This window comes from Virgibacillus alimentarius (assembly GCF_017874635.1).
Lineage (GTDB): Bacteria > Bacillota > Bacilli > Bacillales > Amphibacillaceae > Virgibacillus_B > Virgibacillus_B alimentarius.
Genome location: NZ_JAGIKX010000003.1, coordinates 1 through 115,343, shown reverse-complemented (window position 1 = coordinate 115,343; position 115,343 = coordinate 1). Strand labels below are relative to the sequence as shown.

The window sequence follows — 115,343 nt, the reverse complement described above, 5'->3', positions numbered from 1 at the left end:
CAATGCTGTGAGCTTTTCTTATTTATAAATCCGTTCACCGCTATTAGAATATATTCGTTGTTTATTGACATTCTTCCTTCTTTTTTTACAAGTTTTAACGTTTGAAAAATCCACAGGCCATTCCCGTGGATTTTTCGCTTTAGTTATATAATGCACTTAAAGCTCTTTCTAATTGTTGATCATCTTCCCCGCTGCGTATTTTATCAATGATTTTTGATTCGATAAGCCCCGCTGTTTTTTTATCTACTTTTCCTGTTGCTTTCATATCATTTTCCTTTTGAAAAGCTTTCACGGCCTTTTTTGTTTGTTTATCAAAATAGCCGTCTGTTCGATCTACGTTATAATCTAGCCCATGTAACATGATCTGGACGTTTTTGATCTTTTCTCCCGTGTGATTATAAGTAAGTGGCTTATCTATCTGAATCGGATTCGTATAAAAATATTCTGGTTGTTCTTTTTCTATCGTCGGAGTAACTCCTTTTTCATTTATCCATTTCCCTTTCGGTGAAAGCCACTTAAAAAAGGTTAACTTCATTGTACTGCCATCACCTAATGGGATTGCTTGTTGAACTGTTCCTTTTCCAAAGGTTTTAGTTCCTACAACATCATAGCCCATTTCTTTCATCGCAACAGCTAGAATTTCAGATGCGGAAGCACTTCCTTCATCTACGATAACACTAATTGGATATTGCTTTTTCTTCTCCAAATCTGAATAATAAGGTGTTTTTTTCCCTTCCTTATCCTCTATTTGTAGATAAGGCATATCTTCAGGAACAAAATGCTTAAGGATATCTTCTACAGAATCAAGAAGACCACCAGGATTTCCGCGTACATCTATGACCAAACCTTCGATCCCCTTCTCTTCTAATTTTGCTAATTCTTCTGCAAAGTCATCGGCAGTTGTTTCCGAAAACGAAGTAATTTCAAGAATACCGGTCTTTTTACCTTCAATTGTTTTAATATCAGGATAAACCGTTTCAAGAGGAATCTCATCACGAACAATGGAGACTTCAAATGAATCAGAAACTCCAGGACGTTCGATTTCTAACACTACTTCCGATCCTTTTTCACCTCGAATTTTCTCTACTGCTTCGTTTAAATCTAAGCCTTCTAAACTTTCGCCATCGATTTGAATAATTTGGTCATTGGGGCGCAATCCAGCTGCTTCTGCTGGTGAATCTTTAATTGGTGCTACAACAGTAACTATATCATTTACCATGCTGACCTCTGTGCCAATACCTTCAAACGATGATTCGATTTGCTCATTAAATCGCTCCATAGATTCTACATCCATATATGTACTGTATGGGTCATCCAACGATTCTAGCATACCTTGAATTGCACCTTCAGTCAGATCGGTATCATCCACGTCTTTTAAAGAATGTTCGTTAATTAATTCATACGCTTGAACGACTTTAGACATGCTTTCAGGTGTCTCCAAGTCTTTACCATTGTTTACTACTTCCTCAAATATACTCTTTTCTTGTTTATCACCTTCAGCTTGGGCTAGCTTGATGCCAATATATGATCCGGCCCCCCCAATAATTAAAGCAGCCAATAACAAAAGTATGATATATTTCTTTTTTAAAATCATTCTCTCACCCCAAAATTATTTTATAAGATTGGTGGTACCCATTCACATAACTAATTGTATTAATAAAAATTATATCAAAAAAAGACATCACACCGAAATGTGCGATGCCTTTAATATTATAGATTATGCAAGTTGATTGCAAATAAACATACCTATTTTAATTCAAATACCCAGAACTTAATGGATTTACGGAATTACTTTTAGAAGCATTCCATCCGCCTTTGTGAATTTCAAAGTGCAAATGCGGACCTGTTGATTGACCTGTATTTCCGGATGCTCCGATTGTTTGGCCACGACTCACTTTATCTCCAGCAGAAACAGAGATGCTGCTTAGATGTGCATACAGTGTTGTATAAGTCGTTCCGTTTATGGAATGTGCTACAAGCACAACATTTCCATAACCATTCATTTGCCCATCATTTTCTGTATTGGTGGATACAACAACACCAGACGCTGCAGCGGAGACTGGAGTACCTACACCGACACCAAAGTCAACACCTGCATGTAGGGAACCCCAGCGATGTCCATACCCTGAGGTTATACCGCCTGAAGTTGGATAGCTAAACTTTGCCCCTCCGCTTGGTTCAGGGATTGATGACTTATCCGAGTTAGAATCCGAGCTAGTTCCAGAGGAACTATCGTCCGGGCTGGATGATTTAGTTGAACCTGCTGAAACTGACTTTTGTTCGGTAGATGCTTCTTCCTGCTGTTTGTTATCCTGTTCTTCTTGATTGCTATCTTGGTTTTCTTGTTCTGCCTGTTCTTGTTCTGCCTGTTCTTGTTCAGCTTTTTCTATTTCTGCTTTTTCTCTAGCAGCCTTTTCTCTTGCTTCCTTTTCTAACTCATCTTTATCACTTTCAGCCATTTGCTTAGCTTCTTTAACAGCATCTTTTTGCTTAGCTAAGATTTCCTGTTCATCTTCTAAACTAACTTTATATGCTTCTAATTGTTCTTGGTCTTCTTCTAATTGATCCATTACCTTTTCTTTTTTCGCAATTTGATCATCTAATTGCGATTCTAATTCTTTTAGTTCTTCTTTTTGACTTTCAAGTGCTTTTTTCTTATCTTTTACTTGTTTTTGTTTCGTTTCTACTTCTTTTTTCTTTTTTTCTAGTTCTTTCTTATCAGCATTAAGCTCGTCCATGATAGATTGGTCTTGATCCATAATCGTATTGACTGCGGACGATCTAGAAATGAAATCCCCAAAATCTTGGGACTCCATAATTACTTCTAAGTATTTTACATTACCGCCATTTTTTTGAATAGCTCCTAAACGATCTTTCAAGATTTCCTCACGTTTTTCAATACGCTCTTCTAATTCTTTAATCTCAGCTTTTAATTCTTTAATTTCGGTCTTTAATTCTTTGATTTTTTTATTTGTCTTGTCAATTTCAACTTCTTTTGATTGGATATCTTTTTTTGTTTTCGATAACCTTTCATCAATGGTATTCATTTCTTGTTCAACTTTACTTTGCTTGTTTATGTTTTCTTCAATTTCATTTTCAGTCTTTTCTTTATCAGCTTCTACATTATTATTTTTATTTTCCAGTTCTTTCTGTTCTTTTTCTAAACCATTTATTTTTTCTTCCACATCATCTATTGACTCTGCAGAAACAGCATCTATTCCAACCATACCTGTTGTAACCACCAGTGTAGCAGCCAGCATTCCGGATACAAACTTTCTCATGTAAAAACTTTCTCCTTCCTTCGATTCCCTGTGTGTATATTTTTTTCTATTTTTAAAGCATGCTTATACTTTTAGGAACTTCCGTACACTCATAACACTTCCCCATATACCTATAACTGTTCCAATAAGTAAAATGATAAGCGAAAGCTGCCAAGCAAATGGATAAAAAGGCAGTATGTCGACAAAGTGATATGTAATCTTGTCTTGTACATTATGATCGATATAATAATAACCTGTCAGAATAAACGTAATTGGAATAATGGATCCTAAAATGCCCAGAAACATTCCTTCTATGAAAAACGGCCAGCGGATAAAACCATTCGTTGCACCTACAAGTTTCATAATACCTATCTCTTTACTACGTGCCATAATGGTGATTTTTATCGTGTTTGAAATAAGGAATATCGCTGTAAAAACAAGACCGGCAATTAGGGCAAGCCCTATGTTTCGAGCATATTTATTAAATTCAAATAATCGTTTCACAACATCTTTTCCATAAATTACTTCTTCGACACTATCAAAACCTTCAATTTTCTTCGCTACTTTGATTGTATCTTTAGGTTGTTTTGCTTGAACAATATAAACATGTCTTAAGGGGTTATCTTGTTCATATAATTCCCAGGATTGACCTTCTTCTCCAAAGCTTTTAATAAGCTTTTTCAGTTCTTCATCTTTGGACGAAAATACAGCCGTGTCCACTTGATCTAGTTTCTTAATCTTTTCACCTAACGCAGTAATATCACCTTCATCTGAAGTTGGATCAATAAGCACATCAATCTCTACGTCTTCCTCTACTTTAGTTGCCATTTGATTGAGGTTTAACATTAACGCAAGGAATGCACCCACTAAAATTAATGTAACTGTTACTGCTCCAACTGAAGCAACGGTCATCCAGCCATTGCGGAAGATGTTTTTCAATCCTTCTCGCAAATGTCGTTTAAAAGTACTAAATTTCATAGCCATACTCACCCCGGTGTTCGTCCCTTACAATTACGCCGTCTTCAATTGCAATTACTCGTTTTTTCATTGTGTTTACAATTTCCTTACTGTGTGTAGCCATAATAATGGTAGTTCCTTTTGAATTAATTTCTTCAAATGTCTCCATTATGCCCCAGGACGTATCTGGATCAAGGTTTCCTGTAGGTTCGTCAGCAATAACTATTTCGGGGTTATTAACAATGGCTCTTGCAATTGAAATTCGCTGCTGTTCTCCGCCTGATAATTCATCCGGAAAAGCTTTTGTTTTATCCGCCAAACCAACTACCTCTAAGACTTCCATGACACGTTGGCGAATATTGCGTGGGGATTCTTCTATTACTTCCAATGCAAAAGCAATATTTTCATAGACTGTTAGTTTTGATAACAATTTAAAATCTTGATAAACTACCCCAACATTTCTCCGTAAGTACGGTACTCTTTTTTCTTTAATGTCACTGAGGTCCATGTTATTAACGATGACATTTCCATTTGTTGGTTTCTCTTCTCTGAAAATTAATTTTACAAAAGTGGACTTTCCTGCCCCGCTCGGACCAACTATGTATACAAATTCTCCCTGCTCAATATCAATATTAATACCGTTAAGAGCCGTAACTCCATTGGCATAAGTTTTATATACTTCATTCATCAATATCATATATGTATCACCTTTTTGTTTTGATGTCGGTTCATGATGAAAATTGATAATTTATTCAGTCTCTCATTCAACATAAAATACTCAGATTTTTAAATCCTTATACAGTATAACATCTTTCGTCATTTTTTTTGGATAAAATAATATTACATTTATATTTCAAAAAAAGACGACAATGAAACATAAAATTAAAGTTTATGATACACGAATTTTTATGTGTCTTCGTCATTGAATACGAAGAGTGTATCTTTGTTTCACAAAAAGCAAGAAAGCTTGCCCCTTATGATTTGGGTCAAGCTTTCTTTAACATTAATAACATGAAGAATAAATTATTTTTTCTCTGCTAACCAATCTGCAAGTGTTGTTGCATCATCTTCAGAAACTTGTTGTGCTGGCATACTACCTTTTCCATTTTGGATGATATCTTTTATTTCATCTGCAGAATGATCTGCACCTGCCTTTGTTAAATCAGGACCAGCGCCACCGGACAGATCCGCACCATGACATGATGCACAATTGCTTTCAAAAATTTCTTCAGCTGCTGCAGTATCTACTGTACCGCCTTCCTCTTCTGCTCCATTTTCTTCAGTCTCTTCAGTCGCATTGTCTTCAGGTTCATCATTAGCGTTATCATTTCCACCGCCACATGCACCAAGTACAAGAGCAGAACCAAAAAGAATTGCTAATAACCATTTTTTCATTTTCAAACCCCCTAATAAAAATTTTAGTAAAGGCTACCATGGTTTATTATAACCTATTTATTTGTTTTTTAAACGAAAGATAAGAAGGGGAAAGTGAAATTTCTCCAAGATAAACCATATGAACCATGTATTTTCAACGGTTTATGACAATTTTATGAACCCTTTTAAAATGGATTGAAACATATAATTTTTCGATATTAATTTATTTGGGAACGTAAATAAGCGTCAATAAATGGATCAATATCTCCGTCCATAACCCCTTGTACATTTCCGACATCTAAATTTGTACGGTGATCTTTAACCATTGAATACGGGTGGAAAATATAAGATCGAATTTGGCTTCCCCAGCCTATTTCCTTTTGTTCACCTCGTATATCGGATAGCTCTTGCTGCTGTTTCTCGATTTCCAACTGATATAATTTTGCTTTGAGCATTTTCATCGCATGTTCACGATTTTTTATTTGTGAACGCTCTGATTGACACGTAACAATAACATTGGTTGGAACATGAGTTATCCGTACTGCTGAATCAGTTGTATTAACATGCTGGCCGCCCGCTCCGCTGGCACGATACGTATCAATCTTCAGATCTTCCGTTTTAAGATCAATATTAACGTCATCTGTCATTTCCGGCAGAACATCACAAGAAACAAAAGAAGTGTGCCTGCGACCGGATGAATCAAATGGAGAAATACGAACGAGTCGGTGTACACCCTTTTCAGCTTTCAAATTCCCGTATGCATTATGCCCTTTTATGAGCAATGTTACACTTTTTATCCCTGCTTCATCACCAGAGAGGTAATCAAGTGTTTCTATCTTAAATTTTTTGGTTTCCGACCAACGTTGATACATGCGCAAAAGCATACTTGCCCAGTCTTGGGACTCTGTTCCTCCCGCGCCAGGATGTAACTCTAAAATGGCATTATTAGCATCGTACGGTTCGCTAAGCAACATTTGTAGTTCGAAGTCATTCATTTCATTGCGTAAGGAAATTGCTTCTTGATTTAAGTCTTCAAATAATTCCTTATCATTCTCTTCCTTTACAAGTTCATAAGAAACCTCTAAATTGTCTAAACGCTCTTCCAATTCCTCAAATTTCTCTACATAACCTTTTAAACCATTTGATTCATCTATAACCTTTTGAGCACTATCCGGATCATCCCAAAATCCTGGTGTAGTCATTTGAAACTCTAATTCCTTGATACGTTCTTTTTTATGATCTAAGTCAAAGAGACCCCCTAAAATCCGAAATTCGGTTTGTCATTTGGTCTAATTCATGTCTGATTTCTACTAGTTCCATCATGTTCACCTCTACTTATTTTTCGTTAATATAAAAGTTTAAATATCTTTATGCCCCATGGCAATTTTTATATTTTTTTCCACTTCCACATGGGCATGGTTCATTTCTGCCAATATTTTCTTTCTTCACGTACGGCTTACGGCTTTTTTTCTTTTCTTCCTCCCCCCCTGAAACAGCTTGGGTATTTTTCGCAACTTCCTGACGTTGGAGGTTATCCCGTATTTGTGCCTTCATTATATATTTGGCAACTTCATCTTCAATAGATGCGACCATTTCTTCAAACATTGCAAAGCCTTCTAATTGATATTCGCGCAGCGGATCATTTTGGCCATATGCACGCAAATGAATTCCTTGACGGAGCTGTTCCATTTGATCGATGTGATCCATCCACTTTGTGTCAACAGTACGAAGTAAAATAACTTTTTCAAATTCGCGCATTTGTTCTTCGGATAATTCTTCTTCTTTTTCATCATAGCGCGCTCGGACTTTTTCCATAATCAAATCGTTGATTTCTTCAACATCTTTACCTTTGAGATCTTCTTCTAAAATATCATCTTGATCTAATAAATTTCCATGGACATATTCAATTATTGCTTTTAAGTCCCAATGATCTTCATCATCATCTTGTGTATGGGTAGCAACCACACGATTTAAAGAAGATATAATCATGTTTTCAATGATTTCGCGCAGGTCTTCATCAGAATCAATAACCTCAAAACGTTGTTTATAAATAATTTCGCGTTGTTCACGCAATACATCATCATAGGAAAGCACTGTTTTACGTGCATCAAAGTTATTTCCTTCCACACGCCTTTGAGCAGATTCAACTGCGCGCGATACCATTTTACTTTCGATTGGCTGTGTATCATCCATACCTAATCGTTCCATCATCGATTTTAAATTATCTGAGCCGAAACGGCGCATCAATTCATCCTCCATGGACAAGTAAAATTGGGTAACACCTGGGTCGCCCTGACGGCCTGAACGGCCACGCAACTGATTATCAATTCGCCGTGATTCATGCCTTTCTGTCCCTATAACAGCTAGTCCACCTTTATCGATTACCCCATCACCTAATTTAATATCTGTACCACGACCGGCCATGTTAGTTGCGATCGTAACTGCACCACTTTGACCAGCATTTTCAATGATTTCAGCTTCGCGGTAGTGATTTTTAGCGTTAAGGACGTTGTGCTTAACCCCAGCCTTTTTCAATAATTGAGAGATGATTTCTGAAGTCTCAACTGCTACTGTACCAACCAGCACAGGTTGACCTTGTTGGTGACGCTCTTTGATATTTTCTACAAGCGCCCGAAACTTTCCATCCATCGTTTTATAGATCAGATCAGCACGATCGTCACGAATGATTGGTTTATTTGTAGGGATAGCAATAACATCCATATTATAAATATTTCTAAATTCTTCTTCTTCTGTTTTTGCAGTACCTGTCATTCCAGCAAGTTTGTTATACATTCTGAAGAAGTTCTGGAAAGTAATCGATGCAAGGGTCATGCTTTCATTTTGAATTTGCAATCCCTCTTTTGCCTCAATAGCCTGATGCAAGCCATCACTATAACGACGCCCTTTCATTAATCGCCCAGTAAACTGGTCAACGATAATGACTTCCCCTTCTTGTACAACATAGTCTGTATCGCGATGCATAGAAACACGAGCTTTTAGAGCCTGGTTGATATGATGTGTTAATGTCACATGATCTAAATCAAATAAATTCTTAATGGAAAAATAACGTTCTGCTTTATTCATTCCTTCTTCAGTGAGTTGGACACCTTTTGTTTTTTCATCATATGTGTAATCCGTCTCGTTAGTTAATGTATTTACAAAGGCATTTGCTTGCTGATACAAGGAAACAGATTTCCGGGCAGATCCAGAAATGATCAGTGGTGTTCTTGCCTCATCGATTAGAACCGAGTCCACCTCATCAATAATGGCAAAGTTTAATGGACGTTGTACCATTTGTTCTTTATAGAGGACCATGTTGTCACGTAAATAATCAAAGCCAAATTCATTATTTGTACCATAAGTGATATCACAATAATAAGCTTCTCTTTTTTCTTCTTTTGATAGGCCATTTCCATTCAATCCAACGGTTAATCCAAGAAATTCATATAATACGCCCATTTCTTCAGCATCACGGCTGGCCAAATAATCATTAACTGTTATAATGTGAACACCTTTGCCAGCTAGGGCATTTAAATAGGCCGGCATTGTAGAGGCTAACGTTTTTCCTTCCCCTGTTTTCATTTCAGCAATATTTCCCTCATGAAGTGAGATAGCACCTTTAAGCTGCACGTTAAATGGACGCATGCCTAAAACACGTTTAGATCCTTCTCTCACAACTGCATATGCTTCAACTAATAAATCATTTAAACCTTCCCCATTCGCATACCGTTCTTTAAATTCTTCGGTTTTCTGTCTAAGGTTTTCATCTGATAATTTTTCATATTCGGGTTCAAGCGCCTCTATCTTATCCACTCTTTTTTGTAATCGATTCAATTGTTTTTGGTTCCCATTACCAAAAATTCTTTTTAAAAGTTTAACCATCGTAAACGCTCCTCTATATCAATGCAGATTGATTACATGCTTAAAATAATCCAATATTAATAATAACACTTTCTAAGCTGTTAGTACAACAGAGTGGAAGATGGCGAGACTGCAACTTCAAATGTCTTTTGAAGAAAATATAAAAAAAGAGTAGTTCGAGGAAAAACTACTCTTTGCTATGAAGAATGATCGGGGAATTCATGAGGACTGTCTGAGGTTAATTCTTACGTGGACAAATTTATGATGTTGAAAATACTGGCTGATTTACATTCTTTTGTTTTGAATCAAGCTCTGATAGCCGATAGTTTGTTGCACCAACAATTTCAACCAGCTGGCTAATTGTTTTTTCATGCTGCTGTACTTTTTTTATCAAGTCATTCATTACCCTTTCATGTGAATTTTCACTCACCATTTCACCCCCTCTTTGTCTGTTGGTATAGTTATACCATGTTTGCAATTATCTGGCGAATAGCAAAATTTAAATTTTAACGTTAAATTTCCTATCGTTTTTGGATATTTTTTCAATTTTTATATGATTTTATAAATTATGTCATCATTTTTTTGACTTTTATATAAGCTGAAATTTAAATTTAATCTACATTTAAATAATTTTTAAAAAGCATATAAAAAGACGACCCCCCCGTGTTAAAGAGGTCGCCCTTGAACTATTGTTTTACCAATTAATTCGGTTCGATTAAACCATACTTACCATCCTTACGCCGATATACGACGTTTGTATCGTTTGTCACTGCATTTGTAAACACATAAAATGCATGTCCTAACATATCCATCTGTAAAACTGCTTCTTCAGAGTCCATTGGTTTTAAATCAAATCTTTTCGTTCTAACAATATCTATTTCATCTTCTTCGTTTTCCTTATCTAAAACTGCTTGACTAGCTTCTTTTTCAAGTTCTGCAAATATATGCTTTGGAGAACCTTTTTGTCTGAATTTACGATTAATCTTCGTCTTATACTTTCTTATTTGTCTTTCTAACTTATCAACTACAAGATCAATTGCAGCATATAAGTCAATATGCTGTTCTTCCGCTCTTAAAAGCAGATCTGTCATTGGAATAGTAACTTCTATTTGCTGTTCTTCATTATAGACACTTAAATTCACATGTACTTCGGATGATGGCGGTGTATCAAAGTAGCGTTCAAGTTTACCAATCTTTTTTTCTACATAGTCTCTTATTGCTTCAGTCACCTCAATATTTTCACCACGAATATTATATTTCATATAAGTGTCCTCCTTTCATCTTATATATATAGTATACTATTTTTCCGAATAAATTTCCTGCCTGAACAACTTATTTTAAATAATTTTTTAGGAAATTTGTCGAAAAAACTACATCAATTTTTGTGAAAGATTCGTTGTTAGGCAGATTTACTGTTTACTATCCATAAACATTCCATCGATTGATTCTATCTTGTTATACAGATTAACGTAAGTTTGATTTGATTTCTTCTTTTTTTTAACTAATTTCATCTCCTGTTTTAAATCTTGAAAGATACAAAGCATTTGCTTCTGAATTTTTTTATTGAGCAGAACCAGCTTTTTTCCAACTATTTTTTCGTTGCCAGTGAAAGGAGAAGAAAGATGATGCAAGTGTTCTCCTCTTTGATCGATCAGCTCATTAATTTGTTTAATCACGTTCTCTCTATTTTTTGAAGTAATTGGCTGATCTAATACGTGTTCCAATTGTTTGGTTATTGTATAAACCTCTTCTAAACGATTCATTATACCTGTGCACCTTGAACAGATTGCTCTGTTTTTCGATTTTTTAAAATGACTTGTTTCCAGGTATCTCTAAACTCGCTGACAAGCTGTAGGACTTCTTCTAGTTCAGTTATTTCATTTTGTATATTTGCTTCCTTAAGCAGATGATGCATATATTCATATAATGGTAGAATTTGTTTTGATATTTCAATTTTCGGATCCAATGTTAGCATTAATTCCTGAATAATATTTTGTGCCTTTTGAATATTATTATTTTTAGCTTCATAATTATGTTCATCTATATCTTTCATTGCTTGCTTTATAAACTTTATACAGCCATTATATAACATAAGAGTCAATTCTCCGCTGGAAGCAGTATGGACTGCATTATGCTGATATGTCTGATATCCCTTATTGATGGACATATATTATACCTCCTTTTAATGTGCAAATAGATAATATTACATTCATCCATTTGCACCAAACTGGGACATCAATTGTGCTGATTGCATATTCATTCTTTGAATTGCTTTTTCCATTGCAGTAAATTGATTCCAGTATCTAGTTTCCACTTGTACTAATCGATCTTCAAAAGCTGTAATTCTCTGGTTCAAATCTTTCATCCGCTTACCAAGTGTATAAGTTTCTAAAGTACTTGTTCCGCTTCCGGCCCGCTTTTTGACTTTATTCATGGTTTCTTCAAGAACATCCTCTAAACGATTAACAATGCCACGGCTAGTTCCTTCTGCATTGTTAGAAAAAAGTTTCATCACATCATTCGGATTATCACGCAAAGCATTTTTTAAATCATCTTCATTTTTAATGATTAATTTTCCGCCATCCATATAATTACTAGAAGTTGTTATTCCAATCTCTGTTAAAGATGAAAATGCCCCACCGGTGTCTACATTCGTGTACCAGCTTCGTCTCATGGAAAACATACCATCTTTTATCACAGATTCTCCTTTTAATATACCGCTCTTCGCTTTTTCCTCCCATTTTTTAATTTGATCTTCAGACATTTCTTCTTTTTGTTCCACGGTAAGCGGTTTAAAATCACGAAATCTTTCCTCTCTTTGAGATGCATTCAGCTTTTCAATCACTTCATTATATTTGTCAATAAATTCCATGATTGACTCAAAAGGCGATTCCGCATCATTCTCAATCGTAATATTTGTATTGCCTTTTGATACATCGTTAAATTGAAAAGTTACACCATTTAGTTCATACGAATTTGTTTTGGATTCCATTTGGATCCCATTATATTCAAACTCCGCATTTGTTCCATTTTTTTCCTTCTTTGGATCCATTTTAAGTGATTTAGCGAAGAAAGAGTCTTCCGTAAAATTTATTTCTGGTTCTCCATTTGGACTATATTTTCCGGTTCTTGTCGCTTCCATCATCACATTATTTGTTTGTGAATCATAAAAAGCCCGGACATTGTTATCTCCATCCGTTATTTTTTTCAATACATCCTCTATGGAATCATTTTCATTTATTTTTATTTCATGGTTTTTCTTTTCCCCTGCATCATCATATGTAAAAAACTCAATAGTTCCAGGCTTTAAAACTTGATTTGGATCTATTTCTTCTGTGCTTATATTAATAGCTGAACTTGCCAGTTTTGTTACCTTAATCTGGTATGTGCCATTTGCAGAATTTGCCGAAGCAATAGCTTTGATAGCACTCTCCTGAGAGGAATGGACAGATTTTGAATGATAAGTATTACTTAATTTCATGTCCAGCATCACATTATCTAATTCCAATAAAGTTTTATTTATATCGCGAAAAGCATCACGTTTCCACGTTAAGGTTGTTTTATCTTGATTCATTCGATCTAAGGGCACTCTTTCAGCCGTCATTAATTTATTGACAAGCTGGTCAATATCCATCCCTGTTGCTAAACCGCCGATACGCATCAATATCACCTCATAAAGAAATTCAAGAATTACTGCATAAATGAAGTTCTGTCGTTTTTAAATTTATTTTCAAATCTTATATCGGCTTCGCTGCTTGTATTGTTAAGTATTTTTCTTTTACTAATTCTTTTCATTTAATAAGTGGAGTAAATCAGAGGAAACATTTGCTGCTTCATTATTTTGCTTTTGAATATCAAGATATATTTCCTTTCGATATATGTCGATTGAATTCGGAGCTGATACACCTAACTTAATTTGATCTCCTTCTATTGCCAGCACCTTTATTTCGATGTCTTCTCCTATTTGAATGGATTCATTCTTTTTTCTGGTAAGCACAAGCATCATTAATCTCCTTTCGCTTTCGAAACAGCTTGAGGTGCGATTGGAGCTTTTGTAGTATAATCGATTTCTGTTAATATATACTGTTTTCCTTGTTTATTCGTTCGATTTATAATCAACGGGGCTTTTAAATTGATTGTACTCTTATCAAAGGGGCTTTTTAACGTTACAATCGTTAAAACAAAAACATCATTTTTATCTTGTATCTGTAAATTTTCAAGCAAGTTATTATCTATTTCAAATTCATAATCACAGTAGAAATGATAAGGATCCGTGACTATAAAAGCTATATCTTGTGATTTAACAGATTGTAAAATTTGAAACAAGGGGTTTCCAGTCAAATCCAATAACATAAATTTAGTTTCCTTAGCAAAACCCGGCAGGCCGTGGGAAAAACTGATAATATTTTGATTTTTTATTGCTACTTCACCTGTATATTTAGTTAAAATGTTCACGTTGGAACCTCCTTTACACCGTTTTTCTAAATTTTTTAGTCGGATTCAGTGATAAAATTAAACTTGCTAATAAAACCCTGGACATCAATCCAGGGTCCATTCTCATTCTTTACTAGCGCAGAAAGTCTATTAACGAAGGCTGTATGATTCTTGACCCGGCAGATAGGGCAGCGCGATGAAGGCTTTCTTGTGTGAGCAAATTCGTAATCGCTTCCTCATAATCTATATTTTCATTATCGGACATCGCTTTCTTTGTTATGATTTCTTGATCATTCAAGCGGTTTTCTATCAATTCTAGACGATTGATGCGCGCACCTAGATCTGCTCTCATATTAACAACATTGTCAGCATGATTATTTAATGTTGCAATACTCTTTTCAATCTCATCTCGATTATTTTCCTCTAACGCTCCTATAAATGAATTAATGTCTTCGAATAATGTTTCCGTAAATAAAGCCGACCCATCCACATTAACCTTGAGCTTAGTTCCTTTGGATACTTCAATTTCTACAGGATTAGAATTATTTTTTAATTGCACATTGCCTGTCCCATCTGTTTGAATAGGTGCATTCTCTATGTCCGTTCCATTAAAAATATGTTTGCCATTTACGTTTGTATTTGCAATTTCCATTAAATGTTCTTTGAGTTGTTTTACTTCTTCCTTCATGCTTTGCCTTCCTAGCTCATCATATGTATCATTACTTGCTTGTACAGCTAATTCACTTAATTTTTGCATTGTTTGTGTAGCCTTGTCTAAAGCTGTATCAGAGCTGTCCATCCAGCTATAAACTTCATTGATATTTCGTTTATACTGGTCAATTTCTGCTACTTGTGAACGAAAGTTTACCCCTTGCATGGCTACAACTGGATCTTGAGAAGGGAGACTGATTTTCTTCCCAGTATTTAACTGTTCAAAATAAGTATTAAACTTCTTATAACTGTTTGTTAAATTTCTTAACATATTATTCGTTAGCATTCCTTGTGTAATTCGCATATATATCACCGCCTACCTTCCTACTAGCCCCATGTTATTAATAATCCGATCGAGCATTTCATCTAACGTTGTCATACTTCTAGCTGCAGCGTTATATGCATGTTGATATTTGACCATATTTGTGATTTCTTCGTCTAATGACACAGAACTAACTGAAAGCCGCTGATTATCTACTTGAGAACGAAGAATTTCTGTATTTTTAGCCATTCTGTGCGCTTCCTGTCCACGGACTCCTAAATCACCAATCAAAGATTCATAAAAGCTATTTAACGTTGTATTGCTTCCCAGACTTGTAAGCTTTTCATCAAAAATATTTGCTAAAGATGCTGCATTGTCCCCGTTGCCTGAATTCTCATCAATACTAGCTGCTATCAAATCCGGTTCATCCAATATTTCCCGAGAAACCGTTATTGATCCTGCAGCACCATAACCTTTCTTAAATTCAAACAGAGCCTTTCCTTTATTTTCGTTTAGATCATATCCTTCTTGATGGACTCCATTAAAAGCTGTAGCAAATGTTGCTGCTAACTTGTCTAGGTTTGCTAACATATCCGGATAGATACCTTCTAATTTATCTTTATGCATATATCCGTAAGATTCAATGATACCGGCTAAAGAACCAGTTGTTTGCTTTATTGGTATTGTCTTTTCACCTGTTTGTAAAGATGTTACAGCTTGATTATCCGGTGAATAATAGACGGATAATGTTTGTACTTCACCTGTTTGTCCATCTATTAAAGTTGCTGGAGGGGTGAACGGTTGTCCTTTGGCATCAACCAATTCAATTGTTGCTACTCCATCTGCAACGTCTAGCGCGTTTTCACTGCTTTTATGATAGGTAACCTTTATATTGACAATTTCAGATAATCCATCAAGCAAACGATCGCGATGATCATAAAGATCATTCGCTAAATATCCACTAGATTCCAGATGTTTTATTTGTTCATTTATTTCGTTTACTTGCCCCAATAAACTGTTTGCACCTTTTACAGTTATACCGATTTTATTTTGTAAGTCTGATCGATTCGCGTTTAGCGATTCGGATAAATAATTAAATGTTTCAGCAACTGCAAGCCCACGTTGAACAACAACAGACCTAGCCCCTGAATTGGTAGGATGGGCGGATAATTCTTGCAGAGAATCCCTAAATTGATTCATTGTGCTACCTAATCCATTTTTTGATTGTTCATGCATTAATCTTTCCATTCGACTGATAGCATCAGACATTTCAACCCAATATCCTGCCTTGCTATTTTCCGTACGATATTGATAATCTAAAAACTGATTGCGAATCCTTTCAATAGACCCTGCTTCCACACCGTTTCCCATTTGTCCGGCAATTTGAGGACGATTTCTTGAAGCTGACGGATATGGTCTTGCTGTTTCGAAATGAACCCGCTGTCTGGAGTATCCCTCGGTATTCACATTAGAAATATTATGACCTGTTGTATATAAAGCTGAACGCTGCGTGGATAGGGCTTGTTTTGCCATTTCTAATCCATGAAAGGTACTCATCTTCTCACTCTCCCTGCAGAAATTTATCTCTTAAGCTTTCGAGTCAAAAACAGTTCTTTTTACTGATACCTTTTTTGATTTGTTTCCATAGTTCATATTATTTATAGAAGGATTCAGCACGTTAAGTGATAATTGCACAAATTGCATCGACTGCTGAATTAAGGCGTGGTTAAGCTGCTCCTGTTGTTTTAAAAGCAGAATAAGGTCCTTCAGAAGATGTGATTTCCTTTCCAATTCATTTTTTTCTTTTTGATTGGAGAGCAAGTTCAACAACTCTGTCAATGTAGGCCTATTATTTAATGGGTAATTATTCTGTAAAAACCAATGATCTATCGCAGCTTTCCTGTCTGATTCTGATTGTTCTAGCAATTGAATATATTTCCGTTCCTCAATGAGCACCATTTGTAACTTGTCTAAAGAGCCCTCTTTAACAGCCTCGGTTTTTTGCTTGGCATTTTCTAATAATGCATCATGTAAACGAATAAGATTTTCTATGACTTGTATAATGGCTTTTACAGACACCTTTTATCTTCCCCTCGTTATTGCTTCGACCAAAAATCGAACATTTTTTTCGCTAAAACTTCGTGATTTACTTGATATTTGCCAGATTCAATTTGTTTTTTTATGTCCTGTACATAGGCTTTTCGCTTTGTGCTTGGCTGATTGTTTTCTTGTAGCTGCTTTGCACGATTGGAAATTTCCAATCGATCCTGTTGATCTATCTCCTTCTTTTGTTCAGCTTGGCTTTGTAATTGTTTTTTATATAGATTAAAATTTGAATGATTAGGACCATGTATTTTCATCGTAAAACACACACCTCGCTTCTCATTTAATGCAAAATCGTTCACTATCCTTATTACATGAAATCATTTATCTCAAAACTTTGATCGGCTATTCATTATTCTTATCGAGTGTATAATAAACTCGTATTTTCTTATTCGTAGTTTTTTCTTTTTTTGCCTTTTCATGTTGTTCTAATTCTTCTAGTAATGTTTCTGAGCAACGGCCGCATAACCTCCCAGAATTGATTGGCACTCCGCATTTTTTACATGGATATGCTAATTTAGAGAACTTGGACGTACTTAATCGTCCTTCTTTCATAAACTTAATAATCAACAACTCATCGACATCAGTAACCGCAGCAATTTCTGATATTGTTGCTTCTCTATTCTTTCGCTTTATTAAGAAGCGATAAACTGTCTCAAATGCTTTTTCTTCTTCTTCGTAACATTTTCGGCAAATGTCACGAATATTTTTCACATAAACTGAATCACAGCGAGAGCAATTTGCTATTTCAGTCATTTTTTGCCATCCTCCATTTGCACATTATAGCATAACGTAACGAGCAGGTTTGATCAGCTACGTATTAATGTATAAGCATATACTGCAGGGCAGCCATTTTCTAATAATAGTTCTGCAGCATGGCGTAATGTTCTGCCTGTTGTATATATATCATCGACAAGAATAACGGGTTTGTTAACTTTTTTTGTTAGGAAAAATGGATTTTTTGTAGCCAAACGCTCTTTACGTGTTTTCTTGGACTGTTTCTCACTATATACTCTGGTTATGAATTCCTCCCTTTTGGGAATTAAATAATCCGCTAACACTTTTGCTTGATTAAACCCACGTTCTAAGATCCTCTCACTGCTTAAAGGTATCGAGATAACACATACTTTTTTAGATAAAAAAGCAAACGTGTTCTTAAATGTTTCGATAAAGATTTGTTCAAAAGCACAGGACAAATGGTAATCACCGCGATATTTCCACCTTGTGACCATATCCTGCATCCGTTCATTGTAATTAAATATAGAGTAATTAAACTTTAATGGGTCTTGCTTGAATCTTTGTTCCCATTGCATACAATCAGAGCATATGTATTGTTTCTCTTTCAGTTGGCAACTGCATTTTTTGCATCGATTTCCATCGATGACCTTTAAGGCATTTTCACATTGGTTACAAAGTGTTTTTGTTCTTCCCATAGACCATAAATTCTCCCAGTTCATTTCTGGAATGCAAAGCCCATCACACCATACACAGTACATATTACCGGAACCCTCCCCGCTTATTCATGGAAACAATGGCCTCAATTGCATGCTCCATTGCTTCTGTTTTTCCGTCATGGAAAAAAATAACTTCTCCTGTTGGATCACTTGGGCTTCTTCCCGCCCTGCCAGCAATTTGAACAAGTGCTGATTCATCAAAGACAGTATGTCCTGCATCAATTACTGCAACATCTACAGATGGGAACGTAACCCCTCGTTCAAGAATTGTTGTTGTTATCAAAATCTGTATGTTTTGACTGCGAAATAATTGTATTTTCTCTTCCCGATCTTGGTCAGCAGCGTGAACTGTTTCTAATAAACCTTCTCTTCTTATCATTTTTTCTTTCACCAAAAGCTCACCTAATTTCTGATCCATCTTTTGAGCTAACAAAATTGTTGGAACAAATAAAAGGATTTGTCTTTCAGGATTACTTCTTGTTTTTAGCCAATGGATAAAAGCAGGTGGAGGCAGGGATCGTTTTACGTTCTTCTTTAATTGAAAACACATTTTAAGACGTGGTACAGGCAAAGGAGTCCGATGAAACCGTATTGGTACAAAAATATGCGGGAGTTTTTTGCTATACATACGTACTCTCTGCTTTTTTCGAGGAGTAGCAGTTAAATAAATAGACGTGCTTGCGGATTTTTTTGCCCGATGAACGGCAAAAGCTAAAGATGGATCAGAGTGAAAGGGAAATGCATCAATTTCATCAATGATAATCAAATCAAATGCTGATTGATAGCGCAGTAATTGATGTGTGGTAGCAATAATAAACTGGGCGGTTCCCTCCATATCAGGACTTCCACTATATAGTCCTTGAATAGGAACATGAATAAAAGCTTGTTTCATACGTGGTATTAATTCCCTTACAACATCTGTTCTCGGAGTAGCAATGCAAATTCGTTTTCCCAATGCTAATAGGTGACTTATTGCGGGAAAGAGCATTTCTGTTTTTCCGGCACCGGTTACAGCCCAAACTAGTAGCTCACGTTCATCATTTTTAACGGCTTGAACAATTCTATTTGCTGCACGCTTTTGTTCCGGGGTTAAAGTACCTGTCCATGAACAAGGGCTTTTATATTTCTTCCATTTTGGTTCATGCCCAGTCCAATAATAAAGGGGTTCACATTCCATCACCCGTCCCATATCAATACATTTTCGACAGTATAAATGATTCTTTTTGCAGGAATTACAAGGGATGTTAGCAAATAATCTTCGCTTGCGATTGCCGCAGCGCTCACAGATGTAGTGAAATTTTTTTCGTTTAATTGATAGGGTTGGGGTGAAATAAGATTGGTTTACTAAACGTTGAAAGAGTTTTTCGTCTAGGGGAATTTCTCTGCGCAGGAGTAACTTTCCTGAGAAGCGGGCTGCCAGTTCAGCAATTAAATTTCCTTGAGATTGTACTAAGAGGTTTCTATTCATAGATATCTCGCTTTCCTTATTAATTTTTTAGAGGATACAATTATGAATGAAGTAACTTGCATCCAGTGGTTAAGAGCCTTACTGAATGCAAGTTTTTTTATTTTTTATACCAGGTTGCCCCGATAGCACCTTCACCTAGATGTGTTCCAATAACTGGGCCAAAATAGCTAATTACTGCCTCAGAATCGGGGTACTTCTTTAAAAAATCATTTTTTAATTCTTCAGCTGCACCTTCGCAATTTCCATGGATAAATGCGATTTTGATCGGACCTTTCGCATCAGCATCCGCTTCATACATTTCTTTAATACGCTTGATTGCCTTTTTACGCGTTCGTATTTTTTCAAATGGAACGATTACTTTATCAACGAAGTGCAGAATAGGTTTGACTTGCAACAGACTTCCTATAATAGCTTGTGCACCGTTTAAGCGTCCGCCACGTTGGAGATTATTCAAATCATCAACCATAAAATAGGCCCGTATCGTCGATTTCATTTCATCCAGCCGTTCGATGATTTCTTTCGGTTTTTCATTTGCCTTTACCATGTCAGCTGCTTCTAGCACATAAAAGCCTTGTGCCATACAACTAATTTCGGAATCATAGGTATAAACTTCGATTCCTTCCACCATTTCTCCAGCACTACTAACAGCCTGATAAGTCCCGCTAATGCCACTTGAAAGATGTATTGAAATAACTGCATCGTATTCCTTTGCAAGTTCTTCTAATTTATCCGTAATATAACCGATTGATGGCTGGGAAGTTTTTGGTAAAGCGTCCGCCCTCTTTATTTTTTGATAAAACGCTTCTGTCGTGATATCAATTTCTTCCTGGTAAGAATGATCATCAAAGACGACACTTAAGGGAACCATATGGATATTATGTTTTTTTCGTAAATCTGCAGATATATACGCCGTACTATCTGTCATAACAGCAACCTTCATTATTTTACTGCTCCTCTACTAATATACTAATCGATTATTTTATCTATTCGTATTTTACATGATTAGCATAAAAAATGCATTAGTAAATTTAAGAACAATGACATGCCTTATGACTGTTTTTTCTATAATAATGCTGCTAGCCTTGCGTTATTATTATACTTCTACCCATCCTTTTTTAATTGCGGTAACAACGGCTTGCGTTCGATCATTTACTTCCATTTTTTGCAATATATTGCTGACATGATTTTTAACCGTTTTTTCACTGATATCCAAAGTTTCACCAACAACACGGTTGCTTTTACCATTAGCTAATAGTTGTAATACCTGGCATTCACGCTTCGTTAATAAATGGAGTGGTTTGCGGATTTCAATGTCGCTACTTCCCAATGATGAGATATTTTCCTGGGCAAGTTTTCGATATTCCTGGACTAAGTTATGCGTAATTTTCGGATGCAAGTAGGATCCACCTTCACTTACCACTTTGATTGCCTCTATCAATGAGTCTGAATCCATTTCTTTTAATAAATACCCTTGTGCTCCTGTTTGCAATGCATGTGAAACATAACTCTCATCGTCATGAATGGACAGGATAATGACATTGGTATCCGGAAATTTATCCACTAATTTAGAAGTAGCTTGTACTCCGTTCATATCAGGCATATTAATATCCATTAAAACAACATCAGGCTGGTATTCCTCTACTAATTTTTCGGCCTCTGTTCCATCACCGCCTTCTGCAACCACTTTAAAAGATGGTTCGAATTCTAATATTTTTTTTACTCCTTCACGGAATAATTTATGATCATCTATTAATACAATGTCAATTACTTCAGTCATTTTCATTGTTAGATTTCCTCCTACATGGATTATATGCTGAGCTATTTATTTTTCATCTTATTTCATTTCTGCTCTTTATCTTCTAAGAGTTTGAAAATGGGGCGTTGTATGGCACTGTAATAAAAACTTTTGTGCCTTCCTCACTACTTGTAATCGATAATCTGCCTTCAAGCATTTCAACACGCTCTCTCATCCCTATGAGACCAAATGATTTATCTTTTATCGAATCCGGATCAAAACCGATGCCATTATCACTTACTATCACAGTTAAATTGTTTTTGCCTATTTCTAGTTTTACTTTGATGCGAGTTGCTTTTGCATGTTTCACCGCATTTTGTAAAGACTCTTGAATGAGCCTGAATAACGCTACTTCATATTCTTGCGGCAAGCGTTTTTCTTCACCATACGGAATGAATTCAATTTTTATCGATTCATGATAACTTGCAACTGTAGCTACATATTTTTTTATGGTAGGAAGTAAGCCTAAATCATCTAATGCCATAGGACGTAAATCATAAATAATTCTTCTTACTTCATACAGGGATGAACGAATCATCCTGCGGACACTTTTAATTTCGGTTAACGTTTTATCCATTGTTCCTTGTTTAAAGGAACGTTCAACAATCTCAGATCGAAGAAGAATATTGGCAAGCATCTGCGCCGGTCCATCATGGATCTCTCTTGATATCCTTTTACGCTCGTCTTCCTGTGCCTCTATAATTTTTAAGCCGAATTCTTGCTTTTCTTTTGCTTCTGCAATGATTTCATTCACTTGTTTAAAATCGTCATGTAAATAGGTTAAAATAACGGATATTTTACTTGCTAAACTTTCGGCACGTTCAATCGTTTGATTCAACATCACTAATCTTCGTTCCAGCTCATCTCTTCTTTTTCTCAAGACTTTTTCATCTTGCCTGAGAACAGCTAGTTTTGTTTGCATATCATTCGTGTTTACGTAAACTTCCTGAATCTCTGCTTCCGAGTAACGGTCAAAATGTTTACTGACCACAGATAATCTTTTCTTAAACGATTTAACTTGCTGTTCTAGTTTATCTCCATTATCAATATGGTGACTTACTTTTTCTTTCGTATCTTGCAATTCAAGAAGCAAGTTTTCATGTTCTCTTCGCGCCTCTTCACCAATATTAAAAATTTCATCCTTGCTATTTTCCACCATACTAACCATTTCTTCCACTATATGATCCAACGTTTTCTCATCTATCTTTTTTCTCAAAAGCTTCCACCAACCTATGGTATAATAATACGAAATTACATCTACATTTCATGGGGTATATTGACTATTCTACAGAAAGTAAATCTAATTATTGTAATTATACATCTATTATATACTAAAATAATAGTCATAGGAGGTACATACTAAATGCTAACCCAATACTTTACAGTAAAAAAAAGGGGATCTGTGGAAATAAACATACAAAAATCCAGATTCATTGGTTATGTTAAACGTGTTGAAACAGAAGAAGATGCACAAAAATTTATACAAGAAATTAAAAAAAAGCATCATGATGCAACACATAATTGTTCTGCATATATGATTGGAGAACATGATCAAATTCAAAAAGCAAATGATGATGGTGAACCGAGTGGTACTGCTGGTATTCCTATGCTGGAAGTTTTGAAAAAGCAGGGTTTAAAAGATACTGCAGTGGTAGTAACGAGATATTTTGGAGGGATTAAGCTTGGTGCAGGAGGTTTAATTCGAGCTTATGGAAATACAACATCTCAAGCTATTCAAGCTACTGGTATTGTTAGGCGTCAACTGATGCAAGGATTTTCTATTACTGTTGATTATGCACTACTTGGAAAACTGGAAAATGTATTACGTCACTCAAAACATATTTTAAAGTCGATCAATTATCTTGAACGAGTCGAATTTATTGTTTATGTCAATATGGAGGAAAAAATAGATTTCAGTGACTGGATTATTGACCTTACAAATGATCAAGCAGCAATTGAAGAAATGGATTTAGCATATATAGAAATAGATGTTTCTTCAACAAAAGAAAAATAAATTGTCCCCCAAACACGTTGGGAGACAATTTATTTTCCTGTTTTCCCTTTTTCCTTGTAACAGGAAACAAATTCCATTTATTTCAGTTATGCTTTTGCAAGCGCTGCTTCATCTGCAATAACTGTTACTTTCTGATGGTTTTTTAATGCAGAAGCCGGGAAAGACTCAGAAATTTCACCATTGATCAACTTAGCAACTGCATCAGCTTTATGGCTTCCTGAAGCAAGCAACATTAATTCTTTACTTTCCATAATTGTTTGGATCCCCATCGTAATTGCTTTTGTTGGTACTTCATTCATAGAAGTAAAAAAGCGTGCATTTGCCTGGCGTGTTGATTCATCTAATTCAACTATATGGGTTCTGCTTGAAAATGAAGTATTCGGCTCATTAAAACCGATATGTCCATTCACGCCCAAACCAAGTATCTGAAAGTCAATCGGATGATCACGAATTAATTGCTCATACTCATCACATTCCTTTTCAAGGTCAGGAGCAACTCCATTTGGTATGTGTATCCAATCTGTTAAAATATCTATATGCTTAAACAATTTTTGAAACATGAAATGGTAATAACTGTTTGGATCATCTTTCTTTAGACCTACATATTCATCCAAGTTAAAGGACATTACATTTTGAAAAGATATTGCTTTTTCTTTATTTTTTTCAATTAATTGTTTATAAACTCCTTCGGGGGTGGAGCCCGTTGCAAATCCTAGTATAGGATTAATCAACGCATTTAACCTGTCAACCATTATTTCACAGGCCTTTTCACTCATATCCTCATAATTCTTTGCTTGAATGATATCTAACATCATTATTCCTCCTTGTATGCAATAACACCACGACAAATTGTATATTTAAGATTCAATTCATCGTCGACAAGCAAAACATCCGCATCCTTTCCCTCTGCTATACTTGCCTTCCTGTCGTATACGCCAAGTTGTTTCGCCGGGTTAACAGAAGTCATCTCAATAATATTAGAAATGGAAACATCCTTTAAATTGAGCATAATTTGTGCTCCTTGATTCATCTTTAAAATACTTCCAGCCAATGTCCCATTCGTTAATACGGCCCGATCCTCGGTTACTATTACAGGCTGCCCTCCAAGTTCATAATTACCAGCTTGGAGACATTTCGCTCGCATTGCATCTGTGATCAGAATTAAACGTTCACTCCCCATATTATTATATATTAATTGTAGCATTTCTGGCGAGACATGTATTCCGTCTGCGATCAATTCAGCACGTAATTGTTCTAATTGAAAAGCTGCACCAACTACACCGATGTCTCGATGGTGTATCCCTGTCATTGCATTACAAATGTGTGTTACTTGTCGAACGCCGTAGGATACGGATTTTTTCATACCGGAAAAATCTGCTTCTGTATGTCCAGCGGATACATTAATCCCCATCTCATATAAATATTTAATAAATTCACCATTATGATCATGTTCTGGGGCAAGGGTAATTGTTTTAATCATATGATTGGATAATTCTTGCCATTTTTTAAATTGATGAATATCTGGCTCTATAATATATTCAAGCGGTTGTGCTCCCGCTTTATTTTTCTCGATAAATGGCCCTTCTAGATGTATACCGATGATTTCCGCTTTTCCTGGCTTATTTGAGTAATTTGACACATTTTCCAGCGCTTTATCCAAATTTTCCGGCGCTTGTGTAATTGTAGTCGCCAGAAAGCTGGTTGTTCCTTCTTGTGGCAAAACGCCTGCCATCTTATCAAGTGCATCCTCTGTTGCATCCATCACATCCGCTCCGTCTGCACCATGAATATGCCCATCAATAAAACCGGGGATAACATTCCAATTCGTGCCATCAATAACTTCGGTATCCGATGGTACATGATCGGGAGCTTCCGAATTCCGGTAAACTTTTTGAATCTGTTTATCCTTTATTAATAAGCCACCTTCTTTAATGATATTTTTCTCGGTAAAAATAGTAGTGTTTTTAATATAAATAGTAGTCACCGTCTAAATACTCCTTTTATATTTCATGTGTGCACAAAGGCTAAGTTTTGAGTTAATGCCTTAAGCCAGGTATAAAAAGCTAGTGCACTTCCTTCCTAAAAAGAACACTAGCTTTTATCTTATTTTATTTCAATTATATTTTCACTTCCAGCATTAACTATTCCTGATTGTTTAACTGTTACCTTTTCCTCGCCGCTTAAATTTGTAAATACAATCGGTGAAATCGTTGAAGATGCATATTTTTTAATATAGTCCAGATCAGCCCTTAAAAGTAAGTCTCCGGGTTTTACTTTTTGTCCTTCTTTTACACGAATTTCGAAGCCTTTTCCTTGTAAATTCACCGTATCCAAGCCGACATGAACTAATATTTCCTGACCTTGTGTGGAGCGGATTCCTACTGCATGCTTCGAAGGGAATATATTGAGAATTACGCCTTCTACTGGTGAAACAAACTCACCTTCAACAGGCGAAACGGCAAACCCGTCTCCCATCATTTTTTCAGAAAACACCTGATCAGGTACATCCGTTATACTAAGAATCTTTCCTTTAACAGGCATGACAATATCCTTACTAGACAGATTATTCATAGATGATTCTTGATGTGCCTCAGGAATTTCTCTAGGTTGATTAGGGGCTTCCATATTATTTTGCTCCATACGCTTGCGCATTGCGGTAGCTAAAAACTCTACCGTTGTTCCTATAATTACTTGTAAATTCTTCCTGCCCATTTTCATCACGCCATTGGCACCAAGTTGTTTGATCTTTTTCTCATCTATTTCATCCATACGCTTCATTTCCAGGCGGAGTCGTGTAGCACAGTAATCAAGTGATTCGATATTCTCTGGTCCGCCTAGAGCGACTAAATAGTGGTACGCTTTATTATCATAGTCATTTGCCCCACTTTTCTCTAAACCTGCTTGTTCATTTGTTTCTTTATATTCCTCATCCTCATCTTCCCGACCCGGCGTTTTTAAATCGAGCTTTTTAATAAGAAAATAGAAAACGACAAAATAAATAAAAGCAAATACAAGTCCCTGTAGAGCTAATAACAACGGCTTCTGCGCAATCCCAAAATTTAGAATGTAGTCAATGGCACCTGCAGAAAATCCGAATCCATGCCTTATATCAAGCAGATACGCTGTCATCATAGATAATCCTGTTAATATAGCATGTACAACATATAATAGTGGAGATAAGAACATAAATGAAAATTCAATTGGTTCCGTAACCCCTGTTAAAAACGCTGTAAACGCAATACTTCCTAAAAATCCGCCTACCGCAGCTTTTCGGTGTTTTTTCGCTGTTAAATACATAGCCAAACAAGCTCCCGGCAAACCAAACATCATGATTGGGAAAAATCCTGCCAGGAAATATCCTGCATTAGGGTCCCCTTTTAAGAAACGATTAATTTCTCCATTCCAAACTTGCCCTGCAGCATCCGTAAAGGACCCAAAATCAAACCAAATCAAGAAATTAAATACATGATGCAGACCAATTGGTATTAATAGCCGATTAAAAAATCCATATGATCCTACACCTATTGTTCCTGCATTAATAAACCAGTTACCTAAGGCATTAATCCCGTCTTGAATCGGTCCCCAAATAACACCAATAATTCCTGAAGCAATAACCATTAAAGTAGAGGTAACAATAGGGACAAAACGTTTACCACCAAAAAAGGCTAAAAATTGAGGCAGTTGAATATCGTGGAATTTATTATATAAATGCCCAGCTGTAATACCTGCAATAATCCCTGCAAAAACACCAAGGTCTAAGTCGGGATCAATTGCCTCGTAACCGCCTTTCAAAACTAAAAAACCAACCGCGCCCGAAAGAGCAGCAGCCCCGCTTCCATCTCTTGAGAATCCAATTGCAATACCGATAGCAAATATAATTGCCAAGTTATTCAGTATTCCATTACCCGCCTCATGTACAAATGGAATGTCAAAAAGATCATCAGCTCCAAGTCTTACGAGCAAAGCTGCTACCGGCAACATCGCAATAGGAAGCATCAATGATTTACCTAATCGTTGTAAATAACTTAACACGTTCTCACCCCTTTATTTCAGATTAACAGATCAGGTTTATTTTTTATACAGCTTAACAAATTTATACCCCGCATTTAAAAAACTACATTTCATTTCGAAATGTAGTTTTTCTTTCCAATTGTTACTTTGAAACTGAATTCGTTTGAATGTTGTTGGACTTATTTACCATTTTATTGAATTGTCCCAACTCATGCACCAAAGACTGAATAAGCTCTTCTGAAGATTGAATCTTAAAACTTTCTGTTTCTTTAATTATTTTTTTTAATATTTTTTTATATTGTTCCTGTTCTCCCATCACATTCCCACCTTTAAATTGTTCAGCATACAATTGCGTATAATTTCAATTAAAATTATTTTATCACACCGAATAGAATTTTGGGATGTAATTTAGATTTTTTAATGAATTTGTCAAATTCCTTCGATTATATTGTTTACATTTACAGCACTCTTATTATAGCTATTTATAGATATGTTTTTTATTTAAAAACATACACAAAAGCACGCTGAACATATCTAAAATGACATCACCAATATACGATGTACAATTTCTTGAAATCCTTGGTGATACTCATTTACTTCAGCATATGCAATCAAAGAAAAAAAGGAAATGATCAAATTGATTGTGATGAGGAGCAGGTAAGAATTGAAATGATAAATAAAGGAAATGCTAAAAATTTAATCGAAATAATAGATAAACCCTTTCATTTTTATGAAACCTGTTTTATACAAAATGAGTAAAAATACTCATTTGACATAGACTAATAGTCCATTATCCGCTATAATTTTACCTAGAATTTTTATTTTTTAAATATTAAAAGGAGCATATACGTGAGTACAAGATCTGATAACATAAAAACAACTCGAAAAAGTAAATAACTTTGTTGGATCGGAGGCATTTCCCTTGCGTTGATTTTAGTATCTGGCAGTTATTATTTATATAACAAAGTCGGAGATCAGTTTTGAATGCAAGGGAATGGGGTTTGGTATTATATTGTATCTGAACAGGGACTTCACCGAATACAAACTGAAATTAAAAACAGCATGGAAGCTTAATAAATCATTCCGCAAGAAAAGTTATTCTAGATTTGTGTCATAGAATGACTTTTCCTCACAATATATCTAAATATATTTCCAAATTGTTATGATGAAATCCGTAAATACTTTTTGCTGGAATGGAGGGGGATAACGTGAAGAAAATATTAGGCTTGTTAAGTATATTTTTCTTAGTGTTTATTGTTAGTTGTTCCACAGATACAACTTCACCACATGAACGTTTTGATACATATGTAAAACATTGGGATGAGCAAAAATTTGATGAAATGTATAAAATGCTTGCTGCAAAGTCCAAGGAAACATATTCTAAAGAGCAATTTACTGATCGCTATATGAAAATTTATACAGACCTTGATATTTCTAACTTAGAAATTAAATATAAAAAATTAAGCGATAAACAGCTTAAAAAGGGTAAAAAAGAAGGTACTGCAAAACTCCCTTTTACTGTGAAAATGGATAGTGCAGCGGGACCTATCACGTTTGATTATGAAGCAACGCTTCTATATGAAGGTAAAGAGGATAATAAAAACTGGTTTATTAAATGGGATCAGGGGTTTATATTTCCGGAACTAAAAGATGGCGGGGAAGTTAAAATTGAAACAGAGGAACCTAGGCGAGGAGAAATTCTAGACCGTAATAAAATGCCATTAGCTATTAATGACACTATATGGGAAGTAGGTATCATCCCGGAAAACTTAGGTTCAAATGCTGAACAGACCAAGGAAAAAGTTGCTGACTTACTTAACATATCTGTTGATACAGTTGAAACGGCATTAAATGCTGATTGGGTAGAGCCAAACTTATTTGTACCACTTAAAAAAATCTCCAAAGATAATCCAAATACGGATCAACTATGGGAATTAGATGGCGTTGTCGGAAATGAAGTGCTCGGACGGGTTTATCCACTAAATAAAGCTACTTCCCATTTGGTTGGTTATATAGGACAAATCAATGCAGAGGAAATGGAAAAAGCGGAGCCAGGAATGTACCATCCGAACGATATGATAGGTAAGCGCGGTCTCGAGCAATTATACGAGGAGAAGCTCAAAGGAGAAAAAGGTGTTAAAATCTTTGTTGTCAAAAAAGGAGAAGAAGACGTTATCCTGGCCGAACGTGAGGTCAAGGATGGCGAGACAATTCAACTTACCATTGATGCAAATATCCAAGAAGAAGTCTATAAATCATATGATGATGGTGCCGGCACAGCTGCAGCTATTGACCCGAAAACAGGAGAAACTTTGGCACTAGTGAGTAGTCCTGGATTTGATCCAGAAAAATTTTTATACGGCATTACGCAAGACCAACTAGATTCACTAGAAAATGACAAGCAAAATCCATTGTTAAATCGATTCTCAGCAACCTACGCACCTGGCTCTGTTATGAAGCCAATTTCGGCGGCCATAGGATTAACCAATGGATCGATAAAACCCGGAGAAGGAATAAATATAAAAGGTTTAACATGGGGTAATGAAGGTTGGGGCGATTATAAAGTGCGTCGTGTCTCCGAGTCGGATGGACCGGTCGACTTAACAGATGCACTAGTACGATCAGATAATATCTATTTTGCCAAAAAAGCAGTCGAGATGGGAAATGGGGCATACACAAAAGGATTAAAACAATTTGGATTTGGAGAGGATCTCCCTTATAAATATCCGATCACCAAATCTTCCATATCATCCAATGGAAAGATTGAAAATGAAGTTTTACTTGCAAATACAAGTTATGGACAAGGGGAAGTTGAAATAAGCGCTTTACATATGGCTTTAACCTATACCCCTATACTGAATAAGGGTGATATGCTAAAACCCACTTTACTTTTATCGGAGAAAACAAGTAAAGTTTGGCAAGAAAAGCTTATCAACGAAAAACAAGCAAAAATACTACAGGATGCACTTCGAAAAGTAGTCACCGAGGGAACAGCAAAACAGGCTAAAATGGACGGACTTGCAATTTCTGGTAAAACAGGAACAGCAGAATTAAAAAAATCGAGTGATGAAAAAGGCCAAGAAAACGGATGGTTTGTGGGATATCCTACAAAGGATCAAGATATATTGATTGCTTTAATGAGAGAGCATGTCGAAAAAAAAGGTGGCAGCGGTGTTGCTGTTGAACAGGTAACAGATATAATAAAAAACATAAAAAAATAGAGAACGGCCCAGGATCACAAATGATCCAAGCCGTTCTTTTTTTCCTTACTTCTACTTACTTACACGCTTATTAGCGGTACGGAATAATAACCACGCCACTACTACAAATGCTATAAGAGAAACAATTGGGCCAAAAATAATCTCTTCAGGCAGCGTTAAGCCAGCTGTTACTGCGAGTGCAATAATGACACCTGTAAGGGCCTCCCCGGCAATATAACCGGATGCAAGTAAAACTCCCCGTTCATTTTTCTCTTTGAATTCTCCTTCTGTTTTGGTACGACGTTTGATAATTCCTTTAAGTATACCACCTATCATAATTGGCGCTGTCAGCGTAATCGGCAAGTATAGCCCTACTGCAAACGGCAGGGATCCTATACCGAACAATTCAACCATTGCAGCCGCAGCCATCCCAATAAAAATTAAGTTCCAAGGTAGATCACCACTCATAATGCCTTCTACAACCATCGACATGAGTACCGCTTGTGGAGCAGGTAAATCAGCTGATCCAAAGCCATATGCATTATCTAACAAGACTAAAATAAAGCCAATAATGATACTTGTAATAAGTACACCATATAACTGAGCTATTTGCTGCCATTTTGGTGTTGCCCCGACAATATAACCTGTTTTTAAATCTTGCGAAGTATCTCCTGCAATTGCTGCTGCGATACAGACAACAGATCCAATGATAATGGCCGTAACCATTCCATTTTCACCTGTTTGACCAACACCAACCAGGACAATAGATATAAGAATGAGAGCCGCTATCGCCATTCCTGAAACTGGATTTGAGGAGCTTCCTACAATACCTACAATCCGTGAAGAAACGGTTACAAAGAAAAATCCAAATATGAATAGTAAAATAGCACCTATTATCCCTATTTCAATATTAGGAAAGAACATTAAAGTAGCGATAAATGCAATTGTTAATAGGACAATAAATAACATAGAAATATCTTTATCTGTTCTTAATTCTTCTGCATTACCGGTGTTTTTAAATCCTTTCAGGGCTCCAGTGAATGACGACCAAATGGTTGGTAATGTTTTTACGAGTCCAATTATCCCTCCAAATGCTACAGCACCCGCACCAATATAACGTAAATAACTTCCCCATATATCATGGTAATTCATTTCACTGATGGGTACTTCCCCCGGATATATGACAGTATTAGCAAACTCGCCAAAATAACTGATTAATGGAATAATACCAATCCAGCCAAGTACTGCACCAGCAAACATAATACCAGCAATACGCGGTCCAATAATGAAACCAACACCCAAGAGTGCGGGCAGGGTATCCATACCTATCATTGCATTTTTAAATTTATAAATTTCCCATTCTACGGTAGATGGGAATGCTTTTACGGCATCTGTTAAAAATTTGAACAGAGCGCCAATTCCTAGCCCACTAAAAACTAATTTTGCACCTTTGCCTCCTTCTTCTCCAGCAACCAACACTTCTGCGCAAGCAGTCCCTTCCGGATACGGTAACGTGTTATGTTCCTTTACAATGAGTGCACGACGTAATGGTATCATTAAAACAACCCCTAAAATACCACCAGCAAGTGCAATAATTGCAATGGTTGTTAAGCTCGGCTGCAGTTGCCAAATGAACAATGCCGGCAAGGTAAAAATAATTCCTGCTGCTAATGATTCTCCTGTCGAAGTTATCGTCTGCACGACATTATTTTCCAAGATTGAAGTCCGTTTCATGATAACTCGTAAGACTGCCATAGAAATAACAGCTGCAGGTATGGATGCAGATACAGTCATCCCTACGATAAGTCCCAGGTACGCATTAGCCGCACCAAAAACAACCGCTAAAATTGCCCCAACAATCATGGCCGTTACTGTAAATTCAGGACGTTTTTCAGAAGCTGGAATATATGGCTTAAATTCTGGCTTCGCTTCTTTTTTTGACACAAGAAACACCTTCCCCATTTTTTGATATCGTAATGTTATGAATATTTTGATTAATAGTGATAAAAACATAACATCTAACTATATTATGTTAACATATTTTAGTGAATTTAAGAATGGGGAATTTTTTCAAAGTTTCTTTTTCTCTAATAAATTGTTTTTAAATATTAAAAAGAAGCATTCCTTCATTGGACCAGGTATGCCTCCTTTAATTTAAAGTAAGTTTATTAATGTAAAAAATGATTGTTCATCACGTTCATCCAATGCTTTATCAATCAATCTCTTTATGTTTAACCGCTCAAGTTCTGCAATAATAATCTCATTTGTCTCATCATTTTGTTCCTGTATATCCGTATAGTAGGGTTTAGCAATATCATAGACGTGAATCAAAAAATCCGGGAGATAAATTAACTCATTCATTGTTATATAAATAACATCATTACCCTTTTGAAATGCGAATTGATCTTCGATGTTTTCAATTTTTCTGGTCTTTCGATTAATTTTAATTTCCTTCGACCTGATGGGAATAAACTGATACTCTTCTCCATTAATAAAAATTGTAAAATACCGATAGCCTAAAATTAAACGAACATAATCTGTATCAGACTTAATGTAATAAGGTTTAAACTTTTTTACCGAAACCATTGATCGCACCTCCGGGGCTTATATCTTTGTTCTATATGTATACCCGCTATAATGAAACATAAACATAGAAAATATTTTTATGTTCGTACTCAATACATGAAAAAGAAGCACTCTTCTAAAATGAAGAAATGCTTCTTTATATATGACTATTATAATTATAATAACTTTACTAAGGCATCGAAGTCCTCTTTATTTTCCTCATCCAAAGCTTTATCAATTAAACGCTTTAAATTTAAATATTCTAGCTCAGAAATAATCATGGCAACGCTTTCATTTTGTGAATCGTTTTTATGTTCAATTCGCGGTTGAATATAATATGCTTTCGTAAGCGCATGTATTTGTACTAGAAAGTCCGGGAGGGAAATTAATTTGGTCATCGTAATATATCGAACATCTTTACCTTTTTGGAAAGCAAACCTTGCTTCTGTATTTTCAATTCTTTGCGTACGTCGATTGATTCGTATTTCTTTTGCTTCCAGTGGTACAAACTGATAAACTTGATCTTCTATTAATACGGCAAAATATTGATAAGCTAGCACCACACGGACATAATCACTATCCGCTTTTATATAATATGGCTGTAACCTTTTAACACTTACCATTCCACCCACCTCCTAATAATGTCGTACTCATAATATTCTGTAAATTTATTTTACAATAATTTTCTCAAAAAAACAAGTAAATGAAGTGCAATTATTCTGTTATGGACTGAATCATTGTAAAGGTGAACCAGTCCATAACGTTCTGCTTACTTCACCTGATTTAAAATAAAGGTTGTAATAGAATGAACATCATGATTTGTAAACTCAAATTGAACTTCCATTTTTTCCACATACTCTCCCGCTTTTTTTAGATTGCTCATTCCTTTTTTCAGATATGATTTATAATTTAGAGTAATATGTTGAATTTCCTCTTCATACTTTTCATCCGTTCCAGGTGTAACCGTTTCTTCATAGAGATCAATAATCTCATCTTCTTTTCTTTCTGGCATGAATTCATGCGGATCTGTACTATCAAATATGCAAAAGTCAAGTTCCCGAATAAGAACCATATCGATGCTGTTTGGATCAAAACTACAATGGTATAATTCAATATCAAAACCATAGCTTCGACATGCACGCATAACTTTTTTCATAAAGTGAGATTTGCCAGTTCCGGCTCGACCTTTCAAATAATATCGTCTCTTTAATGGCTGAATCAGCTCTGAAACAATGTTCACTATACCATCAGCTGTATTTGTTCCAAAAAGACGGTGGCATGTGTTGGATGTGCGGGTTTGTTTTGAAACATGTTGTAATAAATGTTGAATGAATTGGTCTGCAGCCTTATCCGCTTTTTTAAAATCCATTTCACGAATATATATATTTTCTAGGTCATCATGGATGGTTAAACCTGTTTTAAAGTTATTGTAGGCTTTATGTGTATATTCCTGATAGGATGATAAGTAATCTGAGACATCTGGCTTTACGGAATGGTTTAAAAATAATTCTAAATCAATTTCAATTGCTCCGCTTAATTCTGAAGAAGCAATGTTATCAATAATAAAAGCAATTGACTTCTTGCGAATAATGACCCCATCTAAATAGTTATCACTCAGTGCACTACAAAGAATTTCAAGCTTGTAATTGGAGTCTAAGCGACGAATGACCTCCTTTATAATAGCTGTTTTTAATTTATTTGATGGATGTTTTAAGATGAATACGTGATTAAAATTTCTAACGTTTGTCGGCAGGAAGTTTACAAACCCTTCTGCAGTATTCCCAGTAACATAGTACTTTTCGTTCGACAATGGGACACACCCTTTATCAATTTATTCTTATATTATTTTATGTATAATGAGTGAAGGTGGTGAATTATGCCTAATTCATTCTTTTTTTATATCCTCTTTAGGATTACTTTCACACAAAAAAAGCATCCTAAAAGAAAGCAGTCGTCAAATCTTCTACTATGATTTGACGACCATTTTATTTATTCAGTCTCTTTTGTCAGTTCTTCTCGCTCTTGTGTTGTAAATATTCTTGATCTGGTCAAAAAGCGTTTTCCTTCAGGCCCTTCTAATGAAAACATTCCGCCGCGCCCTTCAACCGCATCAATGACTAATTGCGTGTGTTTCCAATATTCATACTGATCTTTTGATATATAAAAAGGGGTATTTCCTATTTCACCAAGTAGCATATCTGCATCTCCAATTCGAAATTCCCCGCGGGGATAACACATCGGTGAACTTCCATCACAGCATCCCCCGGATTGATGAAACATCAGATCGCCGTGAATTTCTTTTAGTGTGTTTATAAGTGTCAGAGCTTCTTCTGTCGCTGTAACACGTTCAACCATTTTTCACACCCTTTCTATCTAACTAGCTTGTTTCATTAGAACAAACCTGTCGGCTCTTCACTATAATTTATTAATAGATTTTTCGTTTGCTGATAATGATCAAGCATCATTAAATGATTTTCTCTTCCAATACCTGATTTTTTATAACCACCAAACGCTGCATGCGCAGGATATTGATGATAACAATTCGTCCATACGCGCCCTGCCTGAATACCACGTCCGAAACGGTAAGCAGTATTTATGTTGCGCGTCCATATCCCTGCTCCTAAACCATATAACGTATCATTAGCAACTTCCATTGCTTCGGCATCATCTTTAAATGATGTTACAGATAAAACCGGTCCAAAAATTTCTTCCTGGAAAACACGCATTTTATTATTACCTGCAAAAATTGTCGGCTCAATATAATAACCTGTCTCTAGTTCACCGTTTAGTTTGTTTATTCCACCGCCTACAAGCACTTCAGCACCTTCTTGTTTACCAATATCAAGATATGACTTTATTTTTTCCATCTGCTCTGCTGAGGCTTGTGCACCCATCATTGTCTCCGTATCCAACGGATGACCCACTTGAATTTGTTTCACTCTTTCTACTGCCCGCTCCATAAATCGCTCATAAATCGATTCATGTACAAGCGCTCGGGAAGGACATGTACAAACTTCTCCTTGATTTAAAGCAAACATAACCATTCCCTCAATTGCTTTATCTAAAAACGCGTCATCTTTATCCATCACATCTTCAAAGAAAATGTTTGGAGATTTTCCACCAAGTTCCAATGTTACAGGGATAATATTTTCAGAAGCATATTGCATAATCAATCGGCCTGTTGTTGTCTCCCCAGTGAATGCCACTTTAGAAATACCACTATTGGATGCTAAAGGTTTTCCTGCCTCTACTCCAAAACCATTAATGATATTTAAAACACCTGGTGGCAATAAGTCATGAATTAATTCCAGCAGTACATGAATGGATGCCGGTGTCTGCTCAGCCGGTTTTAAAACAACACAATTTCCTGTAGCCAGTGCAGGCGCTAATTTCCACGTCGCCATTAATATAGGGAAATTCCAAGGGATTATTTGCCCCACTACTCCTAAAGGTTCATGAAAGTGATATGCAACCGTATCATTATCAATTTGGCTGATTCCGCCTTCCTGGGCTCGGATTACACTGGCAAAATAACGAAAATGGTCCACCGCTAATGGTAAATCTGCTGCCAATGTTTCTCGTACCGCTTTTCCATTATCCCAAGTCTCTGCAACTGCAAGCATTTCCAAATTATCTTCCATGCGGTCAGCAATTTTATTTAAAATATTTGCACGTTCTGCAACGGAAGTTTTTGCCCAATTATCGTGTGCAGCATGACCAGCATCTACGGCAGCTTGCACATCTTCTTTCGTTGATCTAGCAATCTCACAAAATACTTTCCCAGTTACAGGACTTATATTTTCAAAATACTTTCCACTGGACGGAGGTTGATATTCCCCGTTAATAAAATTGTCATACCGATCCCTAAAGTTCACAACAGCTCCGTCTGTATTTGGACTTGAATACCTCATAAAAATATATCCCTCCCATGTTTTGTAAACGCTATCATTTTCCGATGTAAAACTAGCTGAAAATTCTAATTATATTATACCACCATCTTCCCGACACTTAAACATATTTGCTCTCAAAAAACATCCGAAAATGGATGGCTATACCATCCATTTTCGGATAATGTGAGTGCAAATTCTATATTTATTGACGAATGATGTAAACATACAATTCATCTAAATAAAAAAATGCCTTTAAACTGACATTTAACATACTTTGGAAGGGACTTCCCTTTATTTTAATTCTGGTAAAACCCTTATTTCCTGCTTCATAGAAGAGTGGCAAAGCGGGCATTCAGGCTCTGAATCGAAACAGTATGATTCTCTCATCCAACCTTGACATTCATCATTCGTACAAGCCCATACTTTGGTATCTACTTCTGCAACAGGCTCTTTTGGACCGCGTGAAAAAGACATGGTAACATCCCCTTTCATGGTAACTCCCTCTATTATACTCCTTTACGTGCAACAATGAAAGGGGCTGACAACTTCCTCTTAAAGCGCAAATCGCTTAATTGCTTTAGCAACTCCATCTTGATCATTGGTATCTGTCACATAAGCAGCTGCTTTTTTAATAGCTTCTTGTGCATTTCCCATTGCAACCCCAATACCTGCTTGCTGAATCATTTTTATATCATTCAAACTATCGCCAGCTGCTAATACATTATCCATCGTAATCCCAATCTCCTGGGTTATCCTCTCTAGTGCGGTCGCTTTGTTCACTCCAAGTGGGTTTACTTCAATATTTGTCGGTAAGGAATTGGTTAATTCTAATGCATCATAGTAAGAGAAAGCTTCAATTACTTTATCGAGCTTTCTTTTATCCATAGCATCACAACCAAATTTCAACCATTCATGTGCATAGAAATCCTCTGGACGTTCCCCGTTGTAATATACTTTTTCGGTGGATACGATCCAAGTATTCAAACCATAAAAGCTGGCAAGTCCCCACATTTTTTCCATCATAGCCGGATCTAGTAAATGACGTTCAATTAATTTTTTATTTACAGTCCAAATTTCTCCCCCATTAGCAGTAACTAAATAGGAAGTAAGGTTGAGTGACTCAGCAAATGGATAACAGTTACCAAACCATCTGCCTGTACTTAATACAACGTGAATGTTTTGTTCTAATGCATTTGCAATGGCTTCCCGAGTAACTGTTGTGATTTCACCATCACTCGTTAATAATGTCCCATCCATATCAAGTGCAATCAGCTTAATCGCTTGTTTCTTATCCGTCATGCAGTAATCTCCTCATTTCAGTAAAATATTAATTCATTCGCTATTTGCAAAACAGAGATGCACCGTTAACTGTAATTGCGATCACAAATAACCAGACTTATTTCGGTATGTTTCGTCTCTTTTTCTCTTGTCTATCATCCATTTGCTAATGATTGTACATTTCCATTCCACTAGCAATAAAGCTATTGTCGTATTTTATTCTTTTATATGTAAGAATAGAACATGGCTAGTTCATACAAAAATCTCTCCCTTTTGACTGCCCTTTTCTGCGCTTCATCCACTGAGACAGAATGAAATGTTATTTCTCCTTGAGGTATAAGTTGTGCCAATTTTTCCAGATCTGTTGAAACAACAGTTCCAATTCTTGGATATCCCCCAGTAGTTTGCCGTTCTGCCATTAAAATAATCGGCTGTCCGTTAGGGGGAACCTGAATACCCCCAGGAGGAACTGCGTCAGACCATATGTCAATGTCTTTTTTTAATCCGATCTTTTCAGACTTTAACCGATATCCCATTCGGTTGGAATTTGCTTCGACAATATGCTTTGTATGAAAAAAATTTTCTATTCCTTTTTTTGTAAATGCATCCGTGTGGGGTCCTTTAACTACCGCTACATCAATGCTCTTTTTATAGACCGGGATAAAGTCCTTCTTTACACCTACACTAGATTTTACTTTTTGCGGGAAACCTTTTAACGTATCATTTTTAGTTAGTGCTGTACCAAATCCGCTTTTCATGTCTGTTGACTTGCTTCCAAAGAAAGCTGGAGCTTCAAAGCCGCCAGCTACAGCAATATAGGCTCTCACACCTGATTTATGACTGTCAAAGGTGAGGATATCCCCCTTTTTCAAGTGAAAGGAAGTCCACATTTCCTTGTTTTGTCCATTTACTTTAGGCTCTAAATCAGCCCCCGTAATCGCAACTGTAATGGGAGAACGAACTTCAAGCTTTGGTCCAACTAACGTTACTTCTAAACAAGCTGTATTACGTTTATTTCCAACCAGGATATTTGCAACTTGAAGAGCGAAAGGATCCATCGCTCCGGAAACTGGAACACCGTAACGCTGATAGCCAATACGCCCCATATCTTGAAAGGTGGTGTAAACCCCAGGCTTGAGAACATGAAAAATAATTTCCCCCCGCATATAGACACTCCTTTTTTGCATGGTGAACTACAACTTCGATCACTGCAATTCTCTATTTATTCAGCGATGCTATACTTATTTGTGCTTTTTCCAATTCTTCACGCATTTGTTTTGCAAAGGTTACTGCATGCATGCCATCTCCGTGGATGCAAACTGTATCTGCTTTTATTTTTACAAAATCACCGTTCATTGCTTCTACAACACCATCTGACACCATTCGTTTTACTTGCGCCACAGCATCATTGACATTTTTTATCAATGCATTTTCTTCTCTCCTTGGTGTCAACGTTCCATCAGGTTGATACGTACGATCTGCAAAAACTTCTGAAGCAACACGTAACCCTATTTTACGACCAGCATCAAGAAGCTCTCCTCCTGCCAACCCAAATAATACTAATTTTGGATTTAAATCGAACACTGCTTGAGCAATCGCTTTAGCCACTCCCCGGTTTTTACTGGCTTTATTGTATAATGCACCATGCGGTTTCACATGCTGCATGGTTACCCGATGAACTTTGCAAAATGCCTGTAATCCACCAATTTGGTGAGCAATCACATGATAAATTTCCTCAGGTGTAAAATCAATCATGCGCCTGCCAAAACCTCCGATATCCGGAAATCCCGGGTGTGCACCAACTGCTACGTTTTTCTTTTTTGCCAATTTCACTGTCTTATTCATTACATTTGGATCGCCCGCATGTCCGCCACAGGCAATATTGGCAGATGTGATATATTCCATTATTTTTTCATCCGAACCTATCGTATAAGCCCCAAAGCTTTCACCCATGTCACAATTTAAATCAATTTGTTTGAACATACGCACTCCCCTCGCATCGTATATTTAGGCATTGATTTTCTGCCTATTTATTCTGATTCATTTTAGAAGTATGACAATCACATATCTAAATTTTTTATCATGCATCATCCCTTACCGATGTAACATTTAAATGAAATGTTTCATCTTTTATTTGCTGCTGTATACTGTAAAATTCACTTTCAGACACCGAATAAAAGCGAACATAATCCCCTGCTTGGAATAAAAACGAATGCTTATCTTGGCGCTTTTGAAATAATTGCAGAGGTGTCTTACCGATAATATTCCAGCCCCCTGGTGAGGAAGATGGATAAATACCTGTTTGCTCTTTTGCAATTCCAACTGCACCAGCAAAAGTAGCCGGGCGCGGTGTTTCCAGACGAGGCGTTGCAATAGCTGGATCTAATCCGCCTAAATAAGGAAATCCTGGTAAAAAACCAAGCATATAAACAAGATAGTTTGGCTTTTGATGTAAATCGATAACATCATCGATAGAGCAATGATTATATGCCGCCACTCGGTTCAAATCAGGCCCAAAATTTCCCCCGTAACATACAGGTACGAAAAGTAATCTGGAGTTCACTCTACTCGTATTCATTTTGCATTCCATTAATTCGGTTATTTTTTGACGTAACTGATCATAGAAAATAACAAGCGGTGAGTAATAGATCGTAACCGAATCATATGCAGGAACCCATTCGATCACACCATCAATCTGCGCAAGTTCCAACTTATGGCAAACTAACTGAATCGCTTTGTTCAATTCAGGAGAAACGTTTTCAAAAAATTTCATTTTAATCGCTGTATCTCCAAGTGCTTGTATGGAAAACTGCTGCAATGAATATCCCCCCTGATAAATACCTCTTCATTAAATCATAGCACAATTTCATTTACATATAAGAATAATTTGAATGAAAGCGTATTCGACATATCATGAAATCTCCTGTAAAATTACTCTATGGCTATTATTATAAATAACTTTTATATTTTGTTGTAGTAGGGGGTTAAAAAATTGATTACGACCTGGAACTGGTTATGGGATAAGCATGACCAAGTAAAAGATTTGCTGCGTTTTTTTGTGAAACCAAATACGTCTAAAATGGGAACAGATAGAGGGAAGGCTAGCACTTCCGAGCACACTGCCAGGAACGGTGGGAACAACAATAAGCGCAGCTATAACACTGCTCAATGGATTGGATTGATAGCGGGGCCATTATTTTTCTTCTTAACTTTGACGTACTTCTCTCCTGAAAGTTTATCAGAAGAAGGTTTAGCAGTTTTGGCAAGCACGATATGGATTGCTATCTGGTGGATGACCGAAGCAATCCCGATCCCAGCTACTTCCCTGTTGCCTATTATTCTATTTCCATTAACAAATGGACTAGATATGGAAACGACTACATCCGCTTATGGTGATGACACCATCTTTTTATTTATGGGTGGTTTCATGATTGCATTAGCTATGGAAAAATGGAATCTGCATAAACGGATTGCTCTATCAATTATTTCGATCATTGGTACAAACACCAATCGAATTATTCTTGGATTTATGGTAGCAACTGGATTTTTATCTATGTGGATTTCCAACACCGCAACAGCGATGATGATGGTACCAATTGGTTTAGCAATTATTTATCAAGTGTCCGATGCACTCAAAGATGATTCTTCCATTGATACATCAAAGGAAAATTTTGGGTTTGGAAAAGCATTAATGCTAGGTATTGCCTATTCGGCTTCCATTGGTGGAATCTCCACTCTCATTGGAACTCCGCCAAACGCATTACTTGCCGGAGCAGTTGAAAAACTATATGGAATTGAAATTTCCTTTGGAACGTGGATGCTTTTTGGTGTGCCAATTGCCTGGCTATTTATCTTACTTGTTTGGATCTATCTCATAAAGATTGCTTTCCCATTGAAATTAAAGCAGCTTCCTGGGGGCAGAACCGTTATTATGGAAGAGAAAAAAGGTTTGGGTAAAGCTTCTTTTGAAGAAAAAGCTGTTTTTGTTGTATTTATTTTTGCAGCCTTCGCATGGATCTCACGTACGTTCTTTTTGGAAGAAGTGATTAATGAAAATATTAACGATGCGATGATTGCCATGATAGCTGCTATCATTTTATTTATTATTCCTGCTAAAAATAGAAAAGGTGATCATTTACTAGATTGGGAATCAGCCGTAAAACTCCCATGGGGAATTCTGCTCCTGTTTGGCGGAGGCTTGGCGATTGCAGACGGATTTGTTGATTCAGGATTGTCCGAATGGATAGGAAGTCAATTAAGTGCACTTGAAGGGATTAATTTGTTTGTCGTATTACTTGTTGTATCCGGTCTTGTTATTTTCTTAACGGAAATAACATCCAACACAGCTACTGGTTCCATGATGTATCCGATTATGGCCTCACTAGCGATGGCAATAGGTGTGCATCCATATACGGTCATGATTGCTGCAGCGGTCGCTGCATCCAGTGCATTCATGCTTCCGGTTGCAACACCGCCAAATGCTGTCGTTTTTGGTTCTGGATACTTACGAATTCCAGACATGGTAAAAGCAGGGTTTATATTAAATATTGTTGGCATTTTCCTTGTTACACTAGCTGTTTACTTCTTGCTTCCGCTTGTTTGGGGCATTGACCTGACTCATGTTCCAGAGATGTTTAAAGAATAACTTTACCTAAAAAAAGTCTGCTAGATTTGACGGTTCGTTATGATAGAAACCGTTCAATCCTAGCAGACTTTCTTTTTTAAAAAATTTTCAATACAATTATCTAGCTTGCTTACGTTCCAGTTTCCTTGACATGATTGTCACAAAGCTAAGATAAATAATCGGTAATATCCCTGTAAACCAAACAATCCCTCTCCAACCAGCGAAGCTCCAAATTGGACTCAGAACGGAGCTTCCTGATGCCACCCCAACATAATAAGCAACAAGGTACAGACTCGATGCACTTCCTTTATGATGTGTAACCTGATCACTGACAGATGCAGCGGTTAACGAATGCGTTGTAAAAAACCCCAGGCAAGCAACACATAAACCTAACACGATCATCCAAACGGTTGAAGCAAGTGTCATAAATACGCCCAGAGAAAGTACAATAATACCAGCTATTCTTACCTTCCTTAAGCCGAAAAAATTGACAATCCATCCTGCAAATGGAGAACCAATAACTCCTAATCCATAAGCAAAAAATGTATACGAAATGGCTTGTAGTGACAGACCAAATGGCGGTTTTTCCAAATAAAAAGGAAGATACGTCCAGATTCCTGTAAAAGAAAACTGCAAAACGATACCCAATCCAAATATAAGTAATAATGCCGGGTTTTTCAAATGGATTAAAAATCCTTCTATATCTTTTGTAAATGGAACAGCCGAGGATTCAAAAAATCGGGATTTTGGCAAGATAACGAAAACCATTATTAAAATAATCAGTCCAAGAATACCTAAAAAGTAAAAAGCACTTTCCCATGAATAATGATCGGTAATATATCCTGTTAACACACGCCCAAGCATCCCGCCAAGAGCATTGCTTGAAATGTAAAGTGCAGTCGCTACTCCTATACTCTTTCTATCCATCTCTTCGTTAAGATACGCTAATGCTGCAGCAGGAAGCCCTGCCAGTGCAAAGCCCTGCATCAGGCGAAGGAGAAGAAATATTAAGAAGGATTCCGTTACAGGAAGGAGAAGAAAAGGAAAAACAGACCCTGCTAAGGAAAGTTTAATAAATAATGTTCTCCCGTAACGATCTGAAAGAAATCCAAGAACGACAAGTCCGATAATCAGACCTAAAATTGTCAAAGATAATGCTAAACTTGACTCAGAAACCGAGACCCCAAACTCCTTCACAAACACGGGAAGTAATGGCTGAACAGCATACATGCAAGCGAAAATAAAGAAAGATGCCAATGCTAAACACACTGTTATTTTCCAAAAATAAAAATCTCGAATGGTATATCTTTGTTGTTGCATATAAGTCACTTCCAATAAAATCAATATATCTACAAATATATCATACCTATAATGTTTAATGGAAAAAATCTAGTATATTCGCAATCTAAAACGTTTATAAACAATATCCATATACATAATAAAATTTTATGATAATTCAAATTCACACTGTGGAATTGATTTAAGGACACTCCCATGGTTAAATGTAAAGTAATCAACCAAGTTAAATTTCAGATCAGAAATGATAGCGTTTACAAAAAACAAATAAAGGAGAATCGATCATATGGCAAAACGTGAAGAATTAAAGAAAACGTTAAAGCCTCATTGGGTTTGGGCAATCGCTTTTGGCTCAGCAATCGGCTGGGGTGTATTTGTTTTACCGGTTGATTGGATGGCAATGGCTGGACCATTAGGTGTGATTATTGGATTCTTAATTGGTGCTATCTTGATGATTATTATCGGTGTCAGCTATGGATTTCTTGTTGAGAAACTTCCGGTTTCCGGCGGTGAATTTGCTTATGCTTACTATGGATTAGGCAGATATCATGCATTTTTATGCGGCTGGTTTCTAACACTTGGATATATATCGATTGTTGCTCTTAATGCATCGGCACTGGCACTGCTTGGAAAATTTGTTTTACCTTCTGTTATTGAACGAGGCTTTATGTACAATATTGCCGGCTGGGAAGTTTATGCTGGCGAAATTGTTACTGCTTGTATTGCATTAATCTTATTTGCCTTCATAAACATACGCGGATCAGACTTGTCTGGTTTCTCTCAATTTATATTTTGTATCGCACTCCTAGCTGGTTTAATTTTATTAACGATAGGAATGATTTTACATCCATCAAGTTCATTTACACATTTACAACCCGCTTTCCACCCTGGGGTAGGTGCGATTTCGTCTATTGTAGCCATTGTTGCTATTTCGCCATGGGCATATATCGGCTTCGACAATATTCCACAAGCCGCTGAAGAATTTAATTTTTCTCCCAAAAAATCATTTAAATTAATTGTTCTTGCATTGCTTTGTGCGGGATTTGCCTACTCCATTGCAATCATAGCTACTGGAGTTGGACAGCCATGGACAGCAGCAGTTGAAGCTGGGTCTGTATGGGGGACAGGTGCCATTGTTCAAAACACATATGGCGTTTGGGGGGTTACGTTGCTTTCCTTTGCTTTAATCATGGGGATCTTTACAGGGTTAAACGGCTTTTATGTCTCAACAAGCCGCTTATTATTTGCAATGGGAAGAGCTAAAATACTTCCAAAAGCATTTGGAAAATTACACCCCAAATACAAAACACCGCATATTGGAATTTTATTCACATTAGCCTTTACGTTGTTTGCACCATTTTTTGGACGTGAAGCATTATTATGGGTTGTTGATATGTCTGCACTTGGTGTGACAATCGCCTACTTTTACGCTTGCTTTGTTGCTTATCGATTATTTACATGGTCAGAAGACGCGACTAAAAATGCAGAAAAAGTCTTGATCGTTGCTCCTGGTCGCAAAATTTTCTCTCTCCTCGGGACTATCACCAGTATTGCTTTCTTTCTTCTACTAGTTGTTCCCGGATCTCCCGGATTCCTTGGGGCTCCATCATGGATAGCATTACTTATCTGGATAAGTCTTGGAGCACTTTTCTTCATTATTCGATTTAAAAAATACAGCAAAATTTCTAAAGCAGACATGGACCACTATATTTTAGGGGATTATAATGTTCCAAAAGAGTCACCAACTACCAAACCTGAATCGGTGGCATTCCCACAAATTCCAGGCGGAGCTAATACGAAAATATATAATGAACTTTGATGCGATATATGCGATATACAAAAGATGCTGGCTCATCAAGCGATAAGCCAGTCTTTTGTAAAAAATCATCTCTAACTAGAACTATCATAAGCATTCATCTATTGTTTCTTTTTCCATAGTCATATTCGGTTGCATCAACTGGTTCCCAGTCATCATTTGGGGAATAGAATCGTAATAAGTCACCATATAAAACATTATCAGATAACTCTAGCTCGTGATAGACCTTTTTCTTTGTTTCTTCCATTTTTTTTGTTATATCGGTTATTTCTTTTTTCGTTTCATGATCATAAAACACACCATTTATATGACTGTATTTTTCAGTCATAAAGTCACCATTACGAAAGGAAACAAAATCTTTATGCTCTTCTGACAACAAGTCAGTACCGAATTGGATATAGTCCTGTGCATCAATCCCCATTATATGCAACAAAGTTGGCATTACGTCCATTTGCCCGCTGTATTCATGATTGATTGCCTCGCCCTCAACCCCTGGAACACGTATCATAAAAGGAACGCGTTGCAATTCAGCATTTTTTAATGGGGTAATTTCTTCTCCAATAATTTCTTTCATCGCCTGATTATGATTATCAGATATCCCATAATGATCTCCATAAATCATAATAATACTATCTTCATATAGTCCCGCTTCTTTTAACTCATTAAAAAATTGCTCCAATGCTTCATCCATGTACCTAGCAGTTTGAAAATATCGATCCACGGAGCCGTCACCTGTTTCTGCAGGATCAATCGTTGCATCCTCATCATCGATTAAAAACGGATGGTGATGTGTCAATGTAATCATGTGAGCATAAAATGGCTCCTTTAGAGACTTAAGCATTGGCATCGATTCTTCGAAAAAAGGTTTATCTTTTAGACCATAATTAATGACTTGATCATCACTCATATGATAATAACTGGAATCAAAGAAATGCTCGATCCCCATTTCTTTATATATTTCCTCCCGGTTCCAAAATGTTCGATCATCACCATGGAAGACAGCACTTGTATAACCTCGTCGTTGATCGAGAATGGCTGGTAAGGATTGAAACGTATTATTTCCTTTTGTAACGAAAGCAGCGCCTTGGGGTAATCCGAATAATGAATTATCCATAATCAATTCCGCATCAGCAGTTTTCCCTTGCTCTGTCTGATGGAAAAAGTTATCAAAATACGTAAAGTTCTTATTATTTTCATCTGCTAACGAGTTTAAGAAAGGTGTTACTTCTTCACCATGTAATTTATAATCAATCAAAAATGACTGGAAGGACTCCAAATGTATTTTGATGATATTTTTGCCTTTGCCTCTCCCAAAGTAAACTTCATTCGGTTTGGCATACTTATTCTTTGTATAATTCGCAACTGTAGTGATATCATTGCTATCTGCTAGAACCCGTTGTGTCGTCGATTTTAAGCTTTGCATGGCATCATAGATCATAAAGTTGTAAGTACCTAAATATTTCACGATATAACTGCGGTCAAATGTACGTTTCAGCAACTGAGGTCGATCTAATTCTGCTAAACCTAAGTTAATGACAAATGCAACCACACCAGCAAATAAAATGAACAGGGTTTTACGTACAGGCAGGCTTTCCGAAGGCCAATATGCCTTTGTTTTGTTGAATAAAATAATTAAGAAAATAACATCAGCTGCAAATACAACATCATAAAAAGCAACTAGATCCATAATGCTTCCGCCTAAACTTCCAAAATTACTTGTTTGGGTAAGTGTTGGTAGTGTAATAAAATCACTGTTAAAACGATGATAAACAACATTCGCATATAAGACGAAGCTTAATATCGCATCTATAATTATCATAAATAATCCAGCCTTTTTTCCTTTTATAAATAGCATAATTCCTATAAAAAGGATCGCTGAACTTAGTGGATTAAAAAACAGTAAAAACGATTGAAGAATATTCGAAACAGTTAGTTTAAACTCGAGCATATAAACGATAAACGTTTTGATCCATAGGAGGATAACAGCTGCCCAAAAGAAGCCTAATTTACTGGATAGACATTGTTTCATGCTTCCACCTCAAAATAAATAATAACAGAAAGGGATATTTTTTCCTATCGAACAAAGCTACTAAATGTAAATCTACTTAACTTATCATATATACGCAAAAAAGCTTCATCAATGTCTTGAAATTGTCTTTTAAATACCTTTTATAAAACGAATACCCTAATATATGCATATAAAATCTAAAAAGTGACTTTAAGTAATCATAGCTTCCATTTAAAAAAGTCCCTTTATCAGCGTTAACTAATAAAGGGACTTGCCTCATTTCTTATTTTCCCCAGACATCGTGGTCTAAATGTTTGTATTTATCTAAAAACCGCGTTGGCATTTTTAGTGCATCTTTTCTAAATGGCGGTGCAAGCTGCGTACCATCTACAAAGATGTTAAGGACTGCTGGCTTGCGCTTTTTAAGAACTTCTTCGATAACAGAAGCTATGTCCTCCGGTTTGTCGATTGTATATCCAAGTGCTCCCATCGACTTAGCGACTTCTGCAAAATCTGGTGCTTCAATATCTGAACCGATGAATCGATTGTCATAATAATCAACTTGGTTTTTCTTCTCGGCTGCCCATGATTTATTATTAAATACACAGGCTATAACCGGAATGTCTTGTTCGATTGCTGTACTTACTTCATGCAGACTCATGCCCCATGCGCCGTCACCTATAATAGCTGCGACTGGAGAATTTGGCTCTGCCAGCTGTGCCCCTAAAGCAGCAGGGTATGCAAACCCAGTATTTCCAAATGTTAATGCTGCAATATGGCGTTTCGTCTGGTTGAATTTTAAATAAGCATTTGCTGTTGATGAAACATTTCCAATATCAGTGGAAATAATCGCATTTTCTGGTAACGCCTTTGTTAGCTCCAGTAATGCTCGGCGTGGATTAATTGGATTTCCATCCTTCATTGCTAAATCAACTAACTCTTTTTCCCAGTCTTCTTTCCTTTTACTGATCTTTTCCAGGCAAGCACGATTCTCCTGTGGTGATGGCAGCAGAGCTTGCAATTGATGATACATTTCATCACTTGTAGATTTAGCGTCACCAATAATTCCAACTTCAACTGGATGTGTTCTTGCGATATGACGCGGATTAATATCAACTTGAATGATCTTTGCATTTTTAGGGAAATAATCAATATCATAACATGGCAGGGTTCCAAAAACAGACAGGCGGGTTCCAATTGCTAAGACAACATCTGCTTCCTTCAATGTATACATGGCTGCTTTAGACCCCATGTAACCAATTGGCCCAACTGCCAGAGGATGATCCGCTGGAAAAGCATCATTATGCATATAAGATACAGCCACTGGTGCAGATAAATGTTCTGCTATATTTTTAACAGCGTCAACCCCGTCCGCATCTACTGCTCCTCGTCCGGAAATAATAACAGGATTCTTTGCTCCTTTTAATAATTCAACAGCTTGCTTAATTGATGCAGGGTCACCACTTCCTCTAGAATCAACACGATATTGATGCGGCTCTAGTATTTGATCTTCCAGTTCGCCGTAAAATAAATCACGCGGGATATCATACAGCACAGGGCCACGTTCCGCATAAGCAATTCGGAAGGCCGTTCTTAAACAGTCTGCAACCCTGCTTTTATGTGTAACACGGACCGTTTCTTTCGTAATCGCATCAAAAATTGAGACTTGATCAGCTTCCTGGAAACCATCCCACCCAATTGTAGGTGTTCCTGCAGATGGGGAAATCACAACCATCGGTGTATGTGCTTGATTTGCAGCAGCAACCGAAGTGACCATATTTGTAATTCCCGGTCCATTCTGTCCAATAACAACCCCTGCAACTCCTGAAACTCTTGTATACGCATCTGCCATATGTGCGGCGCTTTGTTCATGCCGAACCGGTAAGAACCTGATTCCAGCAGTCGGGAATAGATCCAACATATCCATAAATGCGGAACCAACAATCCCATAAACTTCTTTCACATTTTCTGCTACCAATGTTTCTACAATAGCTTCACTCGGCGTCATTTTCACCTTTTGATTTGTTGCTTTTCTTATTTCTGCCTGTTGTTTTACCATCCATCATACCTCCTAAAAATCTAATGTTAACAATCTATCATCATCAACAATTGCTTGCTGGAAGATGAATAAGTGTATTTTTCATTTTTTCGCGTTTAAGTTTTTTCAACTCTTCAACAAATACATCTGCCGTTGATTTTAAAACTTGGTCTTTTCGAACAGCGATATAAAAATATCTATTAAACGTTACATTTTTTATGGTGTATGCTTTAAGTAATTGAAGCTTTTGCTCTTTTTTGATGGCATGATTAGAAATAATAGAGACCCCTAACCCAGCTTCTACCGCTGATTTAATCGCTTCCGTACTTCCTAATTCCATTACGATATTCAAATCATTGATCGAAATTCCGGCATCTTTTAAGTGATTCATAAGAACAGACCGTGTACCAGACCCTTTTTCTCTCATAATGAGCGGGGTGCTTTTTAATAAATCATGGGAAATTCTTATCTCATCTTGAGAAAAATAATCCGGAGCAGCAATTAAAAGCAGTTCATCTTCCCAAAATGGCTCAAATATCATCTTCGGATCTTCAATTGGTGTCTCCACCAAACCAACATCAATCAATTGATCTTTCATATGTTCCACAATATTATTGGAATTTGTAATATCTACACTCATATTTATTAAAGGATACATTTCCTTTAGTCTTTTTAAGAATTCAGGCAAAATATACTCACCAATAGTAAGGCTGCACCCAATACTTAAATCCCCGTACATGAACTCTTCTATTTTTAATACTTCTTTTTTTGCTACATCATTTAAATGAACAATCTCTTTTGCGTATTTTAATAAAATGGATGCAGATTGTGTCATTTCTACTTTTTTTGTTGTGCGTTCAAATAGTTTCGTATCCAACTCTTCCTCCAACGCCTTCACTTGTGCTGTAATGGTGGGTTGTGTAACAAATAAAATTTTGGCCGCTTCAGAAAAGCTTTTCCTCTCTGCAACTGCTATAAATGTTTTTAACCGTTCATAATTCATCTACATGACCATCCTCTTTGATCTACCAATTTTATGTGATGATAAAGTTTCCATTTATAGACTGTGAATGACAGATGTAACCGTATTTACTACAAAATCTAAATCTTCTTCTGTGCTTGAAAGTGGTGGAGCAATGATAATCACATTATTTTTTCCCGGAACGGTATCCCCATTTTTACCAATGATTAGTCCTCTTTTTTTGCATCCTCCCAGAACTTTTCCTATCGTTGCATCATCAAGCGGTGTTTTAAATTTTTTATCTGTCACCATTTCCAATCCAATTAAAAACCCTACTTGACGTACCTTACCTACATTTTCGTGTTCCTCCAATTGTTTAAACTTACTAAGTTTCGATTTACCTAACCGATCGACACGGTCAATAATTTTTTCCTTTTCAATGATTTCAATATTTTTTAAAGCGACTGCACATGCTGCCGGATGTCCGCCGTAAGTGGATACATGACGGAAATGGTTATCCTTTCCCTGTTCTTTAAACACATCATAGATTTCAGATTTTACCGCCGTTGCACCTAATGGCAAATACCCACTCGTTAGTCCTTTCGCCATTGTAACGATATCAGGCTGCACTCCTTCAGCATGCATGAATCCAAACATTTTGCCCGTTCTGCCATATCCAGATACCACTTCGTCCATAATGAGTAGTACATTATATTTTTTACAAATTTCAGCGACACGTTGAATATACTTCATCGATGGGATAAGAACACCACCGCCAGAGATAAATGGTTCCATGATGAATGCTGAAACTGTTTCTTCTCCTTCCCAATTAATCATTTCTTCAACTAATTGCGCTGCTTTTAGGTCTGTTTCTTCCGGAGATCCATTAAAAATAGAACGGTAACTGTACGGTGGATAGACATGTAAAAATCCTGGTGCACTAGGATATTTCACGCGGCGATTTGCTTGCGCTGTTGCACTTAAGGCACCTAGTGTTGAACCATGGTAGGCGCGATACCGTGAAATTATTTTATATTTTCCTGGATTTCCAGTTTGAATATGGTATTGCTTAGCAATCTTAAATGCAGTTTCATTCGCTTCTGAACCACTATTTGAAAAAAACGTTTGATAATCTGCGCCTAATAATTCACTAATTTTCCCCGCTAATTTCACAGCTGGCTGGTGACTCATTGTTAACGGAAAATAAGAAAGACTTTTCATCTGTTCAGCTGCAGCATCTATAATTTCTTGCCGGCCATGCCCTAAATTCAAGCACCATAATCCAGAAACACCATCTAAATATTTATTTCCTTTTTCATCCACAAACCATGATCCTTCTCCTGATGCGGCTATTGTATTCTTTCCTTTTGGATCGTATCGATGCATTGCGTTCCATAACTTATCTTGAGATACTGCACTCCCTACTTCTCTTTCAGTCTTCATCATTCAATCCCCCATTTCATTTATTAAGTACCCCCATAAATTTTCTCAGGTAAAGCTTAAGTAATAGAAACTGGTTTCATTCGAATCGAAGACAACAAATTCCCATAGAGGAAATCGCTTTCATTTACTTTTGCGATAATTCATGAGGCTTACTAACATTAAAACTGCAGTACAGCTGAAACTCATGTTATCTACTTTTTTATTTCTCAAGAAATTTTAAAATAAATGAAAATCACTCCGATCCATCTTTGAATAATAACTATTACAATTCGATTGAAATGAAGATCCTTAAATACATCATGATGTCCGTACCAGTTACGTTGTAATAGATTACATTTAGTATAATGGATAACTGGGTGAATTTTCAATATTTTTATTAAATTCAGTTATTTATTTATTAAATAATGATGATAAGATATATTAATAAGTCAATAATTAGCCAAATTTGCGGGATAGATTAAGTTCAAACGCATACATATCGCTACGATAAAATGCTTCTTCCATCTCGATAATATCATTTTTTTGATCCTTAATAATCCTTTCAGCAATAAGCACATGATTTTGTGGGCTAATTTCCAAATAACCTTTATCTTCATTTAATAACGGGCCACTTTTTATTGTTTGGTTTGCCTCAGCAAATTGGATGCCAAGTTCATTTTCCACTAAATCATATAACGTAGCATTGTCCAAATCATATTGTATAAGTTCTTTCCCTATTTCAACCGGATAATAATGACGCTCAACTCCAATTGGTATATCATCCGCGTAACGAACTCTTTTTATAAAGTACGCTTCTTCAAATCCGGTGCGTTCCCTAATATAGGTGCTCGGTACTGTTCGATAATGCGTTACAAGCTTAGCCCCAGGTCTCATTCCCATTTGCCGGATGGTCTCCGTTGTACTGCTTAAATTACCAAGCCAATCATGGATTGGTTTTAATGAGACAAACGTCCCTTTTCCATGTCTTTTTTCAAGAATTCCCTCTTGCACTAACAGACTGATCGCTGCCCGAACTGTACTACGACTTACATCATATTTTTCCATAAATTTGCGTTCACTTGGAATTTGGCCTGAAAAGACTCCTTTCGTTACACCTTCCTCAATAACATCTTTTAACTGTACATGTAGTGGAATGGAACTATTTTGATCTAGTGACATTGCTCTCACTCTTTCTTAACGTCAATGATAATTTTTTAGCTTATTTCTTGAATGATCGAATAGCCCCGAATAATGGAAAACATCCATTATTCGGGGCTTTATCTTTATATCCTTATTCTTTGTCAAAGTAGTCTGTTATTGCTCCTTTTGAGGAACAAGACACATTATGCGCATATTTACCCAGCACACCTTTTTTCATTAGCGGTGGTGCAGTCCAATTTTTTCTGCGACGTTCTATTTCTTCTTCGGAGATATCCATAGAAATGAGAAGCTCGTCCGCATCAATGGTTACCATATCGCCCTCCTTAAGGAATGCGATTGGTCCACCTGTCTGCGCTTCTGGCGCGATATGACCTACAACAAGTCCATGCGTACCGCCGGAGAATCGGCCATCCGTTAATAGTGCTACCTTTTCTCCGAGTCCTTTCCCTACTAAAATAGCAGAAATAGATAACATTTCCGGCATTCCCGGTCCGCCTTTAGGCCCTTCATAACGTATAACGAGCACATCGCCCTCTTTGATTTCATTATTAATTACCGCCTCCGTTGCTTCTTCTTCGGTGTTAAATACACGCGCTGGTCCTGTGTGCTTTGTAACTTTCAACCCGGAAACTTTTGCAACTGCACCGCTTGGAGCCAAATTTCCCTTTAAAACAACTAACGGGCCATTTTTTCGAAATGCTTTGTCAAATGGTAATATAATCTCTTGACCTTCTTCTAAAGAAGGAGCTTCCTTCGCATTTTCAGCAACTGTTTTTCCTGTAACAGTCAAACAATCACCATGCAGGTAACCTGCTTCATAAAGTAATTTCATTACTGCAGGGATACCGCCGATGCGATGTAAATCTTCCATTACATATTTACCGCTTGGTTTTAAGTCAGCTATATGTGGTACATTTTCTCTTATTCTATTAAAATCATCAAGAGACAGATCTACACCGATGGATTGTGCCATCGCAAGTAAATGTAATGTAGCATTAGTCGATCCGCCAAGTGCCATTACTACAGTAATTGCATTTTCAAATGCTTCTTTTGTCATAATATCTTTCGGGTAAATTCCTTTTTCAAGCAATGTGTATACTGCTTTACCAGCCTCTTCACAGTCTTTTGCTTTATCTTTAGATTCAGCAGGGTGTGATGAACTACCAGGCATACTCATCCCCATTGCTTCAACGGCAGAAGCCATCGTATTTGCGGTGTACATTCCTCCGCAAGAACCTGCTCCAGGACAAGCATGACATTCGATATTACGGAGTTGTTCATCACCAATATCACCATTATTATGCTTTCCTACTCCTTCAAAAACAGATACAATGTCCAGTTTCTCGCCATTTGAAAACCCTGGAGATATTGTTCCGCCATATACAAAAACAGCAGGAACTTCTGCTCGGGCAATCGCAATCAAACACCCTGGAATATTTTTATCACATCCGCCAATTGCTACAAATCCATCTAAATTTTCCGCTCCTACAACGGTTTCGATGGAGTCTGCGATAACATCTCTGCTTGGCAAGGAGTAGCGCATTCCTTCCGTTCCCATTGATATCCCGTCTGAAACTGTAATCGTATTAAAGATGAGTGGTACACCACCGGCTTCTCGTGCTCCTTTTTTAGCACTTTCAGCTAAACCATTTATATGTATATTACATGGTGTCACTTCACTCCATGTACTCGCTATACCAACCATCGGCTTTTTAAAGTCTTCATCGTTCACGCCTACTGCACGCAACATGGCACGATTGGGTGCTCTTTTTGGGTCGTCACTAAACACTTTACTTTTGATGCGTAAGTCTTTTTCCATCTGTATTCCCACCCTATATTTTTCTTTTTATAAAAGTTTACTTTTTTCTATTATAACGATTCTTTTAAAAAGTGCAATAATTTTGTTTATAATTGCTGGAATATGGCAAACTATCCCTTTTAATCAAAGCTACATATAGATAAAGGAGTAGCTAAAAAACTACCCCTTTGACCATGTTATCGGTTATCTATTTTTTCAGGATACATATCATGGTTCATCATCCGATGCTCTGCCATTTGTTCATACTTTGTACCTGGCTTGCCATAATTACAGTACGGATCAATTGAAATACCTCCGCGTGGAGTGAATTTCCCCCATACTTCGATATATCGCGGATCCATTAAGTTAATTAAATCATTCATAATCATATTGACACTCGCTTCATGAAAACCACCGTAATTTCGGAAGCTGAATAAATATAATTTTAAAGACTTGCTTTCTACCATTTTAATGTCCGGGATATAACTTATATATAATGTTGCAAAATCCGGTTGCCCTGTCATCGGACAAAGTGTTGTAAATTCCGGAAAATTCATTTTGACAAAATACTCTCTGTCCGGGTAATCGTTATCAAATGTTTCTAATAGCTCCGGATTATAATCAAATACGTAGGTTGTCCCTTTGCTCCCTAAATGGGTTAACCTTTCTAATCCATCATCTTTTTTATCTACCATCCTTCATACCTCCTGTTTTCCGCCATTAAAAAAAGCCAGGCCCTAAGGCACATGGCTTTACAAACAGCTGTCCTTAGTTTTTTTAAGAGGGTTAATGCTAAGAACCTCTCCGCTTTTTGCAGGATATACTCGATTTATTATAAGAATGATCGATTTAAATGTCAATCAGGGAAGCATATTAGTAGACCGATCCCGCGATCTCGGATCAATTCCCACCCATTACGGAAGCCATTACCGCTTTTTGTGCATGTAATCTATTCTCCGCCTGGTCAAACACAACGGAATTTGGACCATCAATGATATCTGTTGTCATCTCCTGTCCACGTACAGCCGGAAGACAATGTAGAAATAAATAATCATCTTTTGCATATTGAACAAGCTCTTGATTAACCTGGTATTTAGCAAAAGCTTGCATTCGATCATCCATCTCATCTTCACATCCCATACTCGTCCAAACATCTGTATAGATGATATCTGCATTTTCTACAGCTTTTTTAGGATCATTTGATTGCTCGATTACCGCCCCACTTTGCGCGGCCAATATTTTTGCTTTATCCATAATAGCATCTTTTACTTCGTATCCTTTAGGAACAGCAAGTGAACAATCAATTCCCATCATGGCACAGCCAATAATGAGTGAGTTTGCCATATTATGTCCATCTCCAACAAAAGCAAGCTTATTTCCTTCCAAATTCCCTTTTTTCTCATAAATTGTAAGAAGATCTGCAAGTACCTGGCACGGATGAAAATCATCTGTCAGTCCATTAATAATCGGAATTGATGCATTTTCTGCAAGCTCTTCAATTAGTGCATGTTCAAAAGTACGAATCATAATGCCATCAACATAACGGGACAATACCTTTGCTGTATCTGCGATGGTTTCCCCTTTGCCAAGGTGTATATCATTTTTGCTTAAAAATAAAGCATGACCGCCAAGCTGGAACATTCCTGTTTCAAATGACACTCGTGTTCTAGTTGAAGATTTTTCGAAAATCATACCCAATGTTTTTCCTTCAAGTAAATGATTTGCTCCTTTTGAACGCTGCTTCTCTTTTAATTCCAGTGCATAATCCAAAAGAAATAAAATCTCCTCTTTTGTAAAATCTTGTAATGTTAGAAAATGCTGTCCTTCTAAAGTAGTTTTTATATTTTTGCTTTTAGTGGGGACGAACATGTCGTCATCACTTCCTCTTTTTAGATTTCCCCTTCCTCAGGGGATTTGTTATTCATTTAAATGGATGTGATTGGTTTTTTAAGATTTTCAGCGATAAGATTTACAGCCTTATCTATTTCCTGCTGGCTTACTGTTAATGGGGGGAGTAGACGGATTACATATGGCCCAGCATTTAAAACAAGTAATCCTTTTTCAATAAGGCTGGGGATAAGAGCAGTAATATCTTCCTTACATTCAATACCAACCATGAGCCCTTTCCCACGTATATCGGATACAAAGCTGGATGTACCAATCCGTTTGTTTAATTGCTCTTTTAAATAAATACCTTTTTCTTTTACTTCATTTAAAAAGTCCATCTGAAACACGATCTGTAAAACTGCATCCGCGGCTGCCATCGCAACCGGATTACCGCCAAATGTGGACGCATGACTGCCTGGTCCAAAGAAACTCGAAAGATGCTCTTTAGCGATCATCGCTCCTGCCGGGAGTCCATTCGCCAGTCCTTTTGCTGAAGTAATAATGTCTGGCGAAATACCGTAATGCTGATACGCAAATGGCTTACCAGTTCTTCCAATACCTGTTTGCACTTCGTCAATAATAAGTAAAATATTATTTGCTAAACAAAGCTGTTCTATTTCTTTTATAAATTCTAATTTTCCATCAAGGACGCCGCCTTCTCCCTGAATTACTTCAAGCATGATTGCTGCTGTCTGGCCGTCTATGGTGTTTTGTACTGCTTCGATATCATTAAACGGTACATATACAAACGACTCAAGCATCGGCCCAAATCCCGTATGAACTTTTTCCTGTCCGGTAGCGGCCATCGTAGCAAATGTTCTTCCATGAAATGATTGATGAAATGTAATCACTTTCGTCTTACCTGTTGCTTTTCTCGCTAATTTAATGGCTGCTTCATTCGCCTCTGCTCCACTGTTACAGAAAAAGACAGATGATCCAGAACTGCTTGTAGTGAGTAATTCAGCTACACTTTCTTGAATCGGCACGTGATAAAGATTCGAAACATGCCAATATTTAGTTAGCTGAGTTTCTACTGCTTTTTGTACATCGGGATGGCGATGTCCTAGGTTGCAAACCCCGATCCCCGATCCAAAATCTAGATATTCCTTTCCGCTCGTATCTTTTACAATCGTTCCTTTTGCTTCTGATACCGATAGTTCAAATCGTTTATATGTTGGAAATAACGCAGTCATTTTACCACCTCCATCGATTTTGTAATAACCGTTCCTTTCAATTTCATGTCTGCTTTGATAACGGAATGCTTCCCATCAACAATCATTACTTCACGCAATTGTTCATTTAGACTTTTGAGTGCTGCTTTAACTTTAGGTATCATACCGCCATAAATTGTACCTGTTTCTATTAAGTGTTTAATTTCCTGCTCTGATATTTCTTCAAGTAATTTACCTTCCTTAAGTATTCCAGGTACATCGGTAACAAAAATTAACTGTTCTGCCGATAAAGCTTCAGCAACTGCACCTGCTACGGTATCAGCATTCACATTGTATCTTGTTCCATTCTCACCGAGGGCTATCGGAGCAATGACAGGCACAATACTAGCAGCTATTAAATGATGAAGTAACGGTACATTGACATCTGTTATTTCTCCTACCAATCCGTAGCGCTCTATATTTTTGGAAACTGCTGTCAGGGTCATTGCATCCGAACCAGATAACCCAATTGCTTGTATCCCAGCTTGATTAAATTTACGTAGCAATTCATTATTCACTGATCCATTAAGTACCATCTCGGCAACATCCATAACTGGTTCTGTCGTTTTTCGGAGACCGTCGATAAATTCCGTTTCAATTTTTAACGTATCCAGCATTTCTTTTATTGCTGGACCCCCGCCATGAACGATAACCGGCTTGTAACCTGCTTGCTGTAAAGTTAAAATATTGGCAAAAAATTCAGTAGACAAAACATTGATAATACTTCCGCCACATTTAAGCACAATTACATCCTGCACCGCTTACACCCCCTCACGATCGATAACTAGCGTTAATACGTACATAATCATAAGTTAAGTCACAACCCCAAGCTTTCCCCGTTCCATTACCTACTTTTAAATCGATTACTATTGTCACAGTATCTTCTTTTAAATAGTTTGTTGCTTCATTTTCCGAAAAAGGCACTGGTTGACTATCTTTTAACAACTGGATCGATCCGATAAATGTATCAATTGTATCTGGATTGATAACCGCATCACTATAACCAATGGCAGCTATAATTCGTCCCCAGTTCGCGTCTGCACCACATACTGCTGTTTTCACCAATGATGAGCCAACAACAGACTTTGCAACCTTCCCTGCTTGCTCATTATCAGATGCTCCGTTAACTTCTACTTCTATTAACTTTGTAGCACCTTCCCCATCACGAGCAATCATTTTTGATAGGTCTTCACATGTCTTGTTTAATAGTTCCAGAAATACGTCCCAGTCTTCATGCTCTGGAGTGAGTGTTTCGTTTTTTGCCAATTCACTTGTCATAACGAGCACCATATCATTTGTCGATGTATCCCCATCAATCGTAATGCAATTAAACGTTTGGTTCGTAACCTTCTTTAAAGCCAAATCGAGCATAGGCGGCTCAATTACCGCATCTGTTGTAATAAAGGCAAGCATCGTTCCCATATTTGGCTCAATCATACCAGATCCTTTTGCAGAACCTGCCATTGTAACTGTTTTACCATTTATCTTTGCTTGATAGCATGTTGATTTAGTACATAGATCAGTAGTTAAAATAGATTCATTAAAATCCTCTGCACTTCTGTCTGTATCTTCAAGGTGAAGTTGTTTAATACCAGGGATTATCTTGTTCATTGGCATATCTAGCCCGATAATGCCTGTTGAAGCAACTGCCACGTAATGTTCTGGCAAATTTAATTTTTCTGCCGTAACCTGTCTCATCATACGTGCATCTTGCTCACCTTGTTTTCCTGTACATGCGTTTGCATTCCCGCTATTTGCAATTAGCGCTTGAATCTTACCAGCTTCCGACAGGCTTTCTTTCGTTATTTTTAAGGGAGCAGCTTGTATGACATTTAGTGTATAAACAGCAGCAGCATTCGCTGGATTCTCACAATAAATCAGCCCTAAATCATTTCGTTTACGTTTTACACCAGAATGCAGACCTGCTGCCTGAAAGCCCTTCGGTGTTATAATCGATCCATTTTCAATTTTTTTCATTTTTTCCTCAACAATCACCATCATTCATTCTCCCTTCTTTTTTAAGCCAGTATTTCTTCACATCTATGGTTATCTGTGGTCAAGGAAAGACAGGAACAAACTCAAGTCCCATTGTTTCTTCCATTCCAAGCATCTTATTCATATTTTGTACCGCTTGCCCTGAAGCACCTTTCATCAGATTATCAATAACGGAGACGATCATAATCCGATTTGTTCGCTCGTCATAGGCAATTGAAATATCACAAAAATTTGACCCGTATACTTCTTTTGTACTTGGGAATATTCCCTTTTCTCTAATTCTGACAAAATAATCGTCTTTATAACTTTCTTTATACAAATTATGCAGCTGATCTATATTCACTTCTTCGGTTGCATTTGCATACATTGTCGTCATAATGCCTCTTGTCATCGGAAGTAAATGCGTACTGAATGTTATCGCCCCAACAGCTGCGTCCCAACTGGTCAGCACTTGTTCTATTTCAGGAATGTGCTGATGTTTATTGACTTTATATATTTTCAAGTTATCGTTCATCTCTGAGAAATGCGTCATTGGAGAAGGATTTTTCCCAGCACCGGTTACTCCTGTTTTCGCATCAATAATAATCGTCTTTTCATCTATTAATCTATCTTTTATTAATGGCGCAAGTCCTAATAATGCCGCAGTTGGATAACAACCAGGATTTGCAACTAATTTAGCATCTTTTAAGTCTGTTTCAAGCCATTCTGTTAATCCATATACCGCTTCGTGAAGCCAATGTTCATCTCCAGCCTCTTTGTTATACCACTGTTCATAGTCTTTTGAATTTTTTAGGCGGTAATCTCCAGATAAATCAATTACTTTTAAACCCTCTTTCAGTAATTCTGGTACGAGCTTTGCAGAAATTCCGGAGGGTGTAGCTGTAAAAACCAGATCAGCTTCACTTGCTATTTTTTTTGTGTCAATAGCTTGGAGCGGCTGATCAATAATCGATTGAAGATGCGGATAGCCTTCTGTTAGCAAACTTCCGTCCTGGCTTGAAGAGTGGTTTGTATAAAGAGATACAGCTGGGTGTTGTTGTAAGATTCGAATTAATTCAACCCCACCGTAACCAGTCGAACCTATGATTGCTACTTTCATGAAATCCACTCCTAAAATTTTTGTTAGTATTTATTATAAACTGTATAAAAATAAATTCAAGGGCATAATTATAAATTTTTAAAATTATTTTTCACCTGTTAATAGGTGTAATAACAAATCAAACCTCTTACCGCTTACCACACCGAATGTATAGATAATGCATAAATATACTTTCGATTTGCATTGTACAAAATGATTTTTCATATAAAAAAAATACGAGGAAATCCTCGTACGAAGTGGGCAAAACATTTTATAGAAAAACTGCTCCATATACTAATGCACCAAGCACAACATAAACAGGACTAATATGTAATTTCTCAAGAAAAATCAAACCTAAAACACCAATAATAGCTGTATGCATTATCCCTGTACTTACATAAGAATCAAAAAAGAAATGATAAGTCATCACCCCTAACAATACTGCAATGGTTGGACGTACAAATTGAGTTAGCCTTTTCACTTTTTTTGATTCTTTAAATTTTAACAGTAAACCTAACAGGGCAATCATCATGATAAGCGATGGTGCTACAGATGCAAACAGCCCAATTGCAGCACCTAAAAGTCCACCTTGGTCATAACCGATATAACCAGCTAATTTCGTCGCAATCGGTCCTGGCAATCCATTTCCAAGCGCCACCATTTCACTGTACTCGCCCGTTGTGTACCAACTATAGCGGTCAACTACTTCATGTTCCAAGAGAGGTATAGTTGCTGGTCCTCCACCATACCCGAGTAAGTTTGCGATAAAATTCGCCAAAAATATCTTCCAGTAAATCATTTTCCCCTCACCTGCTCATCTTTTTCCTCTTTGGATAACAATGCAGCTGCTACTAACGCTATGATCATTAGAGCTGGATGAATTCCAAAAAATTGCATCACGATCAAACTGATTCCCGCGATAACAATAGTTGCCAACCACCCCATCGATTGTTTCGATTTTTTAATGAAGTCCCAAGCTAAAACACCGATCATCACCCCTGCAATCGGTATAACTCCTTTGGACATCCCTTGCACCCATGGCTTATCTTTATAAGCGTTTAAAACGGTAAGTAATAAAATCATTAAAACAACCGTCGGAAGCACTGTAGCAGCTATCGCACATAATAAACCCTTAAAACCTGACAGTCGCCATCCAATATATCCTGACAGTTTCGTATTAATCGGTCCTGGGAGAGTATTTGCCAACGCCAAAATATCCGAAAATTCTTCGTCATCCATCCATTTATAGATCGTTACAACTTCTCTATGCATCAAAGGAATAGCTGACAGACCTCCCCCATATCCAAGCATTCCTGCTCTGAAAAAGGCAATAAATATGTCCTTTTGTTTCATGAAAATCACGTTCCTTTTTAAAACATCTTGCATGTTCTATCTGATTTTCTAATCCTAACATGAATATTTTGACTTTTCCATTATCCGATTGTTCTAGTTTGTTATTACAATTTTATCTCAATTCTGATAAATAATGTGAATACTGAAATATATTTGCAATACAATTGTAAGTTTATTTTTTCCAATTCAGGCAATAAAATAGAATAACCATATGTTTTAAATATGAACAAATGGAGGCTTGAGGTTCATGAAAGGGATTATACTTGCTGGAGGTAGCGGAACCCGACTATCACCGAGCACGGATGGTATTAATAAACACCTGCTCGCAGTATATGATAAACCAATGATTTATTATCCAATATCCATTTTAATGTTAGGCGGAATTAAAGATATTATGATCATTAGTACAAAGGATGATCAAGAACGATTTAAAGCTTTACTGGGAGACGGATCTGCACTAGGTATTTCCTTAACCTATGAACATCAGATCGAGCCAAATGGTATTCCAGAAGCTTTAATAATAGGTGAAAAATTTATTGGAAAAGATGATGTAACTCTTATTCTGGGTGACAACATCTTTTATGGCCAAGGTTTTACAAACCTATTTCGCAGGGCAATTAAAAATCATGAACATGCAACAATTTTCGGGTATCGTGTTAAAGATCCAAAGAGATTTGGTGTTGTGGAGTTTGACCAAAATCAGAAAGTACTCTCTTTAGAGGAAAAACCGGAAGAACCGAAATCAGACTTTGCAGTTACCGGTTTATATATTTATGATCATCATGCAGCAAAAATAGCCAGAAAACTCACATTTTCTGCACGAGGGGAACTGGAAATTACTGATGTGAACAGGGAATACTTAAAAAAAGGACAGTTGGACGTACAACTACTTGGTCGAGGCTTTGCTTGGATGGACGCCGGTACACATGAATCGTTGTTTGAGGCCTCTGAATTTATCAAAAACATTCAAGACCGACAAGGTTTTAAACTAGCTTGTCTGGAAGAAATTGCTTTTTATTTAAGATATATCAGCAAAGAAGCATTGTACAAAAAGGGGAAGTCAATGGAAAAAAATGACTATGGCAAGTATCTTATGGAGATTGCTAATCGAAAACATAACCAGCAATACTGGGAGTCCATTGATCGTGACCCTGTGTTAGGATTGGTGGAAAATGAATAAACACAAACAAACAATCTTAATTACAGGAGGGGCTGGATTTATTGGCGCCAATTTCATCACATACTTCGTTAAAAAATACCCTAATTATCACCTGCTCAACTTAGATTTATTAACTTATGCCGGTTCACAGGATAATTTAGCTGAGGTAGAACATCTGCCAAACTATCAATTTTTCCACGGTGACATTGCAGATGAGCAGTTAGTCCATGATATTTTTTCTGATTATCCTATTACTGGAGTTATTCACTTTGCTGCCGAATCACATGTAGACAGATCCATTCAGAGTGCAAAATCCTTTGTAACAACGAATGTTCTAGGAACATTTACATTACTAAATGCCGCTAAAGATGCATGGCAAAACCAAGGGACACTCTTCGAAAATCGTTTCCATCAGATTTCAACAGATGAAGTATATGGAGCATTAGGTGAAAAAGGACAATTCACGGAAGAAACACCATATGATCCCCGCAACCCATACAGTGCATCAAAAGCTGGTGCAAATATGCTTGTTAAAAGCTTTGGATATACACATGGAATGAATATCATTATATCGAGCAGTTCGAATAATTATGGGCCAATGCAGCATCATGAGAAATTAATTCCTACGATTATATCGAATGCCTTAGCTTGTAGACCAATCCCTCTATACGGGGACGGACAAAATGTTAGAGATTGGCTGCATGTAAAAGATCACTGCAGGGCTTTAGATAACATCTATCATCATGGCAAGACACTGAACACCTACAATGTTGGTGGGGGCAACGAGAAAGCAAATATTGATGTAGCCGTTGCAATATGTGAAATTTTAGATCAGCTCAGACCAACTGTAAGAAAAAATGCTAATTTATCTAGTTTTAAAGAATTAATTACATTTACGGAAGATCGCCTCGGACATGATCGAAGATACGCCATTGATGACACAAAGTTGCGACAAGAAATGGGCTGGAAACCTAAAATACATTTAGATACGGGATTGAAGGAAACCATAGAATGGTACGTGGAAAAATGGGATCGCATCACCCTTTGATTTCGGTGGTTGTCCCCGTTTATGGCTGTGAAACTTGCCTAAAGGAACTTTGCAGACGAATCAGAAAGACAATTGAAACAATTCCAGCTCAATTTGAGATTATTTTAGTTAACGACGCGAGCCCGGATAATGCCTGGGAAACGATTAAAAGGCTGAATGAATCTGATTATCGTATTAAAGGCATCAATCTTTCCCGGAATTTTGGCCAGCACCACGCCATAACAGCCGGGCTTGATCATACAAAAGGCGATTGGATTGTTGTTATGGATTGTGACCTCCAAGATCGGCCAGAAGAAATTAACAGATTATATGAAAAGACAACGGAAGGATATCAAGTTGTACTTGGTAACCGAGTCCAGCGTCAAGATAAATGGTCCAAAAGATTTTCCTCAAAAATGTTTTATAAGGTGTACGATTACTTAGCAGAGCGTTCATCTGACCATACCGTTGCCAATTTTAGCATCTGTTCCAAAAAAGTAATTGAGGCTTTTCAAACAATGCGAGAGCAAAACCGTTCTTTTCCGCTTTTTTTACAATGGATGGGCTTTAAAACAGCTTCCATTCCGATAGAACATGATAAACGAAAAGACGGCGAATCATCTTATAATATTAAAAAACTTGTTACACTTGCTACTGACGCTATTATCTCACAATCAAATAAACCATTACGGTTATCCATTCAATTTGGATTTTTAATCTCAATTGCATCTTTAATTTATGGAATATACTTATTTATGCGATATTTTTTTCTATCGGAAACAGTCCCAGGCTGGACAAGTGTCATGGTTTCCATTTATTTTATCGGTGGGCTGATCTTTTTTAATTTTGGTGTATTGGGACTTTACTTAGGAAAGGTTTTTAATGAAACGAAAGCAAGACCCCTTTATATCATTCAGGATAAAACAGAGAATTTTGATGCGTGTAAGGATCGGAGATGGGAGAATGAATAACTATTTAAAACCAACACCATGGGATAAAAGAACATTTCATATTGATACATATGAACTTACAGATTCCTCAGAGGAAGCATTAGAAGAAACAAATATAAAGGAAGGCCATTTCACTCTGAAAGTGGACCCATTAACAAACCCTAAGAATATTATGAAGCATGGTTTTTATTACATGGATTCATTAATTGAACCTGTATGCAAAAAAGAGAATTTCCATACTATCCACAAGGAAAAAACTTCCATATCCAGAAATTATGATGAAGCGGAAATTTTACAGATAGCTGAAGAGGCGTTTATGCATGGTCGATTTCATCGTGATTTTAATATTCCAAACTCCCTTGCTGACATGAGATATAAGCGGTGGGTCGGCGATTTGATTGAGGAAAATAAAATTTTTAATCTTCTATATGAAGGAAGAACAGCTGGGTTTTATGCATATGACGCAAATAAAGTTCTTTTACTCGGAATTAAAAAGGAATTTCAAGGCAAGGGTTTAACAAAATCGTTTACAAGCCGAGGGTGTCAAGAGCAGTTTAATTTGGGATATTCTAAATTAAGAACTTCCATTTCTGCTGCCAATGTGGCTTCCCTTAATTTATTTTACTCTCTTGGATTCAAGTTAAAGAAGACACTTGATGTCTATCATAAGTTAAATGGTCCTGCTCCAAAAGGTGTGTAATGATGGGGTATTTTTATATTCTTGGAACCATCCTTTTTACGGTATACGGCCAGTTAATGCTGAAATGGCGCATCGATAAATTCGGGAGTCTTCCAAAAGAAACATTTGATAAGGTTTTATTTTTACTGCGATTACTCCTGGATCCGCTCATTCTATCGGGTTTCCTATCAGCATTTGTGGCCTCTTTATTTTGGATGGCTGCAATGACTAAATTTAATATCAGTTTTGCTTACCCATTTATGAGTCTCTCATTTGTTCTTGTTTTCCTTTTTTCAGTATTTATGTTTGGTGAACCGATGACGAGTCAAAAAGTAATCGGACTATTACTAATTGTTTTCGGTATTATCGTTACCAGTCAATCCTTGTGAGGTGATTTTTATGATTCCGTTTAATAAGCCATGTATTACAGGAAATGAGAAAAAATACATACATGAAGCAATTTTGCAGAACAAACTGTCTGGAGATGGCCCATTCAGCCAAAAGTGCAATGAATGGATGGAAGAACGTTTAGGATGCAATAAAACGTTACTTACCCCCTCCTGCACAGCTTCTCTAGAAATGGCAGCATTATTAACGGAAGTTGGCGAAGGTGATGAAGTAATCATGCCTTCGTATACCTTTGTTTCTACAGCAAGTGCATTTGCACTTAGAGGAGCTAAAGTCATATTCGTCGATATCGATCCTAAAACAATGAATATTGAACCGGCCGCAATCGAAAACGCAATTACCAAAAGGACAAAAGTGATTGTGGTTGTCCATTATGCAGGTGTTTCCTGCGATATGGATAAGATTATGGAAATTGCTTCAGAGCACCGTCTGTTTGTTGTTGAGGATGCTGCTCAAGCACTTCTTAGTACATATAAGGGAGAACCTTTAGGAACAATCGGACATTTTGGTACGTTTAGTTTTCATGACACAAAAAACTATACATGTGGCGAAGGTGGTGCTCTTCTTGTCAATCATAAGCCATCGATTGAACGCGCCGAAATCATACAAGAAAAAGGTACCAACCGTTCACAGTTTGTTCGAGGGATGGTCGATAAGTATACATGGCGCGACCTGGGCTCTTCTTTTCTATTAAGTGAGCTGAATGCGGCATTTCTATATGCACAATTAGAAAACGCGAACCAAATATATGAAAACCGAATGCAAACCTGGAAGTATTATTATCAGAAATTGTATCCATTAATGGAAGCGGGATATATCAAGTTACCTACTATTCCTGAAGAATGCATGCATAATGCGCATATGTTTTATTTGAAGATGAAAAACGGAAATGAAAGGCAAGCCCTCATGAATGATTTAAAGGATAATGATATTATGGCTGTTTCCCATTATGTTCCTTTACACACCTCCCATGCTGGTAAAAAATATGGTGCTTTTATCGGTGAAGATCATTATACAACAAAAGAAAGTGAAAAAATTGTACGCCTTCCATTGTTTTATGGAATAACAAAAGAGGATGTCGACTATGTGGTTCAATGTACGCAAGCATTTTTCAGCTCATAAACTTTTCTATATTGCGTTTCTTATCATCATCGCCTATCTTCTACCCTATTATATTTTAGAAGAAAACACACATATTCGCGTTCATGATAATCTGGATTCTAATATTGTCTGGTATAAAATGCTTGCAGAAAGCGGGGCTATCTTTTCATCCCCCAATGCGACACTGCCAAATGTAATAAATGGGCTTCCGCGAAGTGCACTTGCATCAGGGCTAGATGCAAATGTCTGGTTATATGTGCTTTTTAGCCCTTTCACTGCTTATACGATCAACCAAACGTTCATGCGTTTTGTTGCTTACATAGGAATGTATATTTTACTAAGAAAAAATATATTAAATGAAAAATCAGCTTTCATCACAACAGGAGTTGCTTTAGGCTATGCACTCCTGCCTTACTGGCCATCCGGATCGTTATCGATTGCGGGATTACCTCTTGCATTACATATCTTCTTGACTATTAGAAAGCAAGGAAAACATACACCAAAATTATATTGGGTACTTTTATTTCTATTTCCTTTTTACTCAAGCTTTATTTTGTCGTTTATTTTTTTCCTTGGATTAATCGGATTGCTTTGGCTCATCGACTGGTTTCGGAGTAGAAAGTTCAATCCTGCTTTTTTCTTCAGCATCGCTGGAATGACTTTTATTTATTTAATAAAAAATTATATGCTTATCGTTTCCATGTTTCTCAACAGTACATTTACCTCGCATAGAGAAGCGCTTAATCTTGGTCATAAAAATTTGCCTGAAACATGGGATTTGTTTTTAAAAAACTTTATCGAAGGGCACACACATGCTTGGGACATGCATGCGACCATTATTTTTCCTATTACGATCATTGCTCTGGTGATAGCTGTTTATCGTAAAATGGATTATAAGCTTTTGCTCGGACTGTTGATCGCAAATACACTCTTTTCATTATTTTATGCATTCTGGTATTGGGAAGAGATGCGTTTCTTAAAGGATAGTTTTTCAATCTTTAATACGTTTAACTTTAGCCGTATCCAGTTTATGCGCCCAGTTATGTGGTATCTATCTTTTGCCTTAGCCTTAACAGTTTTATGGAAATGGAAATTTGGTAAAGTTATCGTTGCCATCCTAATCGTATGTCAATGTGCAATTCTTTTTCCGCTTACGGAAGAAATAAAATACAGTATAATTGATACACCGACATACAAGGAATTTTATTCTACGAATTTATTCCAAAAGATTGAGGATTACATTGGCAAGGATCAGGCAGACTATCGTGTCGTCAGTGTTGCGATGCATCCAACCATCGCTCAGTACAACGGCTTTTATACGCTGGATACCTATAATAATACATTTCCGCTTGCCTACAAACATGAATTTCGCAAAGTGATAGCACCCGAACTGGAGAAAAATCCAAAGCTGAAAAATTACTTTGATACATGGGGAAGCAGATTATATATGTATGTGGGTGAATTAGGGAAAAGTTATATGTTTTCCAAACACAGCGAAAAATCCATCAAAGAGCTGAATATTAATACGGATCAATTAGCACAATTGGGTGGGGAATTTGTTTTCTCTGCCTTGCCTATAGAAAATGCTGAAGAAATCGATCTTACATTTGAACGAAGTTTTGAATTGGAGGGTTCTCCGTGGAAAATTTATTTGTATCACAACGATCATATTGATTAAAAGAGAAGCGTCTTTCCTTGCACTTTTATAAAAGTAATGGAATAATATGAGATATATAATTCCAACTGTTTTCATCGGAATATGAAATAGATGGAGGGAAATGGATTTGAAATTAACAGATATGAAGTCTGCTGAAGAACGAAACAAAGCATTAGCTGAAAAAGTTACGTCTTTTGCTGAAAAAGCGAAAAAACATGACGAGGAAGGAACATTTCCTTTTGATAATTTTAACGCACTAAAAGAAATTGGATACCCCGCTTTGACGATCCCTAAAAAATATGGCGGCTTAGGTATATCCCTTACCGAAATGCTAAAGCATCAAGAAACAATTGCTAAAGCAGACGGATCTACAGCATTGTCGATCGGCTGGCATATGGGGATTACGAAACAGCTTGGGGAAAATGATATATGGGATAAGGCTACATATCAATCATTTGCACAAGAAGTTATTAACACAGGTGCATTATTAAATAACGCTGCATCTGAACCAGCAACAGGTAGTCCCACTCGTGGAGGCAGGCCTGAAACTGTAGCTGAGAAAAATGCAGATGGCTGGATCATCAACGGAAGAAAAAATTTTACGACGCTTGCTCCCATTCTTACTTACTTTGTCGTTAGTGCATCCATTGATGGTACAGATCAAGTAGGGAACTTTCTTATTAGAAGAGATCGCAATGGAGTAAGCATCGATGAAACATGGGATTCAATTGGAATGAAGGCAACCGGAAGCCATGATCTTGTGCTTGAAAATGTACAAGTGGATGCAGATGACCTTGTACAGTATCTTACTCCGGGAAATAAACCAGCTGCTGGTTGGCTGCTTCATATTCCAGCATGCTATTTAGGCATCGCCCGTGCAGCACAGGAATATGCGATCGATTTTGCTACCAGTTATTCACCGAATAGCATTAAAGGGACCATTTCTGAGTTACCAAATATCAAACAAAAATTAGGAGAAATGGAATTGCATGTGCTCCAGAGCAGTCATTTTCTTTATGCAGTTGCCAAAAAATGGGATGAAAGTAATGAAGATACCCGTCAAACAATGAAACCGGAACTTGGTGCTGTAAAATTATCTGTTGTCAATCAGGCGTTGAAAATAGTCGATCTAGCTATGCGTGTAGTTGGGGCAAGAAGTTTGTCACAAAAGAATCCCCTGCAACGCTATTACCGTGACGTGCGTGCTGGCTTACACAACCCACCAATGGATGATATGACTGTCATGCAACTTGCAACAAAATCTATAAATAGAGGCTGATATTTAAAAAGAAGGAAGCAATATTGCTCCTTCTTTTTAATCTATTTATTTCCTTCGTTTCGATTTGCTGACGTTATTAATTGTGGCGCCCTGCCAATTAGTAACACGAGTACGATTGCACAGCCCAGGGCAGTAAAGAAAAAGGTTGTTCCGTTCGTAATCAATGAGAAAATAAATGGCGATTTTCCTGCTTCAATGGCATAGCTTTTAAAGAAAATAACACCAGCCACAAAATGCCAAAAGTAACGTGCAATACTTCCAACGAATATCGCAATAACTACCCAGAAGAGGGCACGTCCTTTTAAATTTTCTTTCAAATTCTCTTTTACTAAACGAGCAAAAAGTCCCGAAAATCCAACAAATGTAAAGGCAATAAAGTATTCGATAAATGCTTGGGTAGGTGTCAAAATCCATGCATCTCCTAATGTTACCTGCAGAATTCCCCATAAACATTTTGTTCAATCTCAGCCTTAGCTCCCCTTATGGTAACGTTGATTATTCATTTAAAACAATTATAGTATACTTTAGTATTTTTCTCTAGCATTACAAGAAACATAGAATTCTAATTTACGATTTGCTGTTCCACTGATTGATCTTTTCGTCCGTTGGCAGCAAATACGTTAAAATTCCTAATAAAGGTAATAAAGAAATGGAAGAAACAGGTGAATATTAAGCGAAAAGCAACTCAATAAATATGTCACCAACATCTTTGGTCGAACCTTTTCCACCCATATCTGGCGTCAGTGCTTTTGTATCCATAAGTAGTTCTCTGATCGTAGAAAGAATGGCTTTCCCCCACGCTTCTTCTCCAAAGAAATCCAACATTTGACTGACCGACCAAATCGCCGCGATTGGATTCGCTTTTCCTTCCCCTGCTATATCTGGCGCCGAACCATGGACAGGTTCAAACATAGATGGGAATTCTTTTTCCGGATTGATATTTGCCCCCGTAGCGAGTCCCATTCCTCCAGTGATGGCAGCTCCAATATCTGTTAATATGTCACCAAAAAGATTCGATGTAACAACAATCTCAAACCTTTCTGGCTCAGCTACAAAATATAGACTGGCCGCATCTACTAAATAAGAATATGTTTTTACATCGGGGTATTCCTTGCCTATTTCCTCAAAAACTTCATCCCAAAATACCATTGAATAATTTAAAGCATTTCCTTTGCTGACACTTGTTAACGTTTTCTTCAATTTACGAGCTTCTTCATATGCATAACGGATAATCCGTTCGGTACCTTTACGTGAAAATACACCTGTTTGCAGGACAACTTCTTCTGGTTTTCCTTTATATAACCAATCTCCTGCACCAGCATATTCTCCTTCACTATTTTCACGAATCACTAGAAAGTCGATATCACGTTCTGCTTTTGATTTTAATGGTGTAAGTGTCGGATTTAATAATGTAACTGGACGTAAATTAACATACTGATCAAATTCCTTTCGGATTTTTATCAGCAAATCTCTTAATGATATATGATCAGGAACTCCAGGATAGCCAACAGCACCTAGATAGATAGCGTCATAATTTTTAAGTTGGTCAATTCCATCTTCATCCATCATTTTGCCGTATTTGAGATAATACTCGCACCCCCAAGGGAATTCAGTAAAAGAGAAGGCAATATTGGAATCTGCTTTTTCAATTGCCTTTAAAACTTTCACACCTTCTGCTACCACCTCGGAACCGATTCCATCCCCGGGTATTAATGCAATATTGAATTGTTTCATCTTCTCTTCCCCCATTCTTTAGGGCCATTATATCAAATTTGTTAGACGCTAACCCTATTAGCTGTCATTTCGTATTTCTTTTGATATCTATTTCCTAAATAACGAAGAAGGAAGAATTGAACTACTATTCCAATAAGAAGCAGAATAATGCTACTTCCAATTAATGTATAGGATAAATACAAGACACTCGATATCCCCGCGGGAACAAGCGCATATGGGATTTGCGTATTTACATGAGCAATGTGATCCGATTCAGAAAAGATCGATGCCATTACGGTTGTGTCCGAAATTGGGGAGATATGATCACCAAAAATGGATCCTGCAAAAATAGAACCGATAGCGATATGAACAAGCTCAACTCCTCCAATAGCATATGCAAGAGGAATTGCAATTGGTGTCAGAATAGACATTGTTCCCCAGGAAGTTCCAGTTGCAAAGGAGACAAACATAGCAATGATAAAAATTAAGAACGGTAAGAGTGCTGGTGTCATCCAACTTTTTGTTGCCCCAACTACAAATTCTGCAGTACCTAGATCTTCTGTTACGGTGCCGATTGACCAAGCTAAAACAATAATTATCAGTGCAGGAAGCATTGTTTTTATGCCTGCTAATACCGTATCTTCACACACTTTCAAATTCATCCCTTGAATGAGTGCAAGAATAATTCCTGTTAACGTCATTGCAAAGGCACCCCATGTTAAAGCGGCAGATACGTCCGTATCGGCAAGCGCATCCATCATTGATTTTCCTGTTGCGCCTCCCCCTGTATACCATAACCCCCACAATCCTACGGTAATCAGGGCTATCAAAGGAAGGATAAAATTCCAAACGCTTGCACCTGATTGGTGAGGTTTTCCCAAATCTTCTTCTACCGAAGATAGTGGGGTTAAACCATCTGGTATTAGTTTTCCAGTTGTCTTGGCTCGTTGTTCCGCTTTCGCCATAGGTCCGAAATCTTTTCCAAGTATGATCATTGGAACTGCAAAAAGACATAAAATTGCGTAAAAATTCCATGGGATTGATTGCAGAAAAGCAAAATATGGCTCTATCCCGGTAATACTGGCGCTGGCAATTGCAGCAGCAATCAGAGATACCTGAAAACCAATCCAGTCAGATACAGGTCCAATTGTTGCCATGGGTGCAGCAGTTGAATCAATAATGTAGGATAGTTTTTCTCTTGACATTCTATGTCGGGCTGTAATGTCCTTCGTTGCATTTCCAACAATAACGGAATTCACGTAATCATTAAAGAAAATGATAATTCCAAGAAAATACGCTAAAGAACCAACTCTTCTTTTGGTTGTTAAACGTTTTTCCAAAATCTTTATAAGTCCATCCGACCCCCCCGTTTTAAACATAAAAGCTGCTCCAGTACCTAGTAATGCGGTCATAACAAGAAATCGCGCATTCCAAGGGTCAACCATCACATCCTTCATCCATGTAAAAGTCATCCCAACTGCGGCAAATGGATTGCCATCTGCCGCAATGAAGCCCCCTACCCAAATACTAATAAATAATGAAAACAACACACGTTTTGTTAAGATTGCAAGTACTACCGCAACAATCGGCGGAATGACAGATAAAAAATCCATTATTTCCCTCCCTACAATTACGAATTTTCCGTCAATTCAAATTAAATGTAAATCCTGCGAATACGTTCTGTAAAACTAGATACTACCTCATCTACAATACTGTCCATCCATCCGGCTATATCGCGTGCGGTGATTTCTTCATGACCTTGTTTACCAAGTAAAATAACTTCATCTCCCTCGGTCACATCTGATATTTCTGTCACGTCAATGATTGTTTGATCCTGAGAGATGGATCCGATAATTTTAGCTCTGCATCCTTTCACAAGCATTTCACCTTTATTAACCAATGCTTTTTTATATCCATCGCCATGCCCAATCGGTACAATTGCTATTTTAGTTTTTGATTTGGTTATAAAATTGCCCCCATAACCAACTGGAGTATTCGGAGGCAACTCATGCACCTGAACAATTTCACTTTTAAGCTTCATAACAGGCTTTAATGTTATTTTATCCTTTTGCCTAGGCGCGGGGGTATACCCAAATAAGGCAATCCCAGGCCTTAGCATATCTAAACGCATTTCGGGTTTTCCTTCAATAGCTATTGTTGAGCCACCAACATGAAGAATTGGGAAGTTATAACCGCAGCTTTTTAACGCATTGACAGTGCTTCTAAACACTTCAAATTGTTGATCTGTCTTTTTCCAATCTCCTTCATCTGAACTTGAGAAATGGGTGAAAACTCCCTCCCATTCTAGTCCCGGAAGTTGATAACAAGTTTTGCAGAAGTTTACTGCTTCACGCGGAAAAACTCCAAATCGATGCAAACCAGTATCGATTTTCAAATGAACAGAAATTATTTTTTTGCGTTTTTCAGCTGCTTTACTAAGGGCATAAGCTAAATCAAATGTAGAGATGGAAGCAGTTAAATGATAACGTACAATATCTTCTGCTTGCCTTGGCATAATAGAACTTAAAATATGGATGGGAACGGTAATACCGCTCTCGCGAAGCATTGCACCTTCTTCAACCGTTGTTACCCCCAGACGGTCCGCCCCTACGCGAACCGCCTCCTGGCTAATTGGGACAATCCCATGTCCATAAGCGTTTGTCTTCACGACTGCAAGCAATAGCTCGCTAGTAATATGCTGTTTAAGGGTTTTCACATTCTCTTTAAATGCTTCCAGATCAATTTCCGCTACTGTCGGATGATAAGCAGACAATACGATTGTTTTTAGCAAAGTACCCCTCCTAAAAAAATAAGCAGGATTCTCTTCTCGGTTTTATTGAGGGATGATTACCTTTGCACTACTTCATTAATACACAAGCGGAATTCTTTCACCAATTTACGAGTTATTTTCCCAGGCTTCCCATTTCCAATTGTTTTGTCATCAATTTTTAAAATAGGTACGACATCCAATTTTGTCGCTGTGATAAATACTTCATCAGCTTTAAGCATCTCATCAACTGTAAACGTCTGTTCTTTTACCGTAATACCTAATGTTTTACATAATTGGAAAATTTTCTTTCGTGTAATTCCGTTTAAAATATAATTGTTTGCCGGGTGTGTGAACACATTTCCATCTTTAACCATAAACACATTGGAAGCACTTGCTTCTGTAACGATGTCTCCACGATGCAGGATCGATTCAATCGCATCATTTTCAACCGCTTTTTGTTTGGCTAGTACGTTCGGGAGCAGATTCAATGTTTTAATATCACATCGTAGCCAGCGAATATCTTCTGTTAACACAGCAGTAGCCCCTTTATCTTCAACAGAACGCATTCGCTCCTCTTCTCTTGTATATGCAACCGTGATTGGAGAAACACCTGAACTTGGGAAGTAATGCTCTCTCGATGCAATGCCTCTAGATACTTGTAAATAGATGATACCTTCAACAAGTTGATTGACAGCAACCAATTCCTCAAGCTTAACTTTCAGTTGTTTCGTAGCGTAGGGTAATTTCAACTGTAATTCCTTTGCACTTCTTTCCAGTCGTTCCATGTGCTCATCAAGCAAAAACGGTTGCCTGTCATATACACCGATAACCTCATAAACACCGTCACCAAACTGATAAGCCCGATCTTCCATATCAATGATGTTTTCCCTACCTATGATCCGGTCATTATACAACATTTTCATCACGATAAAACCTCCCCCATTCTAGCTATTAGTCTCTAAATCCCATAAAACGGAAGGATCTACACTACAACCACTAATAATCAAGACAACATGGGAACCTAAAGGTATTTTATGATTTAAGATAGCACCAATCCCTGCAGCTGCAGCACCTTCGATGATCATTCGATGTTTATGCATCATAAAAACCATCCCTTGGGCTATTTCCTCTTCATTGAGGAGAACTATATCATCGACATGTTTTTTTACAAGTTCAAAGGTATAATGATTTGGTACGCCTATTCCTCCCAGTAAACTATCCGCTAAAGTATCCTGTTCCTCTATCAAAATCGGTTTTTTTGCTTGCATGCTCTCATACATTGTCGCCCCTTGTTTAGGAGAAACTCCGTAAATACCGATTCTTGAATCAGCCGACTTCATAGCAACACCAAGCCCGCTATGCATACCGCCACCAGATAATCCGCCGACTACAGTATCTACTTCAGGGAGCTCATTTAAAATTTCCAGTCCCATCGTTCCTTGCCCAGCAATAATATAAGGGTCATCGAAGGGATGAATAACGGTAAGACCTTGTTCTTCTTGCAAAGCTTCACACCGTTTCTTGGCATCATCTTGTGATTCTCCACTCATTACTATTTGCACCCCTGTGCTCTTAAGTGCTTCAACCTTTGCATCTGGGAGCCGCTTTGAAACGCAGACTACTGCTCTTATCCCCAATTTGTTAGCAATGTAAGCAACACTTCTAGCAAAATTTCCGGTAGAAAACGTTGTTATTCCTTGCCTTTTTTCTTCATCTGTCAAACTTAAAATTTTATTTGCCGCTCCTCTGATTTTAAATGAATCTGTTATATGGAGATTTTCTAGTTTGAGATAAACAAATGTTTTTGCAATATCGGATAAAACTTGTGAATAAATCATTGGTGTTTGATTCACAAAAGGAGAAATTCGTTTCTGTGCTTTCCACACATCTCGTAAATGAACCGGTTCCTTGGTAAAGTTTCGAGTAGCCATTTTCAACCCGACTCCTTAAAAAATCAATTGCTATCCGTTAAAAAACAGCTAGCCGCTTCAGCCATAATTGCTGCCCCAACAGGCAAACATTGTTCATCAATATCAAAAATTGGCGTATGAAGATTTCGGATCTGATCACCAGCTTTTCTGCATCCAAGAAAAAACATGGCACCAGGAGCAACCTGTGTCATATGTGCAAAATCTTCGCCACCTAAACCAAAAGGGCTATCCACTAGTATGAAATGAGGATAAAGCTCTTTCATTGTTTGCTTTATCAATTTATTTATCCTCGGATTATTTTTTAGTGCAGGATCTTCAGGCTTGATCGTTAATTCATAATTACCACCTAACGGCTCAACTACCGCTAATATTTTTTTTAATTCAGCATGAATCACTTCTCTAACATCTGGATGATAGCTTCGTATCGTTCCTTGCATATTTATTTTAGAAGGAATAACATTGCTTGCAAATCCCGTGTTTATTTTGCCAATACTGAGTACAGCAGAATCCCGCGGTGAAACACGCCTGCCTGTAAGTCCATATAAAGCGGGCAGTACTTGACTAAGCATCCAAACAGGATCACTTCCTAAATGCGGATATGCCCCGTGTCCGCCTGTACCATGAATTTTCGCATCAAATACATCCACACTTGCCATACTATATCCATCGTTCATTTTAACCGTGCCAAGCTCATCTTCCGGGCTCATATGCAGTGCAATAACAGCGTCCACGTCATCTAAAACACCGGCTTCTACCATATATGGAGCTCCTGTTAATCCGTGATCATCTGCTTTTTCCTCAGCAGGCTGAAACAAAAATTTTACGGATCCTTTCCACTCTCCTTTCTGCATTTTTTCAGCTAATAAATGTGCCGCACCTAGAGCAATCGTTGTATGAGCATCGTGACCACAGGCATGCATCACACCATCATGTTGTGATCGATAAGCGACATCATTTTCTTCATCGATCGGGAGAGCATCCATATCTGCTCGTATTGCGATAACAGGACCTGGACCATTCGATAACGTGCCAACAACAGCTGTGGAAAACCCAACTGCTGTTTGAACTTGCATACCGTGAATATCATTTAAAATATCCGTAACAAAACGTGATGTTCTTACTTCCTGAAAACTGAGTTCCGGATTCATATGCAGATTTCTTCTCCATTTGATCAACTGTGGAGTTAGCGCTTCTGCTCGAGACAACACTTCTTTTTGTTTAAACAAAATCACCATCCCCGATCATTATGATGATGAGTAACGTATAGCTTTAAGCCTTTCAAGCACCTGTTTAATAACGTAAAGCAATTGCACTTATTTCCACTTTACCGTCTAATAGTTGGCTGCCAACGGTGATACGTGCAGGTTTTACCTCGATGTCTTTAAAAAAATCTTCATATGATTGATTGAATTCCTGAACATTTTCTTCACTTAGGTCAGATAAATGACAAGTAACATAAACAATATTTGAAATGGGTGTCTCTGCGGCTGCTAAAATATGTTTCACATTATTTAAGCAAGCCTTCGTCTGTTCAGCAATTGTTTTACCAGCCAAATCACCGTTTGGATAAATCCCGTCTTGGCCGGAGACGAAAATATGGTGCCCCGTTTTTACCCCCTGTGAATAAGGACCCCCAGGTAAGGGGGCTTTTGTTGTCGCAATCTCTCGCTTCAATCTGTCACATCCTTTTCATCTTTATCATTTTAGTTCATCCCGATCGAAACATATTGTGATTCTAAGAAGGCATCGATTCCTTCATGCCCTCCTTCTCTACCAATACCGCTTTCTTTCATTCCTCCAAATGGAACCTGTGCTGCAGATGGTGCACCATCATTCCAGCCCACGATACCGTAGTTAAGCTGCTCAATCACTTGCGTTCCGCGTGCAACGTTCTCCGTAAAAAGATAGGCCGCCAAACCATACGGTGTATCATTTGCTAACTTTATTGCCTCTTCATCCGTTTCTATTTTTTGAACAGGAGCTACCGGACCAAATGTTTCTTCTTGCATCATGATCATCGAAGGTTTTACATCTCCGATTACGGTCGGTGCATAAAACACACCACCCTCATTTGTTATCGGTTCCCCTCCTGTCACAACCGAAGCACCTTTGCTAACTGCATCTTTCACATGGTTGGATACTTTATCCAGACCAGCGCGATTAATGAGGGGACCAATATCGACTGATTCATTTGTGCCATCCCCTACATTTAATTTTTTCACAGCCTTAGCAAATTTCTCCAGAAATGCATCATAAATACCAGATTGAACATAAATGCGATTTGCGCAAATACATGTTTGACCAGCGTTCCTAAATTTAGAAGCCATTACTCCTGCAACTGCCTTATCTATAGTTGCGTCATCTAAAATAATAAACGGTGCATGACCGCCAAGTTCGAGCGAAAGACGTTTTACTTGATCCGCACTTTGTCTGATGAGTATTTTTCCGACTTCTGTTGAACCAGTAAATGTTATTTTTCTAACCTTTGGATTTTCCATGATTGTTTTTGCAATTTTTGAAGACGACCCTGTGACCAGATTAATAACTCCTTTTGGAAATCCTGCCTCTTCACATAATTCCATTAATTTTATCGCAGTGATCGGACTTTCACTAGAAGGCTTAATTATCACGGTACAACCCGCAGCGAGCGCTGGACCCATTTTTCTTGTTAGCATTGCTGCTGGAAAATTCCACGGGGTGATTGCTGCGACAACCCCAACAGGTTTTTTCCATACTTGTAATCGCTTGTTATCTGCATGTGAAGGTATCGTTTCTCCATATACGCGCTTGCCTTCTTCAGCAAACCATTCGATAAAAGTGGCCGCGTAGTTGACCTCACCTCTTGATTCCTTAATTGGTTTTCCCATCTCAAGCGTCATGATCTGCGCCAGTTCTTCCTGATGTTCTAGCATCAGTCCATGCAATCGCTTCAGACAAGCTGTTCGTTCGTAAGCCGTACGTTTTGACCATGATTCAAAGGCCACATACGCGGCATCAATTGCTTTCGTCGTTTCTTCCTTTCCACCTATTGGAACCGTGCCAATTTTTTTATTACTAGCTGGGTTGATAACATCTAATGATTCAAGTTCCTCACCAACCCACTTGCCGTTGATGTTCATCAAATACTGCTTCATGTTCATCCCCTCCAAGTGCGTTTTATGAATTAAACTTGTTTTGTTTTGTTTTTCATCAGTACTACCTCAACTGCTTCTTCTAAGATATCTAACCCTTCTTCGAGTTGTTCATCGGTAATCACAAGCGGCATTAACAACCGAACAACATTATCATAAACGCCTGCCTTTAAAGCAATAACTCCCCGTTTACGCGCTTCTTTTAGTGTTTGAGCGGCTAGTTGTGGAGCCGGCTTTTTACTGCTCCGATCTTCTACAAACTCAATGGCACACATAGCACCTAAACCACGAACCTCTCCAATTGCGTCAAAGCGATTATACATGTGTTTGAATTTAGTCATTACCTTATCTCCAACAACTTCCGCTCGTTCATTTAATCTTTCTTTTTCCATCACTTCAAGAACAGCAATACCAGCACTGCAGCCAAGCGGACTTCCACAATACGTCCCGCCGAGTTCACCAGCATTAGCTGTATCCATCATTTCTTTCCGTCCGATTACACCACTAATTGGCAAACCCGCCCCCATCGACTTTGAGATAGTAATGAAATCAGGTTCTATTCCAAAATGCTCCATCGCAAAATATTTTCCAGTTCGGCCAAACCCGGTTTGTATTTCATCTGCAATAAGCAAGATACCATGTTTTTTACATATAGCAGCTACACCCTGGACGAATGTTTTATCTGGAATAATAAAGCCACTTTCTCCTTGTACAGGCTCCATGAGAACAGCTGCTACATTATCTGGAGCTACCTCGCTGATAAAAAACTTCTCAAATTCATCCAGTAAATACTGGCTGTATTCCGCTTCACTCATTGACTTAGGTTTTCTATAATGGTATGGGTAAGCTGCATGATAAACTTCCGGTGCAAATGGTCCATACTCATATTTATATGGCTTCACCTTTCCAGTTAATGACATGGTCATTAATGTCCGTCCATGGAATCCACCAGAAAAAGAAACAATTGCTTGCTTTTTCGTGTGTTTGCGGGCTATTTTCACTGCATTTTCGATAGCTTCAGCACCACTATTTAAAAACATAACTTTCTTATCAAAAGAGCCTGGTGCAAGTGCAGCTATTTTTTCTGCAAATTCAATATATGGTTCATACATCATGACATTAAATCCTGTATGAAGATAGCGATCTACTTGATCATGCAAAGCTTTGACTACGGTTGGATGACGATGACCAACATTAATACATCCAATAGCTCCGGCAAAATCAATAAAACGGTTACCATCTACATCCTGAAGGATAGCCCCATCTGCTTTATCCACAAAAGTTGGAATTCCGTAACTGACTGCATCTGGAACAATATCATGTCTTCTTTTAAGCAATTCTTTTGCCTTTGGACCTGGTAATTCTGTCTGCACGTTAACAAAGGATTGATTCATTATTGCAACCTCCCCAGATTTCCAAATTATTTATTGATAAACGCCGAGTAATTTTTCTTCGACGTATTCAATATGATTTCTCACACTCGCTTTCACTGTTTGGCTATTCTTTGTTAATAAGGCTTGTAGTAAGTCTTGGTGTTCTTCATAAAATGATTGATGATTGGAATAATATCGATCGAGGTGTACGAGGTATGTTCTGATTTGTACTTGAAGTGAATTGTAAATTTTAATGATTCGTGAATTGCCACATAAACTTACAACGTATCCATGAAGTTTCATATCGAGGTCAAACAAATCATCCCAATTTCCTTCATCCGCTTTTACCCTCATATCATCAACAATATATTTCAGTTTCGAAAAATGCTTTGATTCAAGATGTGGTAGTGCCTGGATAAATGCCTGTTCTTCTAATAACGTACGCAGTTCAATCATTTCCTCTAAATCCTTTTCTGAGAAGTCAGTGACATACGTACCTTTGCGAGCTTTATTAATTACTAATGATTCATGTTCGAGTATTTTCAAAGCTTCCCTTATCGTACTACGGCTAACATCAAAATCTTCTGCCAAATCACTCTCCAGCAAACGATCACCAAACTCAATCTTTTTCCTCCATATACGTTGTCTAAGTTCTTCTGCAATGATGTGGCTTAATGGTTGCTGCAAAATGGAGTCATTCATGTATATGCGTTTCCCCCTTTTAAAAATGCATTTCTCTCATGTCGATTGTCGACATTCCTTTATTTTCATCATAAAACACATATTTTACCGTGTCAATGCAATTAATATAATATTTCAAATATTTCTATTTATATTGACATTCACCCTATTTATAGCTACGTTTAAAATGAGATGACGGTAATGAAGGGGGAGCTGAATGAAGAAAAAAGTAATTATATATAATCGTCTCGAGCAGCCAGTTGTAGAAGATTTAAAAGAAAGATATGATGTTCATTTTTTCAAAAATATTGATCCAAAAACGAATCAAGACTTTTTTAACCACCTGAAGGAAGCAGAAGGAATAATCGGTTTGTCTTTAGAAGTCGATAAAGAACTATTGGACAAAGCACCACACTTAAAAATTGTTAGCAATAACTCAGTCGGATACAATAATTTGGATATCGAAGAACTGAGTAAACGCAATATTATGGCAACCAATACACCTGGCATTTTAACAGACACGGTAGCTGATACGATTTTTGGATTATTAATTTCTACCGCAAGACGTATGCCTGAGCTGGATCATTGGGTAAAAGCCGGAAACTGGACGGGAATGTTGGAAACAGCGTATTTTGGAACAGATGTCCACCATAAAACATTAGGAATTATTGGAATGGGCAGAATCGGCCAAGCGATCGCTAAACGAGCATTTCATGGTTTTGATATGAATATTTTGTATCACACACGAACAAAAAAGCCTGAAGCTGAACAACAATACAATGCATCCTATTGTTCGATGGATGAATTGCTGACACAATCGGATTTTGTTTGCTTGATGACACCTTTAACACCAGAAACGGAACAACTCATCGGAAAAAGAGAATTTCAGTTAATGAAAAAATCAGCTATCTTTATCAATGGCTCACGCGGGAAAACAATCGTAGAACAAGATTTAATTGACGCTCTTCAAAACGGGGAAATTGCTGCAGCCGGACTAGATGTATTTGAAAAGGAACCCGTTGAACCTAATAATCCGTTATTAAAGATGAAAAACGTTGTCACATTGCCTCATATTGGCTCATCCACATACGAGACAGAACTTAAGATGTCTCAACTAGCAGCCCGCAATCTGGATGCAGGGTTGAATGGAGACAGACCGCCCAACTTAATAGATTCGAATGTGTGGAAGAAGGACTAAAATAATTAAGAGATTGTTCTACAATACTACTTGTAAAACAATCTCTTTTTTTAAATTACTTAATTTTTTCCAGTTTTTCTGTTCGGTCATCAAACTTCATTACTTTTGCAATCTCTCTATTCAAATGTTGATTCGATGATTTTTTCCCATATTTGGACATGGAAATTTTATACAAAATCATACCTAAACCTGCCCATAATACGATAATCATCCATTCGTAAGGCCAAATAAGAGCTGATGGCATGCCAGGCATATACAGAATAAACACTCCGATGGACATCAATACCGCAATCCATCCAAAGGTCGCACCACCACGAAGACGGAATGGACGGTGCATGTCAGGATTCTTCTTGCGTAAAACAATAAAGGAGATCGCAACCATTAACCAGGCAACAACTAATCCTAACCCTCCAGCATCAACAAGCCATACGAGTGCTGGTCTTCCAAATAAAGGAGCTATCGTGGAAAAAAGTCCAATCAATAGAATCGCTTTATGTGGTGTATGATATTTAGGATGTAGTTCCCCTAGAGTTTTTGGAAGCATACCTGCTTTAGCAAGCGCATAAATAGCACGGCTTCCTCCAACGTAGAATCCAATCCAGCTTGTTAAAATCCCACCTATACCACCAAGCACTAAAATATTCCCCATCATTCGGCTATCTCCAAAGGCTTTGGCCATTGCATCAGCTGTCACTAGAGTAGAATTACTCATTTCCGCAGGCGTTAAAACCCGTGATACACCAAAAATAATTGCTATATACCAAATAACAGCAAGGACGACCGAAACAATGAGTAATTGCCCAATCTTTTTCTGTTTTAGATTAATTTCTTCAGCTGCCTGTGGTATTACATCAAAGCCTACAAACATAAACGGAGTCATAATTACCACTGTTAATAGTCCAGCAATCCCTTTATTAAATAGCGGCTCCATGTTTTGTGCAGTTCCGGTAATCGAACTGCCCGTAATTAACAAAACACCTGCAATCATAATCAATAAGGTTAGGATAAAGGTGATGGAAGAAGTCAGCTTTATCCCGCGATAATTAACCCAAGCAATGAGAATAGATCCTAATATACCGACTCCTGCCCACGTTATCGTAACGTCCCATCCACCTATTGTATATAAATGACCTTGACTATAATTGGGTATTAGATATTCAAAAACAGTCGGAAGTGCAACAGATTCAAATGCCACTACAGAGACATAACCAAGGATTACCGCCCATGTTGTTATAAAAGAAGCTAGTCTTCCCATCGCTTTAAAACTATAGATAAGCTCGCCACCTGCAAGTGGCAGGGCTGAGGTTAATTCTGCGTACGTCAGCCCTACAAACACAACAAGCATGCCTCCAATAGCAAACGCGATAATAGACCCCAATGACCCAGCTTCTGAAATCCATAAACCCGCCGTTACTACCCAGCCCCATCCAATCATTGCCCCAAATGCAAGAGCCAGGACTTCCTTTTTCCAAAGGATTTTCATTAGTTTTTGATTGCTCATACCAGCTTTCTCTCCCCCACAAGGATTCGTTTGTATGAATATATGATTTATATTCTTTTTTTAATCCCAATAAGCTACAGATCTTCTTTGCAGCATATCTCGAAACTGTTGCGTTGATTTTTCCAAAACGCTATCTGTTGCAAAATCTATAAGTACACCATACCGGCGAATTAAGTCTAACTTATCGATTTTTCCGTTTTTATACATCTTATGAACAACATGAACATCTTCGTTTAACCATTTTTGTCGATTCATTCGGATATATTCACGGGTTTCTTTTGTCTCCCTTTCTATTATCTTATATTGATCCAAATCCGCATCCATTTCCTCTATGACAACACCATAATCCTTTTTAGCACGTTCAATGGAAACGTATTCATCGATAACATCTTCCATTACGTCTTCAGGATCACGCTCTAATGGGTCTCCTAATCCTCCACCTCCAGCTGAAGGTCGACTGAAGCTATCTCCTTCTTCTACCTTTAAATTAGAGAAAAATGCTCCTAGAAACTTTTCTTTATCTGTACCCGGATTAAGCCAATTTCCATGTGGATTTGACGGGAGTCCTCCAAAAATTCCCCAAGTAACGGAACGAGAACGATCACAACATACAGACATAACTGTATCTGTAACGTTTGTGAGGGTACCCCCCTTTTCAATTCCGCAACCTCCGCGATATTTTCCTGGTCCTCCGGAATCCGGAATAATTTCGTGTTTTGAGGTAACTACCGGTGTTAGTCTTTCTTGCCCCTCGCACGGCTGTACACTTAACCCTGCACCAAAGACGGGAGACATTGCATTTGCTCCATCACGATCTCTTCTGCCCCCATGTCCTCCAGCCATCCAGTCATACCACATAAAGAAATTATCGTATTTACTTCTGGTATCCCAACCACCTATCAGTAAATATTCCAAATTAAAGGAGCAAGCAAGTGCTCTCTCAGGAACAACATGCGACCATAATTCAAAGCAAGCATTCATAATTTTTTCATAAGGCCCGGAACAAAAACCGGAAACAGCTACTGGCCATTTTGCATTAACTACAGTACCTTCTGGTAGATGCGCCTTAATTACTCGATAGAAACCGGAATTAAGCGGGATATCAGGAAAAAATGTTTTGGTTCCAGCATATAACCCCGAAAGAGAGGCTCCAAAAGAAGAATTCAAAAAACATCCTATTGTAGCATGTGTTCCTTCTAGGTTGTAATAAATTTCATCATCCTCAATTGTCATTTTTATGTTAATTGGAATTAACCCATCTCCAATTTCCGGATCCATGTCTAAATAATCTGTTGTTTCCCATGTTCCATTTGGAAGTTCTTTTAATCTAGCTCGTGCTAAACGCTCCACGTAGTCTTGAACTTCGTCAAAAGCTGTTAAAATAGTATCTATACCATACTTATCAATTAATCGATGCAACTCCTTCTCAGATACTTTTGTAGCTTCAGCTTGTGACCGTAAATCACCGAGTCTTTCTTCAGGAACGCGCATGTTAGAAACAAGTAAGTTAGCAACATCCTGCAGGTATTCTCCCTTACTCCAAACTCTTACTGGAGATATACGCATTCCTTCACCGTAATGGTCCTTTGAACTTACATCAAATGATCCAGGCACAGATCCACCCATATCTGCCCAATGCCCATTCGATTGCATAAAGGCAATTAATCTATCATCATGAAATACAGGACGGATAATTCTGACATCATTAAAATGTGTACCACCACGATAAGGGTCATTTATTAAAAAAACATCACCAGGATGAATATCATCACCAAAGTCCTCAATGACTGCTTTAGCAGTTAGATGAAGTGTTCCAACATGGACAGCTATATCCTGCGTCCCTTGCATGATAGTATTTCCTTCCGCATCACATAAAGCAGAACTAAAATCACGATTATAGATAACAAACGAATAACATGTACGTAAAATCTGTTCTGACATTTGATCCACTAAATTCACAAAGCCATTTTTTAACACCTCAAATGTCACAGGGTCCAATTGATTTTGAATCATTTTCTCCATTACGCTTCACCTCTTTTGGATAAGGAAATAATAATATTTTTATATTCATCTACTTTAGCAGTAAATTCTGGAGGAATAACCACAGTAGAATCTAATTGTTCAACAATTGCAGGTCCGCTTATTATAGAAGAAACGGGTATATCAGGCCGGTTATAAATTGGTGTGCTCGTAAAACCACCGGTCTCTTCAAAATAAACATCTCTATACTCCTTTAACGCTTCAACCAAAGTCCCATGAGGCTTTTCCTTAGGGAGCTGAGGTTTTGGAACGGTGCCAATCGCCTCGATTCTTAAACCATAAATTTCTACCCCTTTTTCGGGATCTGAAAAGGCAAAAGCACGTTTATGTTCTTTGTGAAAACTTGCTAATGCATCTGTCAATGAATGAAGCGGCCTATCTATCGATACAGCTAAAGATCTCCACTGGCCTACGTAGCGCATTTCTATATGTCTGATTAAATTCATGTTTTCAGTTGCAACACCTTCTTTTTCCAACAATTCAATTGCTTGCTTTTCCATATCTTTGAATTTTTCTTCTATATCATTTACTTTAACTTCCGCTACATCCGCTACATATGTCTGCGTGATATCATGTCGAACATCAACTAACAGGCATCCTAATGCTGCTGCTACTCCTGGAAAAGGAGGAATGATAACGTTCGGAATGTTCATTTCTTTTGCTAAATACGCACTATGCAATGCGCCTGCACCACCGAAAGCTACCAAAGCAAAATCACGAGGATCATAACCTTTTCGAACAGAGATCAGTCTTAGTGCATCACACATATTCGCATTAGCCACTTTTAAAATAGCATTCGCAGCATCGTACTCGTTATAGCCAAATTGATCGCAAAGTGGTTGCATTGCTTTTAAAGCAGCTTCTTTATTTAGTGACATTTGTCCGTCTAACAGTTTGTTATTGAGTCTTCCTAAAAGGAAGTTAGCATCGGTATTCGTAGGTTCAACGCCACCGAGTCCATAACAAGCAGGTCCTGGTTCCGCTCCAGCACTTTGAGGACCACTTTTTAGCGATCCGCCTTCATCTGCATAAGCTAAGCTACCTCCTCCAGCACCGATTGTCATAATTTCAATACTAGGAAAACCAATAGGATAACCGTATTCAATGTACCAATCTTTTGTAACCCGTAAGTTTCCTTCATACATTAGAGAAATATCCGTGCTTGTACCACCCATATCCAAACCAATTGCATTTTTAAACCCGCATAATTCTGCTATATGCTTGCTTGCAATTGCTCCTGCAGCAATGCCAGAACTTGCAATACGGGCAGCATAACGCTGAACCATTTCAGATGTCATTACACCTCCACCTGAATGAAGAACTAGAATATCACCATCGTAACCTTTTGTGTTCATTTTAGTTTCTAAGGTATTAATATAATTACTTACCTTTGGACCAAGAACAGCATTAATAATTGTCGTACTCATTCGTTCATGTTCAAATATTTCTGGCAATATCTCACTAGAAGCGCAAATGTACACGTCTGGCAATTCTTCTTTTAAGATTTCCTTCACCTTTATTTCATTTTCACCGCTTACATATGCATTCATAAAACAAATTGCTATCGATTCTACATTTCGTTTCCTTAATTTTTGTGCAAGTTCTTTCACTTCATTTTTATCCACTTCCATTAGGACATTTCCTGAATAATCTATTCTCTCACTTACCTCAAAACGATCCCGTCTTTTTATATATGGGGGTGCTACATCTTTATAAGCATCCCAAAGGTCTAACTTTGTTCCCCTTCGAATTTCGGGTACATCTCGGAACCCTTTTGTAGTAATCAATGCTGTTTTAGGTAACTTTCTTTCAATTAAAGCGTTCGTACCTGCTGTTGTGCCATGTGAAAAAATATCGATTTCTTCACCAGAAACATTTGCTTTGTCAATTCCATTAATAACCCCGATTTCTGGATTGGTAGGTGTCGAAGATGTCTTTGCTACAAGCGTATCCTTTGTTTTTTCATTAAATACAAAAACATCCGTAAAAGTCCCACCAACATCTACTGCTACGCGATATTTGGTCATTATAACTCCTCCAGCTCATTGATTTTTTATTACCCTCACTTGTGTCGTTGCTTCCTCTTTTCTGTATACGCTTTCAACTTTGCTATTTTTTTTACTGTATGTACAATTTTTATTCCTATTTCAGAACAATCCCTCCCACTTTACATTGAGCACATAAAAAAACCAGTTATATTGACCTAATGGGCATATGAATCCCATCGTCCATATAACTGGTTTTCAACCTAAGTTTTGCTCCACTTCGGCAGTGAAGTCAATTAGATTTAACAGTTAAGTAATATTAAATTCATTATATAAGTACAATTTAAAATTGTCAATTATTTCTGTCTCTTAACCCTCATTTAAACAAGCATAACGATATAGAGATTGCTTAGCAGCTCTTGCTGTTTAGCAATCTCTTTTCTCGCTATGCTAATCTTATATTTGGTTTTACATATAAATCGCGAGGAAAATCAGCGAAAACTTCACAGCCATTTTCTGTTACCCGAAAAGATTCGCTTATTTCCATTCCTACATGCCCCAGATCCATCGTTGGTATCATATGAAAAGTCATATTCGGTTCTAGGATTGTTTGATCACCTGAACGAAAGCTTGCCGTATGTTCTCCCCAATCCGGTGGATAATTAAGCCCCATGGAATATCCAATTCGCGATTCTTTTTTGATTCCATGTTTTTCGATTGTTTTCCTCCACACCATTTCTACCTCTTCACAAGTAACTCCCGGTTTGACAACGTCCAAGGCTGCATTAACTCCTTCTACCACAACTTCACCGAGGTTTTGCATTTCTTCACTAGGCATTCCAACTACTGCAGTACGCGCTAAAGGAGAATGATAACGCTTATAACAGCCTGCCAATTCAATAATAACCGGCTCCCCTTGTTTAAAAGTTTCATCAGTCCATGTCAGGTGACAGGCTGATGTCTTTTTCCCTGTTGGTAGTAGAGGTACAATGGATGGGTAGTCGCCACCATATTCTTCTGTTCCGCTAATTTGCGCATAAGATATGCCAGCCACTACATCACATTCTCTAACCCCTTCATTTAGGGTATCAAAGGCGACTTGCATTGCTTTTTCTGAAATCTTTGCAGCTTTTCTAATATATCCAATTTCTCGATCTGATTTCACGATACGGATCCAATTGACTAGGTTTGTTCCGTCTCTAATCGTCGCATTTGGTAAACTTTGAACTAACTTAATATAGCATTTGGCCGTAAAATAATAAGCATCAAGCTCTACCGCTATTATTTTCTTATCTTTCTTTTTATCTTTTAATAAATCGCTCACAAAATCCATTGGATGTCTCAGTGCCGACTGAACATAATGGTCTGCATAGGGATAAATATGATCTTCATCAAGCCAACTCGTATGTCTGGCGGCATTGGCATCCATAGCGCGACCGACCCAGTATGGCTGATCTTCATCTAACATGACGATAACTAATTGGTGAACATAAAAAGACCATGCATCATATCCTGTCAAATAATTCATATTTGCTGGGTCTGTAACTATAAGAATATCTATACCCATAGCTGCCATTTTCTTTTTTGTTCGCGTCATTCGCATTTGAAACTCCTCAGTAGGAAATACTGACATTCTCATCCCTTCCCTTCCTACAGAATTTAAATTTGAGTTGGTGGTTGTAACACACCGCGAATTTTCTGTTATCTGGCACGAGTCGTTATATTTATCGCGCGCTGCCCCTATCTGGCTTTGCACGGTTAACTGCAATTAAGGCCGCATTTTTCCATCGTTTCGCATCCTTTTGTACATCCACCTCAATATATTGTAAGCGTCGCACATAAAAGTGTGAATAGTATGAATATTATTTTATTTATTTTGTCGATTGTCGACATCTTTACGTCTGTTTTAAGCATAGTTGATGTTTTTAGAATTGTCAATCTTTTGTTTCTAAAAAAAAGATGTCCCTTTTTTAAAGAGACATCTTCTTAAATTTATATTGATCTAATGGGGATTAGATACTGGCGCTTTTTATATTTTATCATTATGCATGAAAACAACCACGTTGACGTAATAATTCACGATTTAACTGAGGATTTTTCTCAAAAGCTGCTCTTCCATGTAACCAGAATAGGTTATTCAGGGCAACTAAATCCCCGACCGGAAGCTCTAATTCAATTAAGCTCTCATCAGATTCCATTGATTCGGATAATCCTCTTAAATATTGAGCCTGTTCAATTGTTTCAGGATATACAAATTGATCAATAAAACAGATGCATGGTTTATCATTAAGTTTAAAAAATGTAGCCCTGTTAACTTCTTGATCAACATTTTTACTTTTTGGTGCTTTATATTGAAATTTATAACCGGCTAGTGGATGATTTGCATACTTATCTAATTCTTTCCAGTCATCCAAATGGAGCAAACGCGATTCTCCTCCAACTGCATTTTCTTCATGCATTTTTTGCATAATTAACCAATCGGTTGATTCGTCAACAAATGTCCCATCTGTATGCAAAGTAAAGAGACGGTAAGCCTGACGTAAATACGAATCACTATTATCGGTGTGCTTTACCGTAAAGCGTGCATAATACTTATTTGACATTGCATCATGATTAGGTGTACCCAGAATATGTGAAATAGCTGTTGAAAAAATGACATATTCATCTGTGTCCTGTGTGACACCTTCCAAACCTAGGGTAAATCCCCCAGATTCTCTGTCATGGATGATTCCTTTTAAAATAGTTCCAAACGCTTCTCCCAATACATCTAAAAGATAAGAAGCAACAATACGTCTTTCAAGTGGTGTATATTCCAACCTTTCTACAGATTGACCATCCTCGCGTACTTTATTTAAAAAATGGATCAACGCTTCTTTTTCGATTGTAATGTGATACAAGCGACTAGACTGAGGATGAACCTCAACTTTGTACTGATCCGTTTTTGTAACAAATGATGGTGTTGTTTTGCTTTTTGTCAAGTTCATGGACGATTACCCCCTAAAAATTTTAAAATAAAAAGCCAGCTGCAACAATTACCCAGACGTCATGAGTAATTATTTACAACTGGCGTTAAATACCAACTTGCTCTGCTTTTACAGAGTCAAAGTAAATTCGACAGTACTGTATGGAATTTTTACTTGCTATCCGACTATTTATGTTTTTGAATGGTTCATTCATCCGATAAATATGTCATTACTTCTAAAATTTATTATAGCACAAAGTTATAAAAATGCAAACAAATTTCAAAATTTTTTATTATTTTTGTTGAAGATAATGCTGTTCTAAATCTTTTAAGGCTGCTACCAGCGTTTTACTTGCTTTTCCTCGATAATGATTTTGAATACATTCAGACGCCTCGGCAGTACCTTCGTTTAAACTGAAACCTCTTAATAGTTCTCCAATAAAGTTTCTTCCTTGTTCTGTAGCTAACGTACACGATGCTTTTAGGATCACACCATACTTTATATCTACCTCAGCAGTGATACTTAATGTTTCAAACATACTTTTCGCCGCCATACCTTGTGGTAATCTGGCATGACCTGCTATAAATATCGTCTTTGAATTATACATGAACTTCCCCCCTATTAGTCTGCTTTAATAAATGAGAAGGTTCGGGTATCCTTTGTACGATTTCCTTCCCAATTTCAATAGCAGCTGTTGCCGCGGGTGATGGGGCATTACATACATGAATCGTATTTTTTCCCATAATTATGTTAAAGTCATCTACCAAACTACCATCTGAATTTAGCGCTTGTGCTCTAACTCCTGCAGGTGCTCGAACCAAATCTTCTTCTTTGATTTCTGGAATCAGCTGCTGTAAGCTCTTCGTAAATCTCTTTTTGCTGAAGGATCTAGCATATTCTTCCATTCCTTCTTTCATAAACTTATTAGCCAGAATCCAAAAACCCTTGTACTTAAGGACTTCAGCCAGATCCTTCGGGTTAAAATCTGATTTTTTATATCCCTCTCGCTTAAAGCTTAAAACAGCGTTAGGACCTGCGTCTACTTCACCTCCGATCATTCTCGTAAAGTGAACACCTAAGAAAGGAAATTTTGGATTAGGCACCGGATAAATCAAGTTTTTTACTAAATATCTTTTTTCAGGGACAAGCTTATAATACTCACCTCGAAACGGAACAATCTGCATATCTGTTTGATATCCAGAGGCTCGTGCTATGCGGTCACTATGTAAACCTGCACAATTAATGACAGTCCTCGCCTCTATTGTTTCTTTACTTGTCTCCACTTTAACATAATTATTTTCTTCCATTATTTTTTCAACGCTGCTATTTAACTTAATTTCTCCACCATGCTCTTTTATAATTTCAGCAAATTTTTGACTGACCTGCTTATAGTTGACTATTCCAGCTTGTGGCACTCGGATAGCACCTAATCCATTTACATGAGGTTCAATTTCCTTTAATTCCTCCACTCCAATTCGATCTATATCAAGTTGGTTTTCCAATCCTCTTTGATATAAATTATCTAGTAAAGGTAGTTCTTCTTTGGTAGTTGCCACAATTACTTTACCACAAATGTCATGATCCAAACCGTGCTTTTCACAAAATTCCTTCATTGATTTACTTCCTCTTCTAGCAAATGCAGCTTTAAAACTGCCAGGCTTATAATAGATACCAGAATGGATCACTCCACTGTTATGCCCGGTTTGGTGCGATGCAATTTCGCTTTCTTTTTCTAAAACGGCCACTTTAGCATTTGGATATTTTTTATATAAGGACATCCCGGTTGAAAGGCCTACAATCCCTCCACCAACGATTAAAAAATCATACATTGTCTTTTCATCCCCTTATCATTCATCTAATTATTTTTTTGTCTTAACGCTAGTAAAGGTTTATTACTGCGAATTTTCTGCAAGTGTAGGGGAAATAGGCATCATTTCACTTTTTCCTATTCCTACTTTTTTTCATCTGTTTTATCTTTCTTTGAGCCTTTGCAACCGCTGCACAGCTTACAGTTTGATTGTATGAGACACATATTCTTCCCTCCTTCAAGAATAAATGCCTATCCATACGGAAAACTGGCAATAAAAAAACCCAGTCCTATATTTACAAAATAAATATAGACTGGATTTTGTTCTGCGTCTTTCCAGCGGTCTCTCCAAAGGAATAACAGATTCGGCAGCCTTCTTTTATGAGAAAGAAATGTGTGTGTTTTTTTACCGTTGCCCGAGAAAAGGCTATTTTCCCAGAAAGTAAATTTACTACACGCTATGAATAATGATACACCATTTCAAAAATTCTGTCTACAATGGAATAATTCTATTGCAGCAAACCTTATAAAATTTTGTTTAGAAATTCCTTGGTACGTTCCGATTTTGGCTTTGTAAATATTTGTTCAGGGTCTCCTTCTTCTTCGATTACTCCTCCATCCATAAAGAGAACCCGGTCACCTACTTCGCGTGCAAATCCCATCTCATGGGTAACAACCACCATGGTCATCCCTTCATGTGCAAGTTGTTTCATAACTTCCAGCACTTCACCAACCAGTTCCGGATCCAGGGCTGAAGTAGGTTCATCAAACAACATAATTTTTGGTTCCATGGCTAACGCACGAGCTATTGCTACACGTTGTTTTTGCCCTCCGGATAGTTGTTCCGGATAATTATCTGCTTTTTCACGAATACCAACCTTTTCTAGTAATGCTAATGCTTTTTTTTCTGCATCTTGTTTACTGATTTTACGCACTTTGATTGGAGCAAGCATGACATTCTCCAGGACAGTTTTGTGCGGAAATAAATTAAATTGTTGAAATACCATGCCCACTTCCGTACGTATATCATTAATATTTATACGAGGGTCTCTTAAACGATCACCATCAATCACAATGTCCCCACTTGTCATGGTTTCCAGCATATTTAAACAACGTAGGAATGTACTTTTTCCTGAACCGCTCGCACCGATTACACAAACTACTTCCTGCGGCTGTATATGACAATGAATCCCTTTCAAAACTTCTAGTTCGCCAAACCTTTTACATAATTTTTCAACTTGAATCAATTTACATTCAACCTCCTTTCAACGATTCGTAAAATTAAGGATAAACTTAATGTGATAGCTAAATAAAAGACTGCTACCGTCGTGTATATTTCTACAGCATTAAAATGGTTAGCAGCTATATTTCGACTCTGAAATATTAATTCCGGTACGAGAATAACAGATAATAATGATGTATCTTTTATACTTATAATAAACTGATTACCTAGAGGAGGAATCATACGCTTTAAAGCTTGCGGCCAAATGATATGCCACATTGTCTGTCGCCGGGTCAACCCTAGGGAACGTCCTGCTTCCATTTGACCTTTTTCGATCGATTCGACTGCTCCACGAACAATTTCCGCAATATATGCCCCTGAATTAATAGCAATGACAATAATACCTGCTACTATAGAATCCAGATTAAAATCGATAATCAATGGCAATGCGTAAAAAATCCAAATTGCTTGGATTAGAACTGGACTTCCACGTACGATTTCAATATATATAGTAGAAATAGAATAGGCGAATTTATTTTTCGAAACACGCCCCAATCCAAAAATAGCTCCTAAAAAAAATCCTATTAATAGTCCGACAATAGAGATTAAAAGTGTATAATACAAACCTGTTTTTAACTCTGGTAAAAAATCTAATACCCCAGCCCAATCAAATCTTCCAATCATCCTGTCACCTCTCATACGTGTAAACATAGCTTAATACCAGTCTATCAACCAGCACGCAACTTTTGTTTTCATTGTAAAGTTAAAAAAGGACTATCCCTAGTCCCAATAACAGGCCATGAGACAGTCCTTCGTTGTCATTTATTCTGGTTTTTCACCGAACCATTTTTCGTAGATTTCATCATACTTTCCATTTTCTTTTAATGTTTCTAAAGCCTCATTAACAGCTTTAACCAACTCTTCTTGGTCTTTTGCAAAAGCAATGCCGTAATTTTCAGCCTCGTAAAGATCCCCTACCATTTTCAGGCTGTCTTCACCTTTGGTTTGTATATAGTAGGCAACGTTTGGAGCATCATATAACACAGCATCTACACTGCCATTTTCAACAGCTAAATACGCTTGGTCCAACTGTTCATACTCATTTGCTTCTGCTCCATCAATATTTTCCTTGATATAAGCGGAACTTGTTGACCCAAGGCGGGTAGCTATTGTTTTACCCTCCAAATCCTCTACGCCTTTAATCTCTTCATTGTCATTTTTCACCCCAATACGCAAACCAGATTCATAGTATGGATCACTATAGTCAATGCTTTTCTTTCTTTCTTCCGTAATACCTATTCCTGCAAGAGCAATGTCAAATTGGCCTGTCTGCAGTCCAGGAATAATACCATCAAAGTTAGTAGTTTCTAAGTTAATCTCAAATCCAACTTCATCTGCAATTGCGTTGATTAAATCAATATCGAAGCCGACATATTCCCCGTCCTCTTTAAATTCAAATGGAACAAAGGATGTATCTGTGGCTACTGTATACGAATCTTTCAAACCATTTCCATCAGCATCTGCTGCCTCCTCTTTACCCCCACAGGCTGCAAGTCCAAATAAAAATAAACTAAAAAATAAAATACTCCCCCATGTTTTCCATCTTTTCATTTTCACAAAATTTTCCCCCTTTTTATTACGGATATCTCCAAACGTATTTTTTACTTTACCAAACATTCTATTTTTGTGAAAACATTCAAAAATTGCATATTTCTAAATTTATTAGCGTAACAGACGTTATATGTTATTCTAGTAACAAAAAACGTATAATTGTTAAAGAAAGCTTTTATATACTGACGATTCTGATAATTTATAATGGTTTTCTGCTTTGAATTTAGTAACAGGTACTGAACAATAAGAAGCTAATTCGAGATTAATATTTTGAATAAATCATTTTCTTATGCTCTACTAATAAATATAAAAGTTTTATAAAAGACTTGCGGTGATATGTCAAAAAAATATTAATTAAATATTTGATTATCAAGGTTCAATTTGTTTAAAAAAACAACACAAACTAGAACCAGTAATTAATTGTAATTTACTGGAAATTAAATAAAGGGATTTGGAAGCTAATGATGCTTCATCTATTTACGCTCCTTTTGGCGTGTAAATTTGGTTGTTGCGTAGTAGCGCATCAACCAAACGCACAAATTTTCTTGCGGTTAGGGCGAGGGCTCTTTTATGCTGATGTTTCGGTACTTCCTGATACTTTTTCGCGTAATAATCTTTGTATTCGGGAATATGCCTTCTTATCGAGTTGGCGGCTTCAACCAGATAGTATTGATTCCCATTTCGTGTCAGGGAAGTATCCTCAGCCGTGAATCGTCCAGAGTAAATGTATTGCACTTATAGCTTAGATACTGAAGGAAGCGTTGTTTCTCTTGCGTAATTTGGCGCACGAATTGATATCTTGCCCGTGTCAACTGCTGAAGTGCAACGTATTGCTCTTCTTTAACAACGGTCATAGGCATACGACCGAACCGAAGGTAATCGGCGATGACAAAAGCATCAATTTCATCTGTCTTATTCATATCGCTGTTACTCTTTTTGAAGTTGGCAATCTGCTTGGGATTCATGACGTATACTTTAGCGCCCAGTGCCTGTAGATATTCATCATTGTCCAGAAACATGGATGGATGAAAACTGTAAACACTAGTGGACTCTAGCCCGATTCTTAAAACATCCACCGATTGTTCTTTAGCTATGTTAAGAACCTCATCTCGCAGGTGCGTAGCACCTGGCAGGTCATTAGCTACGGTGAAGGAATGAAGCTGATCTCCATCTCCATTCAAAAAACAAACCTTGATATCAAACGAACTCACGTCTAATCCGACAAATAATTTCATGGAATATTGCCTCCTTTCGATTTAGAATCATTGGAACTCGAATTTTGGACGCTCCGGGATATCCCTAGTGTGGACGTCGATCGGCAGCCTCGCCTATAAGTACTATCCTTGATTCAAAAGCGGCCCTGGAGCTACTAACATCTAGGTTTGATGCACAAGGTGCACAGCCTGCGTGTAGGAAGATCAGCACGTACATTACCTGGAACGGATGGCGGCGACTCCTGCGGAAATAGCGTGAGTCTTGAGACCCCGCAGGAAGTGGGTTTCTTCCGAGGAGGCTCAAGCCATGCCCGCGGAAAGCGTCCGCCAGTAGTGAAAGGTAACGTAGTTATCAACAATGAGATTTTTGTAAATTTGTAAGAGTTAATAGGCTGAAAAGAAAAGCTTAAATATACTATACGAGGGAGTGAGCAAATGAATCGAGTCATACGCGATATCATTTATATTATTATAGGTTCGCTTATCTTTGCAATCGGGGTTAATTACTTTGCCATTCCTAACCGTTTATCAGAAGGCGGAGTCATCGGAATTACTATTGTAACGTATTATTTATTTGGCTGGTCACCGGGACTTGTAAACTTTATTATTAACACCGTATTATTAGCAATTGGTTATAAACTTTTTACAAAGCGAATGACAGTTTATACGATGATATCCACCGTTTTTTCCTCGATTTTTTTACATGTGACTGTAAATATAGGCAAAGATTTACATGGAGACACATTATTAGCCGCTATTTTTGCTGGCTTATTTATCGGATTTGGAATTGGGCTAATGTTCCGGGCAGGTGGAACTTCTGGTGGTTCATCCATTTTGGCGAGACTGGCTCATCAATATTTTGGCTGGGGTATCGGTAAAGGTATGCTTATTATCGATATTCTTGTCATTCTCGGATCTGTTTTTATCATTGGACAGCAAAAAGCAATGTATACACTGATATCCGTTTACGTTGGGGCAAAACTGATTGATTTTGTTGTGGAAGGTGTTAATGAGCGAATTGCTGTTTTAATCATTTCCAGAGAACCTAAGGAAGTTTTGGAGCAAATAACGAATAACATGTCACGCGGACTAACCGTTTTGGAAGGCCGAGGTGGTTATACCGGTGCGGATAAGGAAGTACTTTATCTTGTCATTAATAAACAAGAAATTGTCCATTTGAGAAAAATTATTGAAACGGTTGATTCAAATGCTTATGTCACGGTACACAACGTACAGGAAATTGTAAGAAAGGGATATAAAAAAGTGCAATAATTTTATGTATAAATAAAGTCACCCGATAAAGGTGACTTTTATTATGCGAGCATTTCTTCGTCCTTATTATATTTTAAGATTCCTTCAGCTGCACGGTATGCCAGTGCTCCAACGGTGCCTGTTGGATTATAACCGCTATTATGCGGAAATGCAGATGCCCCAACAACAAACAGATTTTCCATATCCCACATCTGCAAATAATTGTTGACTGCTGAAGTATTCGGATCATCTCCCATGATGACTCCGCCTGTATTATGTGTTGATTGATAGGTGGTGATATTGTAAGGTCCGAGTTCTTCCATCGATTCGACGCGATCAGCACCCATTTCCTCTAAAATTTTATGTGCTTTACGTGCTGTGAACTTAGCCAACTGTCGATCTTGTTCTTTAAAATCGTACGTCATTCGAATTAATGGATCACCAAATGTATCCTTATACATTGGATCTAAATCCAAATAATGTTGTTTAAACGGCATGCTAGCCCCCATTGCACCAACTGATAATGTTTGGTTGATGTACTTCAGGGAATTTTCTTTAAACTTTTTTCCCCAAGTAGGAGAATCGGATGGAATCGGATTGCTTTGAATCGGTCTCTTCCCTGTCTGTGTCAAAGATAAATAACTGCCATGGATAAAATCGACATCTGAATGATCAAAATTGTCTCCATTAAAATCATCGATAACCATGCCTAATGCACCTGCACCGGCAAAGTTATTGAATTTTTTATCCTCGAAAAAACCAGTCGCATTCCCTTTGATGACTTGGTAGGCATAATTTTTCCCGATAACACCTTTTCCGGTGGACGGGTCATACGGTTTGCCGATTTCAGAATTCAGTAACAGCTTAGCGTTATTAAACACATAACTGGTTAAAACAACAATATCTGCTGGCTGTTCGATTTCTTCGCCGGTTGTTACATCGGTATAAAGTACACCAGTAGCTTTATTACCCTTATGTAATACCCTCCTTACCCATGAATGCGTCCTAAGATCAAATTTACCAGTCTTTTTTGCAACTGGGATGACAGTTACAACAGGATCCGCTTTTGCTCCATACTCACAACCAAAACGTTCACAAAATGCGCAGTATTCACAAGCAGCCCTAGATATACCGTCCGGATTTTCGTACGGCTCGGACAAATTAGCAGAAGGAACAGTAAAAGGATGATAATTTAATTTTTCGGTAGCTTCTTTGAACATTTTCATTTGTGGAGAATGTTTCATAGGAGGGGTTGGATACTTATCAGATCTTTTTCCGCCGAAAGGATTCTCCTCACCTGAAACACCAGCCATTTTTTCAAATTTATCAAAATATGGTTCCAGTTCATCATACGTAATACCCCAATCTTGAATGGTCATATCACCTGGTATTTTATCTTTTCCATATCGATCAATTGTTTTGCTACGAATCTCAAAATCATATGGCAGAAAGCGATAAAGCTGGCCGTTCCAATGAACGCCTGCCCCGCCTAAACCACTCCCCATTAGAAATGATCCATACTGCCTCATTGGCAGTGCTCGCATCCCGCTATTACTGCGAAAGGTAATGGTTTCCTTTGATAAGTCTTGGAATAATTCCCCTCTAACCGCATATCGTAATTCATCATGCGCCATGAAGTAATCTTCTGTTGTCCTTTCTTGCCCTCTTTCCAACCCAACAACGTCTAGTCCCTTTTTTGTTAATTCAGAAGCAATAATGCCTCCTCCCCAACCGACACCTACAATCACTACATCTTTCTTCGGCATTTTTTTAACCATGATATCACCCCATTTCGTTTTTTACATATGGTCCTGCAAGCTGGTTGGCTCGATTTTTTGAAAATCTTTCTCAATAATATCTTTATAACTCATAACATCTCCGGGATAATCTCTCATTTTCCAGCCACCCATATTGATATTTCCGCCATATAACGGATCACTATATAACCCTTCTAGCGTCATACTGCGAAGTAGATTAAAAAAACCGCTCGGTGAAATGGTAGCCAGTTTCACTTTATCTTGTTCAAAATCCTCTAAAACACCATCTTGTTGTTCATCAGATAAATCCGTAAAACCTTTATCATGTTTTTCATGGCTATAGTTTTGCATTTCACGTATGCCGAACTTAAATATTTCACGGCGTTTTAGTCTGCCTTGATATCCTTGAACTTCTTCACCATGAAAAAATGGAGGCTCCATGTAATCTCTTGCATTAAATCCATAAGAACCAGCCAATTGATGGTCAATATAATAAGCAACACCCAAATCTTTCGCTCCCGGTCCATGATCATCTTTTGGGAAAATACGTTCTGCTGCATCGTTAATAACATCAAATTCCACTTTCGTAAAATTCATTAATGCGCGATTATAGCTTTTATCGGTTTGAGGTGCTGTTTGTGTATCCTTTTTCGTTTCCTTGCGCCATGGAATTGCGCTTCCGATCACTCCACCAGCAGCAAGTCCTCCAACCGCTATACTGGAGTTTTTGATAAATCTGCGGCGGGATAATCTTTCCTGTTCACTTTTTTCCTTATTGTTATCTTTATCCATGTCTTTCACCTCCTCACTTCAGAACAGTTTTATTATGTCACCAAAATTAACCAATCATACATAAAAAATTCCGGGACAAAATATACCTAATCAATACTTTGGAGGTTAACTTATGAAAAGAATACCATTAGCTCTAATTATTGGTATTATTGTGTTTCTTGCTGCCTGTAATAACACGGATCCAAAGGCAGAGGAACCAAACCAAACAAATGAGCAAACTACAGAAAATCTTGCAAATGATCCACCGGCAAATAATGAGAACTTGGAAAACCCGCTCATTATACCAAGTGAATCTGGTAATAAAAAAGAAACGACAACTGAATACGGAACAAAATATAAAGGGATGGGAAATAATATATATAGCACCATCGGTTCATCCGTTATCCACGAAGGTGGCATTTCTTCCCATTTTGAGTCTGTTTTAAAAGGGAAAGGCATTACTGGGGTTAAAGTTTTTGTTGTAGATGACTCTGTTGTCTTAGCACGAAATAAAAAGGAAACAACTTCACATGAATACGATCAAATGCAACGTAACTTGCTAAGCGGAACAGAAGGCATGGCTGGTAAAGGAGAACTGAAAGGTGTAGAAGGCTCACAAAATGAGGATGAAAAGTCTTATGATAGCCTGGATCAAGCTAAAAATGAGATCAATGAGATGTTCAATGGGAATGTTAAAATTCTAACGGTTACTGATCCAGACGCTGTTGACCTTATTAATCGCATTCAAGACAATATTCATTCCTCATCATATCAAAAAGCATCTGAAGCTATTTTAAAGCTTTTAAAAATGGCACAGGAATCAAAACTTACAAATTAAAAAGGAGAGATAGTATGGGTCTAACAAACATTGGTATACCAGGGTTGATTATCATCTTAGTTGTTACATTAATTATATTTGGTCCAAAAAAATTGCCTGAAATCGGAGCTGCATTTGGCCAAACATTATCGGAATTCAAACGATCTGCCAGTAATCTGATAAGTGATCAAAGCGACCTAGAAAAGCAAGAGGAAACATCTTCAAAGGACTGATCACAATCAAAGAATTAATAAGGGGGGATGCGAACATGAAAGAGGCACATATTGATGGAAATCAGACCGTTATGGAACACATTACGGATCTCAGAAAAGCTATTATAAGTTCAGTCCTCTTTTTTGCTGCATGTTTTATCTTGTTTCTTATATTTATTAACCAAGTCATTCCACTACTTACGGAAGATAAACTTGTTATGCTGGGGCCGCTGGACGTCATACGTTTTTACGCAGGACTTGCTGGAAGTTTAAGCCTTGGGTTTTCTGCACCGTTTATTGGGTACCAAATTTGGAAATTTGTTAAACCCGCTTTAACAGAACAAGAAAGTAAAACCGCATTATCCTATATACCCGGCATTTTTTTCAGCTTTCTGACCGGGATTGCTTTTGGTTTTTTTATCATTTTTCCTACAGTATTTGGTTTTTTAATTAATCTGGGTACGAAAAATTTTGAAATGATGATTACCGCAAAAGAATATTTTTCATTTATGATGATGACAACAATTCCACTTGGGTTTTTATTTGAAATTCCGATCCTGCTGATGTTTTTAACAGCACTCGGTCTCATAACACCAACTAAATTAGGCAAAATAAGAAAGTATGCTTATATTTTCATGGCACTGATTTCCGCATTAATTACACCGCCGGATTTCATTTCGCAAATTATTGTGATGGCTCCATTGATCACCTTGTATGAGCTAGGGATTGTCCTTTCAAAAGTCATGTATAAGCGGAAATTGGATGCGGAAGGTCTGGCATAGGAATAACATATACTTCTAAAGCAAATGAAAACGTCACTGCTTCGCTTTGCTGAAGTGGTGACGTTTTATTTACAACTAAATCCATGATGCACACCCATAACTTTTATGGTATAATATTTGCATAATTACTAATATTACACTTACATTTGTTGTAAGCGCATTCATAAAAGGAGGTCTATTTGTGCAACTTGGATTGGTTCAAAAGCAAACAATGAATTTAGTGATGACCACAGAGCTAAGGCAGGCAATTGCCCTATTACAATATTCGACAATAGATCTATCCCAATTTATACAAGAACAAGCGATGGAAAATCCCTTAATCGAACTAGAAGATAAGCCTGCAGATATACATGTTGAGGAAAGATACGAACCTGTTTTTACAAGGTCTGGCAATTCTTCAGATGATGAGACAGTAAGTCCGCTTGATTTTATCAAAAGTGAATCTAACGGATTATGGGAAGATTTATTGGAACAGGCGCAATTTTTGAATGTTTCTAAAGAGGAACGTCTTATTCTGCATTACTTGATTCTTAATCTAGATGATAATGGCTATTTGCAGATAACAACTTCAGAGGTTGCACAACAACTTAAAATCAGCCAGGAGAAAGCGGAGAAAAGCATTCAGACGCTTCAGCAATTAGAGCCAATTGGAGTAGGGGCCAGAAACTTACAAGAATGCTTATTGCTGCAAGCAAAAGCATATTACCCGGACGAACCGATCATTTGTGAAATTATTACAGATCATCTTGAGTTACTTGGAAATAAAAAATGGCAGGAGCTTTCACGCTTACTGAATATATCGCTGACAAAAATTAAAAAAGTGGCGGATTGCATTCAAACACTTGATCCTAAACCATGTTCTGGAATGTCTAATCCATCTCCTGCAAATTATTTATATCCTGATATATTAATAGATAAAGAGAACGAGAAATATATTGTATCTTTGAATGATTCGTACCTGCCAAAAATGAACGTCAATCAAGAATATATGAATCTAATCAACAATAAAAACGAAACTTCAAAGTATGTAAGTGATCAATATAAACGCTTTATGTGGCTCGTAAATAGCATTGAACAGCGTCGAACTACCATACTAAAAATCACGAAGGTCATTGTGGAAAAACAGCGCAGTTTTTTAGAAAATGGATTATCCTCTCTTCAAGCGATGACCATGAAAGAGGTAGCAGATGAAATTGATATGCATGAATCTACCGTAAGCCGTGCTACAAGTAATAAAGTAATTCGGACACCGGCGGGGTCCTTTGAAATGTCACAGCTGTTTTCTTCCAAATTAGGTAAAAGCGATGGCAATAATGCTTCTTCGACTAGAGTTAAATTTTTACTGAAGCAATACATTGATGAGGAAGATAAGCGAAAGCCTTACTCCGATCAAAAAATTGCTGATTACTTTAAAAAGAAAAATGGCATTACGATCTCAAGAAGAACAGTTGCAAAATACCGGGAAGAATTAAAAATTTTATCTTCAGCGAAGCGGAAAGAAATCATTTGAGACGTTTAAAAACGTACTTTACAATCTATCAAAAACACCCTGGGTTCCATCTTAGAATCCAGGGTGTTCTCCTTCTTATGTCTATTGAAAAACTTTTAATTCGACTGTATTTCGCCTTAAGAATCCGGGTTTTACTTCATATCCAATTCCCGGGCCTTCTGGTACATCGACATACCCATCCTTCATCACAACTTCCGGTGAAATGATGTCTTCTTCCCAGTATCTGGAGGAAGACGCAGTATCTCCTGGTAATGTAAAGTTTGAAAGCGAAGTGATCGCAATGTTATGCGCTCGTCCTACTCCTGACTCAAGCATTCCTCCACACCACAAAGGAATACCCGCTTTGTCACACATATCATGGATGCGCTTTGCTTGTGTCAAACCACCGACACGGCCAACTTTCATGTTTATGATTTTACAGCTGCCGATTTCGATCGCTTGCCGTGCATTTTCATAAGAATGAATACTTTCATCAAGACATACGGGTGTCTCTATTTGTTTTTGCAATGTTGCATGATCAATGATATCTCCAGCAGTTAAAGGCTGCTCGATCATCATCAAATCATACTTATCCATCTTCTTTAATGTATCTACATGATCCAATGTGTAAGCAGAGTTAGCATCAACCATCAGCGGAATATCCGGGAAGTTTTTGCGAACCTCATGCAATACATTCAAGTCTTTTCCTGGCTTTATCTTTATTTTGATACGTTTGTATCCTTCTTCTGTTTTTTCCTTGATATTCTGGAGTAAATCATCAATATCATCTTCTATTCCGAGACTGATGCCGACATCAACCTTCTTCTTTGTACCTCCTAACGCATTTGCAAGTGATTCTCCTCTCGTTTTCGCATAAAGATCCCATATCGCACCTTCAAGCGCTGATTTAGCTAAGTTATTTCTTTTAAACGGCTGAAATTTTTCCTGTAATTCATCAGGGTGGTTGATTTCCTGTTTCACCACGAGAGGAATCAGATTATCTGCCAGCATATGCCATGCGGATTGTGTAAACTCTTCAATATACAGAGGAAGTTCCGATGTCACGCATTCTCCCCATCCTGACAGCCCATCATCATTCTTCGCTTCTATAATTAGAAATAATCGATCTTGCTCTGTTCCAAAACTAGTTGTAAATGGATTTTTCATTCGCATTTGAATTTTATACATGACTACTTCACTAATTCTCACGTAAGTCTCCCCTTTTTCCTATTCCTATTTTGACTACATAAATAGCATAACAAAAATCAAAGAACCTCGCTCCTATGTATGGTTGTATAAATAAATACACTTGCACTAAATTATAATGAAGGATATAGTGTATTACAAATTCAGAAGAAATATCTTCAAAGGGGGCACTAACGGTGAGTAAGGTAGAGAGGAATGTTCTGGAAACATTTCAGTATCTGCATCATAACGCAGAGATCAGCTGGGAAGAAATAAATACAACAACATATATAGCGGATGTATTAGAAAAAAGCGGCTGTGAGGTAACGACTTTTGAGGATTGCACAGGGGTCATTGGTGAATTTGGCAAATTTGATGGATCAGTGCCTGTTATCGGGATTCGCGCCGATATGGATGCACTTTGGCAAGAAGTAAACGGAACATTTCAAGCGAATCATTCTTGCGGTCATGATGCACATATGGCTATTGCTTTGGGTGTACTTTGGAAGCTTAAAGAACATCCTCAATTAGACAATAAAGTAGCAATTAAATTTATTTTTCAGCCTGCGGAGGAAGAAGCTGCTGGAGCTTTAAAAATGGTTGAAAAAGGGGTTGTAGACAATGTCGATTATTTGTTTGGAATTCATTTACGACCGGAGCAGGAGACAAAAATGGGACACGCAACGCCAGTTATTGTCCACGGAGCTGCATGGTCGTATACAGCAGAAATAAAAGGCCATGATGCTCACGGCGCAAGACCGCATTTGAATACGAATGCTATCGAAGTAGGAACGGAAATTGTAAATATGTTAGGTAAGATTCATATGAACCCCCGCGTCCCATATTCAGTTAAAATGACTAATTTTCATGCAGGGGGCAAAAGCACAAACATAATTCCCGGAAACGCCTCTTTTTCAATTGATCTAAGAGCGCAAAATAATGAAGTGATGGAAAAACTGGATCAGAAAGTCCATGCAATTTTCCGTGCAGTAAGGGAAATCTATCAAGTGGATATTCGAATTACCGATAAAAACGGCATTGCTGCGGCAAAAACAAATGAAGAAGCGATCAATATCATGCATAGTGCAATTGAACATACACTAGGCCATGCACATGTTGACCCGCCGCTAGTCACTCCAGGGGGAGATGATTTCCATTTTTACACGATTAAGAAACCTACCCTAAAAGCCACAATGCTAGGACTTGGATGTAACCTTAAACCAGGTTTGCACCATCCGGACATGACATTTAATCAAGATGCTCTGATGCATGGTGTCCATATCTTATTTCAGGCTATATTACAAACCTGCGCCATTCGGATATAAAAGGAAGAGCAACACTTCTAAAATAGTGCTGCTCTTCAGAGAATTATTTACTAAGCACATAGTAATGCACGGATGCATGAGAGCCTCTTTCTAATCTGGTAACCACCCATCCGTCTTCTAAGTAATGCTTAAAAATTTCACGCGTCGCCATTCTCCATTCCTTCGCGATATCGATATTTGAAGCTTTTATTTCTTGAAAATGCTGCGGTACTGGAACAAGCAGCTTTGTACAACCTTCCCCTGCATTCAGATTGACATGTTGAGGGCGCGGGAATCCCTCTTTGCTGACTGCTATATCCACTAATAAGGGGAAGGATTGCTTATTGGTTTCAAAAATTTGTTCCTGATTGGAAATCGTATGTTGTTCATCCATTCGCCATTCTACTAAAAACCGGTCTGATGGAAGTCCAGCATTTAATTTATCTGGGAGTTCCCCATAACAATTCTCTATATACTGTGTACAAACGCCGCCTAGCTTGCTTAAATTGAGGTAACCATTCACTGTTTCAAGCGGATCATACGTCCATACAATGAATTGATAGCCCAATTCGATTGCTTTTTCCCTCTGTTTGAGCTTTATTTTCTCTCCAATTCCAAGCTTTCTATATTTCGGATGAATCCCTAAATTATGGGAGCATAAGTATATGTCTGAGCCATCAAAGCCTGGAAAACTAAATTGAAAACCGATCAATTCCGATCCGATAAAAGCACCGATTGCCAGTCCCCCATGCTTGATAACGGTACTGCTTTGGTGAACCGGAATCGGATCATCATCTTGCCAAATCATCTTCTCCAAATTTCTGACCTTAACTAATTCTTCTATCGTATTCAATGCACGTATTTCTATTTTTTCTTTCCATGAATCTGCCACTATTTATCTTCCCTTCCTTCTTGCAACTAATATAAAACGCGATATAATCGATCGACCGCTTCAGGTATTTGCTCTTCTTTTATATTTGCAAATCCCAATACCAATTCGATGGTAGCTTTCTTTTTATCTATATTTTTTAATTGAAAACGCCTCATAGAGTATACTTCAAGCTTTTCTTCTTTGATTCTTCTTTCAAAACGCTCATAGGAGATCTTCGTTTGAAACTTAGCCAAAAAATGCAAGCCAGCTGGAATGTTATCAATCGTAACAAGATGTCCGAATCGTTTTTCTATTTGACGAATTAATATTTTTCTTTTCAACTCATAAAGGTGATTCATTCTTTTTAAATGTCGTGCGTACCCCCCGGTCTCAACAAAATAATGCAGTGTATATAAAGCGAGTGAATTGCTATTTTGCATCAGATTATAATGATAATTACGATACGCTTTTAACATATTAGGAGGCAGAACCATATAACTGATCCGCAGCCCAGGGAGGATCGTTTTTGAGAATGTTCCGGTATAAATAACACGATGATTTCGATCCAGGCTTTGTAATGACGGAATATGATCTGTTTCATATTTGAATTCACTATCATAATCATCTTCAACAATATACCTGTTAAAACCTTGTGTTGACCAATTTAGTAATTCGATGCGTCTTGATATTGGCATTATTTTCCCTGTTGGAAACTGATGGGAAGGCGTTACAAATAAAAAATTGATGTCGGACTCTATTTCCTTCATATCAATTCCTTCTTCATCCAAATGCAGCGTCCGAACGTCAAAACCCATATTTTTTAATAATGTATAAATACGAGAATATCCAGGGTCCTCCATCGCTACAACCGTATCATTTTGCTTGATTTCCATTAAAGCACGAATCAACAATTGTGTTCCCGCTCCAATCACAATTTGTTCAGGCTCACAAATGACACCACGTGACATGGCAATTATATTTGAAATTGTTTTTCGAACCAAATAAGGTCCTTGAGGATGAGGGAGTTCGGATAATTCTTTTTTATGATTTTTTATTGCTCTTTGCTGGCATTTCATCCATTCACTAAAAGGAAAAGCAGATACATCCGATGTCATATGAGAAAGAGAAAGCCATCCTTCTTCATCATGAACTGTTTCCTTTAGATCAGACGGTAATTTATGTTCCGTTGATGCTTCCTGATGGATAAACGGTGTAATATTTTCTACGTAATATCCTTTTCTTTCCTTTGTATAAATATATCCTTCAGCAAGCAGTTGTTCGTATGCATTTGTAACGGAATTTACACTTACGTTTAATTGTTCTGCCAGTTTTCGTTTTGACGGTAATTTTTCATTTGCTTTTAATTTTCTATTTAAAATATGATATTTTAGTTCTTCATAAATTTGCTGATAGATATAGCTCCTATTCTTATCTTTTTCGAATGAAAAAAACATAATATCCCCTCAATCTGGTACTTAAAATCTTTCTAAACTGGTTCTTTTCATTATACCAGATAATTGTCATACTTGTTAATATAATCAAAATAAGAGGAGGAGTTTTTGATGACGACATCTTTTGTAACAACCAATGATTTACAAGCTAAGAGAGAGAAATATGTTCCCCGTGGTGTCAGTAACGGGAATATAAATATTGCATCCCATGCCACTGGATCAACTGTAACAGATATGGATGGGAGGGAGTGGATTGATTTTGCAGGTGCAATTGGAACCTTAAATGTCGGTCATACACATCCGAAAGTAACGGAAGCTGTAAAAAATCAAGCAGATAAGTTCTTGCATCCCGGCTTTAATGTCATGATGTACGAAGGATATATTAATCTAGCTGAAAAATTATGTAGTGTTACACCTGGCAGTTTTGATAAACAAGCCATTTTATTTAACTCTGGAGCTGAAGCGATTGAGAACGTTGTAAAAATCGCTCGCCGCTATACAGGTAGACAAGCTGTCGTATCATTTACCCGTGGCTTTCATGGCAGAACAAATTTAACGATGGGCATGACTAGTAAAGTAAAACCATACAAGTTTGGATTTGGCCCATTTGCTCCGGAAACTTATCAAGCACCATTTCCTTACATGTATCACAAACCGGATAATATCTCTGAAGAACAATACATTGATCAGAAAATGGAAGCATTTAAAGACTTTTTCCTTTCCACAGTTGCCCCAGAAATGGTATCTTGTGTAGTGATGGAACCAGTTCAAGGTGAAGGCGGGTTTATTATACCTCCTAAAAAATTCGTACAGTTTGTAAGCGATTTCTGCAAGCAACATGGTATTCTATTTGTTGCAGATGAAATCCAAACAGGCATTGGTCGAACAGGTAAACTATTTGCAATTGACCACTTTGATGTTGTTCCGGATTTAATGACCGTTTCAAAATCTTTGGCCGCCGGTCTACCATTAAGTGCTGTTGTTGGCAGAAAAGAAATTTTAAATACCGCGGGTCCGGGCGAATTAGGCGGAACATTTGCAGGAAATCCAGTTGCATGTGCTGCTGCATTAACTGTTTTTGATATCATGGAGGAAGAAAAGCTGCTTGAGAGATCAGAAGAAATCGGCCAAAAAATGGAAGCGGCATTGAAAGAACTGGCTGAAAAACATGACTATGTTGGTGATATCCGCCGTTTAGGATCGATGGTTGCAGTTGAATTAGTTACTGACCACTCAAGTAAGCAGCCAAACAAAGCAAAAACAAGTGAAATTGTTAAATATGCAAATGAACATGGACTCTTGCTTCTTTCTGCAGGTTTAAAAGGAAATGTTATCCGCTTCCTGGCACCACTTGTTATTACAGACGAAGAATTATCAAAAGGATTCGAAATCTTGGAAAAGGCCTTTGCATAGTTTTTAAAAAATTGGCTGTTTTCATTAAGATTGTTGCTATTTTAATCAAAATGAACCTCTCAGCATCGAAAATATGCGAGACTCCCACAAGAAGAACAAAATAGGCAAGATCCGCAGGCGTGGGACAAGCTGAGAAGGCTTGACACCTGCCCGTAGACAGCGAGGATATTTCCACTGCGTAAGTTAAAAACAACAATCCTTACAACGAATAGCGTAAAATTGAAAAGAGGAAAGGGGTAAGTATGATGTCAATCAAAGTAAACAATCCTGCTACTGGAGAATTAATTGAAGAAGTGAAAATCGATTCAGAGGAGGAAATTAAACAGGCCATCAAAGAATGTCATGATGGATTTAAAAAATGGTCGAAAATTAATGCGCATGAACGTTCACGCCTACTGCGCAAATGGTCAGAGAAAATTCAGGAAAACAAAGAGGTTATCGCAGAAATAATGACGAAGGAAAACGGAAAACCTTTGCATGAATCGTTAGGCGAAGTAAATTATGCAACAAGTTATATTGATTGGTACGCAGAGGAAGCAAAAAGAATCTATGGTCGAACCATTCCAGCGAACACAGAATCAAAGCGAATTGTCGTGAGCCGTCAGCCGATCGGACTTGTTGCAGCAATTACACCGTGGAATTTCCCAGCAGCAATGATGACAAGAAAAGCTGCGCCAGCTCTAGCTGCCGGCTGTACATTTATTGTAAAACCCGCTGTTGAAACACCTTTAACGGCTATTAAAATAGTGGAGCTAGCATATGAAGCTGGTATCCCAGCGGATGCGATCAAATGTGTTAATGGCCGCGGCAGTGTTGTAGGAGATTTATTTACAGACAGCGAGTACATCCGTAAAATTACATTCACTGGCTCCACACCAGTAGGAAAAACATTAATCAAAAACAGTGCCGATACGATTAAACATGTCACAATGGAATTGGGTGGGCATGCACCACTGATTGTCGCTGAAGATGCTGATCTGGACTATGCAGTTAAACAAACAATTGGAACGAAATTTAGAAATGCGGGACAAACTTGTGTCTGCGCAAATCGCCTCATTGTTCATGAAAATATCGTAGATGCTTTTTCTGAAAAGCTAACACAGGAAGTTGAAAAACTGAAGGTTGGAAACGGACTGGAAGAAGGAACAGACATTGGACCTATCATCAATAAAAAAGGGTACGATAAAATTGTTGAACAAGTAAACGATGCCGTTGAAAAAGGTGCTGACGTGCTTATCGGTAACAAGTATGACCAAGATAATGAAAAAGGGTATTTCTTCGTTCATCCAACGGTACTTAAAAATGTGAATGATGAAATGGAAATCATGCATGAAGAAACATTTGGCCCCGTAGCACCGATTACAAGCTTTAAAGATCTTGAAGAAGCGGTAGAAATCGCAAATAGTACACCATATGGACTTGCTGCTTACTTCTTTACAAATGATTATCGCACAGGAACATACTTACACGACCATCTTGATTTTGGTATTGTCGGATGGAATGACGGCGGACCTTCTGCTGCACACGCACCATTTGGCGGAATGAAAGAAAGCGGTCTTGGACGTGAAGGCGGAATCGAAGGTATTGAGCCTTATCTAGAAACGAAATATTTATCCGTTGGGAACCTATCATAGATAGATTAATAGGAGCTGCCTGTATCGAGGACAGCTCCTATTCTTATGAAAGATCCCAGTATTGTGATTGAATTTCTTTCGCTTTTTCTATTGCTTTCGATTGATTAAAATAAAAAGGTCCCTCATGGAAACCATGATCAAATGGATCCCCCACCCCACTTTGTTTTCCGCTGAGTGCTTCTAAAACCTTTAATGTGCAAAACGGTACATATGCTGTACTATACCCCCCTTCATGACAAGCAACTAGTCGTCCATTACAATGCTTATCAGCTAAATCCTTTATCTTTAAAGCCATTTGATAAAAGCCTTCTGCTGTCACTAGCATTCTTCCTAAAGGGTCAAAGCGACTTGGATCTTGGCCAGCAGAGACTAAAATTAATTCGGGCTGGAATTGATTTGTGATTGGTTCAATGATTTGCTCGATCGTATAATTATACCCTTCATTACCTGTACCAGCAGGTAATTCAATGTTTACATTATACCCTTCCCCATCATCCTCACCTGTGTACGTCATTTCCCCTCGATTTTCCGGAAAAATATTTTCCTGGTGAATCGAAATAAATAAAACATCAGAATCAAAACGAAAAGCACTTTCTGTTCCATTTCCGTGATGCACATCCCAGTCCAGGATTAATATCCGTTTTAATCCATATTTTTTTCGCGCATGTTTTGCTGCGATGGCAATATTATTGAATAGGCAAAATCCCCATCCCATGTCATATTCCGCGTGATGACCCGGTGGGCGAGTGAGAACATATGCATTTTCCACTTGATTATTCATGACAGCGTCTACTCCAGTAATTGCGCCCCCAGCCGACAGCAATGCAATTTCAAAGGAATTTGGACCTACAATAGCACGTTTACCCGCATCCCCTGCCCCCGCATCACTTAGCGTTTTAACGCGATCGATGTATTCGCTTTTATGATTCATTTTAATTTCCTCTCGCGTTGCAGAGCGGGGTTCTATTTGTTCTAATTCTTTTATAAATTTCGATCGATCCAGCAAATTTTTAATACGGCGTTTCGATTCTGGACTCTCCGCATGAATATCTTCCTGAATCCAACCGCCTGCATTTAAATTCAACGCACCATTGCCTGTCTGGTGCCAAAAATAGCTTTCATCCCATATGAATCCTGTTGATTTTTGCATTAAGATTCTCCTTTGATTACAGAATAAACTTTTATTGTAATGATAATAAATACCCAATTTATTATCTTGCTTTATCATGTATATGGCTACAATGGCAAAACATGTTTATACAATCTATTGCCAAGTATTCAATGATGAAAGCAATAACATGACATTAACTAAGCTGCTATAAACATATATTACTGTATATCACAACTGCAGCCACCCACCATAAATACTCTATTCAAAGATAAGTGGCACTTCCCTTCGAAGTGCCACTTTATTTCTATACGTTTATTCCTGTTTTTAATAAGGCCTCCGCATCGTCATAAGGAAGTTGATGCGATTCAGCTACACCTTTAAAGGTAACATGACCTTCTAGCGCGTTCAGTCCTTTTAGTAGTGCAGGGTTATCAAGACATGCTTGTTTGTATCCTTTGTTTGCTATTTGCAGTGCATAAGGTACCGTGACGTTGGTCAGTCCGATTGTTCCAGTGCGAGGAACTGCTCCTGGGATGTTCGCTACGGTATAATGAACAACACCATGCTTGGTAAATGTAGGATCATCATGACTGGTAATTCGATCACTAGT

Annotated in this window: 104 protein-coding genes, 2 pseudogenes and 1 riboswitch (1 of these 107 running past the window's edge); of the genes and pseudogenes, 21 read left to right on the top strand and 85 right to left on the bottom strand. The window is 37.5% G+C overall.

Annotated elements, in window-relative coordinates; all coding sequences use genetic code 11:
* The 25 genes from J2Z81_RS03755 to J2Z81_RS03635 all read right to left on the bottom strand — a co-directional run.
* On the bottom strand, positions 1–71 hold the 5' end (the start) of the coding sequence (locus J2Z81_RS03755; RefSeq protein ID WP_226981214.1) for a PDZ domain-containing protein. It extends 1,231 nt beyond the left edge of the window; only the first 71 of its 1,302 coding nucleotides appear in the window; the start codon lies at positions 69–71; its stop codon lies beyond the left edge, outside the window.
* A 68-nt stretch (positions 72–139) separates the two neighbouring features.
* Complete coding sequence (locus J2Z81_RS03750) at positions 140–1,594, bottom strand: S41 family peptidase (RefSeq protein ID WP_029270322.1); 1,455 nt, start codon at positions 1,592–1,594, stop codon at positions 140–142.
* A 157-nt stretch (positions 1,595–1,751) separates the two neighbouring features.
* A complete protein-coding gene (locus tag J2Z81_RS03745) occupies positions 1,752–3,281 on the bottom strand; it encodes a murein hydrolase activator EnvC family protein (protein ID WP_226370749.1) in 1,530 nt (509 codons plus the stop codon).
* Between the two features lie 63 nt (positions 3,282–3,344).
* Positions 3,345–4,238, bottom strand: a complete 894-nt coding sequence (gene ftsX, locus J2Z81_RS03740) for a permease-like cell division protein FtsX (RefSeq protein ID WP_029270319.1) — start codon at positions 4,236–4,238, stop codon at positions 3,345–3,347.
* On the bottom strand, positions 4,228–4,914 hold the full coding sequence (gene ftsE, locus J2Z81_RS03735; RefSeq protein ID WP_029270318.1) for a cell division ATP-binding protein FtsE: 687 nt from the start codon (positions 4,912–4,914) through the stop codon (positions 4,228–4,230). Before ftsE ends, ftsX begins: the two co-directional genes overlap by 11 nt.
* A gap of 326 nt (positions 4,915–5,240) precedes the next feature.
* A complete protein-coding gene (cccB, locus tag J2Z81_RS03730) occupies positions 5,241–5,612 on the bottom strand; it encodes a cytochrome c551 (RefSeq protein ID WP_029270317.1) in 372 nt (123 codons plus the stop codon).
* A gap of 197 nt (positions 5,613–5,809) precedes the next feature.
* Positions 5,810–6,911, bottom strand: a protein-coding gene (gene prfB / locus J2Z81_RS03725; RefSeq protein WP_156947735.1) for a peptide chain release factor 2 whose coding sequence is annotated in 2 segments (ribosomal slippage) — positions 5,810–6,838 and positions 6,840–6,911 — 1,101 coding nt in all. Because the reading frame shifts where the segments join, the coding sequence is not laid out codon by codon here.
* Positions 6,912–6,959: 48 nt separating this feature from the next.
* Complete coding sequence (gene secA, locus J2Z81_RS03720; RefSeq protein WP_226370748.1) at positions 6,960–9,473, bottom strand: preprotein translocase subunit SecA; 2,514 nt, start codon at positions 9,471–9,473, stop codon at positions 6,960–6,962.
* Positions 9,474–9,711: 238 nt separating this feature from the next.
* Positions 9,712–9,882, bottom strand: coding sequence for a hypothetical protein (locus J2Z81_RS03715; RefSeq protein ID WP_156947658.1), 171 nt, complete (start codon positions 9,880–9,882; stop codon positions 9,712–9,714).
* 271 nt (positions 9,883–10,153) lie between these two features.
* Positions 10,154–10,714: a ribosome hibernation-promoting factor, HPF/YfiA family gene (gene hpf, locus J2Z81_RS03710; protein WP_029266211.1), complete on the bottom strand. Its 561-nt coding sequence runs from the start codon at positions 10,712–10,714 to the stop codon at positions 10,154–10,156.
* A 147-nt stretch (positions 10,715–10,861) separates the two neighbouring features.
* Positions 10,862–11,215, bottom strand: coding sequence for a flagellar protein (locus J2Z81_RS03705; RefSeq protein WP_029266213.1), 354 nt, complete (start codon positions 11,213–11,215; stop codon positions 10,862–10,864).
* Positions 11,215–11,619 (bottom strand): flagellar export chaperone FliS, encoded by a 405-nt coding sequence (fliS, locus tag J2Z81_RS03700; RefSeq protein ID WP_029266215.1) that lies wholly within the window; start codon positions 11,617–11,619, stop codon positions 11,215–11,217. The genes J2Z81_RS03705 and fliS overlap by 1 nt, the downstream gene beginning before the upstream one ends.
* Before the next feature lie 42 nt (positions 11,620–11,661).
* On the bottom strand, positions 11,662–13,113 hold the full coding sequence (locus J2Z81_RS03695) for a flagellar hook-associated protein 2 (protein ID WP_226370747.1): 1,452 nt from the start codon (positions 13,111–13,113) through the stop codon (positions 11,662–11,664).
* Between the two features lie 120 nt (positions 13,114–13,233).
* The gene (csrA, locus tag J2Z81_RS03690; protein WP_029266219.1) at positions 13,234–13,455 is read right to left on the bottom strand and encodes a carbon storage regulator CsrA; all 222 of its coding nucleotides are present in this window, start codon (positions 13,453–13,455) and stop codon (positions 13,234–13,236) included.
* 2 nt (positions 13,456–13,457) lie between these two features.
* Positions 13,458–13,907 (bottom strand): flagellar assembly protein FliW, encoded by a 450-nt coding sequence (gene fliW / locus J2Z81_RS03685; protein WP_029266221.1) that lies wholly within the window; start codon positions 13,905–13,907, stop codon positions 13,458–13,460.
* A gap of 112 nt (positions 13,908–14,019) precedes the next feature.
* Positions 14,020–14,901: a flagellar hook-associated protein FlgL gene (gene flgL, locus J2Z81_RS03680; RefSeq protein ID WP_226370746.1), complete on the bottom strand. Its 882-nt coding sequence runs from the start codon at positions 14,899–14,901 to the stop codon at positions 14,020–14,022.
* Positions 14,902–14,913: 12 nt separating this feature from the next.
* The gene (gene flgK, locus J2Z81_RS03675; protein ID WP_226370745.1) at positions 14,914–16,416 is read right to left on the bottom strand and encodes a flagellar hook-associated protein FlgK; all 1,503 of its coding nucleotides are present in this window, start codon (positions 16,414–16,416) and stop codon (positions 14,914–14,916) included.
* A gap of 30 nt (positions 16,417–16,446) precedes the next feature.
* Positions 16,447–16,938, bottom strand: coding sequence for a flagellar protein FlgN (locus J2Z81_RS03670; protein WP_029266227.1), 492 nt, complete (start codon positions 16,936–16,938; stop codon positions 16,447–16,449).
* Between the two features lie 17 nt (positions 16,939–16,955).
* Positions 16,956–17,219 (bottom strand): flagellar biosynthesis anti-sigma factor FlgM, encoded by a 264-nt coding sequence (flgM, locus tag J2Z81_RS03665; RefSeq protein ID WP_029266229.1) that lies wholly within the window; start codon positions 17,217–17,219, stop codon positions 16,956–16,958.
* Between the two features lie 88 nt (positions 17,220–17,307).
* Complete coding sequence (locus J2Z81_RS03660; RefSeq protein ID WP_226370744.1) at positions 17,308–17,718, bottom strand: TIGR03826 family flagellar region protein; 411 nt, start codon at positions 17,716–17,718, stop codon at positions 17,308–17,310.
* A gap of 53 nt (positions 17,719–17,771) precedes the next feature.
* Entirely contained in the window at positions 17,772–18,458 is a 687-nt protein-coding gene (locus tag J2Z81_RS03655; protein ID WP_226370743.1) for a ComF family protein, read from the bottom strand.
* 1 nt (position 18,459) lies between these two features.
* A complete protein-coding gene (locus tag J2Z81_RS03650) occupies positions 18,460–19,884 on the bottom strand; it encodes a DEAD/DEAH box helicase (protein WP_226370742.1) in 1,425 nt (474 codons plus the stop codon).
* Between the two features lie 97 nt (positions 19,885–19,981).
* Positions 19,982–20,824: a DegV family protein gene (locus tag J2Z81_RS03645; protein ID WP_029266242.1), complete on the bottom strand. Its 843-nt coding sequence runs from the start codon at positions 20,822–20,824 to the stop codon at positions 19,982–19,984.
* Positions 20,825–20,977: 153 nt separating this feature from the next.
* Positions 20,978–21,667: a response regulator transcription factor gene (locus J2Z81_RS03640; protein ID WP_319023818.1), complete on the bottom strand. Its 690-nt coding sequence runs from the start codon at positions 21,665–21,667 to the stop codon at positions 20,978–20,980.
* A gap of 76 nt (positions 21,668–21,743) precedes the next feature.
* Positions 21,744–22,895 (bottom strand): sensor histidine kinase, encoded by a 1,152-nt coding sequence (locus J2Z81_RS03635; RefSeq protein WP_226370741.1) that lies wholly within the window; start codon positions 22,893–22,895, stop codon positions 21,744–21,746.
* A gap of 147 nt (positions 22,896–23,042) precedes the next feature.
* Between J2Z81_RS03635 and J2Z81_RS03630 the strand changes: the two genes are divergently transcribed.
* Entirely contained in the window at positions 23,043–23,693 is a 651-nt protein-coding gene (locus J2Z81_RS03630) for a YigZ family protein (RefSeq protein WP_226370740.1), read from the top strand.
* Between the two features lie 86 nt (positions 23,694–23,779).
* Here the strand turns inward: J2Z81_RS03630 and nagB are convergent, their stop codons facing one another.
* The 4 genes from nagB to J2Z81_RS03610 form a co-directional block, all read right to left on the bottom strand.
* The gene (gene nagB / locus J2Z81_RS03625; RefSeq protein ID WP_226370739.1) at positions 23,780–24,505 is read right to left on the bottom strand and encodes a glucosamine-6-phosphate deaminase; all 726 of its coding nucleotides are present in this window, start codon (positions 24,503–24,505) and stop codon (positions 23,780–23,782) included.
* Positions 24,506–24,507: 2 nt separating this feature from the next.
* Positions 24,508–25,677, bottom strand: coding sequence for an N-acetylglucosamine-6-phosphate deacetylase (gene nagA, locus J2Z81_RS03620; RefSeq protein ID WP_390337356.1), 1,170 nt, complete (start codon positions 25,675–25,677; stop codon positions 24,508–24,510).
* Between the two features lie 119 nt (positions 25,678–25,796).
* Positions 25,797–27,725: an N-acetylglucosamine-specific PTS transporter subunit IIBC gene (nagE, locus tag J2Z81_RS03615; protein WP_226370738.1), complete on the bottom strand. Its 1,929-nt coding sequence runs from the start codon at positions 27,723–27,725 to the stop codon at positions 25,797–25,799.
* 121 nt (positions 27,726–27,846) lie between these two features.
* Positions 27,847–28,020, bottom strand: coding sequence for a hypothetical protein (locus J2Z81_RS03610; RefSeq protein ID WP_226370737.1), 174 nt, complete (start codon positions 28,018–28,020; stop codon positions 27,847–27,849).
* 892 nt (positions 28,021–28,912) lie between these two features.
* On the opposite strand from J2Z81_RS03610, the gene J2Z81_RS03605 reads away from it, so the two are divergent.
* Positions 28,913–30,925 carry a penicillin-binding transpeptidase domain-containing protein gene (locus J2Z81_RS03605; protein ID WP_029266256.1) on the top strand — a complete coding sequence of 671 codons (2,013 nt, stop codon included), beginning with the start codon at positions 28,913–28,915 and terminating at the stop codon, positions 30,923–30,925.
* 51 nt (positions 30,926–30,976) lie between these two features.
* Here J2Z81_RS03605 and J2Z81_RS03600 read toward each other — a convergent pair whose 3' ends face one another.
* The 11 genes from J2Z81_RS03600 to pxpB form a co-directional block, all read right to left on the bottom strand.
* Positions 30,977–32,848: an OPT family oligopeptide transporter gene (locus J2Z81_RS03600; RefSeq protein ID WP_029266258.1), complete on the bottom strand. Its 1,872-nt coding sequence runs from the start codon at positions 32,846–32,848 to the stop codon at positions 30,977–30,979.
* A gap of 210 nt (positions 32,849–33,058) precedes the next feature.
* Complete coding sequence (locus tag J2Z81_RS03595) at positions 33,059–33,490, bottom strand: IDEAL domain-containing protein (protein ID WP_029266260.1); 432 nt, start codon at positions 33,488–33,490, stop codon at positions 33,059–33,061.
* A 155-nt stretch (positions 33,491–33,645) separates the two neighbouring features.
* Positions 33,646–34,092 (bottom strand): hypothetical protein, encoded by a 447-nt coding sequence (locus tag J2Z81_RS03590; protein WP_029266262.1) that lies wholly within the window; start codon positions 34,090–34,092, stop codon positions 33,646–33,648.
* 146 nt (positions 34,093–34,238) lie between these two features.
* Positions 34,239–35,279, bottom strand: a complete 1,041-nt coding sequence (locus tag J2Z81_RS03585) for a hypothetical protein (protein WP_029266264.1) — start codon at positions 35,277–35,279, stop codon at positions 34,239–34,241.
* A 179-nt stretch (positions 35,280–35,458) separates the two neighbouring features.
* Complete coding sequence (locus tag J2Z81_RS03580; RefSeq protein WP_226370736.1) at positions 35,459–35,824, bottom strand: DUF779 domain-containing protein; 366 nt, start codon at positions 35,822–35,824, stop codon at positions 35,459–35,461.
* 35 nt (positions 35,825–35,859) lie between these two features.
* Positions 35,860–37,380, bottom strand: a complete 1,521-nt coding sequence (gene exaC / locus J2Z81_RS03575) for an acetaldehyde dehydrogenase ExaC (RefSeq protein ID WP_226370735.1) — start codon at positions 37,378–37,380, stop codon at positions 35,860–35,862.
* 270 nt (positions 37,381–37,650) lie between these two features.
* The gene (locus J2Z81_RS03570) at positions 37,651–37,851 is read right to left on the bottom strand and encodes a cold-shock protein (protein WP_390337360.1); all 201 of its coding nucleotides are present in this window, start codon (positions 37,849–37,851) and stop codon (positions 37,651–37,653) included.
* 60 nt (positions 37,852–37,911) lie between these two features.
* Positions 37,912–38,658 carry a Cof-type HAD-IIB family hydrolase gene (locus J2Z81_RS03565; protein ID WP_029266272.1) on the bottom strand — a complete coding sequence of 249 codons (747 nt, stop codon included), beginning with the start codon at positions 38,656–38,658 and terminating at the stop codon, positions 37,912–37,914.
* A 203-nt stretch (positions 38,659–38,861) separates the two neighbouring features.
* Positions 38,862–39,803, bottom strand: a complete 942-nt coding sequence (locus tag J2Z81_RS03560; protein ID WP_226370734.1) for a 5-oxoprolinase subunit C family protein — start codon at positions 39,801–39,803, stop codon at positions 38,862–38,864.
* Positions 39,804–39,855: 52 nt separating this feature from the next.
* A complete protein-coding gene (locus J2Z81_RS03555; protein WP_226370733.1) occupies positions 39,856–40,620 on the bottom strand; it encodes a 5-oxoprolinase subunit PxpA in 765 nt (254 codons plus the stop codon).
* A 97-nt stretch (positions 40,621–40,717) separates the two neighbouring features.
* Positions 40,718–41,455, bottom strand: coding sequence for a 5-oxoprolinase subunit PxpB (gene pxpB / locus J2Z81_RS03550; RefSeq protein ID WP_029266278.1), 738 nt, complete (start codon positions 41,453–41,455; stop codon positions 40,718–40,720).
* A 174-nt stretch (positions 41,456–41,629) separates the two neighbouring features.
* Between pxpB and J2Z81_RS03545 the strand changes: the two genes are divergently transcribed.
* Complete coding sequence (locus J2Z81_RS03545; protein ID WP_226981213.1) at positions 41,630–43,282, top strand: SLC13 family permease; 1,653 nt, start codon at positions 41,630–41,632, stop codon at positions 43,280–43,282.
* Positions 43,283–43,378: 96 nt separating this feature from the next.
* On the opposite strand, the gene J2Z81_RS03540 is transcribed toward J2Z81_RS03545, so the two are convergent.
* Positions 43,379–44,581, bottom strand: coding sequence for an MFS transporter (locus J2Z81_RS03540; protein ID WP_029266283.1), 1,203 nt, complete (start codon positions 44,579–44,581; stop codon positions 43,379–43,381).
* A 262-nt stretch (positions 44,582–44,843) separates the two neighbouring features.
* Here J2Z81_RS03540 and J2Z81_RS03535 point away from each other — a divergent pair, with 262 nt between their 5' ends.
* A complete protein-coding gene (locus tag J2Z81_RS03535; RefSeq protein ID WP_051681352.1) occupies positions 44,844–46,376 on the top strand; it encodes an APC family permease in 1,533 nt (510 codons plus the stop codon).
* A 94-nt stretch (positions 46,377–46,470) separates the two neighbouring features.
* On the opposite strand, the gene J2Z81_RS03530 is transcribed toward J2Z81_RS03535, so the two are convergent.
* The 14 genes from J2Z81_RS03530 to J2Z81_RS03465 form a co-directional block, all read right to left on the bottom strand.
* Positions 46,471–48,402, bottom strand: coding sequence for an LTA synthase family protein (locus J2Z81_RS03530; protein WP_226370732.1), 1,932 nt, complete (start codon positions 48,400–48,402; stop codon positions 46,471–46,473).
* Between the two features lie 262 nt (positions 48,403–48,664).
* On the bottom strand, positions 48,665–50,440 hold the full coding sequence (gene xsc / locus J2Z81_RS03525) for a sulfoacetaldehyde acetyltransferase (protein ID WP_226370731.1): 1,776 nt from the start codon (positions 50,438–50,440) through the stop codon (positions 48,665–48,667).
* Between the two features lie 43 nt (positions 50,441–50,483).
* The gene (locus J2Z81_RS03520; RefSeq protein WP_226370730.1) at positions 50,484–51,422 is read right to left on the bottom strand and encodes a selenium metabolism-associated LysR family transcriptional regulator; all 939 of its coding nucleotides are present in this window, start codon (positions 51,420–51,422) and stop codon (positions 50,484–50,486) included.
* A 54-nt stretch (positions 51,423–51,476) separates the two neighbouring features.
* Positions 51,477–52,823 (bottom strand): aminotransferase, encoded by a 1,347-nt coding sequence (locus J2Z81_RS03515; protein ID WP_226370729.1) that lies wholly within the window; start codon positions 52,821–52,823, stop codon positions 51,477–51,479.
* A gap of 435 nt (positions 52,824–53,258) precedes the next feature.
* Positions 53,259–53,981, bottom strand: coding sequence for a GntR family transcriptional regulator (locus J2Z81_RS03510; RefSeq protein ID WP_226370728.1), 723 nt, complete (start codon positions 53,979–53,981; stop codon positions 53,259–53,261).
* A gap of 112 nt (positions 53,982–54,093) precedes the next feature.
* Positions 54,094–55,782 carry a dihydroxy-acid dehydratase gene (gene ilvD, locus J2Z81_RS03505; RefSeq protein ID WP_226370727.1) on the bottom strand — a complete coding sequence of 563 codons (1,689 nt, stop codon included), beginning with the start codon at positions 55,780–55,782 and terminating at the stop codon, positions 54,094–54,096.
* A 176-nt stretch (positions 55,783–55,958) separates the two neighbouring features.
* A complete protein-coding gene (gene queF, locus J2Z81_RS03500; RefSeq protein WP_226370726.1) occupies positions 55,959–56,456 on the bottom strand; it encodes a preQ(1) synthase in 498 nt (165 codons plus the stop codon).
* A 67-nt stretch (positions 56,457–56,523) separates the two neighbouring features.
* A riboswitch (PreQ1 riboswitch) is annotated at positions 56,524–56,570 on the bottom strand.
* A gap of 91 nt (positions 56,571–56,661) precedes the next feature.
* Positions 56,662–57,630, bottom strand: a complete 969-nt coding sequence (argF, locus tag J2Z81_RS03495; protein ID WP_029266301.1) for an ornithine carbamoyltransferase — start codon at positions 57,628–57,630, stop codon at positions 56,662–56,664.
* Between the two features lie 56 nt (positions 57,631–57,686).
* Positions 57,687–58,841, bottom strand: a complete 1,155-nt coding sequence (locus tag J2Z81_RS03490) for an acetylornithine transaminase (RefSeq protein ID WP_029266303.1) — start codon at positions 58,839–58,841, stop codon at positions 57,687–57,689.
* Complete coding sequence (gene argB, locus J2Z81_RS03485; protein ID WP_226370725.1) at positions 58,838–59,617, bottom strand: acetylglutamate kinase; 780 nt, start codon at positions 59,615–59,617, stop codon at positions 58,838–58,840. The genes J2Z81_RS03490 and argB overlap by 4 nt, the downstream gene beginning before the upstream one ends.
* A 13-nt stretch (positions 59,618–59,630) precedes the next feature.
* Positions 59,631–60,857 (bottom strand): bifunctional glutamate N-acetyltransferase/amino-acid acetyltransferase ArgJ, encoded by a 1,227-nt coding sequence (gene argJ / locus J2Z81_RS03480; RefSeq protein ID WP_029266307.1) that lies wholly within the window; start codon positions 60,855–60,857, stop codon positions 59,631–59,633.
* 58 nt (positions 60,858–60,915) lie between these two features.
* Entirely contained in the window at positions 60,916–61,953 is a 1,038-nt protein-coding gene (argC, locus tag J2Z81_RS03475; RefSeq protein WP_029266309.1) for an N-acetyl-gamma-glutamyl-phosphate reductase, read from the bottom strand.
* A gap of 250 nt (positions 61,954–62,203) precedes the next feature.
* Complete coding sequence (locus J2Z81_RS03470) at positions 62,204–62,731, bottom strand: chromate transporter (protein WP_029266311.1); 528 nt, start codon at positions 62,729–62,731, stop codon at positions 62,204–62,206.
* The gene (locus J2Z81_RS03465; protein WP_226370724.1) at positions 62,728–63,285 is read right to left on the bottom strand and encodes a chromate transporter; all 558 of its coding nucleotides are present in this window, start codon (positions 63,283–63,285) and stop codon (positions 62,728–62,730) included. Before J2Z81_RS03465 ends, J2Z81_RS03470 begins: the two co-directional genes overlap by 4 nt.
* A gap of 247 nt (positions 63,286–63,532) precedes the next feature.
* Between J2Z81_RS03465 and rfbA the strand changes: the two genes are divergently transcribed.
* The 8 genes from rfbA (at position 63,533) to J2Z81_RS03425 (ending at position 71,545) form a co-directional block, all read left to right on the top strand.
* Entirely contained in the window at positions 63,533–64,465 is a 933-nt protein-coding gene (gene rfbA / locus J2Z81_RS03460; protein ID WP_029266315.1) for a glucose-1-phosphate thymidylyltransferase RfbA, read from the top strand.
* The gene (gene rfbB, locus J2Z81_RS03455; RefSeq protein WP_029266316.1) at positions 64,458–65,492 is read left to right on the top strand and encodes a dTDP-glucose 4,6-dehydratase; all 1,035 of its coding nucleotides are present in this window, start codon (positions 64,458–64,460) and stop codon (positions 65,490–65,492) included. Before rfbA ends, rfbB begins: the two co-directional genes overlap by 8 nt.
* A complete protein-coding gene (locus J2Z81_RS03450) occupies positions 65,456–66,442 on the top strand; it encodes a glycosyltransferase family 2 protein (RefSeq protein WP_226981212.1) in 987 nt (328 codons plus the stop codon). Before rfbB ends, J2Z81_RS03450 begins: the two co-directional genes overlap by 37 nt.
* Positions 66,435–67,121 (top strand): GNAT family N-acetyltransferase, encoded by a 687-nt coding sequence (locus J2Z81_RS03445; protein WP_226370723.1) that lies wholly within the window; start codon positions 66,435–66,437, stop codon positions 67,119–67,121. Before J2Z81_RS03450 ends, J2Z81_RS03445 begins: the two co-directional genes overlap by 8 nt.
* 2 nt (positions 67,122–67,123) lie before the next feature.
* Positions 67,124–67,489 (top strand): EamA family transporter, encoded by a 366-nt coding sequence (locus tag J2Z81_RS03440; protein WP_029270942.1) that lies wholly within the window; start codon positions 67,124–67,126, stop codon positions 67,487–67,489.
* A gap of 10 nt (positions 67,490–67,499) precedes the next feature.
* Complete coding sequence (rffA, locus tag J2Z81_RS03435; protein WP_029270940.1) at positions 67,500–68,630, top strand: dTDP-4-amino-4,6-dideoxygalactose transaminase; 1,131 nt, start codon at positions 67,500–67,502, stop codon at positions 68,628–68,630.
* Positions 68,593–70,287, top strand: coding sequence for a DUF6044 family protein (locus tag J2Z81_RS03430; RefSeq protein WP_029270938.1), 1,695 nt, complete (start codon positions 68,593–68,595; stop codon positions 70,285–70,287). Before rffA ends, J2Z81_RS03430 begins: the two co-directional genes overlap by 38 nt.
* Positions 70,288–70,393: 106 nt before the next feature.
* Positions 70,394–71,545: an acyl-CoA dehydrogenase family protein gene (locus tag J2Z81_RS03425; RefSeq protein WP_029270937.1), complete on the top strand. Its 1,152-nt coding sequence runs from the start codon at positions 70,394–70,396 to the stop codon at positions 71,543–71,545.
* A 41-nt stretch (positions 71,546–71,586) separates the two neighbouring features.
* Here J2Z81_RS03425 and thiT read toward each other — a convergent pair whose 3' ends face one another.
* The 11 genes from thiT to J2Z81_RS03370 form a co-directional block, all read right to left on the bottom strand.
* Positions 71,587–71,985 (bottom strand): energy-coupled thiamine transporter ThiT, encoded by a 399-nt coding sequence (thiT, locus tag J2Z81_RS03420; protein WP_226370787.1) that lies wholly within the window; start codon positions 71,983–71,985, stop codon positions 71,587–71,589.
* 229 nt (positions 71,986–72,214) lie between these two features.
* Positions 72,215–73,279 (bottom strand): tartrate dehydrogenase, encoded by a 1,065-nt coding sequence (locus J2Z81_RS03415; RefSeq protein ID WP_226370722.1) that lies wholly within the window; start codon positions 73,277–73,279, stop codon positions 72,215–72,217.
* A 41-nt stretch (positions 73,280–73,320) separates the two neighbouring features.
* Positions 73,321–74,871, bottom strand: coding sequence for a Na+/H+ antiporter NhaC family protein (locus tag J2Z81_RS03410; RefSeq protein ID WP_226370721.1), 1,551 nt, complete (start codon positions 74,869–74,871; stop codon positions 73,321–73,323).
* Between the two features lie 41 nt (positions 74,872–74,912).
* Positions 74,913–76,049: an alanine racemase gene (gene alr, locus J2Z81_RS03405; RefSeq protein WP_051681492.1), complete on the bottom strand. Its 1,137-nt coding sequence runs from the start codon at positions 76,047–76,049 to the stop codon at positions 74,913–74,915.
* A 56-nt stretch (positions 76,050–76,105) separates the two neighbouring features.
* Entirely contained in the window at positions 76,106–76,954 is an 849-nt protein-coding gene (gene dat / locus J2Z81_RS03400) for a D-amino-acid transaminase (protein WP_029270099.1), read from the bottom strand.
* A gap of 18 nt (positions 76,955–76,972) precedes the next feature.
* Positions 76,973–77,959: a pyridoxal-phosphate dependent enzyme gene (locus J2Z81_RS03395; protein WP_226370720.1), complete on the bottom strand. Its 987-nt coding sequence runs from the start codon at positions 77,957–77,959 to the stop codon at positions 76,973–76,975.
* 23 nt (positions 77,960–77,982) lie between these two features.
* On the bottom strand, positions 77,983–79,194 hold the full coding sequence (locus tag J2Z81_RS03390; protein ID WP_226370719.1) for a M20 metallopeptidase family protein: 1,212 nt from the start codon (positions 79,192–79,194) through the stop codon (positions 77,983–77,985).
* Between the two features lie 55 nt (positions 79,195–79,249).
* Positions 79,250–79,633 (bottom strand): RidA family protein, encoded by a 384-nt coding sequence (locus tag J2Z81_RS03385; RefSeq protein ID WP_029270093.1) that lies wholly within the window; start codon positions 79,631–79,633, stop codon positions 79,250–79,252.
* A 29-nt stretch (positions 79,634–79,662) separates the two neighbouring features.
* Positions 79,663–81,093: an NAD-dependent succinate-semialdehyde dehydrogenase gene (locus J2Z81_RS03380; protein ID WP_226370718.1), complete on the bottom strand. Its 1,431-nt coding sequence runs from the start codon at positions 81,091–81,093 to the stop codon at positions 79,663–79,665.
* Positions 81,094–81,122: 29 nt separating this feature from the next.
* Positions 81,123–82,484, bottom strand: coding sequence for a 4-aminobutyrate--2-oxoglutarate transaminase (gabT, locus tag J2Z81_RS03375; RefSeq protein ID WP_029270089.1), 1,362 nt, complete (start codon positions 82,482–82,484; stop codon positions 81,123–81,125).
* Between the two features lie 30 nt (positions 82,485–82,514).
* On the bottom strand, positions 82,515–83,165 hold the full coding sequence (locus tag J2Z81_RS03370; RefSeq protein ID WP_226370717.1) for a GntR family transcriptional regulator: 651 nt from the start codon (positions 83,163–83,165) through the stop codon (positions 82,515–82,517).
* Positions 83,166–83,361: 196 nt separating this feature from the next.
* On the opposite strand from J2Z81_RS03370, the gene J2Z81_RS03365 reads away from it, so the two are divergent.
* A complete protein-coding gene (locus J2Z81_RS03365) occupies positions 83,362–84,342 on the top strand; it encodes a 2-hydroxyacid dehydrogenase (protein ID WP_226370716.1) in 981 nt (326 codons plus the stop codon).
* Positions 84,343–84,397: 55 nt separating this feature from the next.
* On the opposite strand, the gene J2Z81_RS03360 is transcribed toward J2Z81_RS03365, so the two are convergent.
* The 12 genes and pseudogenes from J2Z81_RS03360 to J2Z81_RS03310 all read right to left on the bottom strand — a co-directional run bounded on the left by J2Z81_RS03360 (position 84,398) and on the right by J2Z81_RS03310 (position 98,706).
* Entirely contained in the window at positions 84,398–85,843 is a 1,446-nt protein-coding gene (locus tag J2Z81_RS03360) for an APC family permease (RefSeq protein ID WP_226370715.1), read from the bottom strand.
* Between the two features lie 60 nt (positions 85,844–85,903).
* Positions 85,904–87,865 carry a hydantoinase B/oxoprolinase family protein gene (locus tag J2Z81_RS03355; RefSeq protein WP_226370714.1) on the bottom strand — a complete coding sequence of 654 codons (1,962 nt, stop codon included), beginning with the start codon at positions 87,863–87,865 and terminating at the stop codon, positions 85,904–85,906.
* Complete coding sequence (locus tag J2Z81_RS03350; RefSeq protein WP_226370713.1) at positions 87,865–89,910, bottom strand: hydantoinase/oxoprolinase family protein; 2,046 nt, start codon at positions 89,908–89,910, stop codon at positions 87,865–87,867. Before J2Z81_RS03350 ends, J2Z81_RS03355 begins: the two co-directional genes overlap by 1 nt.
* Before the next feature lie 403 nt (positions 89,911–90,313).
* The gene (locus J2Z81_RS03345) at positions 90,314–91,501 is read right to left on the bottom strand and encodes a M24 family metallopeptidase (protein ID WP_029271163.1); all 1,188 of its coding nucleotides are present in this window, start codon (positions 91,499–91,501) and stop codon (positions 90,314–90,316) included.
* 409 nt (positions 91,502–91,910) lie between these two features.
* Complete coding sequence (glaH, locus tag J2Z81_RS03340; protein WP_029271161.1) at positions 91,911–92,852, bottom strand: glutarate dioxygenase GlaH; 942 nt, start codon at positions 92,850–92,852, stop codon at positions 91,911–91,913.
* A gap of 271 nt (positions 92,853–93,123) precedes the next feature.
* Positions 93,124–93,438: a DUF3870 domain-containing protein gene (locus tag J2Z81_RS03335; RefSeq protein ID WP_029271159.1), complete on the bottom strand. Its 315-nt coding sequence runs from the start codon at positions 93,436–93,438 to the stop codon at positions 93,124–93,126.
* A complete protein-coding gene (lhgO, locus tag J2Z81_RS03330; protein WP_029271157.1) occupies positions 93,431–94,660 on the bottom strand; it encodes an L-2-hydroxyglutarate oxidase in 1,230 nt (409 codons plus the stop codon). The genes J2Z81_RS03335 and lhgO overlap by 8 nt, the downstream gene beginning before the upstream one ends.
* Positions 94,661–95,162: 502 nt before the next feature.
* A complete protein-coding gene (locus J2Z81_RS03325; protein WP_226370712.1) occupies positions 95,163–95,885 on the bottom strand; it encodes an amino acid ABC transporter ATP-binding protein in 723 nt (240 codons plus the stop codon).
* Positions 95,882–96,544 (bottom strand): amino acid ABC transporter permease, encoded by a 663-nt coding sequence (locus tag J2Z81_RS03320; protein ID WP_029271153.1) that lies wholly within the window; start codon positions 96,542–96,544, stop codon positions 95,882–95,884. Before J2Z81_RS03320 ends, J2Z81_RS03325 begins: the two co-directional genes overlap by 4 nt.
* A gap of 138 nt (positions 96,545–96,682) precedes the next feature.
* Positions 96,683–97,471, bottom strand: a complete 789-nt coding sequence (locus J2Z81_RS03315) for a glutamine ABC transporter substrate-binding protein (RefSeq protein WP_084179365.1) — start codon at positions 97,469–97,471, stop codon at positions 96,683–96,685.
* Positions 97,472–97,948: 477 nt separating this feature from the next.
* Positions 97,949–98,191: pseudogene (locus tag J2Z81_RS16150) on the bottom strand (IS110 family transposase); the annotation flags it as partial.
* A complete protein-coding gene (locus J2Z81_RS03310) occupies positions 98,158–98,706 on the bottom strand; it encodes an IS110 family transposase (RefSeq protein WP_404976531.1) in 549 nt (182 codons plus the stop codon). The pseudogene J2Z81_RS16150 and the gene J2Z81_RS03310, both read right to left, overlap by 34 nt.
* 414 nt (positions 98,707–99,120) lie before the next feature.
* On the opposite strand from J2Z81_RS03310, the gene J2Z81_RS03305 reads away from it, so the two are divergent.
* Positions 99,121–99,957, top strand: a complete 837-nt coding sequence (locus tag J2Z81_RS03305; protein ID WP_226370711.1) for a YitT family protein — start codon at positions 99,121–99,123, stop codon at positions 99,955–99,957.
* A gap of 41 nt (positions 99,958–99,998) precedes the next feature.
* On the opposite strand, the gene J2Z81_RS03300 is transcribed toward J2Z81_RS03305, so the two are convergent.
* Complete coding sequence (locus J2Z81_RS03300) at positions 99,999–101,714, bottom strand: GMC family oxidoreductase (protein ID WP_226370710.1); 1,716 nt, start codon at positions 101,712–101,714, stop codon at positions 99,999–100,001.
* Between the two features lie 21 nt (positions 101,715–101,735).
* Positions 101,736–102,485 carry a gluconate 2-dehydrogenase subunit 3 family protein gene (locus J2Z81_RS03295; protein WP_226370709.1) on the bottom strand — a complete coding sequence of 250 codons (750 nt, stop codon included), beginning with the start codon at positions 102,483–102,485 and terminating at the stop codon, positions 101,736–101,738.
* Positions 102,486–102,597: 112 nt separating this feature from the next.
* Here J2Z81_RS03295 and J2Z81_RS03290 point away from each other — a divergent pair, with 112 nt between their 5' ends.
* The 4 genes from J2Z81_RS03290 to rpoN all read left to right on the top strand — a co-directional run bounded on the left by J2Z81_RS03290 (position 102,598) and on the right by rpoN (position 105,785).
* On the top strand, positions 102,598–103,302 hold the full coding sequence (locus tag J2Z81_RS03290) for a hypothetical protein (RefSeq protein WP_226370708.1): 705 nt from the start codon (positions 102,598–102,600) through the stop codon (positions 103,300–103,302).
* A 14-nt stretch (positions 103,303–103,316) separates the two neighbouring features.
* Entirely contained in the window at positions 103,317–103,514 is a 198-nt protein-coding gene (tatA, locus tag J2Z81_RS03285) for a twin-arginine translocase TatA/TatE family subunit (RefSeq protein ID WP_226370707.1), read from the top strand.
* A gap of 35 nt (positions 103,515–103,549) precedes the next feature.
* On the top strand, positions 103,550–104,275 hold the full coding sequence (tatC, locus tag J2Z81_RS03280; RefSeq protein WP_226370706.1) for a twin-arginine translocase subunit TatC: 726 nt from the start codon (positions 103,550–103,552) through the stop codon (positions 104,273–104,275).
* A gap of 181 nt (positions 104,276–104,456) precedes the next feature.
* Positions 104,457–105,785, top strand: coding sequence for an RNA polymerase factor sigma-54 (rpoN, locus tag J2Z81_RS03275; protein WP_226370705.1), 1,329 nt, complete (start codon positions 104,457–104,459; stop codon positions 105,783–105,785).
* Between the two features lie 81 nt (positions 105,786–105,866).
* Here rpoN and menC read toward each other — a convergent pair whose 3' ends face one another.
* Positions 105,867–106,973, bottom strand: a complete 1,107-nt coding sequence (gene menC / locus J2Z81_RS03270) for an o-succinylbenzoate synthase (RefSeq protein ID WP_226370704.1) — start codon at positions 106,971–106,973, stop codon at positions 105,867–105,869.
* Between the two features lie 173 nt (positions 106,974–107,146).
* On the opposite strand from menC, the gene J2Z81_RS03265 reads away from it, so the two are divergent.
* Entirely contained in the window at positions 107,147–108,274 is a 1,128-nt protein-coding gene (locus J2Z81_RS03265) for a M20 peptidase aminoacylase family protein (RefSeq protein WP_226370703.1), read from the top strand.
* Between the two features lie 43 nt (positions 108,275–108,317).
* On the opposite strand, the gene J2Z81_RS03260 is transcribed toward J2Z81_RS03265, so the two are convergent.
* Positions 108,318–109,145, bottom strand: a complete 828-nt coding sequence (locus J2Z81_RS03260) for a GNAT family N-acetyltransferase (protein WP_226370702.1) — start codon at positions 109,143–109,145, stop codon at positions 108,318–108,320.
* A 26-nt stretch (positions 109,146–109,171) separates the two neighbouring features.
* Positions 109,172–110,578 (bottom strand): MocR-like transcriptional regulator GabR, encoded by a 1,407-nt coding sequence (gene gabR, locus J2Z81_RS03255; RefSeq protein ID WP_226370701.1) that lies wholly within the window; start codon positions 110,576–110,578, stop codon positions 109,172–109,174.
* Positions 110,579–110,686: 108 nt separating this feature from the next.
* On the opposite strand from gabR, the gene gabT (J2Z81_RS03250) reads away from it, so the two are divergent.
* Entirely contained in the window at positions 110,687–111,988 is a 1,302-nt protein-coding gene (gene gabT, locus J2Z81_RS03250; protein ID WP_226370700.1) for a 4-aminobutyrate--2-oxoglutarate transaminase, read from the top strand.
* Positions 111,989–112,230: 242 nt separating this feature from the next.
* A complete protein-coding gene (locus J2Z81_RS03245; RefSeq protein WP_226370699.1) occupies positions 112,231–113,622 on the top strand; it encodes an NAD-dependent succinate-semialdehyde dehydrogenase in 1,392 nt (463 codons plus the stop codon).
* A gap of 43 nt (positions 113,623–113,665) precedes the next feature.
* On the opposite strand, the gene J2Z81_RS03240 is transcribed toward J2Z81_RS03245, so the two are convergent.
* The gene (locus J2Z81_RS03240; RefSeq protein WP_226370698.1) at positions 113,666–114,772 is read right to left on the bottom strand and encodes a class II histone deacetylase; all 1,107 of its coding nucleotides are present in this window, start codon (positions 114,770–114,772) and stop codon (positions 113,666–113,668) included.
* A 265-nt stretch (positions 114,773–115,037) separates the two neighbouring features.
* Positions 115,038–115,343, bottom strand: a pseudogene (locus J2Z81_RS03235) (alanine dehydrogenase); the annotation flags it as partial.

Coding starts and splice junctions, on each gene's coding strand:
- J2Z81_RS03750 (WP_029270322.1), bottom strand. CDS start 1,594: ATGATTTTAAAAAAGAAATATATCATACTTTTGTTATTGGCTGCTTTA.
- J2Z81_RS03745 (WP_226370749.1), bottom strand. CDS start 3,281: ATGAGAAAGTTTGTATCCGGAATGCTGGCTGCTACACTGGTGGTTACA.
- ftsX (WP_029270319.1), bottom strand. CDS start 4,238: ATGAAATTTAGTACTTTTAAACGACATTTGCGAGAAGGATTGAAAAAC.
- ftsE (WP_029270318.1), bottom strand. CDS start 4,914: ATGATATTGATGAATGAAGTATATAAAACTTATGCCAATGGAGTTACG.
- cccB (WP_029270317.1), bottom strand. CDS start 5,612: ATGAAAAAATGGTTATTAGCAATTCTTTTTGGTTCTGCTCTTGTACTT.
- secA (WP_226370748.1), bottom strand. CDS start 9,473: ATGGTTAAACTTTTAAAAAGAATTTTTGGTAATGGGAACCAAAAACAA.
- hpf (WP_029266211.1), bottom strand. CDS start 10,714: ATGAAATATAATATTCGTGGTGAAAATATTGAGGTGACTGAAGCAATA.
- J2Z81_RS03705 (WP_029266213.1), bottom strand. CDS start 11,215: ATGAATCGTTTAGAAGAGGTTTATACAATAACCAAACAATTGGAACAC.
- fliS (WP_029266215.1), bottom strand. CDS start 11,619: ATGTCCATCAATAAGGGATATCAGACATATCAGCATAATGCAGTCCAT.
- J2Z81_RS03695 (WP_226370747.1), bottom strand. CDS start 13,113: ATGCGTATCGGCGGTTTAGCAACAGGGATGGATATTGACCAGCTTGTC.
- csrA (WP_029266219.1), bottom strand. CDS start 13,455: ATGCTTGTGCTTACCAGAAAAAAGAATGAATCCATTCAAATAGGAGAA.
- flgL (WP_226370746.1), bottom strand. CDS start 14,901: ATGCGAATTACACAAGGAATGCTAACGAATAATATGTTAAGAAATTTA.
- flgK (WP_226370745.1), bottom strand. CDS start 16,416: ATGAGTACCTTTCATGGATTAGAAATGGCAAAACAAGCCCTATCCACG.
- flgM (WP_029266229.1), bottom strand. CDS start 17,219: ATGAAAATACATGGTCCTAATCATTCAAATTTTAATCTATATAAAAAA.
- J2Z81_RS03660 (WP_226370744.1), bottom strand. CDS start 17,718: ATGACTGAAATAGCAAATTGCTCTCGCTGTGATTCAGTTTATGTGAAA.
- J2Z81_RS03655 (WP_226370743.1), bottom strand. CDS start 18,458: ATGTACTGTGTATGGTGTGATGGGCTTTGCATTCCAGAAATGAACTGG.
- J2Z81_RS03650 (WP_226370742.1), bottom strand. CDS start 19,884: ATGAATAGAAACCTCTTAGTACAATCTCAAGGAAATTTAATTGCTGAA.
- J2Z81_RS03645 (WP_029266242.1), bottom strand. CDS start 20,824: ATGAAGGTTGCTGTTATGACAGATAGTACGGCGTATATATCTGCAGAT.
- J2Z81_RS03640 (WP_319023818.1), bottom strand. CDS start 21,667: ATGAAAATGACTGAAGTAATTGACATTGTATTAATAGATGATCATAAA.
- J2Z81_RS03630 (WP_226370740.1), top strand. CDS start 23,043: ATGCTAACCCAATACTTTACAGTAAAAAAAAGGGGATCTGTGGAAATA.
- nagB (WP_226370739.1), bottom strand. CDS start 24,505: ATGTTAGATATCATTCAAGCAAAGAATTATGAGGATATGAGTGAAAAG.
- J2Z81_RS03610 (WP_226370737.1), bottom strand. CDS start 28,020: ATGGGAGAACAGGAACAATATAAAAAAATATTAAAAAAAATAATTAAA.
- J2Z81_RS03595 (WP_029266260.1), bottom strand. CDS start 33,490: ATGGTTTCGGTAAAAAAGTTTAAACCTTATTACATTAAGTCTGATACA.
- J2Z81_RS03590 (WP_029266262.1), bottom strand. CDS start 34,092: ATGGTAAGTGTTAAAAGGTTACAGCCATATTATATAAAAGCGGATAGT.
- J2Z81_RS03580 (WP_226370736.1), bottom strand. CDS start 35,824: ATGGTTGAACGTGTTACAGCGACAGAAGAAGCTCTGACACTTATAAAC.
- exaC (WP_226370735.1), bottom strand. CDS start 37,380: ATGAGGTATTCAAGTCCAAATACAGACGGAGCTGTTGTGAACTTTAGG.
- J2Z81_RS03570 (WP_390337360.1), bottom strand. CDS start 37,851: ATGAAAGGGGATGTTACCATGTCTTTTTCACGCGGTCCAAAAGAGCCT.
- J2Z81_RS03565 (WP_029266272.1), bottom strand. CDS start 38,658: ATGACGGATAAGAAACAAGCGATTAAGCTGATTGCACTTGATATGGAT.
- J2Z81_RS03560 (WP_226370734.1), bottom strand. CDS start 39,803: ATGCGGGGGGAAATTATTTTTCATGTTCTCAAGCCTGGGGTTTACACC.
- J2Z81_RS03555 (WP_226370733.1), bottom strand. CDS start 40,620: ATGTTCAAACAAATTGATTTAAATTGTGACATGGGTGAAAGCTTTGGG.
- J2Z81_RS03540 (WP_029266283.1), bottom strand. CDS start 44,581: ATGCAACAACAAAGATATACCATTCGAGATTTTTATTTTTGGAAAATA.
- J2Z81_RS03535 (WP_051681352.1), top strand. CDS start 44,844: ATGGCAAAACGTGAAGAATTAAAGAAAACGTTAAAGCCTCATTGGGTT.
- J2Z81_RS03530 (WP_226370732.1), bottom strand. CDS start 48,402: ATGAAACAATGTCTATCCAGTAAATTAGGCTTCTTTTGGGCAGCTGTT.
- xsc (WP_226370731.1), bottom strand. CDS start 50,440: ATGGTAAAACAACAGGCAGAAATAAGAAAAGCAACAAATCAAAAGGTG.
- J2Z81_RS03520 (WP_226370730.1), bottom strand. CDS start 51,422: ATGAATTATGAACGGTTAAAAACATTTATAGCAGTTGCAGAGAGGAAA.
- J2Z81_RS03515 (WP_226370729.1), bottom strand. CDS start 52,823: ATGAAGACTGAAAGAGAAGTAGGGAGTGCAGTATCTCAAGATAAGTTA.
- J2Z81_RS03510 (WP_226370728.1), bottom strand. CDS start 53,981: ATGTCACTAGATCAAAATAGTTCCATTCCACTACATGTACAGTTAAAA.
- ilvD (WP_226370727.1), bottom strand. CDS start 55,782: ATGGAAAAAGACTTACGCATCAAAAGTAAAGTGTTTAGTGACGACCCA.
- queF (WP_226370726.1), bottom strand. CDS start 56,456: ATGGTAGATAAAAAAGATGATGGATTAGAAAGGTTAACCCATTTAGGG.
- argF (WP_029266301.1), bottom strand. CDS start 57,630: ATGTTCGTCCCCACTAAAAGCAAAAATATAAAAACTACTTTAGAAGGA.
- J2Z81_RS03490 (WP_029266303.1), bottom strand. CDS start 58,841: ATGACTGCGTTATTTCCAACATATAAACGATTTGAACTATCGGTATCA.
- argJ (WP_029266307.1), bottom strand. CDS start 60,857: ATGGTGATTGTTGAGGAAAAAATGAAAAAAATTGAAAATGGATCGATT.
- argC (WP_029266309.1), bottom strand. CDS start 61,953: ATGAAAGTAGCAATCATAGGTTCGACTGGTTACGGTGGGGTTGAATTA.
- J2Z81_RS03470 (WP_029266311.1), bottom strand. CDS start 62,731: ATGATTTACTGGAAGATATTTTTGGCGAATTTTATCGCAAACTTACTC.
- J2Z81_RS03465 (WP_226370724.1), bottom strand. CDS start 63,285: ATGAAACAAAAGGACATATTTATTGCCTTTTTCAGAGCAGGAATGCTT.
- rfbA (WP_029266315.1), top strand. CDS start 63,533: ATGAAAGGGATTATACTTGCTGGAGGTAGCGGAACCCGACTATCACCG.
- rfbB (WP_029266316.1), top strand. CDS start 64,458: ATGAATAAACACAAACAAACAATCTTAATTACAGGAGGGGCTGGATTT.
- J2Z81_RS03450 (WP_226981212.1), top strand. CDS start 65,456: ATGGTACGTGGAAAAATGGGATCGCATCACCCTTTGATTTCGGTGGTT.
- J2Z81_RS03445 (WP_226370723.1), top strand. CDS start 66,435: ATGAATAACTATTTAAAACCAACACCATGGGATAAAAGAACATTTCAT.
- J2Z81_RS03440 (WP_029270942.1), top strand. CDS start 67,124: ATGGGGTATTTTTATATTCTTGGAACCATCCTTTTTACGGTATACGGC.
- rffA (WP_029270940.1), top strand. CDS start 67,500: ATGATTCCGTTTAATAAGCCATGTATTACAGGAAATGAGAAAAAATAC.
- J2Z81_RS03430 (WP_029270938.1), top strand. CDS start 68,593: ATGTGGTTCAATGTACGCAAGCATTTTTCAGCTCATAAACTTTTCTAT.
- J2Z81_RS03415 (WP_226370722.1), bottom strand. CDS start 73,279: ATGAAACAATTCAATATTGCATTAATACCCGGGGATGGAATCGGTTCC.
- J2Z81_RS03410 (WP_226370721.1), bottom strand. CDS start 74,871: ATGGATTTTTTATCTGTCATTCCGCCGATTGTTGCGGTAGTACTTGCA.
- J2Z81_RS03395 (WP_226370720.1), bottom strand. CDS start 77,959: ATGGCTACTCGAAACTTTACCAAGGAACCGGTTCATTTACGAGATGTG.
- J2Z81_RS03390 (WP_226370719.1), bottom strand. CDS start 79,194: ATGGTGATTTTGTTTAAACAAAAAGAAGTGTTGTCTCGAGCAGAAGCG.
- J2Z81_RS03380 (WP_226370718.1), bottom strand. CDS start 81,093: ATGAAGCAGTATTTGATGAACATCAACGGCAAGTGGGTTGGTGAGGAA.
- gabT (WP_029270089.1), bottom strand. CDS start 82,484: ATGAATCAATCCTTTGTTAACGTGCAGACAGAATTACCAGGTCCAAAG.
- J2Z81_RS03370 (WP_226370717.1), bottom strand. CDS start 83,165: ATGAATGACTCCATTTTGCAGCAACCATTAAGCCACATCATTGCAGAA.
- J2Z81_RS03365 (WP_226370716.1), top strand. CDS start 83,362: ATGAAGAAAAAAGTAATTATATATAATCGTCTCGAGCAGCCAGTTGTA.
- J2Z81_RS03360 (WP_226370715.1), bottom strand. CDS start 85,843: ATGAGCAATCAAAAACTAATGAAAATCCTTTGGAAAAAGGAAGTCCTG.
- J2Z81_RS03355 (WP_226370714.1), bottom strand. CDS start 87,865: ATGGAGAAAATGATTCAAAATCAATTGGACCCTGTGACATTTGAGGTG.
- J2Z81_RS03350 (WP_226370713.1), bottom strand. CDS start 89,910: ATGACCAAATATCGCGTAGCAGTAGATGTTGGTGGGACTTTTACGGAT.
- J2Z81_RS03345 (WP_029271163.1), bottom strand. CDS start 91,501: ATGTCAGTATTTCCTACTGAGGAGTTTCAAATGCGAATGACGCGAACA.
- glaH (WP_029271161.1), bottom strand. CDS start 92,852: ATGAACTTGACAAAAAGCAAAACAACACCATCATTTGTTACAAAAACG.
- J2Z81_RS03335 (WP_029271159.1), bottom strand. CDS start 93,438: ATGTATAATTCAAAGACGATATTTATAGCAGGTCATGCCAGATTACCA.
- lhgO (WP_029271157.1), bottom strand. CDS start 94,660: ATGTATGATTTTTTAATCGTTGGTGGAGGGATTGTAGGCCTTTCAACC.
- J2Z81_RS03320 (WP_029271153.1), bottom strand. CDS start 96,544: ATGATTGGAAGATTTGATTGGGCTGGGGTATTAGATTTTTTACCAGAG.
- J2Z81_RS03315 (WP_084179365.1), bottom strand. CDS start 97,471: ATGAAAAGATGGAAAACATGGGGGAGTATTTTATTTTTTAGTTTATTT.
- J2Z81_RS03310 (WP_404976531.1), bottom strand. CDS start 98,706: ATGAAATTATTTGTCGGATTAGACGTGAGTTCGTTTGATATCAAGGTT.
- J2Z81_RS03305 (WP_226370711.1), top strand. CDS start 99,121: ATGAATCGAGTCATACGCGATATCATTTATATTATTATAGGTTCGCTT.
- J2Z81_RS03300 (WP_226370710.1), bottom strand. CDS start 101,714: ATGGTTAAAAAAATGCCGAAGAAAGATGTAGTGATTGTAGGTGTCGGT.
- J2Z81_RS03295 (WP_226370709.1), bottom strand. CDS start 102,485: ATGGATAAAGATAACAATAAGGAAAAAAGTGAACAGGAAAGATTATCC.
- J2Z81_RS03290 (WP_226370708.1), top strand. CDS start 102,598: ATGAAAAGAATACCATTAGCTCTAATTATTGGTATTATTGTGTTTCTT.
- tatA (WP_226370707.1), top strand. CDS start 103,317: ATGGGTCTAACAAACATTGGTATACCAGGGTTGATTATCATCTTAGTT.
- tatC (WP_226370706.1), top strand. CDS start 103,550: ATGAAAGAGGCACATATTGATGGAAATCAGACCGTTATGGAACACATT.
- gabR (WP_226370701.1), bottom strand. CDS start 110,578: ATGTTTTTTTCATTCGAAAAAGATAAGAATAGGAGCTATATCTATCAG.
- gabT (WP_226370700.1), top strand. CDS start 110,687: ATGACGACATCTTTTGTAACAACCAATGATTTACAAGCTAAGAGAGAG.
- J2Z81_RS03245 (WP_226370699.1), top strand. CDS start 112,231: ATGATGTCAATCAAAGTAAACAATCCTGCTACTGGAGAATTAATTGAA.
- J2Z81_RS03240 (WP_226370698.1), bottom strand. CDS start 114,772: ATGCAAAAATCAACAGGATTCATATGGGATGAAAGCTATTTTTGGCAC.